This window comes from Bradyrhizobium mercantei (assembly GCF_001982635.1).
In the GTDB taxonomy this organism is placed as follows: Bacteria; Pseudomonadota; Alphaproteobacteria; order Rhizobiales; family Xanthobacteraceae; genus Bradyrhizobium; species Bradyrhizobium mercantei.
In genome coordinates, this window is the sequence record NZ_MKFI01000004.1 from 861,546 (window position 1) to 974,166 (window position 112,621).

At 64.8% G+C, this 112,621-nt stretch carries 110 protein-coding genes and 1 tRNA gene (2 of these 111 only partly in view); 56 read left to right on the forward strand and 55 right to left on the reverse strand.

The features are described from left to right. From BI327_RS21980 to BI327_RS21990, 3 genes are all read right to left on the reverse strand, one after another. Positions 1-105 carry the beginning of a FadR/GntR family transcriptional regulator gene (locus tag BI327_RS21980; RefSeq protein WP_076862829.1) on the reverse strand. It extends 690 nt beyond the left edge of the window, so only the first 105 of its 795 coding nucleotides appear in the window; the start codon lies at positions 103-105; the stop codon falls past the left edge of the window. A gap of 176 nt (positions 106-281) precedes the next feature. Continuing rightward, positions 282-1,403, reverse strand: a complete 1,122-nt coding sequence (locus BI327_RS21985; RefSeq protein ID WP_076862830.1) for an amino acid ABC transporter permease — start codon at positions 1,401-1,403, stop codon at positions 282-284. Position 1,404: 1 nt separating this feature from the next. After that, positions 1,405-2,592, reverse strand: a complete 1,188-nt coding sequence (locus BI327_RS21990) for an amino acid ABC transporter permease (RefSeq protein WP_076862831.1) — start codon at positions 2,590-2,592, stop codon at positions 1,405-1,407. Positions 2,593-2,688: 96 nt separating this feature from the next. Between BI327_RS21990 and BI327_RS21995 the strand changes: the two genes are divergently transcribed. The 5 genes from BI327_RS21995 (at position 2,689) to BI327_RS22015 (ending at position 8,085) form a co-directional block, all read left to right on the forward strand. After that, positions 2,689-3,564: a MurR/RpiR family transcriptional regulator gene (locus BI327_RS21995; protein ID WP_076862832.1), complete on the forward strand. Its 876-nt coding sequence runs from the start codon at positions 2,689-2,691 to the stop codon at positions 3,562-3,564. A gap of 5 nt (positions 3,565-3,569) precedes the next feature. Beyond that, complete coding sequence (locus BI327_RS22000) at positions 3,570-4,925, forward strand: aspartate aminotransferase family protein (protein ID WP_076863192.1); 1,356 nt, start codon at positions 3,570-3,572, stop codon at positions 4,923-4,925. A gap of 42 nt (positions 4,926-4,967) precedes the next feature. Further along, entirely contained in the window at positions 4,968-5,978 is a 1,011-nt protein-coding gene (locus tag BI327_RS22005) for an amino acid ABC transporter substrate-binding protein (protein WP_076862833.1), read from the forward strand. Between the two features lie 205 nt (positions 5,979-6,183). Then, positions 6,184-6,819, forward strand: coding sequence for an aspartate/glutamate racemase family protein (locus BI327_RS22010; protein ID WP_076862834.1), 636 nt, complete (start codon positions 6,184-6,186; stop codon positions 6,817-6,819). Positions 6,820-7,143: 324 nt separating this feature from the next. Next, positions 7,144-8,085, forward strand: coding sequence for a YiiG family protein (locus tag BI327_RS22015; RefSeq protein ID WP_076862835.1), 942 nt, complete (start codon positions 7,144-7,146; stop codon positions 8,083-8,085). Positions 8,086-8,234: 149 nt separating this feature from the next. Here the strand turns inward: BI327_RS22015 and BI327_RS22020 are convergent, their stop codons facing one another. Continuing rightward, complete coding sequence (locus BI327_RS22020; RefSeq protein WP_076862836.1) at positions 8,235-9,569, reverse strand: MFS transporter; 1,335 nt, start codon at positions 9,567-9,569, stop codon at positions 8,235-8,237. A 315-nt stretch (positions 9,570-9,884) separates the two neighbouring features. Here BI327_RS22020 and BI327_RS22025 point away from each other — a divergent pair, with 315 nt between their 5' ends. Further along, positions 9,885-11,084 carry a multidrug effflux MFS transporter gene (locus BI327_RS22025; protein WP_394329877.1) on the forward strand — a complete coding sequence of 400 codons (1,200 nt, stop codon included), beginning with the start codon at positions 9,885-9,887 and terminating at the stop codon, positions 11,082-11,084. A gap of 224 nt (positions 11,085-11,308) precedes the next feature. After that, complete coding sequence (locus BI327_RS42410) at positions 11,309-11,485, forward strand: hypothetical protein (protein ID WP_159450482.1); 177 nt, start codon at positions 11,309-11,311, stop codon at positions 11,483-11,485. A gap of 81 nt (positions 11,486-11,566) precedes the next feature. Here the strand turns inward: BI327_RS42410 and BI327_RS22030 are convergent, their stop codons facing one another. Beyond that, complete coding sequence (locus BI327_RS22030; protein ID WP_245334898.1) at positions 11,567-11,992, reverse strand: DUF983 domain-containing protein; 426 nt, start codon at positions 11,990-11,992, stop codon at positions 11,567-11,569. A gap of 95 nt (positions 11,993-12,087) precedes the next feature. Between BI327_RS22030 and BI327_RS22035 the strand changes: the two genes are divergently transcribed. Together BI327_RS22035 and BI327_RS22040 are read left to right on the forward strand one after the other, a co-directional pair. Continuing rightward, on the forward strand, positions 12,088-13,464 hold the full coding sequence (locus BI327_RS22035; RefSeq protein WP_076862838.1) for an aminotransferase-like domain-containing protein: 1,377 nt from the start codon (positions 12,088-12,090) through the stop codon (positions 13,462-13,464). 104 nt (positions 13,465-13,568) lie between these two features. Beyond that, positions 13,569-14,867 (forward strand): serine hydrolase domain-containing protein, encoded by a 1,299-nt coding sequence (locus BI327_RS22040; RefSeq protein WP_394329871.1) that lies wholly within the window; start codon positions 13,569-13,571, stop codon positions 14,865-14,867. Positions 14,868-15,024: 157 nt separating this feature from the next. Here BI327_RS22040 and BI327_RS22045 read toward each other — a convergent pair whose 3' ends face one another. Further along, positions 15,025-15,228, reverse strand: coding sequence for a hypothetical protein (locus BI327_RS22045; RefSeq protein ID WP_076862839.1), 204 nt, complete (start codon positions 15,226-15,228; stop codon positions 15,025-15,027). A 203-nt stretch (positions 15,229-15,431) separates the two neighbouring features. On the opposite strand from BI327_RS22045, the gene BI327_RS22050 reads away from it, so the two are divergent. After that, entirely contained in the window at positions 15,432-16,436 is a 1,005-nt protein-coding gene (locus BI327_RS22050) for a hypothetical protein (protein ID WP_076862840.1), read from the forward strand. Between the two features lie 129 nt (positions 16,437-16,565). On the opposite strand, the gene BI327_RS22055 is transcribed toward BI327_RS22050, so the two are convergent. Further along, positions 16,566-17,798: a rhodanese-like domain-containing protein gene (locus BI327_RS22055; RefSeq protein ID WP_076862841.1), complete on the reverse strand. Its 1,233-nt coding sequence runs from the start codon at positions 17,796-17,798 to the stop codon at positions 16,566-16,568. A gap of 247 nt (positions 17,799-18,045) precedes the next feature. Here BI327_RS22055 and glgC point away from each other — a divergent pair, with 247 nt between their 5' ends. Further along, complete coding sequence (gene glgC, locus BI327_RS22060; RefSeq protein ID WP_076863198.1) at positions 18,046-19,308, forward strand: glucose-1-phosphate adenylyltransferase; 1,263 nt, start codon at positions 18,046-18,048, stop codon at positions 19,306-19,308. Further along, on the forward strand, positions 19,305-20,756 hold the full coding sequence (gene glgA, locus BI327_RS22065) for a glycogen synthase GlgA (RefSeq protein WP_076862842.1): 1,452 nt from the start codon (positions 19,305-19,307) through the stop codon (positions 20,754-20,756). Before glgC ends, glgA begins: the two co-directional genes overlap by 4 nt. A 10-nt stretch (positions 20,757-20,766) precedes the next feature. Here glgA and BI327_RS22070 read toward each other — a convergent pair whose 3' ends face one another. The 5 genes from BI327_RS22070 to BI327_RS22090 all read right to left on the reverse strand — a co-directional run bounded on the left by BI327_RS22070 (position 20,767) and on the right by BI327_RS22090 (position 24,977). Beyond that, positions 20,767-21,084: a hypothetical protein gene (locus BI327_RS22070; protein ID WP_074125869.1), complete on the reverse strand. Its 318-nt coding sequence runs from the start codon at positions 21,082-21,084 to the stop codon at positions 20,767-20,769. A 151-nt stretch (positions 21,085-21,235) separates the two neighbouring features. Then, on the reverse strand, positions 21,236-22,417 hold the full coding sequence (locus BI327_RS22075) for a serine hydrolase (RefSeq protein WP_394329872.1): 1,182 nt from the start codon (positions 22,415-22,417) through the stop codon (positions 21,236-21,238). Positions 22,418-22,885: 468 nt separating this feature from the next. Beyond that, positions 22,886-23,374: a DUF417 family protein gene (locus BI327_RS22080; RefSeq protein WP_076862843.1), complete on the reverse strand. Its 489-nt coding sequence runs from the start codon at positions 23,372-23,374 to the stop codon at positions 22,886-22,888. 208 nt (positions 23,375-23,582) lie between these two features. Next, positions 23,583-24,230, reverse strand: a complete 648-nt coding sequence (locus BI327_RS22085; protein WP_076862844.1) for a phosphoribosylanthranilate isomerase — start codon at positions 24,228-24,230, stop codon at positions 23,583-23,585. A 111-nt stretch (positions 24,231-24,341) separates the two neighbouring features. Continuing rightward, positions 24,342-24,977, reverse strand: coding sequence for a TetR/AcrR family transcriptional regulator (locus BI327_RS22090; protein WP_076862845.1), 636 nt, complete (start codon positions 24,975-24,977; stop codon positions 24,342-24,344). Positions 24,978-25,228: 251 nt separating this feature from the next. Here BI327_RS22090 and BI327_RS22095 point away from each other — a divergent pair, with 251 nt between their 5' ends. Genes BI327_RS22095 through BI327_RS22130 form a run of 8 tightly spaced genes read left to right on the forward strand, consistent with a single transcriptional unit; the run spans position 25,229 to position 33,989 of the window. Further along, positions 25,229-26,539 carry a phytoene desaturase family protein gene (locus tag BI327_RS22095; protein ID WP_245334900.1) on the forward strand — a complete coding sequence of 437 codons (1,311 nt, stop codon included), beginning with the start codon at positions 25,229-25,231 and terminating at the stop codon, positions 26,537-26,539. Positions 26,540-26,544: 5 nt separating this feature from the next. Then, positions 26,545-27,399 (forward strand): ABC transporter ATP-binding protein, encoded by an 855-nt coding sequence (locus BI327_RS22100; RefSeq protein ID WP_076862847.1) that lies wholly within the window; start codon positions 26,545-26,547, stop codon positions 27,397-27,399. Then, entirely contained in the window at positions 27,396-28,190 is a 795-nt protein-coding gene (locus BI327_RS22105; protein WP_076863202.1) for an ABC transporter ATP-binding protein, read from the forward strand. Before BI327_RS22100 ends, BI327_RS22105 begins: the two co-directional genes overlap by 4 nt. After that, positions 28,187-30,124 (forward strand): AMP-dependent synthetase/ligase, encoded by a 1,938-nt coding sequence (locus tag BI327_RS22110; RefSeq protein WP_245334901.1) that lies wholly within the window; start codon positions 28,187-28,189, stop codon positions 30,122-30,124. Before BI327_RS22105 ends, BI327_RS22110 begins: the two co-directional genes overlap by 4 nt. Then, positions 30,125-30,997: a branched-chain amino acid ABC transporter permease gene (locus tag BI327_RS22115; RefSeq protein ID WP_076862848.1), complete on the forward strand. Its 873-nt coding sequence runs from the start codon at positions 30,125-30,127 to the stop codon at positions 30,995-30,997. Further along, the gene (locus BI327_RS22120) at positions 30,997-32,043 is read left to right on the forward strand and encodes a branched-chain amino acid ABC transporter permease (RefSeq protein WP_076862849.1); all 1,047 of its coding nucleotides are present in this window, start codon (positions 30,997-30,999) and stop codon (positions 32,041-32,043) included. The genes BI327_RS22115 and BI327_RS22120 overlap by 1 nt, the downstream gene beginning before the upstream one ends. A 33-nt stretch (positions 32,044-32,076) precedes the next feature. Beyond that, entirely contained in the window at positions 32,077-33,237 is a 1,161-nt protein-coding gene (locus BI327_RS22125; protein WP_076862850.1) for an ABC transporter substrate-binding protein, read from the forward strand. Positions 33,238-33,242: 5 nt separating this feature from the next. After that, positions 33,243-33,989: an NAD(P)H-dependent oxidoreductase gene (locus BI327_RS22130; protein ID WP_076862851.1), complete on the forward strand. Its 747-nt coding sequence runs from the start codon at positions 33,243-33,245 to the stop codon at positions 33,987-33,989. A gap of 175 nt (positions 33,990-34,164) precedes the next feature. Here BI327_RS22130 and BI327_RS22135 read toward each other — a convergent pair whose 3' ends face one another. From BI327_RS22135 to BI327_RS22175, 9 genes are all read right to left on the reverse strand, one after another. After that, the gene (locus tag BI327_RS22135; RefSeq protein ID WP_083742186.1) at positions 34,165-35,358 is read right to left on the reverse strand and encodes an acyl-CoA dehydrogenase family protein; all 1,194 of its coding nucleotides are present in this window, start codon (positions 35,356-35,358) and stop codon (positions 34,165-34,167) included. Beyond that, entirely contained in the window at positions 35,355-36,290 is a 936-nt protein-coding gene (locus tag BI327_RS22140) for an alpha/beta hydrolase (protein WP_076862852.1), read from the reverse strand. Before BI327_RS22140 ends, BI327_RS22135 begins: the two co-directional genes overlap by 4 nt. A gap of 1 nt (position 36,291) precedes the next feature. Continuing rightward, a complete protein-coding gene (locus BI327_RS22145; protein ID WP_076862854.1) occupies positions 36,292-37,044 on the reverse strand; it encodes an SDR family NAD(P)-dependent oxidoreductase in 753 nt (250 codons plus the stop codon). 4 nt (positions 37,045-37,048) lie between these two features. Then, the gene (locus tag BI327_RS22150; RefSeq protein ID WP_076862856.1) at positions 37,049-37,843 is read right to left on the reverse strand and encodes an enoyl-CoA hydratase/isomerase family protein; all 795 of its coding nucleotides are present in this window, start codon (positions 37,841-37,843) and stop codon (positions 37,049-37,051) included. A 14-nt stretch (positions 37,844-37,857) separates the two neighbouring features. Then, positions 37,858-38,355: an aromatic-ring-hydroxylating dioxygenase subunit beta gene (locus BI327_RS22155; protein WP_038387409.1), complete on the reverse strand. Its 498-nt coding sequence runs from the start codon at positions 38,353-38,355 to the stop codon at positions 37,858-37,860. Next, positions 38,355-39,614, reverse strand: a complete 1,260-nt coding sequence (locus BI327_RS22160; protein ID WP_076862858.1) for an aromatic ring-hydroxylating oxygenase subunit alpha — start codon at positions 39,612-39,614, stop codon at positions 38,355-38,357. Before BI327_RS22160 ends, BI327_RS22155 begins: the two co-directional genes overlap by 1 nt. Before the next feature lie 188 nt (positions 39,615-39,802). Beyond that, on the reverse strand, positions 39,803-40,312 hold the full coding sequence (locus BI327_RS22165; protein WP_076862860.1) for a hypothetical protein: 510 nt from the start codon (positions 40,310-40,312) through the stop codon (positions 39,803-39,805). Beyond that, on the reverse strand, positions 40,309-41,409 hold the full coding sequence (locus BI327_RS22170) for a phosphotransferase family protein (protein WP_159450483.1): 1,101 nt from the start codon (positions 41,407-41,409) through the stop codon (positions 40,309-40,311). The genes BI327_RS22165 and BI327_RS22170 overlap by 4 nt, the downstream gene beginning before the upstream one ends. Then, the gene (locus BI327_RS22175) at positions 41,379-42,932 is read right to left on the reverse strand and encodes an acyl-CoA synthetase (protein ID WP_076862864.1); all 1,554 of its coding nucleotides are present in this window, start codon (positions 42,930-42,932) and stop codon (positions 41,379-41,381) included. The genes BI327_RS22170 and BI327_RS22175 overlap by 31 nt, the downstream gene beginning before the upstream one ends. Positions 42,933-43,134: 202 nt before the next feature. On the opposite strand from BI327_RS22175, the gene BI327_RS22180 reads away from it, so the two are divergent. The 7 genes from BI327_RS22180 to BI327_RS22210 all read left to right on the forward strand — a co-directional run bounded on the left by BI327_RS22180 (position 43,135) and on the right by BI327_RS22210 (position 51,648). Continuing rightward, positions 43,135-44,382 (forward strand): ABC transporter substrate-binding protein, encoded by a 1,248-nt coding sequence (locus BI327_RS22180; RefSeq protein WP_076862866.1) that lies wholly within the window; start codon positions 43,135-43,137, stop codon positions 44,380-44,382. A 49-nt stretch (positions 44,383-44,431) separates the two neighbouring features. Continuing rightward, on the forward strand, positions 44,432-45,547 hold the full coding sequence (locus tag BI327_RS22185; protein ID WP_076862868.1) for a hypothetical protein: 1,116 nt from the start codon (positions 44,432-44,434) through the stop codon (positions 45,545-45,547). Between the two features lie 5 nt (positions 45,548-45,552). Next, positions 45,553-46,476, forward strand: coding sequence for an acyl-CoA thioesterase (locus BI327_RS22190; RefSeq protein WP_083742187.1), 924 nt, complete (start codon positions 45,553-45,555; stop codon positions 46,474-46,476). Between the two features lie 211 nt (positions 46,477-46,687). After that, on the forward strand, positions 46,688-46,921 hold the full coding sequence (locus BI327_RS42415) for a hypothetical protein (protein ID WP_159450484.1): 234 nt from the start codon (positions 46,688-46,690) through the stop codon (positions 46,919-46,921). A 153-nt stretch (positions 46,922-47,074) separates the two neighbouring features. Next, the gene (locus BI327_RS22200) at positions 47,075-49,414 is read left to right on the forward strand and encodes a TonB-dependent siderophore receptor (protein ID WP_076862870.1); all 2,340 of its coding nucleotides are present in this window, start codon (positions 47,075-47,077) and stop codon (positions 49,412-49,414) included. A 1-nt stretch (position 49,415) separates the two neighbouring features. Beyond that, positions 49,416-50,441, forward strand: a complete 1,026-nt coding sequence (locus tag BI327_RS22205; RefSeq protein ID WP_076862871.1) for an extracellular solute-binding protein — start codon at positions 49,416-49,418, stop codon at positions 50,439-50,441. Then, a complete protein-coding gene (locus BI327_RS22210) occupies positions 50,434-51,648 on the forward strand; it encodes a PepSY-associated TM helix domain-containing protein (RefSeq protein WP_076862874.1) in 1,215 nt (404 codons plus the stop codon). Before BI327_RS22205 ends, BI327_RS22210 begins: the two co-directional genes overlap by 8 nt. An 18-nt stretch (positions 51,649-51,666) precedes the next feature. Here the strand turns inward: BI327_RS22210 and BI327_RS22215 are convergent, their stop codons facing one another. Both BI327_RS22215 and BI327_RS22220 read right to left on the reverse strand, forming a co-directional pair. Continuing rightward, positions 51,667-52,194, reverse strand: coding sequence for a DUF4269 domain-containing protein (locus tag BI327_RS22215; RefSeq protein WP_076862876.1), 528 nt, complete (start codon positions 52,192-52,194; stop codon positions 51,667-51,669). A 222-nt stretch (positions 52,195-52,416) separates the two neighbouring features. Continuing rightward, the gene (locus tag BI327_RS22220) at positions 52,417-54,054 is read right to left on the reverse strand and encodes an isocitrate lyase (protein WP_076862878.1); all 1,638 of its coding nucleotides are present in this window, start codon (positions 54,052-54,054) and stop codon (positions 52,417-52,419) included. Positions 54,055-54,198: 144 nt separating this feature from the next. Between BI327_RS22220 and BI327_RS22225 the strand changes: the two genes are divergently transcribed. Further along, a complete protein-coding gene (locus BI327_RS22225) occupies positions 54,199-55,635 on the forward strand; it encodes a helix-turn-helix domain-containing protein (RefSeq protein WP_076862880.1) in 1,437 nt (478 codons plus the stop codon). A gap of 9 nt (positions 55,636-55,644) precedes the next feature. Here BI327_RS22225 and serA read toward each other — a convergent pair whose 3' ends face one another. The 3 genes from serA to BI327_RS22240 form a co-directional block, all read right to left on the reverse strand. Continuing rightward, complete coding sequence (serA, locus tag BI327_RS22230) at positions 55,645-56,895, reverse strand: phosphoglycerate dehydrogenase (protein ID WP_076862882.1); 1,251 nt, start codon at positions 56,893-56,895, stop codon at positions 55,645-55,647. 309 nt (positions 56,896-57,204) lie between these two features. Beyond that, the gene (locus tag BI327_RS22235; RefSeq protein ID WP_245334903.1) at positions 57,205-57,564 is read right to left on the reverse strand and encodes a BA14K family protein; all 360 of its coding nucleotides are present in this window, start codon (positions 57,562-57,564) and stop codon (positions 57,205-57,207) included. 152 nt (positions 57,565-57,716) lie between these two features. Continuing rightward, on the reverse strand, positions 57,717-58,013 hold the full coding sequence (locus tag BI327_RS22240) for a hypothetical protein (protein WP_245334904.1): 297 nt from the start codon (positions 58,011-58,013) through the stop codon (positions 57,717-57,719). A 428-nt stretch (positions 58,014-58,441) separates the two neighbouring features. On the opposite strand from BI327_RS22240, the gene BI327_RS22245 reads away from it, so the two are divergent. Further along, positions 58,442-59,482, forward strand: coding sequence for a helix-turn-helix transcriptional regulator (locus tag BI327_RS22245; RefSeq protein ID WP_245334905.1), 1,041 nt, complete (start codon positions 58,442-58,444; stop codon positions 59,480-59,482). A 28-nt stretch (positions 59,483-59,510) separates the two neighbouring features. Here the strand turns inward: BI327_RS22245 and BI327_RS22250 are convergent, their stop codons facing one another. The 8 genes from BI327_RS22250 to deoC form a co-directional block, all read right to left on the reverse strand. Then, complete coding sequence (locus BI327_RS22250) at positions 59,511-60,602, reverse strand: ABC transporter ATP-binding protein (protein WP_076862890.1); 1,092 nt, start codon at positions 60,600-60,602, stop codon at positions 59,511-59,513. An 84-nt stretch (positions 60,603-60,686) separates the two neighbouring features. Then, positions 60,687-62,144 carry an ABC transporter substrate-binding protein gene (locus BI327_RS22255; RefSeq protein ID WP_394329878.1) on the reverse strand — a complete coding sequence of 486 codons (1,458 nt, stop codon included), beginning with the start codon at positions 62,142-62,144 and terminating at the stop codon, positions 60,687-60,689. Positions 62,145-62,174: 30 nt separating this feature from the next. Then, positions 62,175-63,212 carry a carbohydrate ABC transporter permease gene (locus BI327_RS22260; RefSeq protein WP_076862894.1) on the reverse strand — a complete coding sequence of 346 codons (1,038 nt, stop codon included), beginning with the start codon at positions 63,210-63,212 and terminating at the stop codon, positions 62,175-62,177. Next, complete coding sequence (locus BI327_RS22265) at positions 63,209-64,084, reverse strand: carbohydrate ABC transporter permease (protein WP_076862896.1); 876 nt, start codon at positions 64,082-64,084, stop codon at positions 63,209-63,211. Before BI327_RS22265 ends, BI327_RS22260 begins: the two co-directional genes overlap by 4 nt. Before the next feature lie 7 nt (positions 64,085-64,091). Next, entirely contained in the window at positions 64,092-65,015 is a 924-nt protein-coding gene (rbsK, locus tag BI327_RS22270) for a ribokinase (protein ID WP_076862898.1), read from the reverse strand. 4 nt (positions 65,016-65,019) lie between these two features. Next, on the reverse strand, positions 65,020-65,475 hold the full coding sequence (locus BI327_RS22275) for an RbsD/FucU family protein (protein WP_076862900.1): 456 nt from the start codon (positions 65,473-65,475) through the stop codon (positions 65,020-65,022). Positions 65,476-65,575: 100 nt separating this feature from the next. Beyond that, positions 65,576-67,966 (reverse strand): aldehyde dehydrogenase family protein, encoded by a 2,391-nt coding sequence (locus tag BI327_RS22280; RefSeq protein ID WP_076862902.1) that lies wholly within the window; start codon positions 67,964-67,966, stop codon positions 65,576-65,578. 10 nt (positions 67,967-67,976) lie between these two features. Next, on the reverse strand, positions 67,977-68,894 hold the full coding sequence (gene deoC / locus BI327_RS22285) for a deoxyribose-phosphate aldolase (protein ID WP_394329879.1): 918 nt from the start codon (positions 68,892-68,894) through the stop codon (positions 67,977-67,979). 351 nt (positions 68,895-69,245) lie between these two features. On the opposite strand from deoC, the gene BI327_RS22290 reads away from it, so the two are divergent. Beyond that, entirely contained in the window at positions 69,246-70,040 is a 795-nt protein-coding gene (locus BI327_RS22290) for a DeoR/GlpR family DNA-binding transcription regulator (protein WP_076862905.1), read from the forward strand. Positions 70,041-70,319: 279 nt separating this feature from the next. Here the strand turns inward: BI327_RS22290 and BI327_RS22295 are convergent, their stop codons facing one another. The 3 genes from BI327_RS22295 to BI327_RS22305 form a co-directional block, all read right to left on the reverse strand. Beyond that, entirely contained in the window at positions 70,320-71,471 is a 1,152-nt protein-coding gene (locus BI327_RS22295) for a substrate-binding domain-containing protein (protein ID WP_076862907.1), read from the reverse strand. 103 nt (positions 71,472-71,574) lie between these two features. Continuing rightward, positions 71,575-72,567: an ABC transporter permease gene (locus tag BI327_RS22300; protein WP_076862910.1), complete on the reverse strand. Its 993-nt coding sequence runs from the start codon at positions 72,565-72,567 to the stop codon at positions 71,575-71,577. Continuing rightward, positions 72,564-74,144: a sugar ABC transporter ATP-binding protein gene (locus BI327_RS22305; RefSeq protein WP_089025547.1), complete on the reverse strand. Its 1,581-nt coding sequence runs from the start codon at positions 74,142-74,144 to the stop codon at positions 72,564-72,566. The genes BI327_RS22300 and BI327_RS22305 overlap by 4 nt, the downstream gene beginning before the upstream one ends. A 262-nt stretch (positions 74,145-74,406) precedes the next feature. Between BI327_RS22305 and BI327_RS22310 the strand changes: the two genes are divergently transcribed. Further along, positions 74,407-76,239, forward strand: a complete 1,833-nt coding sequence (locus tag BI327_RS22310) for an outer membrane protein assembly factor BamB family protein (RefSeq protein ID WP_076862914.1) — start codon at positions 74,407-74,409, stop codon at positions 76,237-76,239. A 289-nt stretch (positions 76,240-76,528) separates the two neighbouring features. Here BI327_RS22310 and BI327_RS22315 read toward each other — a convergent pair. After that, a tRNA-Pro gene (locus BI327_RS22315) sits at positions 76,529-76,605 on the reverse strand. A gap of 79 nt (positions 76,606-76,684) precedes the next feature. Here BI327_RS22315 and BI327_RS22320 point away from each other — a divergent pair. From BI327_RS22320 to BI327_RS22335, 4 genes are all read left to right on the forward strand, one after another. After that, positions 76,685-77,671: an L-threonylcarbamoyladenylate synthase gene (locus BI327_RS22320; protein ID WP_076862916.1), complete on the forward strand. Its 987-nt coding sequence runs from the start codon at positions 76,685-76,687 to the stop codon at positions 77,669-77,671. Between the two features lie 113 nt (positions 77,672-77,784). Continuing rightward, complete coding sequence (locus tag BI327_RS22325; RefSeq protein ID WP_076862918.1) at positions 77,785-79,212, forward strand: FAD-binding oxidoreductase; 1,428 nt, start codon at positions 77,785-77,787, stop codon at positions 79,210-79,212. A 14-nt stretch (positions 79,213-79,226) separates the two neighbouring features. Next, entirely contained in the window at positions 79,227-79,670 is a 444-nt protein-coding gene (locus tag BI327_RS22330) for a GNAT family acetyltransferase (RefSeq protein WP_076863209.1), read from the forward strand. A 19-nt stretch (positions 79,671-79,689) separates the two neighbouring features. Beyond that, positions 79,690-80,271, forward strand: a complete 582-nt coding sequence (locus tag BI327_RS22335) for a GDP-mannose pyrophosphatase (RefSeq protein ID WP_076862920.1) — start codon at positions 79,690-79,692, stop codon at positions 80,269-80,271. Positions 80,272-80,472: 201 nt separating this feature from the next. On the opposite strand, the gene BI327_RS22340 is transcribed toward BI327_RS22335, so the two are convergent. Next, positions 80,473-80,913: a hypothetical protein gene (locus tag BI327_RS22340; RefSeq protein ID WP_076862922.1), complete on the reverse strand. Its 441-nt coding sequence runs from the start codon at positions 80,911-80,913 to the stop codon at positions 80,473-80,475. A 244-nt stretch (positions 80,914-81,157) separates the two neighbouring features. Between BI327_RS22340 and BI327_RS22345 the strand changes: the two genes are divergently transcribed. After that, complete coding sequence (locus BI327_RS22345) at positions 81,158-81,412, forward strand: hypothetical protein (protein WP_076862924.1); 255 nt, start codon at positions 81,158-81,160, stop codon at positions 81,410-81,412. Between the two features lie 84 nt (positions 81,413-81,496). Here the strand turns inward: BI327_RS22345 and BI327_RS22350 are convergent, their stop codons facing one another. Next, positions 81,497-81,970 carry a hypothetical protein gene (locus BI327_RS22350; protein ID WP_076862925.1) on the reverse strand — a complete coding sequence of 158 codons (474 nt, stop codon included), beginning with the start codon at positions 81,968-81,970 and terminating at the stop codon, positions 81,497-81,499. 124 nt (positions 81,971-82,094) lie between these two features. Here BI327_RS22350 and BI327_RS22355 point away from each other — a divergent pair, with 124 nt between their 5' ends. Beyond that, positions 82,095-82,862, forward strand: a complete 768-nt coding sequence (locus BI327_RS22355; RefSeq protein WP_076862927.1) for an SDR family NAD(P)-dependent oxidoreductase — start codon at positions 82,095-82,097, stop codon at positions 82,860-82,862. Between the two features lie 171 nt (positions 82,863-83,033). Next, positions 83,034-83,294, forward strand: a complete 261-nt coding sequence (locus tag BI327_RS22360; RefSeq protein ID WP_076863211.1) for a helix-turn-helix domain-containing protein — start codon at positions 83,034-83,036, stop codon at positions 83,292-83,294. 2 nt (positions 83,295-83,296) lie between these two features. Here the strand turns inward: BI327_RS22360 and BI327_RS22365 are convergent, their stop codons facing one another. Then, a complete protein-coding gene (locus BI327_RS22365) occupies positions 83,297-84,271 on the reverse strand; it encodes a hypothetical protein (protein ID WP_076863213.1) in 975 nt (324 codons plus the stop codon). A gap of 130 nt (positions 84,272-84,401) precedes the next feature. Between BI327_RS22365 and BI327_RS22370 the strand changes: the two genes are divergently transcribed. Beyond that, positions 84,402-84,938 carry a collagen-like protein gene (locus BI327_RS22370; protein WP_076862929.1) on the forward strand — a complete coding sequence of 179 codons (537 nt, stop codon included), beginning with the start codon at positions 84,402-84,404 and terminating at the stop codon, positions 84,936-84,938. Positions 84,939-84,994: 56 nt separating this feature from the next. Here BI327_RS22370 and BI327_RS22375 read toward each other — a convergent pair whose 3' ends face one another. Further along, on the reverse strand, positions 84,995-85,222 hold the full coding sequence (locus tag BI327_RS22375) for a hypothetical protein (protein WP_076862931.1): 228 nt from the start codon (positions 85,220-85,222) through the stop codon (positions 84,995-84,997). Between the two features lie 87 nt (positions 85,223-85,309). After that, positions 85,310-85,576, reverse strand: coding sequence for a DUF2277 domain-containing protein (locus BI327_RS22380; protein ID WP_076863215.1), 267 nt, complete (start codon positions 85,574-85,576; stop codon positions 85,310-85,312). A gap of 120 nt (positions 85,577-85,696) precedes the next feature. On the opposite strand from BI327_RS22380, the gene BI327_RS22385 reads away from it, so the two are divergent. Continuing rightward, positions 85,697-85,942 carry a DUF2188 domain-containing protein gene (locus BI327_RS22385; RefSeq protein ID WP_016840968.1) on the forward strand — a complete coding sequence of 82 codons (246 nt, stop codon included), beginning with the start codon at positions 85,697-85,699 and terminating at the stop codon, positions 85,940-85,942. A 220-nt stretch (positions 85,943-86,162) separates the two neighbouring features. Here BI327_RS22385 and BI327_RS22390 read toward each other — a convergent pair whose 3' ends face one another. Then, on the reverse strand, positions 86,163-86,852 hold the full coding sequence (locus BI327_RS22390) for an ArsR/SmtB family transcription factor (protein ID WP_143271676.1): 690 nt from the start codon (positions 86,850-86,852) through the stop codon (positions 86,163-86,165). A gap of 141 nt (positions 86,853-86,993) precedes the next feature. Here BI327_RS22390 and BI327_RS22395 point away from each other — a divergent pair, with 141 nt between their 5' ends. The 7 genes from BI327_RS22395 (at position 86,994) to BI327_RS22425 (ending at position 91,419) form a co-directional block, all read left to right on the forward strand. Then, the gene (locus BI327_RS22395; RefSeq protein WP_076862935.1) at positions 86,994-87,395 is read left to right on the forward strand and encodes a nuclear transport factor 2 family protein; all 402 of its coding nucleotides are present in this window, start codon (positions 86,994-86,996) and stop codon (positions 87,393-87,395) included. A gap of 210 nt (positions 87,396-87,605) precedes the next feature. Continuing rightward, positions 87,606-88,667: an alpha/beta fold hydrolase gene (locus BI327_RS22400; RefSeq protein WP_076862937.1), complete on the forward strand. Its 1,062-nt coding sequence runs from the start codon at positions 87,606-87,608 to the stop codon at positions 88,665-88,667. A gap of 116 nt (positions 88,668-88,783) precedes the next feature. Next, positions 88,784-89,380 (forward strand): hypothetical protein, encoded by a 597-nt coding sequence (locus tag BI327_RS22405; RefSeq protein ID WP_143271677.1) that lies wholly within the window; start codon positions 88,784-88,786, stop codon positions 89,378-89,380. 10 nt (positions 89,381-89,390) lie between these two features. Continuing rightward, positions 89,391-89,936, forward strand: a complete 546-nt coding sequence (locus tag BI327_RS22410; RefSeq protein ID WP_143271678.1) for a hypothetical protein — start codon at positions 89,391-89,393, stop codon at positions 89,934-89,936. A 50-nt stretch (positions 89,937-89,986) separates the two neighbouring features. After that, positions 89,987-90,331 carry an MmcQ/YjbR family DNA-binding protein gene (locus tag BI327_RS22415; protein ID WP_076862943.1) on the forward strand — a complete coding sequence of 115 codons (345 nt, stop codon included), beginning with the start codon at positions 89,987-89,989 and terminating at the stop codon, positions 90,329-90,331. A 153-nt stretch (positions 90,332-90,484) separates the two neighbouring features. Next, a complete protein-coding gene (locus BI327_RS22420; RefSeq protein WP_076862945.1) occupies positions 90,485-90,838 on the forward strand; it encodes a hypothetical protein in 354 nt (117 codons plus the stop codon). 167 nt (positions 90,839-91,005) lie between these two features. Beyond that, positions 91,006-91,419 carry a hypothetical protein gene (locus BI327_RS22425; protein WP_076862947.1) on the forward strand — a complete coding sequence of 138 codons (414 nt, stop codon included), beginning with the start codon at positions 91,006-91,008 and terminating at the stop codon, positions 91,417-91,419. 81 nt (positions 91,420-91,500) lie between these two features. Here the strand turns inward: BI327_RS22425 and bfr are convergent, their stop codons facing one another. Beyond that, positions 91,501-91,989: a bacterioferritin gene (bfr, locus tag BI327_RS22430; protein WP_050422038.1), complete on the reverse strand. Its 489-nt coding sequence runs from the start codon at positions 91,987-91,989 to the stop codon at positions 91,501-91,503. Positions 91,990-92,185: 196 nt separating this feature from the next. After that, positions 92,186-92,458, reverse strand: coding sequence for a (2Fe-2S)-binding protein (locus BI327_RS22435; RefSeq protein ID WP_016843730.1), 273 nt, complete (start codon positions 92,456-92,458; stop codon positions 92,186-92,188). A gap of 389 nt (positions 92,459-92,847) precedes the next feature. On the opposite strand from BI327_RS22435, the gene BI327_RS22440 reads away from it, so the two are divergent. Together BI327_RS22440 and BI327_RS22445 are read left to right on the forward strand one after the other, a co-directional pair. Then, positions 92,848-93,153 carry a hypothetical protein gene (locus BI327_RS22440; RefSeq protein WP_050422015.1) on the forward strand — a complete coding sequence of 102 codons (306 nt, stop codon included), beginning with the start codon at positions 92,848-92,850 and terminating at the stop codon, positions 93,151-93,153. A 236-nt stretch (positions 93,154-93,389) separates the two neighbouring features. Continuing rightward, positions 93,390-93,674 (forward strand): hypothetical protein, encoded by a 285-nt coding sequence (locus tag BI327_RS22445; protein WP_029084043.1) that lies wholly within the window; start codon positions 93,390-93,392, stop codon positions 93,672-93,674. Between the two features lie 157 nt (positions 93,675-93,831). Here BI327_RS22445 and BI327_RS22450 read toward each other — a convergent pair whose 3' ends face one another. The 3 genes from BI327_RS22450 to ettA form a co-directional block, all read right to left on the reverse strand. Then, on the reverse strand, positions 93,832-95,064 hold the full coding sequence (locus BI327_RS22450; RefSeq protein ID WP_394329880.1) for a lytic murein transglycosylase: 1,233 nt from the start codon (positions 95,062-95,064) through the stop codon (positions 93,832-93,834). Between the two features lie 239 nt (positions 95,065-95,303). Then, positions 95,304-95,888: a TIGR00645 family protein gene (locus BI327_RS22455; protein WP_076862949.1), complete on the reverse strand. Its 585-nt coding sequence runs from the start codon at positions 95,886-95,888 to the stop codon at positions 95,304-95,306. Between the two features lie 166 nt (positions 95,889-96,054). After that, the gene (gene ettA / locus BI327_RS22460; RefSeq protein WP_076862951.1) at positions 96,055-97,704 is read right to left on the reverse strand and encodes an energy-dependent translational throttle protein EttA; all 1,650 of its coding nucleotides are present in this window, start codon (positions 97,702-97,704) and stop codon (positions 96,055-96,057) included. Positions 97,705-97,978: 274 nt separating this feature from the next. On the opposite strand from ettA, the gene BI327_RS22465 reads away from it, so the two are divergent. Next, complete coding sequence (locus BI327_RS22465; protein WP_076862952.1) at positions 97,979-98,230, forward strand: hypothetical protein; 252 nt, start codon at positions 97,979-97,981, stop codon at positions 98,228-98,230. Between the two features lie 546 nt (positions 98,231-98,776). Then, on the forward strand, positions 98,777-99,739 hold the full coding sequence (locus BI327_RS22475) for a D-2-hydroxyacid dehydrogenase family protein (protein WP_076862954.1): 963 nt from the start codon (positions 98,777-98,779) through the stop codon (positions 99,737-99,739). A gap of 61 nt (positions 99,740-99,800) precedes the next feature. On the opposite strand, the gene BI327_RS22480 is transcribed toward BI327_RS22475, so the two are convergent. Then, positions 99,801-100,544: a DUF4336 domain-containing protein gene (locus BI327_RS22480; protein WP_076862956.1), complete on the reverse strand. Its 744-nt coding sequence runs from the start codon at positions 100,542-100,544 to the stop codon at positions 99,801-99,803. A 101-nt stretch (positions 100,545-100,645) separates the two neighbouring features. Beyond that, positions 100,646-101,887: a L,D-transpeptidase family protein gene (locus BI327_RS22485; protein ID WP_089025549.1), complete on the reverse strand. Its 1,242-nt coding sequence runs from the start codon at positions 101,885-101,887 to the stop codon at positions 100,646-100,648. 327 nt (positions 101,888-102,214) lie between these two features. Between BI327_RS22485 and BI327_RS22490 the strand changes: the two genes are divergently transcribed. After that, a complete protein-coding gene (locus tag BI327_RS22490; protein WP_076862957.1) occupies positions 102,215-103,084 on the forward strand; it encodes a hypothetical protein in 870 nt (289 codons plus the stop codon). Positions 103,085-103,150: 66 nt separating this feature from the next. On the opposite strand, the gene sseA is transcribed toward BI327_RS22490, so the two are convergent. The 3 genes from sseA to BI327_RS22505 form a co-directional block, all read right to left on the reverse strand. After that, complete coding sequence (gene sseA, locus BI327_RS22495; RefSeq protein WP_076862959.1) at positions 103,151-104,008, reverse strand: 3-mercaptopyruvate sulfurtransferase; 858 nt, start codon at positions 104,006-104,008, stop codon at positions 103,151-103,153. A gap of 122 nt (positions 104,009-104,130) precedes the next feature. Then, entirely contained in the window at positions 104,131-104,544 is a 414-nt protein-coding gene (locus tag BI327_RS22500) for a rhodanese-like domain-containing protein (protein WP_016847778.1), read from the reverse strand. Between the two features lie 59 nt (positions 104,545-104,603). Beyond that, positions 104,604-105,779 carry a vWA domain-containing protein gene (locus BI327_RS22505; RefSeq protein WP_050632069.1) on the reverse strand — a complete coding sequence of 392 codons (1,176 nt, stop codon included), beginning with the start codon at positions 105,777-105,779 and terminating at the stop codon, positions 104,604-104,606. 161 nt (positions 105,780-105,940) lie between these two features. Here BI327_RS22505 and BI327_RS22510 point away from each other — a divergent pair, with 161 nt between their 5' ends. The 4 genes from BI327_RS22510 to BI327_RS22525 all read left to right on the forward strand — a co-directional run bounded on the left by BI327_RS22510 (position 105,941) and on the right by BI327_RS22525 (position 110,765). Further along, positions 105,941-107,860, forward strand: a complete 1,920-nt coding sequence (locus tag BI327_RS22510) for a diguanylate cyclase (RefSeq protein WP_076862962.1) — start codon at positions 105,941-105,943, stop codon at positions 107,858-107,860. Between the two features lie 130 nt (positions 107,861-107,990). Further along, a complete protein-coding gene (locus tag BI327_RS22515) occupies positions 107,991-108,236 on the forward strand; it encodes a GlsB/YeaQ/YmgE family stress response membrane protein (RefSeq protein ID WP_076862964.1) in 246 nt (81 codons plus the stop codon). A 93-nt stretch (positions 108,237-108,329) separates the two neighbouring features. Next, complete coding sequence (locus tag BI327_RS22520; protein ID WP_076862966.1) at positions 108,330-109,172, forward strand: AAA family ATPase; 843 nt, start codon at positions 108,330-108,332, stop codon at positions 109,170-109,172. Positions 109,173-109,262: 90 nt separating this feature from the next. Continuing rightward, entirely contained in the window at positions 109,263-110,765 is a 1,503-nt protein-coding gene (locus BI327_RS22525) for a flavin-containing monooxygenase (protein ID WP_076862969.1), read from the forward strand. A 308-nt stretch (positions 110,766-111,073) separates the two neighbouring features. Here the strand turns inward: BI327_RS22525 and BI327_RS22535 are convergent, their stop codons facing one another. Then, positions 111,074-112,621, reverse strand: the 3' portion of a protein-coding gene (locus BI327_RS22535) for a GMC family oxidoreductase (protein WP_076862973.1). 96 nt of this gene lie beyond the right edge of the window; the window shows 1,548 of its 1,644 coding nt (coding positions 97-1,644); its start codon lies beyond the right edge, outside the window; its stop codon occupies positions 111,074-111,076.

Consider the following 112,621-nt stretch of genomic DNA (forward strand, 5'->3'; position numbering starts at 1 on the left):
CTGGAAGATGTGGCTGCGGATCAGGTCGGCGACCGCGTCCGAGCGCTTGCGCTTGATCGCGGCGCGGCGCGACGGGTCCAGGGATGGAAGGGCCGATTTATCCATTTTATGATCATAAATAGGATCGAGATGGCTTGGCAAGGGGGCGCATGCCGTCATGGCCGGGCTCGTCCCGGCCATCCACGCCTCTCTTTATCAACCGACCAAGACGTGGATGCCCGGGACAAGCCCGGGCATGACGAATGCATTGTTGGGAACTTGGAGGAGAAGTTCGGCTTCGCTCAGTTGTGCGTACGCTGCGCTTCGAGGCTACGGCTGTAGCGCGACATCGCAAAGCAAAACATGAAGTAGATCACGCCGACGAAGACGTAGACCTCGACGCTGAAGGACTGCCAGGCCGGATCGACGATCGCGGTCTTGGCTGTGGTCAAGAGATCGAAGATGCCGATGATCAGGACCAGGCTGGTGTCCTTGAAGAAGGCGATGAAGGTGTTGACGAGCGGCGGGATCACGTGGCGGATCGCCTGCGGCAGCACGATCAGCGCGTGCTTCTCCCAGTACGACAGGCCGAGCGCATCGGCCGCCTCATATTGTCCGCGCGGCACCGCCTGCAAGCCGCCGCGCACGACTTCGGCGAGATAGGCGCCGGCATAGAGGATGAAGGCGATCTGCGCGCGCAGCAGTTTGTCGATGTTGACGCCGTCGGGCATGAACAGCGGGAACATCACGCTCGCCATGAACAGCAGGCTGATCAGCGGCACGCCGCGGATCAGCTCGACATAGAGCACGCAGAGCGAACGGATCGCCGGCAGCTTCGAGCGGCGGCCGAGTGCGACCAGGATGCCGAGCGGGAAGCCGAACGCCAAGCCAAAGGTCGCGAGGATCAGCGTCACCGGCAGGCCGCCCCAGCGGTCCTGCGTGACAAAGGACAGGCCAAGGAATCCGCCCCACATCAGGCAGCCGATCACGGCCAGGGCCGCGGCCCACAGCAGGAACAGCTCCTTGCGCCAGAAGCTGCGGCGGCTCGAGACCGCGAACAGCGCGATGAAGATCACCACCGCAAGCGCCGGCCGCCACTGCTCGTCGAACGGATAGGTGCCGAACAGGATGAAGCGGTACTTCTCGGGAACGACCGCCCAGCAGGCGCCGGCGCCGCGCAGTGCGCGGCAGGCAGAGGTGTCGTTGCCGGAGACGATCCAGACCGCATTGGCAATGCCCCATTGCCAGAACGCGATACAGGCCTTGCCGAGCACGAACAACAGCAGCAGCGTCATGATGCTCGAGGGTATCGAGGCGAACAAATTGGCACGCAGCCACGCGGTGAAATGACCGCCGAGTGCCCGGGGTGCGGGCCGCGGGCCGATCGGCAACGGATCCTGCGGAAGGTGGGCGACCGAGCTCATGTCAGCGCTCCACCAGCGCGATCCGCGCATTGTACCAGTTCATGAACAGGCTGATGCCGAGGCTGATGGTGAGGAACACCATCATGATCAGCGCGATCGACTCGATCGCCTGCCCGGTCTGGTTCAGCGTGGTGTTGGCGACCGAGACGATGTCCTGGTAGCCGACCGCGACCGCGAGCGACGAGTTTTTCGTCAGATTGAGATACTGGCTGGTCATCGGCGGGATGATGACGCGCAGCGCCTGCGGCAGCACGATGTGTTGCAGCACGAAGCCGCGCTTCAGCCCGAGCGCCTTGGCGGCCTCCGACTGGCCGCGCGGCACCGCCTGGATGCCGCTGCGCACGATTTCCGCAATAAAGGCCGAGGTATAGGTGACGAGCGCGATCAGCAGCGCGAAATATTCGGGCGCCAGGGTCAGCCCGCCGACGAAGTTGAAGCCGCGCAGCTCGGGCAGCGTGATGCTCCAGCTTGCGCCCGCGAGCCACGACACCAGCGCGGGCAGCGCGACGACGAGGCCGAGCGCATATGGCCACGCCGGCCGCGCGCGGCCGTCGAGCATTTGCTGCGCGATCAGGCGGCGCCTGACGAAGTGGAAAACGATCAGGCCGGCGATCACAGCGAGGATGGTCCACCAATTGGCCTCGCTCAGCGGGACCGACGGCAGGATCAGGCCGCGATTGGAGAGATAGACGCCCTCAACCGGCTTCCAGGCCTGGCGCGCCGCCGGCAGGCCCTGCATCAGCACGTACCAGAACAATAGCTGCAACAGCAGCGGCAGGTCGCGCAGCACCTCGACATAGACAGCGGCGAGCCGCGCCAGCAGCCAGTTCGACGACAGCCGCGCGATGCCGACCAGCGTGCCGATCACGGTCGCCAGCACGATCCCGATCACGGCGACGCGCAGCGTGTTGACGATGCCGACGATGAAGGCGCGCAGATAGGTGTTCTTCGGCGTGTAGTCGATCCAGCTGTCGGCGATCGGCATGCCGGCCTCCCGGCCGAGGAAGGCAAAGCCGGTCGAGATGCGCCGCACCGAGAGATTATGGACCGCGTTCGACCACAGGAAGGCGACGACGGCGACCGCGATGCCGACCACGAGGATCTGCCAGAACAGGCCCGCGACGCGGGGATCGCTGAGCGAAAGCCGCCACGGCCGGGCGGGAGGGCGTTTCGGCGTCGATGTCGTCACAGCACAAGGATCCCGGTGAGAAGCGATCTTCTGCCATGCGCTCTTATGCGCGCGTCATATGTTGCACCAAATTGATAATTGTGCAACATATGTTTCATGGCCCAGGCTCAGCCGAAACCATCGCCCCTGAACGAATTGTGCAGCGCATTGCCGTCGCTGCCAATGCGCTTGCAGGAGGTCGGCCGGTTTGTCGCAGCCAATGATTACGACGCCACCACGCGCTCGATGCGCGAGCTTGCCTCCGTCGCGGGCGCCGATCCTGCCTCCTTTACCCGTCTGGCAAAAGCGCTCGGCTATTCCGGCTGGGATGAATTGCGCGCCGCGCTCACCGAGGCGCGACGGCCGGCACAGGGCTCGCCGTTCTCCGGCCGTGCCAAAAGCCGCCGCGGCGGGCCGAATGCCGATGTCAAACTGGTGCATGACAAGCTCGAGGCGGAAGCCGCGGGCCTTGCGCGGATTTCCGCGAATGCGATCGCGGATGCGGCGCGTGCGCTGCACACGGCAAACCGGATCTGGATCACCGGCTTTCGCAGCTGCCGCAGCGTCGCGGAACTGCTGACCTATCAGCTTCGCCTGTTCCGGCCCGACGCCGTGCAGCTGGTCGGCGGTTCCGGCCCGTTCGATCTCGACCACGGCGCCTTCCGCACTGAGGACGCCGTGGTCGTGATCGGCTTTGCGCCCTACACGCTGGTCAGCGTCGAGACGGCCCGCGCGGCGCATCAGGCGCGCGCGACGCTGATCGCGATCGCCGACACGATCGCAGCGCCGATGGCCGAGGGCGCCGATCACCTGCTGCTGTTCGAGGCCGCCTCCTCGCCCGGCTTCTTCCCGAGCCTCACCGGCGCGATCGCCGTCGCGCAGTCGCTCGCCGCCGTCGCCTTCACGCTGGGCGGCGCGGGCGCAAAACGCAAGCTGGAGGAGACCGAGGCCAGGCTTGCCAAGATGTCGCAATACACTGTCGAGAAAGGATGACCGTCATGGCCGCCAACAAGAGCCGCGTGATGCATCGCAGCCTGCGCGAGACCCCGCCGAAGGCGGTTGGCGGCGAAGGCGTCTGGTTGATCGGGGAGGACGGCCACCGCATTCTGGATTCCTCCGGCGGCGCCGCGGTGTCCTGCCTCGGCCATCAGCATCCGCGGATTCTTGCCGCGATCGCCAAGCAGGCCTCAAGGCTTGCCTACGCGCACACCAGCTTCTTCTCATCGGAGCCTGCGGAAGAGCTCGCCGAGCGGCTGGTTGGTCACGAGCCCGGCGGGCTCGGTTATGTCTACTTCGTCAGCGGCGGCTCGGAGGCGATCGAGGCCTCGATCAAGCTGGCGCGGCAATATTTCATCGAGCGCGGCGAGCCGAAGCGCGCACGCTTCATCGCGCGCCGCCAGAGCTATCACGGCAATACGCTCGGCGCGCTGTCGGCCGGCGGCAATGCCTGGCGCCGCGAGCCCTACGCGCCGCTGCTGTCGCCGTCGTTCAGCCACGTCACCCCCGCCTTCGCCTATCACGAGAAGCGCGACGATGAATCCGAGGCCGCGTTCGTGGCCCGGCTTGCCGCCGAGCTCGAGGCCGAATTCCAGCGGCTCGGCCCCGAGAACGTCGCGGCCTTCATCGCCGAGCCCGTGGTCGGTGCCACTGCCGGCTGCGTGCCGGCACCGGAAGGTTACTTCAAGGCGGTGCGCGAGATCTGCAACCGCCACGGCGCGCTTCTGATCCTCGACGAGGTGATGTGCGGCATGGGCCGCACCGGCACGCTGCATGCGTGGGAGCAGGAAGGCATCTCGCCCGACATCCAGGCGATCGCCAAGGGTCTCGGCGGCGGTTATCAGCCGATCGGCGCGATGCTCGCGAACGGCAGCATCGTCGACACCGTGCGCAACGGCTCCGGCGCGTTCCAGCACGGCCACACATATCTGGCGCATCCGCTCGCCTGCGCCGCTGCGCTCGAGGTGCAGAAGACGATCGCAGAAGAGAAGCTGCTCGACCAGGTCAAGGAGCGCGGCAGACAGCTCGAGCAGCGGCTGATCGAACGCTTCGGCAATCACCGCCATGTCGGCGACATCCGCGGCCGCGGCCTGTTCTGGGGCATCGAGCTGGTCGCCGACCGCGGCACGCGGCAGTCGTTCGATCCCAAGCTGAAATTGCATCAGCGGATCAAGTCCGCGGCGTTCGCCGGCGGCCTCGGCTGTTATCCGTCGGGCGGCACCGCCGACGGACAGCGCGGCGACCATGTGCTGCTCGCCCCGCCCTATATCGCAACTTCCAGCGACATCGACATGATCGTCGAAAGACTAGGCGCTGCGGTAGACAGCGCGTTGAAGGACATCGGTCACGGAGCGTGATCCGGAGAGGATCATGCTGAAACAGGAACGGAGGAGGACAAAATGAGGAAGGTATTGATCGCGGCGAGCCTGCTCGTCGCAGGGCTCTCGACCGCAAGCGCGGCGACGCTCGACACCGTCAAGCAGCGCGGCACGCTGGTGTGCGGCGTCTCGACCGGTTTTGCCGGCTTCTCGGCGCCGGACTCGCAGGGAAACTTCAAGGGCCTCGACGTCGACTATTGCCGCGCGCTCGCCGCCGGCATCCTCGGCGACCCCGCCAAGGTGCGCTATGTCGCGCTGACCGCGCAGAACCGCTTCACCGCGCTGCAATCGGGTGAGATCGACGTGCTCTACCGCAACTCGACGCAAACATATCTGCGCGGCACCACGCTCGGCCTGCGCCAGGGCCCGGTCAATTTCTACGACGGCCAGGGTTTTGTGGTGAAGAAGGACCTCGGCGTGAAGGAGCTGAAGGATCTCAAGGGCGCCACCGTCTGCGTCGCGCAGGGCACCACGCATGAGGTGACGCTCGGCGATTACGGCCGCGCCAACGGCATCGACTGGAAGCCTTTGGTGTTCGATCGCCCCGACACCATGTACCAGACCTTCTTCGGCGGCCGCTGCGATGCCATGACGCAAGACGCTTCCGCACTCGCCGGCGCAGTCGCGACCGCCGCACCAAAGGCCGACGACTACGTCGTGCTGCCGCAGACCATCAGCAAGGAACCGCTCGGCCCGTTCACCCGCAACGGCGACGAGGTCTGGAGCGACATCATCACCTGGCTGCATTACGGCCTGGTCGAAGCCGAAGAGCTCGGCGTCACCCAGGCCAATGTCGACGAGATGACGAAGTCGCAGGTCCCGGCGATCCAGCGCCTGCTCGGCGCATCCGGCGATCTCGGCTCGCGGCTCGGCCTCGACAACAAATGGCTGGTCGGAGCGATCAAGGCCGGCGGCAATTACGGCGAGATCTTCGAGCGCAATGTCGGCAAGGCGAGCCCCCTGAAACTCGAGCGCGGCCTCAACGCCACCTGGAGCAAGGGCGGCTTGATGTACGCGATCCCGTTCAAGTGATGACCTGAAAATCCATCTGTCCCGTCATTGCGAGCGAAGCGAAGCAATCCATCGCGCCGCAGGCATAGAGATGGATTGCTTCGTCGCTATCGCTCCTCGTAATGACGAGTTGATAGATTTAAAATCTCGCCCCGCTCGCGGGGAGAGAGCCCCTCACCCAACCTCTCCCCGCGAACAGCGGGGAGAGGGAGAAGAAACAGCGATCATGCGCATCACGCTCATTCACGCCCTCAAGCACTCGATCGTGCCAATCGAGGCCTCGTTCGCACGGCTGTGGCCGGAGGCGCGGCTGATGAACCTGCTCGACGACAGTCTCTCGGCCGATCTCGCGCGCGACGGCAAGCTCACCGAGCGCATCACCGAGCGCTTCCTGACCATGGGCCGCTATGCGGCAAGCACCGGCGCCGACGGCATTCTGTTCACCTGCTCGGCGTTCGGGCCCTGCATCGAGGCGGTGGCGCGCGCGCACGCGCCGATGCCGGTCTTGAAGCCGAACGAGGCGATGATCGAACAGGCGGTGGCGAAGGGAAAACGGATCGGCCTGCTCTCGACCTTCCCGCCGACGCTGGTGTCGATGCCGCCGGAATTTCCGTCGTCCGTGACGCTGGTGCCGAAGCTCGCCAAAGGCGCGCTGGCCGCGCTCGATCGCGGCGACCGCGCCGAGCATGATCGCATCGTGGTCGAGGCGTCCAAGGAGCTGCGCGACTGCGACCTGATCGCGCTCGCGCAGTACAGCATGGCGCCCGCAGCCGAGCGCGTCACTGACGCCACCGGCCGCGAGGTGCTGACGACGCCCGACAGTGCGGTCAAGAAGCTGAAGGCGATGCTCGGCGTTAGCTAGGACACCGCTGCGTAGGGTGGATTAGCCGACCACGTCCTCGGTCGCTCAACGAGCGAAGGCGGAAGGCGTAATCCACCGCGACGCTGATGGCGGATTACGCCGGAGCCTGTCATCGGGCCGCGCTCTGCGCGGACCCGTTGGGCTAATCCGCCCTACAGTTTTGCTTGTTCGGGCGGTAGTGGCTTTTGGCCCGTAGCCGACAATCAAGTTGATCGATAGTGTGCCGCGCAGCCTCCGCGGAGGCTCGTGTGACGTCACGTTCTGCGTCACATAATCTTCATGCTGAGGCGGCCAACTTCCGGCTGAGATGAGGGCAAAATCCCGATGCGAAATACGGCATTCCTTGTGGTTGCAGCGCTCACTGCTGTTCTCGAACCGGCCGCAGCTCAGCAGGCCCCGCCTGCGTCATCCGCAAGCGCACAACTGACGCAGAAGATGAACGCCTATGTCGGGTGCATCAACCGTCTCTCGGCGCGATCGTACGAATCCCGCGAACGCTACTTTTCCTGGGCCGCCAAGAGCGGTCCGACCGGCAAGGAGCGGATCATCTACGGCACCTACACGATCTACGACACCTCCGACTGCAAGACGAGCGTCGCAGCCGCCAATGCGGCGGACCCGCACGATGCCGGGCTTGAAGCCGCGGCGAATGCCTATGTCGCGGCCGTCACCACGCTCGAACCGCTGTTGAAGGAGGCGGACGACTACTATTCGCAGGAGAATTACAAGGACGACAAGATGGCCAAGGGCAAGGCGCTGCATCCGCGCCTGGTCGCGGCATGGGATGCGTTTGCCGGCGCCGACAAGGCGCTGCGCGCCGGCGTCGAGGCGATCAATGACAAACGCGCCGCCGAGCAGCTGGCCGCGATCGAGGCGAGCGAAGGCCGCAAGTCGCACTACTATGTCGAGGCGCTGATGATCCAGGCCAAGCGCGTGCTTCGCGCGCAGCAGGCCGACAAACCGGACCTCGACGCGGTCACCCAGGCGCTTAACGAGTATGAGGCGACGGTGAAGGCAGCCGAGGACGCCTCGGGCAAGGACGGCGACGTCAAGCTCGGCTCGATGTTCATCGGCAGCGCCAAGTCATTCCTCACCACGGCGAAGCAGCTGATGCGCCGCGTTCGCGACAAGGTGCCCTACAGCTCGGGTGAGAAGATGATGCTGAGCAATGCCGGCGCCGGCTGGATGGTGGAAGGATCCCCGGCCCGGCTGATGCGCGACTACAATCAGCTGGTCGACGGCTACAACCGCGGCGCCCGCATTTGAGTGGCCGCGCCACCCGATCGTGCGGCGCTGAATGGGCATGATCCCGTCATTGCGAGCGAAGCGAAGCAATCCATCGCGCGGCACACGCGGAGCCATGGATTGCTTCGTCGCTGTCGCTCCTCGCAATGACGGGAGACTCCGCTCATAGCCTACACCGCTGCATCATTCACATTCAGATCGACGCCCTGCGGATCCTTGATCGTCGACACCGTGATCAGCGAGATCAGCGACAGCACCGCGATGTAGACGCCGACGCGCCAGGATTCGCCGTAGGTGCCGATGATCCACTGCGCGATCATCGGCGCGAAGGCGCCGCCGAAGATGGCACCGAGCGCGTAGCCGATCGAGACGCCGGAATAGCGCACCTTGGCCGGAAACAGCTCGGCATAGAGCGCCGCCTGAGGGCCGTAGGACAGGCCAAGCGCGATGGTGAGGCCGACGGCGCTGACGAAGAACAGCAACAGGTTCTTGCTGTCGATCAGGAACCACATCGGCACCGCCCACAGCACCATCAGGGTGTAGCCGATCTGGAAGCAGCGCACGCGGCCGATCTTGTCGCCGAGGATGCCGCCCAAGAGCGTGAAGATGAACCAGCTCACCGCCGCCAGTGTGCCGATCAGCAGCAGCTGCTCGGACGGCATCTTCAGCGTGTTGGTGCCGTAGCTGATGATGAACGCGATCAGGATGTAGCCGGCCGCATTGTTGGCCATGAAGATCAGCGCGGTGCGCAAGATCTCCTTGGCATGATTGCGCATCAGCTCCTTGAGCGGTGCGGCGGATTCCTTGTGCCGCCGCTGCATCGCCTTGAACACCGGCGATTCCTCGACGGTGCGGCGGATCACGATGCCGACGACGATCAGCACGATCGACAGCAGGAACGGAATCCGCCAGCCCCACTCGATCATCGCCTGCTTGCCGAGCGTCGCCGTCAGCACCCACAACACGCCGGTCGCCAGGATCATGCCGAGCGGCGTGCCGATCTGCGGGAACGAGCCGAAGAAGCTGCGCTTGTCGACGGGAGCCGATTCCACCGACATCAGTGCCGCGCCGCCCCACTCCCCGCCGGCCGAGAAGCCCTGCAGGATGCGAAGCAGAATCAGGAGCGCCGGCGCCCAGGCGCCGATCTGCGCATAGGTCGGCAGCAGGCCGACCAGCGCGGTCGCAGCGCCCATCAACAAGAGCGTAACGACCAGCATGTTCTTGCGTCCGAACCGGTCGCCGAGATGGCCGCAGACGATGGCCCCTAACGGGCGGAACAGGAATGACAGGCCGAGCGTCGCAAACGAGACGATCTGCGCCAGCAGCGGGTTGTTCGCATTCATCGGCGCGAAGAACAGCGCGCCGAACACGAGGCCGGCGGCCTGCGCGTAGACGAAGAAGTCGTACCACTCGATCGTGGTGCCGACGAGCGTTGCCGTGAGAACCTTGCGCTCCTCATCCGACAGCGTTGCGCCGCGCGAGCGCGCGGATAGTTCGATGGACATGTGGCCTCCCCAAAACCGTTCTTGGCCGTGCGGGCGTGGTCGGCGGCGATGCGCCTACCCCGCACGGATGCTGGGACCGAGATAGCAGAGCTCCGCGCCGAGGACGAGCAAATAGTTGCAGCCGCAACGATATACAGGCAAGAATGCCCCTCGCCGCCGGTTCCCTGACCGGGCTACCTCACCCGCCGCCGACGGTCTCCCATCCGGAAATGCCGATTGTGCAACGCAGCAAGGCCGTTATGATCCGGGCTCTCCAAGGGGTCTTAAGTGTCTGACATCAATGCCGATGCCTGGGTTTCCTCAGGCCACCGCCCGATGGGCTTTCCGGAATTCGTCGTCGTCATTGCCTCCATCATGGCGCTGAACCCGCTGGCGATGGACATGATGCTGCCGGCGCTGCCGAACATCCGCTCCGCCTTCCAGATCGCCGACGCCAACCGTCCGCAGATGGTGCTGTCGATCTTCCTGGTCGGCTTCGGCGTCGGCCAGTTCGTGATGGGCCCGCTGTCGGATCGCTTCGGCCGCCGCCCGGTGCTGCTCGGCGGCATGGCCGTCTACACCATCGCCGGCCTGCTCGCGATCATGGCGCCCTCGTTCGAGACACTGCTGCTGGCGCGGGCGCTGCAAGGGCTCGGCACCGCGGCAACCCGCGTGATCGCGACCTCGATCGTGCGCGACTGCTACGCCGGACGGCGGATGGCGAGCGTGATGTCGCTCGCGATGATGGTGTTCATCGCGGTGCCCGTGATCGCGCCGTCCTTCGGCCAGGCGGTGATGCTGCTGACGCATTGGCGCGGCATTTTCGTGCTGCTGATGATCTACGGCGTGATCGCGTTGGCTTGGAGCGCGATGCGGATGCCGGAGACGCTGCCGCTCGAGCTGCGCAAGTCGCTGGCGATCCCGGAGGTGCTGTCGGCGTTCCGCCAGACCGTCACCAACCGCCAGACGCTCGGCTATGCACTCGCCGCCGGCGGCGTGCAGGGCTCGCTGTTCGCCTTCGTCTTCTGCTCGCAGCAGATCTTCACCGAGATCTTCAAGCTCGGACATTACTTCCCGGTCGCCTTTGCGGCTTGCGCAGTCGGCGTCGCGATCGCGGGCTTCCTCAATTCGCGCATCGTCGGCCGCATCGGCATGCGCGTGATCTCGCATGCCGCACTGACCGGCTTTGCCGTCGTCGCCGGGGTGCTGTTCCTCACCGTGAAGACCGACACGCTGTCGCTGCCGCTGTTCATGGCGCTGTCGGGCCTGATGATGTTCGCGTTCGGGCTGATGATGGCGAACTTCACTGCGCTCGCGATGGAGCCGCAGGGCAAGATCGCCGGCACGGCGTCGTCGCTCTACGGCACGATCACCACGTTGCTCGGGATCGGCGTCGGCACCACGATCGGCCAGGATTACGACGGCACGCTGCTGCCGTTCGCCACCGGCTTCTTCCTCTGCACCCTGGCCGCGCTCGCCGTGGTGCTGGTGACGGAGAAGGGCCGGATGTTCCGGCCGCATCATCTTCCGATTTGATTTGGTAGATCCGTAGCCCGCATGAGCGCAGCGATATGCGGGGCCGAAAGAACCCGGATGTCGCTTCGCTCATCCGGGCTACGATTCTGGTGACGGAAACCGGATGTTCTGCGGGACGAACCGCGGACTTCGACAGTGCCGCGGTTTGAGATTTCAGTCTTTGACGGCATTCGCCCGCCTTGCGTATCTTCCACGCTACCCTTAGCCCAAAGCATGGATAGAAGATGAAGCTCACGGTTCACATTCCGGATGAACTCATTGCTGAGGTCAAAGACAGACTCCCACCACCCGAAATGGGAATGCTGGAAGCTATAGCCCTCGACGCCATCCTTGGCTTTATCGGCCGCCTCAAATCAACTTTTGCGACGCGGCCTGACAATACCCTGAGGTCTAGTCCGTAGCCCGCATGAGCGCAGCGATATGCGGGGCCGACAGAACCCGGATGTCGCTTCGCTCATCCGGGCTACGATTCCGAGATTGCCTCAGGCTTCCCGCGTCCGTCCGACGCTGCTCCGCGCCTGCACCGGCACAGCACGATGCCGCGTCGCCGCAAATCCCTCCATCCCGAGCTGCCACTGCAGGCCGACGATCGCGCCCTTGGTCGGCTGCAATAGTCCGAGCGCGCTGAACAGCGTGAATGGCAGCCAGATAGCCAGTTGCAGCCAGGCCGGCGGCGCGTAGGTCATCTCCATCCAGAGCAGCGCCGGCACCACGACGTGGCCGACCACCACGATCACGAGATAGGCCGGAAAATCGTCCGCGCGCTGCGGGGTGAAGTCCTCGCCGCACACCTCGCAATGATCAGCGACTTTAAGGAAGCGGCCGAACAGATGGCCGCGCCCGCAGTTCGGGCACTTCATCGCAAAACCGCGCAACATCGCCTTTGGCAGGGAAACCGTCTCGGTCATTGCCGTCGTCCTTTGGTCGTTGTCCTTGACCTGATCTGATGATCCATACAATATGCGCTCGAGATCATACAATCAAAGACAAAGCGTCGAATTGCATGGATTGGATCCCTACGGTTTCGGAATGGCACGGCCCGATGTTCCTGCGCATCGTCGACGCGCTCGCCGCCGATATCGCGAGCGGCCGGCTGGTGCGCGGCCAGCGGCTGCCGACCCATCGCGCGCTGGCAACCGCGCTCGACATCGATCTCACCACGGTGACGCGCGCCTATGGCGAGGCGCGGCGGCGCGGACTGCTGGATGCCCGCGTCGGCCAGGGCACATTCGTCTCGGAGACCACCCAACGCGCAGCGTCCGAGCTATCAGCGCCCGTCAACATCGACCTGTCGATGAACCTGCCGCCCCAGCCGGTCGAGGCCAATCTCGATCTGCGTATCGCGCAGGGACTGGCGACCATCCGCTCCGAGGCCGGGTTCTCCGCCTATCTCGGCTATACCCGTCCCGGCGGCACCGCGGATGAACGCGAGGTCGGCGCCGCGTGGCTCGCGCCGCGCGTGCCGCAGGCTTCAGCCGACCGCATCGTGATCTATCCGGGCTCGCAGGCGATCATCTTCAATGCGCTGCTGGCGCTGACATCACCGGGCGATGTGGTGCTGACGGAAGCGTTGACGTTTCCCGGCATCAAGGCCGCAGCGGCCCGGCTCGATGTCCGTCTCATCGGCGTTGCGATGGATGCCGAGGGCGTGCGGCCCGACGCGCTCGACGACGCCTTCCGCAAGCACAAGCCAAAGGCGGTCTATCTGATCCCGACGCAGCAGAACCCGACCACCGCGACGATGGGCGCTGTCAGGCGCAAGGCGATTGCCGATGTCATCAGCAAGCGCGGCTGCGTCCTGATCGAGGACGACGTCTACGGCCCGCTCGAACCGCAGATGGCGCCGATCGCCACCCTGATTCCGGAACACACCTACTACGCCGCGAGCATCGCGAAATGCATCGCGCCGGCCCTGCGCGTCGCCTATCTGCTGGCGCCCGATGCCGCCGCCGAGCAGCGCATGCGGTCGAGCATGCAGGCCACCATGCAGATGCCGCCATCGCTGATGGTCGCGCTGGTGACGCAATGGCTGCGCTCCGGTGTCGCAGCCGACATCATCCGCGCCATCCGCAACGAGGCGGCGGCGCGCCAGCAGCTTGCGGCCCGCTTCCTCAAGGGCGTCGCCTATGCGGCACGGCCGGCGAGCCATCATCTCTGGATGCCGCTGCCAAAGCATTTCGACGGCACCGACCTGCTGTCGCATCTGATGCGCAATGGCCTCGCCGTGGTGGGCGAAGATGCCTTTGCGGCCGGCGATGCCGCCCCGCGCGGCCTGCGCGTCTCGCTCGGCGCCGCGCGCAACCGCGCCGAACTGAGCCAGGCGCTGCAGGTGCTGTCGAATGCGGTGCGCACACCGGTCGGCGCGACGCAAATTGTATGAATTTCGACCATCGTCAGGGAATAAAGTCGCTCGAAAATGATTATGGTGCGGGGCGTCCGCGCTACGACGGCGGCGTTCAAGGCATCAGACAGGGGCGGCTTTCAATGTCATGCGGATATGACCGGGCGATCCACCCTGCCGTGCGGACGCTTCGCAGGGCGGCGGCCGCGATCTCCTGTCTTGCATTCGTCACATCGGGCGCCGCGCGCGCCACCGACGCACCTGCCCCGTCACCGGAGAAGCTCGAACGCATCACCGAGTTCTTCAACACCGAGGTCACGAGCGGCCGCATTCCCGGCGCTGTCATCCTGATCCAGCAGCACGGCAAGCCGGTCTATCTGAAGACCTTCGGCTATCGCGACGTCACCACCAAGTCGCCGATGCGGCCGGACACGATGTTCGCGCTGCATTCGATGACGAAGCCGATCACCAACACCGCCGCAATGATGCTGGTCGACGAGGGCAAACTGTCGCCGCAGGACCCGCTGTCGAAATACATTCCGGCGTTCGCCGACGTGAAGGTCGCGATCGAGCCGGACGGCGGCAACGATCCGGCCAAGGTGGAACTGGTGCCGCCGATCCGCCCCGTGACCATCGAAGACATCATGCGGCACACCTCGGGCATCACCTACGAATATATCGGCGCCGACTGGATCCAGAAGATCTACCGCGCCGGACATTTGTTCGACGGCAAGTTCGACAACAAGGAGTTCGTTGCAAGGCTCGCCAGGCTGCCGCTGTCGCGGCAGCCCGGCACGCTGTGGCGTTACGGCCATTCCACCGACGTGCTCGGCCGGGTGATCGAGATCGTCTCGGGCAAGACGCTCTATCAGTTCGAGAAGGAGCGCATCCTCGACCCCCTCAAGATGAACGACACCAGATACGCGCTCGATGCCGAGACCGAGCGGACGCGGCTGGCCGAGCCGCTGCCCTCCGACACCATCCTGATCGAGGGCGAGAACGACCGGCGCGCGCATCCGGAATGGGAATCCGGCGGCGGCGGCCTGGTCTCGACCATTCTCGATTACGCGCGGTTCGCGCAGATGCTGCTGAACGGCGGTGAGCTTGACGGCAAGCGTTATCTCAGCCCCGCCGCCTTCAAGACCATGACCACGGACCATATCGGGCCGGGCTCCGGCGTCGGCCGCGACTACTGGTATTTTCCGGGTGACGGCTTCGGTTACGGCTACGGCATCGCCGTGCGCACCGATCCAGGCATCGCCAAGCCGCCGCCGCCCGGCTCGATCGGCGAGCTGAAGTGGGACAGCGGCAGCGGCACCTATTTCGGCGTCGATCCGAAGCTCGACATGATCTACATCATGCTCGAGCAGACCCAGAACGAACGCCAGCGCATCACGCCGGCATTCCGCAAGCTGGTCTACGACGCGTTCAGCCCGGACTGAGCAGTCGCTGGTCGCCTCGTCATTGCGAGGAGTGAAACGACGAAGCAATCCATCTATCCGCTCGCTCACGGATAGATGGATTGCTTCGCGGAGCCTGTCATCGGGCGCGCGTTCGCGCGACCCGTTGGCTCACAATGACGGAACAGATACGCCCGCCTTACGTCTTCTGCCGAACCGCCTCTTGCCTGCGCCGTGCTGCGGCCGCGATCAGGCTCGCGGTGCATTCGTTGCAGACGAACGCACACTCGTCGGTAAACAGCCCGATCCGTGCATCCAGTCCGATCGCACCATCGTCGGCGAGCCCATCGATGACGCCACCACAGCACACGCATTGGTGGCGCGACGCCAATTCTCGCTCCATGACGCGTTCTCCAGCCGCGGCTTCCCGCTTCAGCTTCCCTCATCAGCTTCCCTTGCGCTATATACTATCGTATATATCGAACCCGACAAGGCAGGCGGGTGAACAAATCCGGTCGGGAACCCTGCACACAATAATCATCGGCCGGAGACGATCGCCGCACAATTCCTGCCTGGTCCAACCAGGTTCATCGAGGAAACGCGATCATGATAAAGAACAAAGGCGACGCGGGACGTCCGCGCGCAACGGGAGAACTGCTCAATATCCGCCGCGCAGCCCTGCTGAGCGCGACGGCCGCCGTCCTTGCGCTTGGCTCGACCAGCATAGCGCGCGCCGAAACGGCTCCGGTCGGCGTTCCCGACAAGAGTTTCCCCGAGAGTGTGACCTCGACCTCCGACGGTACACTCTACGTCGGCAGCTTCAATCATGGCGGCGTCACCAAGATCTCGGGCGGCAAGGCCGAGCAATTGGTCAAGCCGGGCGCCGCCGACAGCCGCTCGACACTCGGCGTGCTCGCCGACGAGAAGAGCGGCACGCTCTATGTCTGCTCCAACGACATCAGCGCGATGGGCGTCGCGGGGCCGAGCGACACCAAGGGGGCCTGGCTGAAGACCTTCGATCTCAAGAGCGGCGCGCCGAAGGGCAGCTTTGCCCTGAGCGATCCGAAATCGTTCTGCAACGACATCGTGGTCGGCGCCGACGGCACCGCCTATGTCAGCGATTCCTTCGCGCCGTTCGTCTACAGCCTGAAGCCCGGCGGCACGGCGCTCGCGACCTTTGCCACCGATCCGCAGCTCGCACCGGCCAAGGACGGCGTCGGGCTCGACGGCATTGCGATCGGCGCCGACGGCAATCTCTATGTCACGACCTTCATTCCGGCAAAACTGTTCAAGATCGAAATGAAGGACGGCAAGGCCGGCGCCGTGACGGAGCTGAAGCCGTCGCGGCCGCTCGACCATGCCGACGCGCTGCGCGCCCATGGCAGCGGCTTCCTGCTGATCGAGGGCAACGGCAAGCTCGACAAGGTGACGGTGAAGGGCAGCGACGCCACGATCGACACCATCAAGGATGGTCTGGCCGAGCCGGTTTCGGTGACCGAGGTCGGCGGTGTCGGCTGGGTCGCCGAGGGCAAGCTGTCCTACGTGATCGGCGACAACAAGGGCAAGGACCCCGGTCCGTTCAAGCTGACGCCGGTGGCACTGCCGAAGTAGCGGCCTGCGCCGTCATGGCCGGGCTTGTCCCGGCCATCCACGTCTTTCCTTGCATGGAAGCGAAGACGTGGATGGCCGGGCCAAGCCCGGGCATGACGGATACGGAAAACTCCCGCGCCGCGTGGCAGACTAGATCACATAAAATCCGTGCGTGCCGTCGCGGCGGAGCTGGTCGACGAGGCCGTACTCCCAATCGAGATAGGCCTGCATCGCCTTCTCGGCGATATCGGTGCCTTCATAGGGCCGCCGGTAGCGATGCGCGGGATCGGGCCTCGGCACGACGCGCGGCGGTCCGACGTCAAGCCGGCCGTCATAACCGCCGTCCAGCACATAAACCTCCCACGCCATCTGCGCGAGCCACGACGCCGTCATGTCGGCGCGGATGCTTTTGTCGTCGGTCAGCACGATGCGCGCGCCGCGCACCGGCGCGGCCATGTCGATCTCCTGCACCAGCTGGCCGCCGGCATAATGACGGAAGCCGGCGAGATGACCCGCCGCGTATTCCTCGGCATCGCGCACATCGAAGCGATAGAGCGTGCGGTGCGCGTCAGCTTGCAGCGCGGCGAGCTCGCTCATGCCGATGCGGCGGACGCCGGCGCGGTAGGCGACGTCGCGCGCATTGTCGGCGGCACCCGCGAACGGCCCGACGCCGCTGCGCTTGCCGGCGCCGTGCTCGAGATCGTGCTTCGCGAGCGTCCAGCCGATGGTGCCGTTGCGCAGCGCCCGCACCTTGTTGGGCAGCCCGGCATTGATCAGCGACTGCGTGCCGATGATCGAGCGGGTGCGGCCGGCGCAGTTGACGATAATGGTGGTGTCCGGATCTGGCGCCGCGCTCCCCGCACGCAGCACCAGCTCCGCACCGGGCACGCTGACCGAGCCCGGAATGTTCATGGTGGCATATTCGTCGAAGCGGCGGACATCGAGGATCGCGATGTTGGCCTTGGCCGAAATCAGTCCGGCGACCTCGTCGGCGCTCAGTGACGGCGTGTGCCTGCGCGCCTCGACCAGTTCGCCGAAGGCCTTGGCATAGGAATTGACGTCCTCGAACACCTCGTAGCCGGCCGCCTTCCAGCCCTGCAAGCCGCCCGCGAGCACAGCAATGTTGCTGTAGCCCAATGCTCGTAGCTGGTCAGCTGCGGCAGCCACCAATCCCTCACCATTGTCGTAGAGCACGATCGGTACGTCCTTGCGCGGCAAGCGCAGCTCGGCTTCGAGCGCGATCCGGCCGGCCGCCATGTTGGCGGCAAACAGCGGATGGCCGGTGGCGAATTCCGCCTCGTGCCTGACGTCGAGCAGCGCGAGCTCCCGGCGCAGCAGAAGCGTTGCACGGATGTTCTGGGGGGTGACGGACAAGACTGTCATGGAATGCTGGCCTGAGCAGGAAAACGGGCTGGCCTGCTCTAGGCCGAAATCGCGTGCCGTCAATAGGTTTAACCAGCCTGCAACCCCGATCTTCATGAGCCGGAGTCCGGGGAACGAAAGCCTGCTATCCCGCTTTGCTCAACCGGGACGCTCTTGCTACGTTCCCAATCGGCCCCGTTGGCGCCCGATCAGGCCTTCCGGACAAGAGAAGGTAGCGGGGCCAGCCTGAAGTTCTGGGAGGATGACCATGAGACCCGTCGGAAATGAACCATTGTCGCGTCACGCTCTCGCTTTCGTGCTGGCCGGCGGACGCGGCAGCAGACTTCAGGAGCTCACCGACAGGCGCGCCAAGCCGGCGGTGTATTTCGGCGGCAAGTCCCGCATCATCGATTTCGCACTCTCCAACGCGGTGAATTCGGGCATCCGCCGCATCGCGGTGGCGACCCAGTACAAGGCGCACAGCCTGATCCGGCACCTGCAAGGCGGCTGGAACTTCTTCCGCCCGGAACGAAACGAGAGTTTCGACATCTTGCCCGCAAGCCAGCGCGTCTCGGAGACGATGTGGTATGTCGGCACGGCCGACGCGGTCTACCAGAACATCGACATCCTCGAGGCGCACGGCACCAAGTACATCCTGGTGCTGGCCGGCGACCATGTCTACAAGATGGACTATGAGATCATGTTGAAGCAGCATGTCGAGAGCGGAGCCGACGTCACGGTCGGCTGCCTCGAGATGCCGCGCTTGGAATCCAGCGGCTTCGGCATCATGCATATCGACGAGACCGGCGTGATCCAGTCCTTCCTGGAGAAGCCCGCCGATCCGCCGCCGATGCCCGGCAAGCCCGACAAGTCGCTGGCCAGCATGGGCATTTATGTCTTCAATTCGGAATTCCTGTTCGACGAATTGCGCCGCGATGCCGCCGACCCGAACTCGGCCCACGATTTCGGCAAGGACATCATTCCCTATATCGTCAAGCACGGCCGGGCGATCGCGCATCAGTTCAACGATTCCTGCGTCCGCTCCGGCGATGATCCCCGCTCCTACTGGCGCGATGCCGGCACCGTCGATGCCTATTGGGGTGCCAACATCGATCTCACCGACGTGGTGCCCGAGCTCGATCTCTACGATCGATCATGGCCGATCTGGACCTACGCCGAGATCACGCCGCCCGCCAAGTTCGTCCACGACGAGGACGGACGGCGCGGCCAGGCGGTGACCTCGCTGGTGTCCGGCGCTTGCATCATCTCGGGCGCGTCGCTGCGCCGCTCGCTCCTGTTCACCGGCGTGCACGTCAATTCCTACGCCAATGTCGAGAACGCGGTGATCATGCCCTATGTCAATGTCGGCCGCGGCGCGCGGCTCAGGAACGTGGTGATCGATCGCGGCGTGCGGATTCCGGAAGGCCTCGTGGTCGGCGAGGATCCGGAGTTCGACGGCAAGCGCTTCCGCACCACCGAGAACGGCATCACGCTGATCACGCAGTCGATGATCGACAGGCTTCCGACATGACGCAGCTGCGCGTCCTCGCGGTCGCCTCGGAAGTCTACCCGATCGTCAAGACCGGCGGCCTCGCCGACGTGGTTGGCGCGTTGCCGGCGGCGCTGAAGCAGCACGATGTCGCGACGCGGACGCTGGTGCCCGGCTATCCCGCGGTGCTCAACGCGCTGGCTTCGGCGGAGACGCTGCTGCACTGGGACGAATTCTATGGCGGGCCGGTCCGCGTGCTCGGCGGCGCGCATGACGGCCTCGACCTGCTCGCACTCGACGCGCCGCATCTCTACGCGCGTCCCGGCAATCCCTATGTCGGTCCCGACGGACGCGACTGGCCCGACAACGGCATCCGCTTTGCGGCGCTGTCGCGGATGGCGGCCGAAATCGGCCGCGGTGCGATCGGCTCCTTCGTTCCCGACATCGTGCATGCGCATGACTGGCAGGCCGGCCTGGTGCCGGCCTATCTGCATTATGGCGGACAGCCGCGGCCGGGCACGGTGATGACCGTGCACAACCTCGCCTATCAGGGGCAATTCTCGCCGGACATGCTCGCGACGTTCGACCTGCCGGGCGAGGCCTACTCGCTCCACGGCGTCGAATATTACGGCACCATCAGCCTGTTGAAGGCCGGCCTGCAATTCGCTGACCGCATCACCACGGTGTCGCCGACCTATGCGCAGGAGATCCAGAGCGACGAAGGCGGCATGGGGCTCGGCGGCCTGCTGCGCGAGCGTTCCGATGTGCTGAGCGGCATCCTCAACGGCATCGACATCGACGTGTGGAATCCGGCCACCGATCCCGACATCGCCGCGCGCTTCAGCGCCGGGCAGATGGCGGAGCGCGCCGCCAACAAGGCGGCGTTGCAGCGGCGCTTCGGGCTCGATCCGGCGCCGGACGCGATGCTGCTCGGCGTCATCAGCCGGCTGTCATGGCAGAAGGGGCTCGACCTGCTGCTCGACAACATTCCGACACTGCTCGGCGAAGGCATCCAACTGGCGCTGCTCGGCAGCGGCGATCGCGATCTGCAGGATCGGTACGCCGCGCTGGCGCACGACAATCCCGGACGGATCGCGGTCGTGATCGGCTATGACGAGGCGCTGGCGCATCTGATCCAGGCCGGCTCCGACGCGCTCGCCGTGCCGTCGCGCTTCGAGCCGTGCGGCCTGACCCAGCTCTGCGCGCTGCGTTACGGCGCGGTCCCTGTTGTCGCCAATGTCGGCGGACTTGCCGACACCGTGCTGGGCTTCGACGAAGCCGCGGTCACCGGCAGTGCCGCAACCGGCGTCAAGTTCGCCCCCGTGACCTCGGACGCGCTGGCGCACGGCTTGCGTACGGCGAACCTGCTGTTCAACGACAAGGTGACCTGGCGCCGCCTGCAGCAGGCCGGCATGGCCACCGACGTCTCCTGGCACAATCGCGCCGGCCGCTACGCCGCGCTCTACCGCGAGCTCGCGGCGGCCCGTTAGCAAAGCGCCATCAGTTCAGGAGATCGCAGGACGCGATGCGATTGATGTCGGCGAGGCGTCGGTCCGGATTCCCCTTGAAATCAAGGCTTGCGACGAGATCGAGCAGCCGGCCATAGGCGCGGTCGGCGACCGCAACGGGCAACGGCTCCTCGTCGAAGGCCTCGATGTAATTGCCGACGAGACCGCTCAGCAGCCGGCACATCGCCCGTTGCTCGGGGTCGTGCCTGCTCAAGGTCTCGAGTTTTTCCTGGAGGGTCCGGTAGGTTCGCAAGCCGTGCGGCTGTTGCGAAAGCCAACCGTGCAGATCGGAATTATTCAGATCACTCATATCAGCCTCTTCAAGCAGGAGAAGAAGCTACCGGCTTATACAGCCGATCATGGTTCCGCGCCATGACGATTTTTGCATGCATCCCCTGCCCGGCCGCGCAGGCCGTGTCACCGGAATGGCACGCGGTATGGCTAAAGTGCGGTGGTTTTGATCAGAGGCGCGCGAGCGCCGGCAGAATCCTGTAGCGCGCGATCTCGTGCGGATAGTCGCCGCGATTGGCGAGCAGCACGATGCCGAGCCTGCGCGCCGGCACCAGGCCGACATAGGCCGAGGCATTGTTAAGACCGCCGGGCTTGTCAATCACGGTGACGCCGTCGAGCCGCACATGCTCCCACGCCATCGCCTGGCCGAATTTCGCATCGACACGAAAACTCTCGCGCTCGGTCATCTGCAGCGCCGCGCGCAATTCGGGATCGATCACCGCGCCGTCGAGACAGGCGCGCAGCAAGATGCCGAGATCGCGCGCCGACGAGAACATCTGCCCGGTGCCCGGGAAGTCGTAATAGCTCTGCTGATTGCCGATTGGGCCGATCGGCGTGCCGTCATGGGAATAACCCTGCACCATGCGCCGCATGATCTCCGGCGTCATCGCCGCGCGATTGTCCTCGCCGCGATCCGGAACGAAGGTCGATGTCATGCCGAGCGGCTTGAGGATACGGCTCTCGATCAAATTCGCGATCGGCGTGCGATAGCGCTGCTCCAGCACCAGCTGCAGCAGAACATAGCCGGCGTGGCTGTAGATGCGCTGCCTGCCGGGCTGCTCTCCTGCCGCGGGCGTCCACGCATTGAGCATCGCGACGAACTGGTCCCGGCTGAAGCTCTCGTTGGGCCATGGCGGATGATCGGTCGGCAGCAGCAGCCCTGATGTATGGTTGACGAGCTCGCCGACGGTGACGCGGCTGATATAGTCGCCATGCAGTTCGGGCAGATATTTGCTGACGGGATCGTCCAACCGCAATTCGCCGCGCTGCGTGCCGAGCGCGACCAGCGTCGCCTCGAACAGCTTGCGCAGCGAGGCGAGGTTGAACAGGGTGTCGGAGGTGACCGGCTGCTTCCTCGCGGTGTCGGCGAAACCGTAGTTGAAGAAGGCGACCTGGCCGCCGGCATAGACCGCCGCAGCGAGGCCGCCCGGATCGGCCGCAGTCGCGGTCGGTGCCAGTTCCGCGGTGACGATGTCCCTGATCTGCGCATCCATGTCGGAATCCGCGCGCGCCGCCGCAAGCGCGCTAATAGCGACGGCGAGCAGGACGGCCGCGATGCGGACGGTGAACCATTGCGTCATCAAGAGCGAAATCGAATCGGTGTTGCGATGCGGGCGGACCCGTTCAGCCATCACGAGATGGCGACATCGCGATCCTAGCGATGGAACCTAAGCTTCCGAATTCACGATTGCGCGCATTCCACCGTTACCGGCCATGGCCGGGAAGGGGCGGCCCGATCGCGCTTCCGGGGTTCACTGCCGGAAATCGCGATCGCGACCGCCCTCCCACTCCAGCCACGGTGCGGGAACTGCAATCACACAAAAAAACGGAACATCTGAAAATGGCAGGAAAGTGCTTCGACGGGAAAGGCAAGGCCAACACTTGCCGGGCCGGCAGCCGATATGTCTGACTTCGTCACATTCCGCTCCCAACCCGGGGACGGTTTCCCAATAGCAACAATTCGTCAATCGAAGGTTGCATAGGCCGATCTGATTCGAGTTACAAGACACTGTGCGCTGCGACGTATTGTCCGGTTCCAGATCCCGGTCGCGCGCGGTCCCCGGTTAAGCATGGCTTAACCATCGGTCGCCCGACGGCGACTATGCCGCGCGCGAGCGGACAATCGATCGCGGCAACGATGCCAGCAGCAGCACGGTACAGACGCAGAGCAGCACAATGTCCTTGAACAGGAACTCGCCGGCCAGGTTCCAGGCCATCGGGTCGGTCGACAGGCTCCATTTGACCACGCCGGGCGTCGTGAAGAAGAACGACCACGTGATAGCGAAAGTGATCACCCCCATCAGCGCGCCGAGCACGGAGAGGATCGGGCTGAACGCCCCGGCGGCGAGCAGCACCGCGATGCCAAGCTCGACAACGCCGAGCACATACGCCTCGCCGCGGAGGCCGAACACCGACAACCATGAGACGAACGGACTGTTGCTGATGAACTGCACGATGCCTTGCGCCGATTGCAGCGTGAACTTCTGCATGCCGAACGACACGAAGATCACCACCATGACCCAGCGCAGGATCGCCAGCGGACGATAAGACCCCTCGCCTTGTTCGGCGATGTTGAATGACAGATTCATGCGGATGTTTCTTCCCTTGCTGCGCGCCACCACGGCCGCTATTGCGGCGTTCCCGGCAGGACTACGCAGCACGCCGCACGCCTGTTACGCGCGGGACGCGGTCACAGCCTTCACAAGGATGTGCGGGTGACGTGATCAGCTAGGGCGTGGACCCATTAACGCGCAGCCAGCCAACGACCGGATCGACGATAGCTGGACGAAGGCGAGTTTATGCGGCGTCGGGTGCGTCTCGCACGGTGCGTACCGCATCAAGGAATGCGGAGATCCTCGCCGGATCCTTGACGCCAGGCTCACTCTCAAGGCTCGACGAGACATCAATCATCCGTGCACCGGTAATAGCGATCGCGTCGGCCACATTGGTCTGATCAAGTCCACCCCCAAGGGTCCAAGGCGAAGGATGTGTGACCCCTCGGAGCATTTCCCAGTCGCAGCACGACGCGGAGGCTCCTGTGGAAGCTACGCCTTCAGGCGGCTTCAACTCGTAGAGGATACGGTCGGCCACGCCCTGCCACCGTGTGGCCGCGCGCAGGTCTTTTGCAGTTCGGACCGGCACGACGCCCCAAACAGCTTTTCCGGCAATTCCTGATGGTCGATCAATTCCGTTGAATTGCAAGATGTGCAATCGCGCAGCACTGATTGCTGCCATGAAAAAAATGCTGTCCTGCTCGAAGAAGACGCCGACCTTGCGGACATGGCGGGGGACGCGCGCGGCCAATTCCGCAGCCTGCTCCAGGGTGACGCGGCCGGTAAGGCGCTTTCGGGAAAATACGAACCCAACGTGACTTGCGCCGCCCTTCACCGCAGCGTCAACCGCCTCCGGTGTGGTCAGCCCGCAAATTTTGACTTTGACCTTCATTGGCGAACGCCTAAGCAGCATCCGAAGTTCCGTGTGTCCTGCCACCCTGGCGGTTCACATGACCACCCTGATGTCACATCCTGCAGCAGTGACGCCGTTGCGGCGGCACGCTCAGGCGCGCTGGCGCAGCGGCCGCGCGGCATCCTTGGCCGGCACCGGCATGGTGAAGCCGTACAGGAACAGGTCCACCACCATGTCGGCGAACTCGCCAGGATCGATCCCGCCCTTCGGATCGTACCAAGTATGGCTGAAGTTCAGGATGCCGAACAGCATCATGCTGTAGATCTTCTTGGTGCGCTTGACGATCTTGCCTTCCTTGTCGAGCTTGACCAGAAGATCGGCGATCATGTCGACCAGCTGGCGCTCCAGCGCCTTGATCGCATCCTGCTCGGTCTCGCCGAGGAACGAGAGGTCGTTGAGGATCACGCGCTGCTCGTCGCTGGAGCGGGCGTTGAGGGCGACGATGGCCTGGATCGCGGCGCGGAACTGCTCCAGCGTCGCCGCCTTGCCGGCCATCGCGGTCTCGACATCGGCGATCATCTCGCGGATATGCGCATCGAGGATCGCGAACAGGATCGCTTCCTTCGAGTCGAAATAGTGATACAGCGCGCCGCGCGACAGCTTGCAGGCATCCGCAAGGTCGGCGATCGAGGCACGCATATAGCCCTGCCGCGCGAACAGGCCGCAGGCGGTGGTGAGAATGCCCCGCTGGATCTCGTCGTAATTTTCCGAGCGCGTCCGCGCCATGCCAGTCTCTCTCGTGCACCATGGGCGCCGCCGGAATCGGGCGGCCGCCGTCTCTCTATACTACCGCCGCTCGGCGCTCTCCTCCCCTTTGCGGGCACCATCCACCAGAACTGTTCGATCGCTCACCACGACGCGCGACCTGCGTCAAAAAATAATTTGAACGACCGGTCGGATTATATTAGACTGCCCTGCATCAAGCAAGTGGATTGCGCACGCCGGGACCAACCCGGCGGCATCGAGGGAGATTGCGCGTGGATGCTCAGAGGATCGATGCTGTCGTGGTGGGAGCCGGCGCCGGCGGGCTGTGCGCCGCGGCGCGTCTTGCCCATGGCGGGCTGCATACGCTGGTCGTCGACGACAAGGATCGGCTCGGCGGCCGCGCCTCGACCGAGGAGATCGACGGCTTCAAGGTCAATATCGGCGCGATCGCGATCGAGTTCGGCGGCGTGTTCGAGGAGACCTTCCACACCGTCGGCGCGCCGCTCGATATCCGGGCGCCGGAGCCCGCAAGCTCGTTCTTCATCGACGGCAAGGTAATCGATGTCGGCCGCGGCGGCTGGTCGCTGCTGCTCGGGCAACTGACCAAGCAGGCCTCGCGCATCCTGGAGAAATTCGCCGATGCCCGCTCCGGCAATCTGCCCGACGGGCGGCAATCGACCGAGGACTGGCTGAAGGGCTATACCAGCAACGCCACGGTGCATGCGCTGTTCCGCAATCTCTGCGCGGCGATCTTCGCCTGCAACGCCGCCGAGCTGCCGGCCCGCGCCTTCCTCACCTATTTCACCAGCAAGGGCGCCTTCAAGAAATTCGGCTTCTGCCCGCAGGGCACGATCGGCGTCTGGAACAGCCTGGGCAATGCGATCCGGCGCAATGGCGACATCTGGCTGGAGACGCCGGCGACGACGATCCACACCGCCAACGGCAAGGTCGAAGGCGTCACCGTGCTCAGGAATGGCGAGCGGGTGCGGATCGACACCGATCTCGTCATCAGCAATGCCGGGCCGAAGGCCACCGTCGCGCTCGCCGGCAGCGAGGCTTTTCCGGCGGACTATATCGCCAAGGTGCGGAACGACCTGCGCCCGGCCGCCAACATCGTCATCAATGTCGCGAGCCGCGAGCCGCTGATCAACCATCCCGGCATCGTCACCTTCGGCAAGACACGAAGGCTCTGCAACATGGCGAACCTCTCCGCGACCTGTCCGGAGCTGGCTCCGCCCGGCTGGCACCTTTACGTCGCCTATGCGGTGCCGGTGCCGGCGCTCGGCGAATTCAACTCCGATGCCGAGGTTGCCCTCGCGCTCGAAGATCTGCGCGAGCAGTTCGCCAATTTCGAGCAGGCAAGAATTCTGTCGATCCGGGTGATGCGCGATGACTGGCCGGCGCAACGCAGCTGCGCCGGTTACGACCTTCCGCGCGAGACGGGCATCGAGGGTCTGTGGTGCGTCGGCGATGCGGTGAAGCAATATGGCAATGGCGGCACCCAGGCCTGCGCCGAGACCGCCAAGATCGTCACCGATGCCATCCTTGCCGCGCGTCCGCGCCGCTCGGCCGGCCGGGTCTGAGCGCGATGCCGACGACGATCCCGCATCCGACGCCCCAGGCTGCGCCGCTCGCCGCAACGGCGCCGGATGCCTTGCTCGAATTCCGCAACATCCGGATCGTCTACGACAATGCGATCGAGGCGATCCGCGATGTCTCGATCGCAGTGCCCGAGGGCAACATCGTCGCTTTGCTCGGCTCCAACGGCGCCGGTAAATCGACGCTGCTGAAGGCGATGTCAGGTATCCTTTATACCGAGGAAGGCGTGATCGAGAACGGCAGCATCCGCTTCCGCAATGACGAGGTCCATCGTCTTGCGCCCGACGAGCTGGTCCGCCGCGGCATCGTGCAGGTGCCGGAAGGCCGCCGCGTGTTCGCGGCGCTGACCATCGACGAGAATTTGCAGATGGGCGGCTACACCAGGACCAGCGCCGAGGCGCGCGAGCGCCGCGACAAGGTGTTCGCACTGTTCCCGCGGCTGCATGAGCGGCGCGATCAGATCGCCGGCTACATGTCCGGCGGCGAGCAGCAAATGCTGGCGATCGGTCGCGCGCTGATGACCGATCCGGTGCTGCTGGCGCTCGACGAGCCGTCGCTCGGCCTCGCGCCACTGATCATCGACCGCATCTATGAGGTGATCGTCCGCCTGCGCGACGAGCTGAAGATGACCGTGCTGCTGGTGGAGCAGAACGCGCAGCGCGCGCTCAACATCGCCGACTACGGCTACATCCTGGAGACCGGCCGCGTCGTGCTCGACGGCACAGCGAAAAAGCTCACCGCAAACGAGGACGTCCAGGAATTCTATCTCGGCGTCTCCTCGACGGGGTGCAAGAGCCTGCGCGACGTCAAGCACTACAAGCGCCGCAAGCGGTGGCTGTCGTGACCGCGCTGCTTACGGTCGAGAACCTGTCGAAGCGCTTCGGCGGCCTGCAGGCGGTCGCCGATGTCAGCCTTCAGGTCGCGCCCGGCGAGATCTGCAGCGTGATCGGCCCGAACGGCGCCGGCAAGACCACGCTGTTCAACATGATCTCGGGCGTACTGCGGCCGAGCGGCGGCCGCATCGGCTTCGATGGCATTGACCTTGCGACCATTTCGCCGTGGAAGTTCGCCGCCGTCGGCATCGGCCGCACCTTCCAGAATCTCGCATTGTTCAAGCACGGCACCGTGGTCGAGAACATCCTGACCGGCCGCCACACCCATCTGCGCTCGACCGTGTTCGACGCCGTGGTGTTCTTCGGCCGTACCCGGAACGAGGAGATCACGGCGCGGCAGCGCGTCGAGCACATCATCGAATTCCTCGAGATCGAGCACATCAGGGACGCCGTCGTGGGCACGCTGTCCTATGGCCAGCAGAAGCGCGTCGAGCTCGGCCGCGCGCTCGCCTGCGAGCCCAAATTGCTGCTGCTCGACGAAATGGTCTCCGGCATGAACCAGGAGGAGACCGAGGACATCGCGCGCTTCGTGCTCGACATCCGCGACGAGCTCGGCATCACCGTCGTGATGATCGAGCACGAGATGCGGATCGTGATGGACATTTCCGACCGCGTCCATGTGCTGAATTTCGGCCGCAAGATCGCCGAAGGCACGCCCGACGAGATCAGGCGTGATCCGGCCGTCGCGGAGGCCTATCTCGGCGGCCAGCGCGCCGAGGCCATGGCGAAGGCAGGCGCATGATGTCGACGCTGGACAGTTTTCGCACCGCTCATCCGCCGCTCCAGCCGAGCGCCGCCCGCAATGCGCCCGCGGCCGGAGCCGACGCGTTCCAGGCCGCGCTTGCGGATGCCGCCATCACCATCCCGCAATTGCTGCGGCAGCGCGCCGCCATGCACGGCGAGGCGCTGGCGCTGCGGGAAAAGGACTATGGCATCTGGAATCCGTATTCCTGGCGGCACTATTACGACACCGCGTGCGCGGTTGCGCTCGGTCTGCTCTCGCTCGGCATCAAGCCGGGCGACCGCGTCGCCATCGCCGGCGAGAACACGCCGGAATGGTTTTACGCCGATCTCGGCGCCCAGATGATCGGCGCAGTCGCGGTCGGCATCTATCCGACCAATCCCTGGGTCGAGCTGCAATATATCGTCAAGCATTCCGGCGCCCGGATCGTCGTCACCGGCGATCAGGAGCAGACCGACAAGGTGCTCGACGCGATGGCCAACAATGGTGGCCTGCCGAAGCTCGAGGCCATGGTCTGCATCGACATGAAGGGGCTACGGCACTATCGGCAATCAGAGCTGATGTCGTTCGCCGCACTATGCGAGCGCGGCAAGGCCTACGCACAAGCGAACCCGGAGGCCAACGCCACCCTCGATCGCCTGATTAGCCAGGGCGCGCCCGACGACGTCTGCATTCTCGTCTACACTTCGGGGACGACGGGTCCGCCGAAGGGCGCGATGCTGACCCATCGCAACCTGGTCTATTCCGCCTATGCCTATGCCAAGACCGTTGGGATCGCCGACAAGCCGTTCGAGGCGGTGAGCTATCTTCCGCTGTGCCATGTCGCCGAGCGCTGCTACGGCATGGTGACGCATCTGGTGCTCGGCGGCACTGTCTCGTTCGCCGAATCGATCGACACCGTCGCGATTAATATCCGCGAGATCGCGCCGACCTTCTTCGTTGGCGTGCCGCGCATCTACGAAAAATTGCAGCAGGGCTTTCTGTTCCGCCTCGGCGAGAGCGGCCGGCTGCGACAGGGTTTCGCCAAGGCCTGCCTCGCCTGGGGCCGCACGCTGTCGGACCGCCGGCAGGCCGGCAAGGCCAACGTGCTGGATCGCGCGGCCTATGGACTTCTCTACCTCTTGATGTTCCGCAATCTGCAGCGCCATCTCGGCTTCGCCTACAGCCGGCACCGACTGTGTGCCGGCGCATCGATCTCGCCGGAGACGCTACGCTTCTTCGATATCATCGGCCGCCCGGTGTCGCAGGGCTATGGCCTCACCGAGAGCGGCGGCGTCGCCTTCATCCAGACCGCAAGCCATCACCGGATCGGCGGCTGCGGCATCCCGCTGCCGCAGACGGAATGGAAATGTGATGCCGACGGCGAAATCCTGCTGCGCAACCCCGGCGTCTTCAAAGGCTACTTCCTCGACGAGAAGGCCTCGACGGCATCGCTGGAACAGGGCGGCTGGCTGCGCACCGGCGACATCATCGATGTCCTCGACAATGGCGAGATCGCCGTGGTCGACCGCAAGAAGGCGATCATCATCACCGCCGGCGGCAAGAACATCGCTCCGTCCGAGATCGAGAACGCGCTGAAGGACTCCGAGTTCATCAAGGAAGCGATCGTGGTCGGCGAGGCCAGGAAGTATCTCGGCGCAATCATCCAGGTCGATTACGACAATGTCGGCCGCTGGGCGCGCGACCGCGCACTTGCGTACACCAACTACAAGTCGCTGTCGCAGCTGCCCGAGGTGCACGAGCTGGTCGAGCGGATCGTGGGCGAGACCAACAAGCGCTTCGCCCGGGTCGAGAACATCAGGCGCTTCGCGATCCTCGAGAAGGAGCTCGACCATGATGACGGCGAGCTGACCGCCACCCAGAAGGTCCGCCGCGCCATGATCGAGAAGAAGTTCGCGCGCGAACTCGCGATTATCTACCAGGCGGAGGGCTGAATGCAGTATCTCGTCCAGCTGCTGATCTCGGGGCTCGCGATCGGCGCGATCTACGGCCTGATCGCGATGGGCTTTGCGGTGATCTACAAATCCACCGGTCTGGTCAATTTCGCCCAGGGCGAGATGACCATGATCACCGCCTATATCGCCTGGACGATCTCGACCACGGTCAGCGGCAATGTGTTCGTCGTAGCCGTTGGCGCGATCCTCGCTGCAATCGTGCTCGGGCTGATCATCGAGCGGCTGGTGATGCGGCCGATGCTCGGCGAACCGGTGTTCGCGACCGTGATGGTCACGATCGGGCTTGCGGTGATCCTGCGCTCGGCGATCAACTTCATCTGGGACGCCTATCCGCATGGCCTCGAACTCGGCATGGGCCGCGGCATCGTGCATCTCGGCAGCATCGGCGTGCGCACCGGGCAGCTTGCCGTGATCGCGACATTGCTTCTGCTGCTCGCCGCGATCTGGGCATTCTTCCGCTACAGCAAGGTCGGCGTCGCGATGCGCGCAGTTGCCGCCGACGACCGCACCGCGCTGTTGATGGGCATCAGCGCCACCAAAGTGCACGCGCTGGCTTGGGCCGCGTCGTCGGTGATTGCCGGCATCGGCGGTGTGTTCTTCGCGCTGTCCTATGACCTGTCGCCGGCGATGTTCCAGCTCGGGCTGAAGGCGTTTCCGGCCACCATCCTGGGCGGCCTCGACGCCGTGCTCGGCTCCGGCCTCGGCGGCCTACTGATCGGCATTACCGAGAACCTTGCCGGCGGCTATCTCGGCTCCGGCATGAAGGAAGTTGCGGGCTTTGCCATGATCATCGTCGTGCTGATGGTCCGCCCGTTCGGCATCTTCGGCGAACGCGATATCGAGAGGGTGTGATGCGGACCGGCGATTACAAGCAGAGCTATGGCGAGCTGGTTGCGCTGATCGATTCCCCGCCGGTGTGGCTCTGGTCGGCGGTGCTGCTGCTGGCGCTGATTGCGGCGCCCTATTTGCTGAATTCCTATGCGCTGTCGTTCCTGATGATCATCCTGATCACGGTGACCGGCGCGCTCGGGCTCAACATCCTGACCGGCTACACCGGCCTGATCTCGCTCGGCCATGTCGGCTTCCTCGTCACCGGCGCCTACGCCTATGCGGTGCTGGTCTCGAAGTACCACATGCCGCCGCTGGTCGGCTTCCTCGGCGCCGGCGTGGTGCCGGCGCTGGCGAGCCTGATCGTCGGCGCGCCGTCGCTGCGGCTCAAGGGGCTCTATCTCGCCATCACCACGCTCGCCTTCTCCTTCATCATCAACACCGTGATCCTGGAGATGCGCTGGCTGACCAACGGCGCGCGCGGCATCCAGGTGCAGCGGCCGGAGATTTTCGGCGTCAGCTTCGACAGCGATGCGGCCTTTACCTACCTCTGCCTCGCGATCGCTGTCCTGACGCTGCTCGCCACCCTCAACATCCGCCGCAGCCGGATCGGCCGCGCCTTCGTTGCGATCCGGGATAACGACACCGCGGCCCGCGTCATGGGCATCAATCTGCATGCCTACAAGCTGTTCGCCTTCGTCACCTCGGCCTTCATCACCGGCATCGCCGGCGCGCTTTACGGCATCTATCTCTCCTTCGTCAGCGTCGAGGGCTTTCCGTTCCTGCTCTCGATCGAGGCGCTGGCGATCCTGATCGTCGGCGGCCTCGGCTCTGCGCTCGGCGCCGTGCTCGGCACCATCCTGATCGTGCTGCTGCCGGAGGCGACACGGATCGTCTTCAGCCTGTTCAGCGCGCAGATGGACGCGACCTTCACGACCGGCGCGCAGGAGCTGAAGAGCATGCTCTACGGCCTCGTCATCATCCTGTTCCTGCGCTTCCAGCCGAGGGGGCTGGTCGGCGCCTGGCACGACATCAGGCGGGCCTGGGTGCACTGGCCGCTGCGCTACTAACAAGAAAAGACACGACACCATGAGGAGGAGACAATGATCAAACATCTGGCGGCAGCTTCGCTGCTGCTTTCAGCGTCCTGTCTTACCATCGGCCCGGCGGCGGCCGCCGATCCCGGGATCACCGACAGCGAGATCCTGATCGGCGACGTCGAGCCCTTGACCGGTCCGCCCGCGCTGCTCGGCGTCGCGGCCTCGATCGGCCACAAGATCGCGATCGCAGAAGCCAACGCCGCCGGCGGCATCAACGGCCGCAAGATCAAATATGTTCTCGAAGACGACGGCTACGTCACCGCGCGCACCATTCAAGGCGCGAAGAAAGTGATCGACGTCGACAAAGTCTTTGCGATGATCGGCATTTCCGGCTCCGGCCAATCCATCGCCGTGATGCCGGTGCTGGAAAAATCCGGCATCCCGACCGTGATCGACGTCGCGCCGGTCAAGTTCCTGTGGGAGCCGCCGCGCAAGAACGTGTTCGTGGTCGGGCAATCCTACGAGGAAGGCATCATCCACCTCGTCAATTTCCTCGCCGACAAGAACCCCGGCAAGAAATGGGGCCTGATCACCCAGGACGACGACTACGGCATCACCGTGCGCGACGGATTCGATTCCGTGGTCAAGGCCAAGAAGCTGAATGTCGTCTACAGCGGCAACTACAAGAAGGGCCAGCAGGACTTCTCGTCCGACATGCTGCAGCTGAAGGAGTCCGGCGCCGAGGTGTTCCTGGCCGGCGGCATCATCGCCGAGAACATCGCGATGATGAAGGAGCTCGAGAAGCTCAGCATCAAGCCGGTGACCGGCATTTTCTGGCCCGGCCGCATCGAGCCGGTGCTGAAGCTGATGGGACCGGCCGGCGACGGCATCTACGCGGTCGACTATGTCGAGCCGTTCGCGGGCTCAGCCGGCAAGGCGTTTCTGGAGAAGGCCAAGCCTTTGGTCTCGGAGGCCGAGTTCAAGGGCATCAACCGCTACACCATGACCGGCTACGCCGCCGCAAAGGTGCTGATCGCGGCGATCGAGCGCTGCGGCAAGCAGCCGACCTGGGCCTGCACCATCGCGGAGCTGGAGAAGACCAAGAACGTCGAGACCGGCGTGATGGCGCCGATCAGCTTCGGCCCCGGCGTCCGCTTCTCCAACCAGAAGCTCCAGATCATGCAGGCCGACGCGGCGACGCTCAGCTTCAAGCCGGTGGACTGAGAGCGATGAAGGTCCTGATCGTCTTTGCTCATCAGGAGGCGCAGTCGTTCAACGCTGCAATGCTGGCGCGGTCGGTGGCCGAATTGACCGCGCTCGGGCACGCGGTCAGGATCTCCGATCTCTACGCCATGCGCTTCAACCCGGTGGCGACAGCCGACGACTTCGGCGAGCGGCGGTTTCCCGACCGGCTGCAATATGACCGCGAGCAGAAGTACAATCTGCAACATGGTGGGCTCAGCGGCGACATCGCCGCCGAGATCGAGAAGCTGCTGTGGTGCGATGTCCTGATCCTGCAGTTTCCGCTGTGGTGGTTCTCCGTCCCCGCCATCATGAAGGGCTGGATCGACCGCGTCTTCGTCAACGGTGCGGTCTATGGCAGCGGCCGCCGTTATGACACCGGCGGCCTCAGTGGCCGCCGCGCCATGGTCGTGACCTCGACCGCGGCCTATCCTGGCATGTGCGCGCCCGACGGGCTGGTCGGCGCGCTCGACGTGGTGCTGTGGCCGATCCAGAACGGCACGCTGGCCTATGCCGGCTGCAAGGTGCTGCCGCCGTTTGTGTCGTATTCGGTGAACTTCGTCGACGAAGCGACGCGGCATCGCTATCTCGACGATTATGCGGCGCGGCTACGGCATATCGAGACCACCGAGCCGCTGTTCTTCCATCCGCTGGCGGATTTTGGCGAGGACTGGCGGCTGAAGCCGGGTGTCGCGGCGCAGGCTGTTGGACAGGGCAAATCCGTAACAAAGTAAAGTTGCCGCGACGGAAGTGCGCTCCCTCGCCCCGTTCTTACGGGGAGAGGGTTGGGGTGAGGGGCTGCCTCCGCGCACATGTTGATAGAAGCACTCGCGGAGACTCCCCCTCACCCGGATCGCATCAGCGATGCGATCCGACCTCTCCCCGCAAGCGGGGCGAGGTAAGGAAGAATCACATCCGCTTGGCGACCTCTTCCAGCATCACCTCGGTGGCGCCGCCGCCGATCGTCAGCACGCGGGCGTCGCGCACCATGCGCTCGATCGCGGTGCCGCGCATGAAGCCTGAGCCGCCGTGCAGTTGCAGGCAGCCATGCACGACCTCGTGCAGCACCTCCGGCGACAGTGCTTTGACCATCGACACTTCGCGGAGGCATTCCTTCCCGGCCGCAGCGAGCTCGGCGGCCTGATAGGCCAGCGCCCGCGCCGCGGCGGCCTTCGCGGCGAGCTGGGCGAGCTTCAGCCGCACGCCCTGCTGGTTCCAGAGCGGGCCGCCGAACGCCTGCCGTGTCTTCACATAGTTCGTCGTCAGCTCGATCGCCTTGGCGGATTCGCCGGCGCAGATGCCGCCGATGCAGATGCGCTCGTTCTGGAAGGTCTCCATGATGCCATAGAAACCCTTGTTCTCCTCGCCGAGCAGATTTTCGGCCGGCACGCGCACGTCCTGGAACGCGAGCTCGGCGGTGTCCGAGCAGAGCCAGCCATGCTTATCGAGCTTGGTCGCCGTGATGCCGGGCGTGCTGCGCTCGACGATGAACAGCGAGATGCCGCGACTGCCCTTGGCATGCGGGTCGGTGCGCGCGGCGACGATCAGGATGTCGCCATAGACCGCGTTGGTGATGAACATCTTTGCGCCGTTGATCACCCAATGGTCGCCGTCGCGCCGCGCCCGCGTCTTCAGGCCCGCGACATCGGAGCCGGCATCGGGCTCGGTCACCGCAATCGAGCAGACCGTCTCGCCACGGATGATCGCAGGCAGATATTTCTGCTTCTGCTCCGGCGTACCACGCAGACTGATGTGCACCGCCGACATATCGGTGTGCACGAGGATCGAGGAGGTGAAACCGCCGAAACTCGAGCGTCCCAATTCCTCGGCGAACACCATCGAAGCCAGCGGCCCCATGTCCGTGCCGCCATATTCGGCCGCGTGGCGCATGCCGAGGAAGCCGAGTGCGCCCATGCGGCGATAGATCTCGCGCGGAATCTTGCCGTCGCGCTCCCACGCTTCGGCATGCGGCACCACTTCCTTCTCGACGAAGCGGCGGACCTGCTCGCGCAGCATGCGCAGCTCCTCGGGCAGGTTGGGCGGCTCCGAGAAGTGGAATTCGGCTTCAGTGAGCTGGCGCGGGTCCGAGGTCATGACGTTCATTGTGGCGCCCTCTGGTGGCCGATGTGAAGATGGTTGCGCAGGAATTTCGCCAGCGATGCGATCGCCTCTCGCGCCTGCGGAATCTCGGGGAACATCTGGAACACGTGGATCATGCCGTCCCAGACCTGGAGTTCGACGTCGACACCGGCGGCCTTGGCGCGGGCAGCCAGCTCGGTCGAATCGTCCCGCACAGTCTCGCGATCTCCGACCTGCACCAGCAGCGCCGGTAGACGGGCGAGATCGGCATAAAGCGGCGAGGCCAGCGGATCGCTGACATCGCCGTCCTTGCCGAGATAGTTCCTGGCCAGCGCCAGGATCATCGCGCGCTGGTGGATCGGATCGGCCTCAGCCCTGCTCTCATAGCTCGCGCCGGTCGCAGCGAGATCGGTCCAGGGCGACATCAGAGCGCCGGCCGCCGGCAGCGGCAAGCCACGGTCTCGCGCCGCCAGCATCGCAGCGAGCACGAGATTGCCGCCGGCCGAGTCGCCGGCGAAGGCAATCTCCGCCGGACGCAGTCCCTGTTCGCGAAGATACTGATAGCCAATCAACGCCTCGTCCAGCGCGGCGGGAAAGCGATGCTCCGGCGCAAGCCGATAGTTGATCGAGAGCACACGACAGCCGGATGCATCGGCAATGCGCGCGGCCAGATCGCGATGCGAAGCGATCGAGCCGATGCGGAAGCCGCCGCCGTGAAAATAGAGGATCGCCTTGTCGCGCGGTGCGTTGGCCGGCACGAGCCATTCGCCATCGACGCCGCCGACGGAGACCGGCTGACACGTCACCGGCACCGAGCAGCCGGCAAATGCCGCGTCCCAATCGCTGCGCATCTGCGCCACGGTCGTTTCGCGGGTCCAGTTCCGATAGATCGCACGCAAGCGCGCGATCGCGCGTTCGACCGGATCGATTGCAATATCGTCGCCCGCGTTACCCATCTCAGCCGCCGATGCCCATGCCGCCGGACACGCCGAGCGTCTCGCCGGTGATATAGGCGGCCTGGTCGGAGGCCAGGAACAGTGCGGCAGCGGCGACCTCCTCCGGCTCGCCGAGGCGGCCGAGCAACGTCGCGCCGGTCATCGCCTGCAGGATCTTGTCGCCGCCCTTCGCGACCGCCTGCTCCAGCATCGGCGTGCGGATCGGCCCCGGCGCGATCGCGTTCGCGGTGATGCCAAAGCGCGCATTCTCCCGCGCAATGCTCCGGGTGAAGGAGATCACGCCGCCCTTGGCGGCGGAATAGACCGCGCCGCCCTTGGAGCCGAGCCGCGCCGCCTCCGAGGTGACATTGATGATGCGGCCGAAGCGTGCTGCCTGCATTGCCGGCAACGCGGCATGGGTGCAGGCCAAGACCGAGGTGAGATTGACCGCGATCAGGCGAGCCCAATCGTCCGCGGTCGTCTCGGTGAAGTAGGCATGCTGATCGATACCGGCATTGTTGACGACGATGTCGAACGGGCCGTCCTGCGCCATCACGGCCTGCACTGCGGTGGCGTCGCTGACGTCGAGCCCTGCAACGACTGCGCCGGTCTCGCGGGCGAGCTCCGAGGCCACGGCCGCATCGAGATCGGCGATCACGACCCTGGCGCCGGCGCCGGCAAAGCTGCGGACGATGGCGGCGCCAATGCCGCGTGCGCCGCCGGAGACGAAGGCCCGGCGGCCGTCGAGACGCCCGAATGGCAAGGTGCCGGCCACCGCGTCAGCGCCCCGTGAATACAGGCTTGCGCCGCTCGATCACGGCGGCGAGCCCTTCGCGGGCGTCGGCCATCCCCGAGAGCTCGGCGACCGTGCGCGCCTCTTCCGACAGGCACTGCTCGATGCTGCTGCCGGTGCCGGCCCAGACCAGCCGCTTGGTCGCCGCCAACGCCTTCGGCGCACCGGCCGCAAGCTCGCGCGCCAGCGCCAGCGATGCATCGGCAAGCTCGGCATCGGGCACGACCTTGGTGACGATGCCTATCTGTAACGCTTCGGCGGCCGAGATCACCGGGTTGGTGAGCAGGATCGACATCGCACGCCGCAGGCCGACCAGCCGCGACAGCGTGACCGAGACGCCGGCATCCGGCGCCATCGCCACCCGCGTCGCGCCGGCAAGGAACTTGGCCGATTCCGCCGCGATCACGAGGTCGGACGCGCAGACCAGGCCGAAGCCGCCACCGCCCGCCGCAAAGCCCTGCACCGAGGCGATGACCGGCGCTTCCAGCCGCAGCAATCCGGTCACTGCATTCTGCAGATAGGCAGTGGCTTGCCGAATATAGTCCGGCAGCTTCTCGCCCTTGGAAGCAAAGGCGCGAACGTCGCCGCCCGCGCAGAAATTGGTGCCCTCGCCGCTCAACAACACGACGCGCAAATCCGGATGGCCGTGGCAGATCATGATGGCGTCGCACAGCGCGCTCAGCAGCTCGGCGCTCATGCCGTTGGCCGCATCAGGCCGGTTCAGCCGCAGCCGCGCGATGCCGTCGGTGATGTCGAGCAGAACGGGGCCCTTGTCGATCATGGCAAGATCTTTCCCTAGACCAGGAATGACAGTGTGTAGATCGCCTTGTCGTTGTTGACGAGGATGACCTTCTTGGCAGCCATCCGCAATTCGCCATCGACATGGCGCAGCCGGTATTCATTGCGCGCCGCCCATAGCGTGTCGTCGCGCAGGCTCGACTCGAAAATCAGGCTGTTGCTGGCGACCGCGATGTCGCCGTCATCCGGCTGCTCGTCCATCAATTCGATGTTGGAGATCAGCCGGCGCAGGTTCGACTGCGGCGTCTGGGTGAAGTGCTTGCCGGTCATCAGCTGGCGGACGCGCAGCGCGATCCGCGAGCGGTTGTCGTAGATGATCGACATCTGCCGCTCCGGATCGATGTCGGCGCCGTTGGCCGGCACCCAATAGACGCCGTCGTCGGTCCAGAGCTTTTCCCAGGCCTCGTATTGATGCTCGTCCTGCAACCGCGCCTCGCGGTAAAGGAAGGCGGTGATGGCGCTCATCAAGGTGGCGCTGCTCTCGCGCGACAGCATCAGACCGGCTCCATCAGCTTGCGATAATGGGTCCAGATGCCGCGCGACGGCACCTCGTCGGTGACGTGGCCGACCGTGAAGCCGAGCTCGTCCTGCCGCTGACGCTTCTCGCCGCGGCCGAGGAAGATCCATTCCGGATTGCGCGCCTGCACGCCACGGTGGCAGCGCTCGTACATTTCGGAATCGTCCGCGAGCAGGAAGCCGGCCGGGCCGACCGAGCCCATGGTCTGCTGCCGCAGCCTGCGGTTCAGATCGGGCGCGCCCTTGAATTGCAGCGCGGTGACGTGCTGCACGCTGTCGTCGACGCCGAGCGGCTGGATCACGAACATCTGGATCTCGGCGATGAACAGGTTCGGGAAGATCATCACATGCGGCGTGCCGTCGATCATGATCTCGCGCGCCGCGGTGTCGCCATAGGTCGTCTTCATCCGCGCGGTATAGTCCGGCAGCCGCTCCTCGCTGGTGCCGAACCAGCTCATCGGCGCAGCGCGCTTGCGGAACTCGGGCCGCAGGTCGATCTCGGTATGGCCATTGCCGTAGTCGCGCGTCAGCGCGCTCGAGGCACCGCCGTAGAGCTTGCCGATCATGCTGTCGGCGACGCCGAAGATCGAGGTGTGCACGAAGGCCGGATGATAGCCGTCGCACTCGTTCTCCAGGATGAACTTCCAGTTCGCCTTGACGCGGTGCTTGAGGAAGCCCGCCGTGATCTCGACCTCGCCCTCCGGCGAGGTGCGCACCAGGCGATCGATGGTTTCGGCGGCACCGCCGAGATGCTCCTTCAGGGTCGGGCCATCGGCCGCGAACGAGCCGAACACGAAGCCCCGATAGGACTCGACGCGCGTCACCCGCCCGAGCGCGAGCTGCGCCTTGTCCTGCCCCTCGTAACCGTCAGGGAAGGCATAGCCGACCAGGCGGCCGTCATTGGCAAAGGTCCAGGAGTGGAACGGACAGGTGAATGAGCGCGCATTGCCGCGCTCAAAGGAGCAGACCTGGTTGCCGCGATGCGAGCAGCGGTTGAGCAAGAGATTGACCTTGCCCTGCTCGTCGCGCGTCATGATCACGGATTGCGGGCCGATCGACTTGACGACGTAGTCGTTGGCATTCGGCACCTCGCTCTCATGGCCGACATAGACCCAGGTCCGGTACCAGATGTTCTTGAGCTCGGCTTCGAAGATACCGGGATCGGTGTAGAGCGATCCGTGCACCCGGTCGGGCCGGATCAACCGCTCCCATGGCGGGACGCCGGTCATCATGTTCATCGCTCCGTCTCCCTCGCCGGCCGCTCGCCACGGCTTGTCGTTATCGGCCTCAAATAATAATCCGAACGACCGTTCGGTGAATTAATAGCATGGGCGACCTGGGCCGGCAAGCCTTCTTTACGAAGGCGGCGCTGATCCGCGGAACAGCGCGCAACGATGCAATTCCCGGTGGTCAGCGGCGCAACGCTTCAGCCCTGCGCCGCGCCGCCGTCGCGTTCGCCGCCTGCGATCTGCTGCAGCATCGACTTCGGCGTCGTCGCGAGCTCGATCTTGAGCTGGTCGCAGATTGCCCGTCGCAGCAGTCGCTCGATCTCCGTCGCGGCATCGCGGTTGGCGGCCCGCGCGGCCTCGCCGCTCGCCCAGAGCAGAAGCTCTCCGAGCCGCCGGTCGCCGGCGTCGCGCACCGCCTCGATCGCGGCAGCGTTCGACATGTTGCCCTGAACGCGGGGCGTTATGGGAATCTCTGGATGAATCATGCCATCGGCCAACCGCGTCACGGCCGCGAAAGCGTCGTCCTGCAAACGCACCTGCTCGAGCAGCGGCCCGGCCTTCCAGTCGGCGGCGAGCTTCAAGCCGTTCAGGGCGTAGATCGCTGAAAATACCTGCCCGCGGACGAAATCGTCGTTGCTGTGCGGCACGACATGGCTTTGCAGGGCATCGATGATACCGTCGATCAGGCGCTCGAAGGATGCACTCATGCTGCGGCCTCCAATGCGCGCTCAAAGGCCCGCACGATCGAGGGCATCTGGCTTGCCATCACCGCAAGCCGCATGTCGTTGAAGCGATCGACCTCGAAGGCGCGCACCGCGCACATCTGGATCGCTGCCGCCTGATACAGCGCATAGGCCTCGTAGAATGCGAGGCTCTTGTCCGAAACCGCAATGCCGGAGGCGTTCTGATAAAGGTCGATCACCTCGGCGCGCTCGAGCACGCCGTAGAGCTTGCGGCTCCTGGCATTGAAGGTCGGCATCATCGCCCAGGCCAGATCCTCACGGGGATCGCCGAGATGGGTCAGCTCCCAATCGAGGATGGCGGTGATCCGCCCCTCGTGCTCGATGAAATTGCCGATCCGGTAATCGCCATGCACGATGGTGCGGCGCGACGGCTGCGGGCAGTTGTCGTGGAGCCAGCGTCCGCCCCAATCGAGCAGCGGATAATAGCGCGCGGTCGGACGCGCCAGCGAGGCGCGCCAGCCGGCGATCGCCTGCACCTCAGCGCGCTCGTCGCCCCGCTGCAGCGATACGAACGGCGTTGCGTCCGGATCGATCCGGTGCAGCGACGCAAGGATCTCGACGAACTGCCGGGCGATGGCACGCTTGTGGTCCGGATCGAGCTCGCTCGCCGCCCAGGGCGCGGGAACGTCGCCCTCGATGTGCTCGCAGATGAAGAAAGGAAAGCCGATCTCGGCGCCATCCTGCTCAGAAGAGACCAGCGCCGGAACCGGAACACCGCTTCCAGCCAATGCTTGCAACGCAAAGACCTGCGGCAGCACCGAGTAAGGCGCAAACAACCCGTTCGGCGGTCCCACGCGCAGGATCAACTTGCGCTCTCCATCGGCGGCGGAGCGCGCGACGAAGGCGTAGGTGATCCAGGAGAAGCCCGACGATTTGCGGCCGAAGCTCGTGATCTCGGTCCCGCTTCCGGATATCCGCGACAGATGCAGCGCGAGCGCCGTCCGCACCGCATCGTCATTCACCACGACGGGGCGGGTCGGCACCGGCGCGGCAGCTGTCACATCATCGGATCGTTGGGCAGCCTCCAGCATCAATTCACCGACCTCGTATAACCCTGCCACTTCTCCTCGCGCAGCGCCGACTTCATGATCTTGCCGGAGCCGGTCAGCGGCAACGGCTCGAGCCGGATATCGACCGAGCGCGGGCATTTGTAGCCCGCGATCAGGGTGCGGCAATGCGCGATCACCATGTCGGAATCGAGCCGCGCGCCGTCCTTCGGCACCACGATCGCATGCACTGCCTCGCCCCATTGCGGATCGGGCACCGCGATGACGGCGCACTCCTTGACGTGCTCGTGCTGGAAGATGGCGTTCTCCACCTCGCCGGAATAGACGTTCTCGCCGCCGGAGACGATCATGTCCTTCAGGCGGTCGACGATATAGACGAAGCCGTCCTCATCCATCCAGGCGCCGTCACCGGTGTGCAGCCAGCCGTTGCGCAGCACCCGCGCGCTTTCCTCCGGCTTGCGCCAGTAGCCGAGCATCACGCCGGCGCCGCGGATCGCAATCTCGCCGACCGTGCCGCGCGGCACCTCGTTGCCCGCGGAATCGACGATGCGGATCTCGACGCCCGGCGCTGCCCGGCCGGCCGATTTGCGCTTGCTCGCCAGCGGTCCTTCCAGCACGTGATATTCCCACGGCAAGATCGTCGCCAGCGCCGCGCTTTCGGTCATTCCGTAGCCCTGGTGGAAGCGCCAGCTCGGCAGCACGCGCATCAGCTTGACCAGCAGTGCATCCGGCATCGGCGAAGCGCCATACTCGCAATCCCTGACGCTGCTCAGATCATACGCCCCGAAGGACGGATGATTGAGCATCATGTTGAGCATGGTCGGCACGAACAAGCAGTAATCCACCTTATGCTCGGCGATGGTCCGCATCGCGAGCTCAGGCTCGAATTTCGGGATCGTGACATGGGTGCCGCCGACCAGGGTCAGCGCAATCATCGGCGAGGTGCCGGCCAGATGGAACATGCCGGCCGAGTGCAGATACCTGGTGTCCTCGCGGAAGCGCAGCGCATAGATCCACACCAGCGATTCATAGATGATGTTGGCGTGCGACAGCATCACTCCCTTGGGGAAGCCGGTGGTGCCGCCGGTGTAGAAGATCCCGGCGAGATCGTTATAGGCGCCGGACGCATCCTCGACCGGGGCGTGCGCAACGAGCTCGTCATAGCTCCGCATGCCGTCGGGAGCCCGCCCCTCATCCAGATGGACCATCGCGGTGAGTGATTTTGCGCCGCGCAGCGCGGATCCAATCTCGGCAAAGGCCTTGTCGACCAGCAGCAGCTTCGGCGTGGAATCGTCGATCGCATAGGCGTTTTCGGCGACCGCCCAGCGCGTGTTGAGCGGCACCGCGACCGCGCCGGCCCAGGCGATGGCATAGAGCGCCTCGATATAGAGATCGCTGTTGTGCGCGAGGATCGCGACCCGATCGCCGGGCTCGATGCCGAGCCGCCGCAGCCCGCCCGCAGCACAGGCGACGCGCCGGCCGATCTCCTTCCAGCTCCGCGACCGTCCGGCATGGATGGTGCCCGGTGAATCCTTGCGCAACTGCACCGCCGAGATGAGCGCCTGCGTCAGCTTCATGTTTCCTCCTCGTCGCCACGCGGCCGCGGCCGCCTGCGGATGTTTCCGTCATGCGTGCAGCCGATACGCTGCCCGGAGATTCCAGTTGATAATCCGGACAGACGGTCTATTATTGCACGACCGACGCGACGGGTAAAGCCCTTGAAGGCACCGCCGCCGGGATCAACCAGCCCCGCAAAAGAGGGCGTCATGGGAGGGGAAGATGCGGAAGCCAATCGTCACGCTTGCGGTGTGGGCGTTCGCGCTGTCAGGCGCGTTCGGACCAGCGAATGCCCAGAAGGCCTATGGTCCCGGGGTCAGCGACACCGAGATCATCCTCGGCGCCAATGCGCCCTACAGCGGTCCGGCGTCGATCTATGCGAGCTTCCCGAAGACCATGCTCGCCTATTTCGCGATGCTGAACGAAAAAGGCGGCATCAACGGCCGCCACATCAACTTCCTGACCCGCGACGACGCCTATAGCCCGCCCAAGACCGTCGAGGTGACGCGCGCGCTGGTCGAGAACGACAAGGTGCTCGCGATCATGGCGCCGTTCGGCACGCCGACCAACGCCGCGATCCAGAAGTACCTCAACAGCAACGGCGTCCCGCAACTGCTGGTGCAGAGCGGCGGCACGCGCTGGAACGACCCGAAGCAGTTTCCCTGGACGACGCCCTACTCGCCGACCTACGTCAACGAGTCCCGGATCATCGCCCGCTATGTCCTGCGCGAGAAGCCCGACGCCAAGATCGGCGTGCTCTTGCAGGCCGACGACATCGGCAAGGATTTTGTCCTTGGCCTGAAGGAAGGGCTGGGCGCGAAAGCCGATACGATGATCGTCAAGGAGGCGATGTATCAATCGACCGAGCCGACGATCGACTCCCAGATCGTGAACCTGAAGGCGTCGGGCGCCGATACCATCCTGATCGCGGCGCAGAACAAGTTCGCCTCGATGGCGATCCGCAAGATCCACGAGCTCGGATGGAAGCCGCTGATCTTCCTCGGCTCGACCGCCAATTCGATCGCCGGCGTGCTGGTGCCCGCGGGAATCGAAGCCTCGACCGGCATCCTGACCACGACAAGCTACAAGACGCCGAACGATCCGGCCTGGACCAACGACAAGGGCATGACCGACTATCTCGCCTTTGCCGCGAAATACATGCCGGGCATGGACCCGAACGACGTGATCGCGGTGACCGGCTACACCACGGCGCAGCTCGGTGCGATCATCCTGCAACGCTGCGGCGACAATCTCACCCGGGAGAACGTGCTGAAGCAGGCCACAAATCTCAGCGGCATCGAGCTGCCGATGCTGCTGCCGGGTATCACGATCCAGACCACGCCGCAGGATTACGCGGCGATCACCGAACGCCGCTTCGCCCGCTTCGACGGCAAGACCTGGGTGCTGTTCGGCGACATCGTCGGCGTGGGAACGGCCAAGGAAGCAGCCAAGGAAGCGGCCAAGAACTGACCACACCGCACATCGAAGGACCGAGGCTCAAACATCAAGGACAAGAACAATGCTGACAGCCCAGGACGATCTCATCGGCCACCAGACGCCGCAGCCATTTGCCAAGGCAGGCGGCGGTGATGTCAGGTTCACCGAGCGCTACTGGTACACCGCGCATCCGATCGACGGCAGCGAACTCTTGATCGACATCGGGCTCGGCTATTATCCGAACCGCAACGTGATGGACGGCTTTGCCGGCATCACGATCGGCCGCCGCCAACATAATTTCCGCGCCTCGCGGCGGCTCGGAACGCGCCCGCTGGAGACGGAGGTCGGTGGACTCAGGATCGAGATCGTCGAGGGCATGGGCCTGCACAGGATCTCGCTCGCCGACAATCCGTCCGGAATCAGCTTCGCGCTCGAATTCAAGGCGAGCTTTCCGGCGGCGCAGGAGAAGCAGAACTTCCGCGAGCGCAACGGCGTCGTCGAGGAGGATCTGGCGCGTGTCTCGCAATTCGGCCGCTGGCGCGGCTGGATCGTCGCCGACGGCAAGCGCTACGTGATCGAACCCGAACTGTGGTGGGGACAGCGCGACCGCTCCTGGGGCCTGCGCTCGGAGATGCGCACCGACGAGACGCGCCCGCCGGTTGCAACCCATCGCAATTTCTTCTGGACCTGGTCGATGTTCCAGTTCGAAACGTCGGCGCTGTCGATCTTCATCAAGGAGCGGACGCCCGGCAAGCCGCATTATCTCTCGGGCACCGAGTTCCGCCGCGAGGCCGATGGATCGGTGTCGCACCGCGAGGTGACCTCGGTCGAGCACACAATCGACTGGGCCGATGATCCGCTCGGCCAGACCATCGCCGTGGCCGATTTCACCTTCGCCTTCGATCGCGGCGAGCCGCGCCACGTCAGGATGCAGGGATTGCCGATACGGTTTTATCTCAAGGCCGGCATGTATGGCGGGCTGCAAGGCTGGACCCACGGCGACGACCGCGGCGAAAACCATGCCGCGCACGACGTCTGGAACCTGGACGACGTCGCGACCCGCGCCATCGCACGAACGCTGTCGGACCATGTTGTCCGGCTCGAGAGCGGCAACGAGAGCGGATTTGGCATCAGCGAGTATGGCGTCGCCGCCGGCTATCCGCGCTATCCGGGGCCGCAGAAATTCCCGGCGATGTGATCGGGATGGACGGACAAGGCATCCGCGTCCCGGAGAGTAACGAAGCCAGGTGCGATCACTGGGACAACCGGGCGGCCGAGGCGCTGGTCTCGCTCGAGACCATCGCCCCGCTCCGCTATCGCAGCCGCTTCGGCGACGGCAACCTCAACGGCCGTTCCTATGGCGGCCAGATCCTCGGCCAGGCCATGATGGCGGCGACGCTCAGTGCGCCCCAAGATCGCCCGGCGGAGATGCTGCAGCTGTTGTTCCTGCGCGGCGCCGATCCGACCCGGCGCATCACGTTCGACGCACGGGTCCTGCAGGACGGCAAGCGGTTCTCCTCTCGCCATGTCGTAGGCCGGCAGGGCGACCAGACGGTCCTGAGCGCGCAGGCCACGTTCTGTGCGCCACAGCCGGGCCCGCGGCACGCCGCACCGTTCGCACGATCGGAGGATCCCGAAAGCCTGCCCGATCTCTCGATGATCCCCGACGCGCTGATGGCGCAGTTGCGGCCGCTCGGCCCCTACTCGCAGCACATCAAGCCCAGCATGGATTTTCGGATCCCCGAGATCGAACGCCAGCTCTCCGCCGCGACGGCGGAGCCGCGCTTGCGCTTCTGGATCAGATGCCGGCGGCCGCTTGGCGCTGGTTCCCGCGCACAGGCCGCGGTGTTCGCCTATCTCTCGGACTGGTGGCTCAACTTCTCCAGCGTCGGCGGCCATCTCCGCGATTTGCAGTCACGGGCGCCGCTCTATCTGTCGAGCCTCAACCATTGCATCTGGTTTCACCGCGCATTTTCGCCTGACGCCTGGATGCACGTCGACACCGAGAGCCCGTGCGCCGATGGCGGCCGTGGGCTGTCGATCGCCCGCGTCCATGACCGCAATGGGTCGATGCTCGCGACATCGATCCAGGAAACCCTGATGGCGCATCCCGACGGCGACGCGTAAGCCACGCCGCGACAGTTGAGTGCGCGCGGTGATCGCAGCCGGGTTGCAGTCGATGCGCCGCGCCGGTTCCACCGTCTGTTGAATCCCGGCAACACCGTCAGACAAAAACGCGCAATCGCGCAGATTGTGCGTTTTGAATCACGAAGGCGCCGCATCCCTGTCAAATCCTGTTCGCGGGTGGCGCAACAAGAACACTATGGGGAAAACCTACATGCAGCAGGCACCGCTGGCCGCACGGAGTGCGGAGTCGTCTGGATATGTCCTCTACTTCCAGCTCGCCAGCAATGGCACGAGACGCGCGTGCAGTCTGACGATCCAGGCCGAAAGCGCCAACGAGGCGGCGCGAATCTTTCGCGAGAACTGGGGCGAGATCGAATCGATGGCGCGCGACGGCGTGAGCACCGGAATGGTCGGCTCGGCGCCGGTCAGTCTGGCGATGTCCTAGGGCACATCGCGCGCGAGCCCCATCGCGTCTTAGAATGATTCAAATCCAATCCGGTTAGAGAGATTCAAGTCTGCTCCGGTTCTTTTTGCGCGCGCCGACTGCTAGAGGCGCGGCGTGAATGAGTTCGCGTGAATCGGAAGTCCACGAGTGCCTGTGAATGCTGATGGCCGCCTTGTCGGCGATCGTCGAAATGCCGCCGACAAGGGCCGCACCCACCTGCTGATCGGCGCAGCCTTCCTGCTCGCCGATGTCTCCTCCGCGGTGACGCCGGCAAACGCCCAATCGAGCGTCCCGCTGCCGCCTGTTTCGGTCGACCAACCGTCGCAGAAGCGCAAGCCGGCAGCCGCTGCGGCGAGATCCGCACAGCGAACCCGGGCGGCTGCCGCGGCACGGCCGCGCAGCCGCAATGCCCAGCCTGCGCCGCCGACGGCGTCGGAGCGCGCAGCTGCGGCCGCCGCCGTGCTGAACGAAGCCAAGCTGCACTATCGCGCGATGCCGAGCTCGACCACGCTGCGCAGCGGCGCCTCGCCGCTCGATACCTCGCAATCGGTCAACATCGTGCCCGAGCAGGTGTTGAAGGATCAGCTGCCGCGCAATCTCGACGATGCGCTGGCCAATGTCAGCGGCGTCACCCAGGCCAACACGCTGGCCGGCACCCAGGACGCGGTGATGCGCCGGGGCTTCGGCGACAACCGTGACGGCTCGATCATGCGCAACGGCATGCCGCTGGTGCAGGGCCGCAGCCTCAACGCGTCAGTCGAAAGCGTCGAGGTGCTGAAGGGCCCGGCCTCGCTGCTCTACGGCATCATGGATCCCGGCGGCATCGTCAACACGATCAGCAAGCGCCCCGAACTCTATCAGCACGGCTCCGTGACCCTGCTCGGCTCGACCTACGCCAATAACAAGAGCGGCGCCGACGGCACCATCGACATCACCGGCCCGATCGGCGATCGCGGCCTCGCCTACCGCTTCATCGGCTATGGCGTCAGCGAGGATTACTGGCGCAATTTCGGGCGTCATCGCGAGATGCTGGTCGCGCCGTCGCTGGCCTGGTACGGCGAGAACACCACCGTCCAGATCAATTACGAGCACCGCGAATTCATCTCGCCGTTCGACCGCGGCACCGCGTTCGATCCCGCGACCAAGGCGCCGCTTAAGATCCCCGCGACACGCCGGCTCGACGAGCCCTTCAACAACATGTGGGGAACCTCCGACCTGATGCAGGCCTCGGTCGAGCACCGCCTGAACCAGGACTGGAAGCTGTTCGCGGCCTACAGCTACAACACCGAGACGTTCAGCGCCAATCAGCTCCGCATCACCGGCATCAACGCCAAGACCGGCGTCGAGACCCGCAGCAATGACGGCACATGGGGCTCGCTCAGCAATGCGAGCTACGGCACCTCCTATCTACAGGGCAACGTCTGGCTCGGCGGTTTCCGCAACGAGGTGCTGTTCGGCGGCGACGGCCAGTATCGGACGATCTACCGCGATAATCTGATCCGGCAGTCGACGCCGAGCTTCAACTTCTACAATCCTGTCTATGGGCTGATCACGCCGGGGACCACGGTGTCCGCCGCCGACAGCGCCCAGACCGACAAGCTCGGCCAATGGTCACTGTTCTTCCAGGACACGCTGCATTTGACCGAGCGCTTTGCGCTGGTCGGCGGCGTGCGATACATGGATTACGACCAGCTCGCCGGCAAGGGCCGGCCGTTCATCACCAACACCAACGTGTCGGCCGACAAGGTGCTGCCGCTCGGCGGCGCCATCTTCAAGCTCACCGACCAGGTCTCGCTCTATGCGAGCTTCACCCAGTCTCTGAAGCCGAATTCGACGATCGCGCCCCTGAGCAATGGCGGCGGCGTCGTGCTCGGCTCCAACATCGCGCCCGAGGAAGGCACCCAGTACGAGGCCGGCCTCAAATTCGATCTCAACAAGCGGCTCTCCGGCACGGTCGCGGTCTACGACATCGAGAAGCGCAACGTGCTGGTGAGCACGCTCGACACCTCCAGCGGCCTCAACGTGTACACGACGGCCGGCAAGGTGCGCTCACGCGGCGCCGAGTTCGACGTCACCGGCAGGCTGACTGACAATTGGAGCGTGATCGGCAGCTACGGCTACACCGACGCGCGGGTGACCGAGGATCCGACCTACGCCGGCAAGCAACTGCAGAACGTCGCCCTGAATACGGCCTCGCTCTACCTCGTCTATGATTTCGGCACGACCCTGCCCGGCCGGCTTCGGCTCGGCGGCGGCGCACGCTATGTCGGCGACCGTCCTGGCGATGCCGCCAACAGCTTCGTGCTGCCGTCCTACACGGTCGCGGACGTGTTTGCGACCTACGAGACCAAGGTCGAGACGTTGCCGGTGATCTACCAGTTCAACGTCAAGAACCTGTTCGATACCGTCTACTATCCCTCGGCCGTCAGCAATCTGGCCGTGGCGATGGGCGACGCACGGCGCTTCTCGCTCTCGGCGACGGTGAAATTCTAGCATGGGCGCGGCGCGCACAGCGATTGGACTGCTGGCCGCGCTCGCCGCGACCACTATCGCGTGCGCCGCGGTCCGGGCCGACGAGCTCACGCTTTACTCCACACGGGGCGCCAATCTGGTCGAGCCTGTCGTTGCGGCCTTCACGGCGGCGAGCGGCATCAAGGTCAAGGCCGTCTTTGTCGAAGACAGCCTGGTCAAGCGCCTGACGTCGGAAGGCGACCATTCGCCCGCGGATGTCCTGCTCACCATCGGCCTCGACAAGACGACCCAGCTTGCATTGCGCGGGTTGACGCAGGCGCTTGCATCCCCGGCGCTCGAGCAGGCAGTGCCGGCGAACCTGCGCGGCAAAAGCGGCCAGTGGATCGCGCTCGCGGTACGTCCGCGCGTGGTGTTCGCACGCAAGGACAGTCCGCTCACCGCGTTCGGCTATGAGGAGCTCGCCGATCCCAAATGGCGCGGCAAACTGTGCATGCGGCCGGCCGCGCACCAGAACAACGTCGCGCTGATCGCGGCCTACCTCGCCCATCACGGAACGGATGCGACGCAGACCTGGCTCGCTGGCGTGAAGGACAACCTCGCCCACAAGCCGGCGGGCAAGGACAACGACGTGGTCCGCGAGATCGCGGAAGGACGCTGCGAGATCGGGATCGGCAACACGGTCGCGCTCGCACAACTGCGCGACGGCCGCGAAGGCAGCGACTGGCGCGCAGCGGCGGATGCCGTGAAGGCGGTGCCGGCCACATTCGCGGGCGGCGGCAGCCACGTCAACCTGACCGGCGCGGCGATCGCCCGCCACGCCCCGCATCCGGCAGCCGCACGCGCGTTGCTCGAATTCCTTGTCACGCCGGAAGCCCAGACGATCTTTGCCGCCGCCGAGCTGGAATATCCCGTGCTCGCGACGGCGAAGCGGGCTCCGATCGTGGAGGGGATCGGATCGTTCCCAGCCGATCCGCTGCCCGTCGACGAGATCGCCGCACATCAAACAGCCGCAATCGCCCTGATCCGAAAGGCCGGATTCGATGAGTGATCTCAGACGCCCGATCAAGGCCGCGCTGTTGCAGGTCCACTCCATTGCTGGTCTTGCGCTGGCGCTGCTCTGGGCCGTGGTCGGCCTCACCGGCGCGACGATGGCCTTCGAGGACGAGATCGAGGCCAGCCTGAACAGCCACATCATGCGCGTCGATGCCAGCGCAACGCGGCGGCTGACGCCGGACGAACTGGTCGCTCGGCTTCAGGCGGCGGGTGACTTCGGCAAGGTCTCGGCCGTGGCAATGGCCAGTGATCCATCGGCCGCGACGCGCGTCCGCTTTGCCCGCAGCGAAGGCGGCTCACGGCCGTCCTCGGTCTATGTCGACCCCTATGACGGGCACGTGCTCGGCTCGCCGCGCGGCGAGGATTTTTTCGCCACCGTCCGCAAGCTGCATCGCTGGTTGCTGTTGCCAGGCGACGGCAACGGCATCGGCCGCAAGATCACCGGGTCAGCGGCGATCTGCCTGATCGTGATGCTGATATCAGGCCTCGTGCTGCGCTGGCCGCATCGCGCGCGCAGCGTGAAGATGTGGCTGAAGCCCAATCTGGGCCTGCGCGGGCGCGGCCTGTATCGCTCGCTGCATGCCGTGATCGGCACCTGGGTGCTGCCGGTCTATCTGGTGATGACGCTGACCGGGCTGTGGTATTCGTTCGAATGGTACAAGGCCGGCGCCAACTGGCTGTTCGCGCGGCCTCAGGCCACCGCCGCGGCGATGCCAGCAAAGCCGCCGCGCGGCGAGACGGGGGCCGAGAGCAAGGGCGAAGCCAAGGTTGATGCGAAGTCTGAAGCCAAGCCGCTTGCCTTCGATCACGTCTGGTCAACGTACCTCCAGCAGGAGAACGGCAGCTACGGACGGGCCCTCCTGACCCTGCCGGCCGGCGCCGGCACGACCGTGCGCGTGCGGTCATGGCCGCGGGATTCATCGCTCGAGAGCGTGCGTGACGAGTTCCGTATCGACGCCGTCACCGGACGCGTCATCGCGGCCGATCGCTACGCGGACAAGACGTTCGGCGAACGCGTTCTTGCCGGCGTGCTCGACATCCACCGCGGCGCCATCCTGGGATGGCCCGGCAAGCTCGCCTTCATGCTGGCCGCCGCCATGATGCCGCTGTTCGCCGTAACCGGCCTGCTGCTCTATCTGTCCCGCCGCAGGCATCGGCGGCTGGCGCGGCCGCCGGTGGCCCACCTCGTTCCGGGCGAATGAAATTCGCAAAGCCTGCGATCAGCCCGGATCGCACGCCGCGAGCCGGGCGCGCAACTCGGCGTCCGTTTCAACAGCAAGCTCGAGCAATCCCCGATAGGGATCGCCGGAAATTTCGAGCGCGGCGGCGAACGCAGGTTCGGTCTTGAGGCCGCCCGCCCTTAAGCTTCCGACGGCTCGCCGCAGCCGTCCGTCATCCAGCGCAAGCAGCCTTCGCTCGACCTCGAAATGGATCCAGCCCCGCTGCTGCTCCACCGGCTGCCGATCGCCGAACAGTTCGAACGGCCAGCCATCCCACACAAAGCGGGCAATCACCGGCTGCGGTGGCGAAGTCCATCGGTAGAGGGCGAAGTCATCGGCCGATTGATAGTGGGTCCAAACGATGTCCGCGAAAGCGTTCGGGTCGGGTGCATGGCAGACGATATCGATGTCGCTGCCGGGCACCGCAAGGCCGAGCGGCAACGTTCCGACGATGCGGGGATCGAACTGTCCGAGCCGCTCCAGCACGGCAGAGCTGGTGACGGCGGATGCGTAGTGCCCGACAGTCATCGCATGCCCTCGAGATCACAACGACGCAATACCATGCGCGCGTGGGATGCGTGAGCCTCTCCGAGCGGGCGGAAGCCTGGTGGAAAGCACCCTTGCAAAAATCGCGGGGCGATTTCGACCACGTCACCGTGGTCGAAAATCGCCCCGCGAAGCCGGCGGACAGGCAAGGCTGCTCGCGCGCCAGCCCATCCAGCCGATAGTCGGAATGACCTGTCCGATCGACTAGCCGAACTGGTTCATCGTGTTGTGGGCGCCGCCCGCCTTGAGGGCGGCCTCACCGGCGAAGTATTCCTTGTGGTCGTCGCCGATGTCGGAGCCCGCCATGTTCTGATGCTTGGCGCAGGCGATGCCCTGACGGATTTCCGCGCGCTGCACGTTCTTGACGTAGCCAAGCATGCCCTGCTCGCCGAAATACTCCTTCGCGAGATTGTCGGTCGACAGCGCCGCCGTGTGATAGGTCGGCAGCGTGATCAGATGGTGGAAGATGCCGGCGCGCTTGGCCGAATCCGCCTGGAAAGTCCGGATCCGCTCGTCGGCCTCGATCGCCAGCGGCGTCTCGTCGTATTCCGGCTTCATCAGCTCGGCACGGTTGTACTTGCTGACATCCTGGCCGGCTTCCTTCATCGCGTCGTAGACCTGCCAACGGAAGTTGATCGTCCAGTTGAACGACGGCGAGTTGTTGTAGGCGAGCTTGGCGTTCGGAATGACCTTGCGGATGCGATCGACCATCGAGGCGATCTGCTCGATATGCGGCTTCTCGGTCTCGATCCACAGCAGGTCGGCGCCGTTCTGCAGCGAGGTGATGCAGTCGAGCACGCAGCGATCCGCACCGGTGCCGGGACGGAACTGGTAGAGGTTGCTGGGCAGCCGCTTCGGACGCATCATCTTGCCGTTCTGGTTGATGATGACGTCGCCATTGCGCGCATTGGCAGCCGTCACTTCCTCGCAATCGAGGAAGCTGTTGTACTGGTCACCGAGGTCGCCGGGCTTGTGGCTGACGGCAATCTGCTGGGTCAGGCCGGCGCCGAGCGAGTCGGTACGCGTCACGATGATGCCGTCCTCGACGCCGAGCTCGAGGAACGCATGGCGGCAGGCGCGGATCTTCGCGATGAACACCTCATGCGGCACGGTGACCTTGCCGTCCTGATGGCCGCACTGCTTCTCGTCGGAGACCTGGTTCTCGATCTGCAGCGCGCAGGCGCCCGCCTCGATCATCTTCTTGGCGAGCAGATAGGTCGCCTCCGCGTTGCCGAAGCCGGCGTCGATGTCGGCGATGACCGGCACGACGTGGGTCTGGAAGTTGTCGATCTTCTCGATCAGCGCCTTTTCCTTGGCCTGGTCGCCTTCCTTGCGGGCCGCATCGAGCGCACGGAAGATGTCGTTGAGCTCACGCGAATCTGCCTGACGCAGGAAGGTGTAGAGCTCCTCGATCAGCGCCGGCACCGAGGTCTTCTCGTGCATCGACTGGTCGGGCAGCGGGCCGAACTCGGAGCGCAGCGCCGCGATCATCCAGCCGGAGAGATACAGATAGCGGCGATCGGTATTGCCGAAGTGCTTCTTGACCGAGATCAGCTTCTGCTGGGCGATGAAGCCGTGCCAGCAGCCGAGCGACTGGGTGTACTTCGTGCTGTCGGCGTCGTAGGCGGCCATGTCGGCGCGCATCAGCGCAGCCGTGTAGCGGGCGACGTCCAGACCGGTCTTGAAGCGGTTCTGCAGGCGCATGCGCGCCACGGCTTCGGCGGTGACGCCGTTCCAAGTGTCCTTGGTCTTGAGCAGCGCTTCGGCCGCCTCAATCTCGCTCTGATACGAAGCCGGTCCCTGGATGGCCCGGTCGCTGATCCCGCGCGGTTGGAAGTTCATGTCCGTGATCCCTTCGGTGACGAAATAACTGGTTCTTTTGTAAGCCCAGTCTCGCCGGGAGCTAGACCTGGCGCGGAAAACTTGTCATAACTTACAAGAAACCGTTGTATTGTTGTAAGAACATTACAAAGATTGGATGAGGTGATGGTAACCTCAAGCGCTCGTTCCGTTTTCATGGGTCCGCGCCTGCGCCGGCTGCGGCGGGATCTCGGGCTGACCCAGGCCGATATGGCCGCGGATCTCGAAATCTCGGCCCCCTATGTCGCGCTGCTGGAACGCAATCAGCGGCCGGTGACGGCCGACATGCTGCTTCGGCTCGCCCGCACCTACAAGATCGATCTGGCCGATCTCGCCGGCGACGGCGGCGCCGATCATACCGCCCGCATGCAGTCCGTGCTGAAGGAGCCGATGTTTGCCGACATCGACATCCCCACGCTCGAGGTCAGCGATCTCGCGGTCAGCTATCCCGGCATGACCGAGGCGTTCCTGCGCCTCTACACCGCCTATCGCGAAGAGCAATTGGCGCTTGCGGAACGACGGGCGCCCGATCTGGCGGGCGCCGCCTTGCTGCCGGGTGAGAACTTCGACGCCAACGATCCCGTCGCGGAAGTCCGGCGATTTCTCGCCGCACGCCGCAACAATTTCGCCAATCTCGACGATGCCGCCGAGCGCCTCGTCCATGAACCGGCCGGACCAGCCGGATTTATCGAGCGGCTTCGCGAGCGCCACAAGCTCCAGGTCCGCTATCTGCCGCCGAACGTGATGCTCGGTTCGGTCAGGCGACTGGACCTGCATCGCAGGCAGCTGCTGCTCGAGGACTCGCTCGATACCGCAGGCCTCAATTTCCAGCTCGCCAAGCAACTCGCCTATCTGGAACTGGAAGGCGAGATCAGCGCGGCGGTGGAAGATGGCAAGTTCACCAGCAAGAGCGCCGAGCTGCTGGCGCGCCGCGCATTGGCCGCCTACGCCGCCGCTGCGCTCATCATGCCTTACTCCGTGTTTGCGAAAGCGGTCGAGGCACGCCGCTACGATCTGGAGGCGCTGGCGCGTCAATTCGGCACCAGCTTCGAGCAGACCGCGCACCGCGTCACGACCCTGCAAAGGCCGGGTCTCGAGAAGGTCCCGTTCTTCCTGATCCGCGTCGATCCCGCCGGCAACATCTCCAAGCTGCTCGACGGTGCCGGCTTCCCGTTTGCAAAGCATGGCGGCGCGTGCCCGCTGTGGTCGGTCCACGACATCTTCAAGACGCCGCGCCAGATCGTCACGCAATGGCTGGAATTGCCCGACGGGCAGCGGTTCTTCTCTATCGCCCGCACCGTGACCGCCGGCGGCGGCGCGTTCGGCGCCATCCGTGTCGAGCGCGCGATCGCGATCGGCTGCGCCGCCGAGCACGCGGGCCAGTTGATCTACACCCGCGACGGACAGGGACCGAACGCGGACGAGCCGACGCCGATCGGCGTCGCCTGCCGGGTCTGCCATCGGCCGAGATGCGCGGCGCGGTCGGCCCCTCCGATCGGGCGCGAGATTCTTCCCGACGATTTCAGGACCTCGAGCGTCCCGTTCGGCTTCTCGGCCGACTGACGCGGTCGATCAGCCCTGCGGGCGGCTCGCGTCATACAGCACCCGCACGCGGATCGTGCCGTCAATGGCTCTGAGATCCGCCAGCAGCCCCTCGCCCTCGCCGCCGACCACATCGGTCTCGAGCACGACATAGCCGACTTCCGGATCGGTCTGCAGATACTGCGCCAGGATATTGATGCCGTGCCGGGAGACCGCGTCGTTGACCTGACGCATGACGCCGGGAACGTTGCGGTGAACATGGATGAAGCGGGTGCCGGTCGGTCGCGCCGGCAATTGCACCTGCGGAAAATTCACCGCACCGAAGGTCGACCCGACATCGGAATAATCGATCAGCTTGCGCGCCACTTCGCCGCCGATGCGATCCTGCGCTTCTTCCGTCGAACCGCCGACATGCGGCGTGAGGATGACGTTGGGGAGGCCCTGCAGCGGCGAGACAAAGCGCGCCTCGTTCGACACCGGCTCGACCGGAAACACGTCGACCGCGGCACCCGCCAGCCGGCCCTCACGCAAGGCGCTCGCCAGCGCATCGAGATCGACCACGGTGCCGCGTGAATTGTTGATCAGATAGGCATCACGCTTCATCTGCTGGAGTTGGGCTGCGCCAATCATGTTAGCGGTGGCCGGCGTCTCCGGTACATGCAGCGATACGACGTCGCTGGCCGCGAGCAGCTCGTCGAGCGTATCGACCGGCTCGGTATTGCCGTGACGCAGCTTGTCGGTGTGATCAAAATAGATCACGCGCATGCCCATCGCTTCCGCGAGGTTCGACAGCTGCGAGCCGATGTTGCCATAGCCGACGATACCGAGCGTCTTGCCGCGCACCTCGCGGCTGCCATCGGCGGACTTGTCCCAGCCGCCGGCATGCGCGGAAACCGACCGCGGAAAGATCCGGCGGAACAGCATCACGATCTCGGCGATGGTCAGCTCCGCCACGCTGCGCGTGTTGGAGTATGGCGCGTTGAACACGGGGATCCCGAGCTTTCGCGCGGCGTCGAGATCGACCTGATTGGTGCCGACCGAAAAGCAGCCGACAACGAGCAACCGGTCGGCGGCCTCGAGGATTTCCGCGGTCAACTGGGTCCGCGACCGGATTCCCAGCATGTGGATGCCCGACAGCGCTTCCCTGAGCTCTTTCGGTCCCAGCGCCTTGGGCAGACGTTGCAGCTCGGTATAACCGTTCGCCTCGAACATCCGGACCGCGGAATCGTTCACGCCCTCGAGCAGCAGCACGCGTATTTTGGTCTTGGGAAGCGACAACATCTTCGAGATCCGGATTTCGCAGGCTCGGGCAGGTTCTGCACGAGCTCAGTTTCGACGGATCGCGTGATAACATAGAAAGCAGCCGCGTCAGAGGCCGCCGTGGGCGCTTGGCCTGCGATTCCCGATGCGGCCCCCCCTCGATCCGCGCAGCCAGACGCGGGGCAGGAGCCGATTCGGGCCAAATGTTCCGGTCAATCCGGCGGCAAAGGCCCGCCGCGGCTCCCGGACGTTCGAGCTCCGGCTCACTGGCCGGAGCCCGTCAATCCCATTCGTGCTCGGCTCGGCGCCGAGCGGCGATGCCTCAAACGCTTACTGGCAGGGATAGCGCCGGCCGTCCTTGGCCTGGAACGTGTTCGACGCCGCATCGTACGAGCGATAACGCTGGGCGCAGGACGCCGCGTGCTGCTGGGCGGCAGCGGCTTCCTGCTGCGCGGCGGCGTTGGCCGCACCGGCCGCGATGACACCGCCGATCAGGCCGCCGACCAGTCCGCCGACGGCAGCGCCGCCATCGCAGTTCCCGTAACGGCACCAGACCTTCTCGGTCACTGCCGGCACCGCAGCCGCAACACCGGCGCCGTGCTGGAGCGGAGCCGAGATCGCGGAGGCGGAAAACATCATAACGCCGGTGGTGGCCGTCAAAACGACTTTCAGAAAGCGAGCCCTACGCATCATATCTCCTGCTTCATTGCTGTGGGCGCAGGCCGGCGCCTGCGTCCCGATTCCCTCAACGTGGGCGCGCCCGGTCTCGGACCGGGCGACACCCGTACACGCGCGGCCGGTTACAATTCGCGCGTCAGCCTTGCTTCACAGATCGGCGGATTTCACTGGCCGGCTGCGTTCACGACGCGGCAGAGGTTATCGCCGACACCTGGAGCCAACTGTCCCGGCGGCAAGCTGAAGGTCGCGTCGACGCGGCTGCCCTTGACGTCCTTGCGGACGACGACCTGCAACGTTTGCGGCCGGCCGGATCCGGTGGTCTCCTGCTGAGTGGTGATCGTGCCGAGCTTCTTGTCGACGTTCACACCGACAAAACCCTCGGCCAGGACGGCGCGCGACACCTTGTCGAGTGCAGCAGCGGGATTGACCGACGGGAAGATCATCCAGGTCTTGTGCGTCATGCCCGTCACCATCGGAACGCCGGTGCTCTGGACGTGATCTGCGCAACTATCTGCCAGCGCAGGTATGGACGACAGAACCGTGAGCGCGAGTACGCAAGTTATCCTTGTATGCATGCTTTCATAACCCGTTTGAGTAGGTCGGCAGCATTTAGGCCAAATGGGCTACGAGTCCATGGATGCCATCGCATTCTGGATGGATGCATTCGGATTTTGGCTAGCACGATCGGTCGCGTGCGCAGCCACGCACGCTGGTGTTCCGGAACGCCAGCGCCGCCGCTCGATTTCGTGATCTGGATATTCTGTTCGGTAATTGGACATCGAAAAGAGAAGAAAAAGAGAACACGAGCTGAATTCGCCAAGGCTGTGCTAGTGTGGTTGTGCGGTTTGTGCGTGTGGCGGACGTCTAGAGAGATGAAGACCCCGGCCTGATGGGTCGGATCGCTTCGCGCAAAACAATTGGTCAGGATTTGATGGTCGAAGACGTACTCGCTGCACCTCCCACCCGATCGGGATCTTCGTTTGAAGAACTCCTTGAAATGCTCAGACCGCACGGGATCAGTGCCCACTCCCCGTTGCAGCCCGCCGAATCGTTTCGTTGGCATGCGGATATTGCAATCGGCGCGGAAATCGACGTCGTACGGGCAGACCTTTCTGCAGGCTGGGATTGGCGTTACTCATACGAGGACTCTGCGGGAGAACTCGCAATCGGCCTGCTGAATGCCGGCAAGGCCGAGACGCTCATTTCGGGAAAGAGCGTCGAGCGAACCCCCTCCGAGATCGCCATCGTCCCCCTCCCGACGATGCAAGCGCAGCGTGTCGAAGCGGTCGATGAACGGTACTCAAGCGTAACGCTTACCCTGCATACGGGCATCGTTTCGAAGGTGCTGTCCGCGACATTCGGGAGCGTCGCGCTCGAAGATCTCAATTTGACGCCCATCGTCGACTTGTCGACCGGGGTCGGGCAGACCCTTCTTCAGCTCGTTCGTACAAGCGCGAGCGGTTTGTACGACGGGACCCTCGCGCGCTCTCCGAAAGCCAGCGCGCTGCTGTCCGAGGCTGCGATACAGTTGATCCTTGAGAATGTCCCGCATCGGCTGATCGACCGGTTGAACCGCCACCCGCTGGATGCGCCGCCGCGTTACGTCAGGCGGGCTGTCGAGTACATGCGGGCCAATCCTCATCTGCCGCTGACGGTATCGGACATTGCCGCAACGGTCGGCGTCAGCAGCCGGCTGCTGCAATTGGGTTTCCGCAAGATTCACGGCACGACGCCGGTCGCCTATCTGCGACAAATTCGACTCGAGGCAATCCACGATGAGCTGTCGCGGCCGGAGAACCTGCTTCCGGTCAGCGAAGTTGCCCTGAAGTGGGGCTTTACCCATATGGGCCGGTTTGCGGCGGTGTACCGCTCGGCCTTTGGCCTGTATCCGTCCGATACCGTCCGGCGCGTGCGAGGGTTCAGCAGCTAAGCGGGCGATTGGCGAGCAAGACGACAGATCAGCAAATCGCTTTCCCTGACGCCTTGTCGAACAGATGTGTTCGCTCGAGGTCAAGGGCGACGTCGATGAACTGATCCGGCTCGGCGGCGACGCCGACCTGCATTTGCGCCGTGAACGCGAATGCACCGACGGTCCCGATCACCAGCGTGTGCGGCCCGAGCGGTTCGACGTCCTTCACCAGCATCCGGACGGAAGAGCCCGCCGGCGCGCCTTGCCGCAACACATGATCGGGGCGCACGCCGAGCACCACGCGCTTGCCGACGCTGCCCGCATAGGCGGCCTCCCGTGACTTCGGCACGCGCAGCGCCGCACCCGACGGCTCGGTGAAGGTGAGCGCGCCGTCGCGGGCTGTGATCTCGCCATCGATGAAGTTCATGCTGGGCGCGCCCATGAAGCCGGCGACAAAGAGATTGCTCGGCTTCTCGTAGATCGTGATCGGATCGGCCGCCTGCTCGATCCGGCCCTTGTTCATCACCACGACGCGGTCGGCCATGGTCATGGCCTCGACCTGGTCGTGCGTGACATAGACGATGGTCTTGGCGAGGCGGCGGTGCAGCGCCTTGATCTCGGTCCGCATCTCGATGCGCAGCTTGGCGTCGAGATTGGACAACGGCTCGTCGAACAGGAACACGTCCGGGCTGCGCACGATGGCGCGGCCGATCGCGACGCGCTGGCGCTGGCCGCCGGACAGCTGCTTGGGGCGGCGTTGCAGATATTGCTCGAGGTCGAGCACGCGCGCCACATCACGCACGGCCTTCTCGATGCTGGCGCGCTGCTCGCCCCGCACCTTCATGCCGTAGCCGATGTTCTCGGCGACCGTCATGTGCGGATAGAGCGCGTAGTTCTGGAACACCATCGCACAGTTGCGCAAGCCGGGGCGCAGCTGCGTCACGTCGCGGTTGCCGATGCGGATGGTCCCGCTGGTCACGGCCTCGAGTCCTGCGATCATGCGCAGCGTCGTCGTCTTGCCGCAGCCGGACGGACCGACCAGCACGACGAACTCCTCGTCGGCCACGTTGAGGTCGAGCCCCTCGATGATCTTGTAGGGCCCGTATGCCTTGCTGACGTTCTCGATCTCGACGTGCGCCATGGAATCCTTTTCCGTCCCTTCGTCGACGGCTAGTCAAAGTCCCGGACGACGCTCACGCATCGTCCGGGACGTCTCGGTTGAATACTAGTTCTTCGGCGGCAGGCCCATTGCCGCGCGATAGGCCGCGAGCTGCTTGGCCCGGCCGAACTCGTCGGTCAGCCGATTCCACTCTTTCGCCATCGCGTCGAGCGCCGCCTGCGGCGTGGTCTGGCCGGCCAGCGCCTTGCCGAGCTCGATCTCGACGACCTCGGTATAGGAGAAATAGCCGGGCAGACGCATGTCGAGCGCGACATTCTTGGCATTGATGGAGTCCGATTGCGCGCCGAGATATTCCTTGGCCTCTTCCGGCGAGAAGATCTTGCTCCACAGTTGCAGATTGGCGGTGTGCGATTTGCGATAGGGATTGACGCCGCTGCCGCCGGTGATCGCCGCCTGGCCCGACACCTCGGGGCTGGTCAGCGTCTTGACGAAATCCCACGCCGCCTTCTGGTTCTTGCCGGCCTTCGGCACGGCAATCTGCCAGCCGCCGAATGCCATGAACGGGCCCGGCAGCACGCTCGGGAACTTGTCCCACTTCTTGGTCTTGGCGTTCCAGATCTCGTCCGAGCCGGGCAGCATCGCCGAGCCGACCTTGCCCGAGATCTTCGACTGCTTCGGGTCGGCGGCGATGACGCCGGTGTCGCCCCAGCCGATCGATTCCGCGACCTGGCCGCCGGCGACAGCCGCGTTCACCTCGCCGAACGAGAAGTTCAGCGCGTTGGGCGGTCCGAGCTTCGATGCGCGGATGTATTCCTCAAGGCCCTTCACCCAGCCCGGATTGTTGATCTGCGCGTCCATCGTCTCGGGGTCGAAGAACATCGCGCCCGGATAGTTCGGATTGTTGGTGTAGGCCGCCGCATGGCTGAAGAAGAACCAGAACTGCTGGCCGCCGCGCCGGAAGGCTTCCGCCGTTCCCCACAGCCCCTTGTCCGGCCGCTGGAAGAACTCGGCGATGTCGAGATACTGCTTCCAGGTCTTCGGCGGCGCGAGGTCGTAGCCGTATTTGGCCTTGAAGGCGTCCTTCTCCTTCGGGTCGCTGAACAGGTCGGTGCGGTAGGTATAGGTGTGGACGTCGCCGTCCATCGATTGCGAGTAGATCTTGCCTTCCCACACCATCAGGCGTTCGCGATAGGCCGGCTCGATATCGTCCCAGTCCTTGCCGGACTGCATCTCCTTCGGCATCTCGCTGAGATAGGGCACGAAGTCCGGCAGCCAGGCTGGCGCGAAGCTGACAAGATCGAACGTCGCGTCGGATGCGGTGAGCGAGGTCGCGATCTTTGGGTAGAGCTCGGACCAGGGAAACTCGACGACATTGACCTTGCCGCAGGTCTTCTTGGCCCATTCATCCGCGCCGAGCTTGAGCGCGGAGGCGATATACGGGCCGGTCTGCGACGCCACCGTCAGGGTGACGCCGGTGTAATCCGGACTGCACGCAGCATTCGCCTGGCTCCCGGCGCAGGCCAGCGCGAGCGAGGTGGTCAACATCAGGAACGTCCGTCGCAACATCGTTTAGTCCTCCCTACAAGGTTTTTGCTATTTGATGGCCCCGAGCAGCAGGCCCGACCGCATCATGCGGCTGAGCAGGCCCGCCATGATCATCATGGGAACGATGGCGACCAGCGCCGCAGCCGAGATCGCCCACCATTCATCGCCGCGCTGGCTGTTCTGTCCCGCCACCAGGATCGGCAGCGTCTGCCATCTGGAATTGGTCAGGAACAGCGCGAACAGAAACTCGTTCCAGACGAAGGCCAGCGTGATCATGAACGTCGCCAGCAGGCCGTTCATCGACATCGGCACCACGATGCCGATGAAGATGCGCCAGCTCGGCACATTGTCGACCATCGCGGCCTCCTCGACCTCGATCGGGATCGCCTCGAAGAAGTCGCGCATCAGCCAGACCACGATCGGCAGCGAGAAGGCGACGTAGCACAGCGTCAGGCCGACAAAGCTGTCGATCAGCTGGAAGCCGAGCCGGCCGATCTCGCTGTACAGCAGATAGAGCGCAAACGCCGTGACGATCGGCGGAAACATGCGCTGGCTGACGAACCAGAACAGGATGTCCTCATTGCCGAGGATCGGCCCGGGCAGCGGCAGCCGGTTGGCGATCACTGCAACGATCAGCGCGATCGGAAAGGCAAGCAACAATGCCTGCGGACGGGTGAAGGCGAACGTCGTGTTGAACAGCAGATAGCCGCCGAGCGCGAGCAGGAAGAACGCGAGGCCCGCGCCGAGGCGGACCTTGAATTCGAACCGCACCAGCGCATAGGCCGCCATCGCGCCGATCGCGGTCGCGATCGCCGCCGCGGACAGACCGACGATGGTCGAGTTCAGGAAGGTCCGGAAGAACTCGCCGCGGATCCCCTGATACAGATCGATGAAGGGCTGCAGGGTCGGCGTGAAGTCGACGAACGGAATGTAAGTCGGCCCGCCGACGACGCCCGGCGGCGTCTTGAATGCGGTCACTACCACCCAATAGAGCGGAAACACCGTGATCAGGCACCAGGCGAGAACGCCGGCTGCGACCAGGCGGCGACTCCATGGCGACAGTCCGGTCAGGCCCTGCCCGCTCATCGGCGCTTCTCCAGATGCGGCCGCAGCAGCGCCAGATAGGTGACGCCGATGATCGTGATCGCGATCAGGAACAGGAAGCTGAGCGCCGACGTGTAGCCCAGATTGAACTTCTTGAAGCCTTCCTGATAGGCGAACAGCGTCAGCGTCTCGGTGTCCACGCCCGGCCCGCCGCCCGTCATCACGAACACCGTGTCCATGATCTTGTAGCTCTCGATCAGGCGGATGAAGACGACTGCGGCCGAGATCGGCAGCATCATCGGAAAGGTGATGCCCCAGAACTGCTGCCAGGCGCTAGCATTCTCGAGCTCGGCGGCCTCGTAGACATCCTCGGGCAGCGTTTGCAGGCCGGCCAGCATCATCAGGATGACGAACGGGGTCCACTGCCAGACCTCGACCGCGATGATGCAGCCGAGCGCCCAATGTCCATTGGTGAGGAACGGCAGGTTGACCAGTCCGAACTGCGACAGGAACTGGTTGAGCGGTCCCATCGTCGGGTTGAACATCATGCGCGCCACCAGCGCGACCGCGACGGGCGCGAGCAGCATGGGCAGCAGCAACGCGACGCGAAACAACCGCTCGCCGGGCACACGCGCATTCAGCGCCAGCGCGACGCCGAAACCGATCGCGTATTGCAGTCCGACCGCGATGAGCGCAATCAGCGTCGTGGTGAAGAGCGCGTTCCAGAACCGCGGCTCCTGCAACAGCGTGCCATAATTGCCGAGCCAGACGACGCGCGGCGGGATCGGTGGAATCAGGCGATAGCTCAGGAAGCTCGTGGTCAGCGAATAGATCAGCGGAAAGATCGAGATCGCCAGCACGACGAGCACCGCCGGCCAGATGAAGACATGCTTGATCGGATCGTTCCGCATCATTGCGCGATCATCCCTTCAGCAACGCTTCGATTTCCGCGCGCTGCGGCATCGCGGGCGCGGTGCCCGGTCGTGTCACCGAGATTCCCGCGGTGGCCGAACCGAACCGCGCGGCCTCGAGCGGATCCGCGCCATCGGCGAGCGCCGCCGCGAAGCCGCCGACGAAGGCGTCGCCCGCGCCGGTGGTTTCGACCACCTTGCCGGCGGCAAACGGCGGCACGTGCAGCGAGCGGTCGCGGGCGTGAAACAGCGCGCCGCGCTCGCCGAGCGTGATCAGCGCGGTGCCCGCACCTTTGGCCAGCAGCGCGTCACCGGCCCGGCGTGCGCCGGCGAGGTCGCCGACCGCGATCCCGGTCAGCGCTTCGGCCTCGGTCTCGTTGGGGACGACATAATCGCACAGCGCAAACAGGCCATCGTCGAACTTGATCGCCGGCGCCGGGTTGAACACCGTGATGCTGCCGGCCGCACGCGCAATCTCGAGGCCGCGCAACGCGGCATCGACCGGCTGCTCGAGCTGCGTCACGAACACGCTGGCATCGCGAATGGCGTCCGCCACCGCGTCGACATCGGCCGGCGTGATGCCGCCCGCCGCACCCGGCACCACGATGATCGCGTTATCGCCGCGCGTCTCGTGGACATAGATGAATGCCGCGCCGGTCGGTGCTTCTTTCGTCCTCGCCACGCGCGGCCGGATTCCCTCGGCCTCCCAGGTCTTGATCGCAAGCTCGCCGAAGGCGTCGCTGCCGATCCGGGAGATGAAGCTCACGCTGGCGCCGGCTCGCGCCGCTGCGACGGCCTGGTTGGATCCCTTGCCGCCGGGCCCCATGGCGAATCCCGATCCGGCGATGGTCTCGCCGATCGCCGGCATGTTGCCGGCGCGGAACGCCAGATCGACCACGAACACGCCGAGGACGGCGACGCCATTCTTGCTCATGTCGTCACTCCCCGTCCGGCGCGATCACGCCCTTGGTGAGCAGGAAGCAGCCGTAGAAGCGCCGCTCGCCGGTCGCGATCACGCAATAGGCCGCCTTGGCTTTCTCGTAGAACGCATGGCGCTCGACGCCGACCAGCGGCCAGGATCGTCCCTCGGCGCGATCGATCGCGGCCTGCACCTCGTGCTGCACGGGGGGCAATTCCTGCGGCTGACCGACGATCTCCATGCGGATCGCGGCATCGTCGACGAACGTATCGAGCGGCATCACCGAAAGAACCGCTTCGACCGCCTTGGCGGCGCTCACATTGTCGATGCGCAGCAACTCGCCCAGCACGCTCTGGCGCGCGATCGAGTGGGCCGGAAAATTGGTGTCGCACACCACCAGGCGATCACCGTGCCCCATCGCCCGCAGGGCATAGAGCACGTCGGCATTGAGCAGTGGATTGATGCCCTTGAGCATGTTGCGTCCCTCCCTTGTCTTCAAAATCGCCCGGACTCTGACGGTCCGGATCCCCATTCCTATCACCGCAAGGTGACGTCCCTAGAGCCACCCGAACGTTCTAGTCGCCGTACGGGATCCAGATGTTCTTCACCTGCACTGCGTGACGCAACAGGATCGGGCCCTCGCTCGCGGCCTTGTCGTACCAGTCGAGCGCGAGGCCGTGATCGACCAGCGTCCGCTTGAGATTGCCGATCGACAGCCGTTCGGCCACCGCCGAGGCGTCCTGCGATCCGAACACCCAGAGCGCGTCGACATCGTCATGCTCGGCAAGCACCTTGACCAGATCGTTGCGATCGCCGGTGACGATGTTGACCACGCCGCCCGGTACGTCCGACGTCTCGAGCACCTGGTAGAAATCGGTCGCCGCGAGCGGATGCCGCTCGCTCGGCACGGCGACGACCCGGTTGCCCATCGCGATCAACGGCGCGACCAGGCTGATGAAGCCGAGCAGCGGCGCCTCGTCCGGACAGGCGACACCGACCACGCCGATCGGCTCATGCATCGCGAGCGCCACGCCGCGCAGCGGCGGCGCATGGATGGATCCCTCGAATTTATCGGCCCATGCACCATAGCTGAACAGCCGTTCGATGCTCGCATCGACTTCCGTGCGTGCCTTTGCCGCCGATACGCCGGTCATGTCGGCGATGCGGCGGGCGAACTCATCGCCGCGCGCCGAAAGATTCTCGGCAAGGTAATAAAGGATCTGGGCGCGATTATGCGCCGTCGCGCGCGCCCACGCTTCGGCGGAGCGCGCCGCGGCCACCGCATTGCGGATGTCCTTGCGATTGCCCTCGCCGGCCTCACCCAGGCGCCGGCCCTTCGGCGAGTGCACCGCACGTGAATAATTGCCGTCCGGACGGACCTGCTTGCCGCCGACGAACAGTTTTGTCGTGCGATCGATCGGCGGCACGTCGAATCCGGCGCCGGCACTGGCGCCGGCCGCAATCGGCAGCGGCGATGCCTTGGCCCGCGGCTTGCGACCGCTCCAGGCCTTCGGCTTCAGGTACTCGAGCATGCCTTCGCGGCCACCCTCACGGCCGAAGCCGGACTCGCGATAGCCGCCAAAGCCAACGCTGGCGTCGAACAGGTTGGTGGCGTTGACCCAGACCACGCCGGCCAACAATTTCGGCGCGATATCGAGCGCGAGCCCAATGGTCTCGCTCCACACGCTGGCGGCAAGGCCGTAGCGCGTGTTGTTGGCGAGCATCACGGCCTCGTCAGGCGTGCGGAATGTCATCGCCACCAGCACCGGGCCGAAAATCTCTTCGGTCGCGACCGTCGAGGACGGATGCACGTTCCAGAGCAGGGTCGGCGGATAGAAGCAGCCTTCCGCCGGGATCGCGCCGGAGGCCTGATATTTCTCCGCGCCCTCCTTCACCCCGGTCTCGACCAGCGACTTGATCCGCTCGAGCTGCACCGGGGCTACCACCGCGCCCATGTCGATCGCCTTGTCGAGCGGCATGCCGACGCGAAGGGTCTCCATGCGGCGGATCAGCCGCCTGCGGAAAGTCTCCGCGATCCCTTCCTGCAGCAGCAGCCGCGAGCCGGCACAGCAAACCTGGCCCTGGTTGAACCAGATCGCATCGACCACGCCTTCCACCGCGCCGTCGATATCGGCGTCGTCGAACACGATGAACGGCGATTTGCCACCGAGCTCAAGCGTCAGCGATTTGCCGGTGCCTGCGGTCGACTGGCGGATCAGCCGCCCGACTTCGGTCGATCCCGTGAAGGCGATCTTGTCGACAGGGCTTTCGACCAGCAGAGCACCGGTCGCGCCATCGCCGGTCACGACGTTCAGCACGCCCGGCGGCAGGCCGGCCTCGGCCGAAAGCTCGGCGAACAGCAGCGCCGTCAGCGAGGTGAACTCGGCCGGCTTCAGCACCACCGTGTTGCCCGCGGCCAGCGCCGGCGCGATCTTCCAGGCCAGCATCAGCAGCGGGAAATTCCACGGGATGATCTGCCCGATCACGCCGATCGGCAGCTGATCGGCGAATTCGCGCTCCTGCAACTGCGCCCAGCCGGCGTGATAGTAGAAATGGCGCGCCGCGAGCGGCACGTCGAGATCGCGGGTTTCGCGGATCGGCTTGCCGTTGTCGATCGCCTCCAGTACGGCGAACAGCCGGGCGTGACGCTGCAACATGCGCGCCAACGCGTAGAGATGACGCGCACGGCCATGACCGCCGAGCTTTGCCCACGCGGCCTGCGCGGTGCGTGCAGCATTGACCGCCGCTTCGACATCGGCAGCAGCGCCCTGCGCGATGCGCGCCAGCGTCTTGCCTGTCGCGGGCTCGGCCGTCGTGAGGTGCTTGCCCGCATGCGGCGCTGTGAATTTTCCTGCGATGAAATGCCCGAACGTGGCGCCGTGCCGCGCCAGCCAGGCGCGCGCCTCACCGTCCGCCTCGGGCGCGGGGCCATACTCCATGGTCTCGAAATAGCTTGCGACGCTCATCGCTGGAGTCTCATCCCACGGGGTGGCGGTTGAAGGCCGAGTAGTGGCCGGTCACGTGATGCTCGAGCTGCCGCTCGATGTCGGCGAGCAGGCTGGAGGCGCCGATGCGGAACAGATCCGGCTCGAGCCAGTCGCGTCCCAGTTCCTCCTTCATCAGGAACTGATAGTTGAGCACGTCCTTTGCCGTCGAGATTCCGCCGGCCGGCTTGAAGCCGATCTTGTAGCCGGTGCGCTCCTGATAGACGCGGATCATCCGCAGCATCGCGAGCGTTACCGGCAGCGTCGCGTTGACGCCTTCCTTGCCGGTGGAGGTCTTGATGAAGTCGGCACCCGCCATCATGCAGACCATCGAGGCCTTGGCGACATTGCGCAGCGTCTTGAGGTCGCCTGTCGCCAGGATCGTCTTCAGATGCGCTTTGTCGCAGACGGCGCGGAAATCCCGGACCTCGGCGTAAAGCGCCCGCCAGTCGCCGGTCAGCACGTGCTCGCGCGTGATGACGATATCGATCTCCTGCGCGCCGTCGCGGACCGACGCCTCGATCTCCTTCAGCTTCAGTTCGTGCGGCACGAGACCCGCGGGAAATCCGGTCGAGACCGCAGCGACCGGGATGCCGGATCCATCGAGCGCCTCGACGGCCGTGCCGACGAACCGATGGTAGACACAGACCGCGCCGGTATGCAGATCGCGCCCGGCGAAGCCGAGCTTCTCGATGACATCGCCGCGCACGGGCGCCTTGGCCTTGGCGCAGAGCCGCTTCACCCGCTCAGTCGTATCGTCGCCATTGAGCGTCGTCAGGTCGATGCAGGTGATCGCCTTGAGCAGCCACGCGGCCTGCGCATCCTTCTTGACGGTCCGCCGGCCCGGCAGGCTGGCGACGCGCCGTTCGGCGGCCGACAAATTGATCCTGATGTCGTCGACCCAATCCATCTCGAGCGCGCGACCGCTGTTGCGCGGGATCGGATGCGGATGCTCGCCGCCCGGAGCAGGCGACTGCACGGCCAATGGAGACGGATTCTGTATGAAGACGCTCTGCGTCATGGGAAGCGCCGTGCGTCCTAGCGAATCGACGAGATCGCCAGATAGACTGAATGTGTCGATCGCAACATGTGATCCTCCCTGACCTTGCCGCTGGGTTTGCCGACTGCCCGGGAACGACATCGCCCCCGACAACCGGATCAGCCCGTCGGACTGGATGTTATTATTGTAACAAATCGACGTTGATAAACTCACAACATTGTAAGATCATTGTCAATCGGATAAGCAAGCTCGGCGACCAAAATGGCTGAAACCCCGAACGCACGACCAAGCGAGACACGCGTCCAGCGCCTGCAGAGGCTGCGCCGCGCCGTTGAATCGGGTGGCACGCTGCACCTGAAGGACGCCGCCGAGCTGCTCAAGGTTTCTGAAATGACGGTCCGGCGCGATCTCGCCGGCCCGGACGCCGCGCTCGCGCTACTCGGCGGCTACGTCGTCAATGCGGCGTCACCGACCGGGATCAAGTACGCGTTCGAGCAGGAGATCGACCAGCACACCCAGGACAAGCGTCTGGCCTGCCGGACCGCAGCGGCCCTGATCCAGGCCGACGACACGATCTTCGTCGACTGCGGCACCACGATGCAATCGCTGGCGGACTGCCTGCCCGAGGATCTGCCGCTCTCGGTGATCTGCTATTCGATGAACGTGGCGTCGATCGTCACGCGCCGGCCGGCCACGCAGGTGATGCTGATGGGCGGCCTCTACCATCCGTCGTCGCAGTCCTTTGCGTCGGACGACGGCCTGTCCTATCTGCGGCGGCTGGGGATCAACAAGGCCTTCATCTCCGCCGGCGGCGTGCACTGGACCCGCGGCGCAAGCTGCTCGAATTTTCACGAAGTCGCCGTCAAGCAGGCCGTCATCGAGACCGCGATGGAGAGCATCCTGGTGATCGACGCGAGCAAGCTCGGCAGCCTCAAATCGGCATTCTTCTCCGATATCGGCGCGTTCGCGCGGATCATCGTCGGCGGTACGGCATCATCGGACATGCGCAAGCACTTCCGCAGCCTTCCCGTCGAATACGTGACCAGCGCAACCTGAGGCGTGATGAGACTAGGTTGAACCGGACCGGCAGCGGAGGCCGACCTCTCCCTCGGGAGAGGTCGGCGCGTAGCGCCGGGTGAGGGATTACGGTCCCTCGTTAGAGCTGCGCCCCCTCACCCGATTTGCTTCGCAAATCGACCTCTCCCCTTGGGGAGAGGTGAATCGAGTGCGTAGCCTTCGCTCGAAAACGGTCTGACCCGGGCGGGGGCTGGCTCGCCCGGGTCAGCTTTGTCCGCGACGCACGCCGTTGCGACACCGCGCATCGCCGGCCAAAGATCAGTTGCAGGCGGGCTTGGCCTTGTTGCAGGCGTCGGTCAGTTCCGGCGGCGGCTCCTTCTTGAACACCGTCTTGTAGGATTCCAGCACGTTGGACTGCGTCACCGGCAACGACTGCACACCGACCCAGGCCGGCGTTTCCTTGCCGAGCAGCGCGTTCATCATGGCCATCGCCTCCGCGACGCCCTGATCATAGGGACGCTGCGACCCGGTCGCCTTCAGCGGTCCGCCCTTGGCGATCTCGATCGCCGATTGCAGGCCGAGATCGACGGTCGTAACGGGAACATCGATGCCCTGCGCGCGCATCGAGCTCAGCGTATCCAGCGCCGGCTGATCCCAGACGGCGAACACGCCCTTGACGTCGGGATTGCCGGTGAGGAAGTCGCCCGCGATCTGCGACACCTTCGGCGGATCGGTGAAGTCGACCTGCTTCATCTTGATGTCCGGCCGGTTCTTCTGCATCCACTCGCGAACGCCCTTGGTGCGCTCGTTGGTGCTGAAATAGTCGACGCCGAAATTGACGAGGCCGATGGTGGCGCCCTGCGCCATGCAGGACGCCAGGATCTGCGCCGCGATCTGCCCGTTACCCAGATTGTCCGCCGAAATCATCGAGGCATATTCCTCGGGATGCTTGAGGCCGGTCGGAATGCTGTCCATCAGCACCAGCTTGATACCGGCCTTGGCGACCTTCTTGTAGGTCGGCGCGGTCGCGGTGAAATCGACCGGGATCGAGATGATGCCATCCGGATGCTGCTGGATGGTGTTCTCGATATCGGCGATCTGCTTGTCGACCTGATATTCGGCGGACGCGACGCCGGTCACCGTCACACCATACTTCTTCAGCGTGTCGGTGATGCCCTGGATCTGCAGTTGCGCCCAGTCGAGGTTGACGGTCTGCATCGAGATGCCGACCTTGAAATGCTTCTCCTTGACCTTGGCGGCGTCGGCGTCCGACAGCGCCAGCACCTCGGGCGAGGCGGCCTTCTCGCCGTGGGGCCCCTGACCGACGATCGATTTCGGTCCAAGCGTCGCGAGGTCGACGCCCTTGACGCAGGTCGCGGGCACTTCGGCGCGGGCCGAGGGGACGATCGAAATGGCCGTCGCCGCGATCAGTGCGGTCAGCGGCAGGGTTTGTCGCAAGATTGGCTTCATTGTTTCCTCCCGTGTTGGTCGCCGATTGACCGGAGGCCGGCGACCTTGCCCCTACTGCCGCAGCGCAGGGGCCTTGCGGTCCCGGCGCCACATCTGATCCCGACTAGCGTTTCGTGAAAGCGACCGCGGCCACGATGATCGCTCCCTTGATGACGAGCTGCAGCGGCGAGCTGACGCCGAGCAGCACGAGGCCGTTGTTGAGTGTGCCGATGATCAGGCTGCCGAACAGCGTTCCCAGGATGTAGCCGCGGCCGCCGAACAGGCTGCAACCACCGAGGATCACGGCGGCGATGACGTCGAGCTCCATGCCCTGCACGACGTCGGGCCGCGCGGCATGCGAGCGCGCGGACAGCACCAGCGCCGCAAGACCGGCCAGCGCGCCGGTCAGCACAAAGGCCGCGGTCGTCACCCATTTGGTGTTGATGCCGGAATAGAGCGCCGCGGTCGGATTGCCGCCGACCGCATAGATGCGGCGGCCGAACACGTTGTAATGCAGCAGCAGGATGCCGACGATCATCGCCACCAGCGTCCAGGCGATCGGAACGGGTATCCCTAAAAACGAGCCTTCGCCGAAGATCGCGAAATAGGTCTCGTTGGTGATGATGACAGGCTTGGTGTTGGTCACCATCATCGCCAGCCCCCGCGCCATGCTCAACGAGCCCAGCGTGACCAGGAAGGACGGGATCGAGAGCTGCGTGGTCAGGATGCCGTTGAGCAGCCCGACCAGCGCGCCGGTGCCGAGCCCTGCGATGGCACCGACGATCCAGCTGTTGTTGATCTGGCTCATGGCGAGCGCAGCCGCCATGCCCGACAGCGCCAGTGTCGATGCGACCGACAGATCGATCTGGCGCGCGATGATCACGAAGGTCATGCCGACCGCGATGATCGACACCAGCGTGGTCTGGCGTCCGATGTTCAGGAAATTGTCGACCGACAGGAACCAGGGCGAGGACAGGCTGAACACGACCAGCAGCACCACGAAGGCGATGTACAGCATGTAGGGCCGCTCGCCCCGCAGCAGATTCTGCAGCAGCTTGCGGCGCCGATCGGATCGGGTCGACGCGGCGACGACGTTGGGCGCGGTCAGTTCGGTCATGCGGGCAGCTCTTGCAATACGCCTTGTTCGGAAGCCTGGTAGATCTGAAGGAGATGATGCAGCTCTTCGGCATCATCGATCTCGCCGCGCTTCAGCGTCCGCGCCACGCGGCCATCGACGATCACGGAGATGCGGTCGCAGAGCTCGATCAGTTCGACGAGATCCGACGAGACGACCAGGACGCCGCTGCCGTCGCGCGCGGCATTCCTGATGACACCGTAGATCTCCTCGCGCGCGCCGACGTCGACGCCGACCGTCGGCTCGTCGAGCAGCAGCACGCGCGGCCGCGGATCATTCCATTTTCCGAACACGACCTTCTGCTGGTTACCGCCGGACAACGTCCTGACCAGGCTCGAGGCGCCCTGCGCCTTCACCGAAAGCCGCGCGACCGCGGTTTCCGCGCGCCTCGTGGCGGCGCCTTGCTGCATGAAGCCCCAGCGCGAGAAATGCGGAATCCGCGGCAAGGTGATGTTGCGCTCGATCGAATGATCCAACACCAGGCCCTGCACGTGACGATCTTCCGGTACCAGCGCAACGCCCTGATCGATCGCATCGGCAGCGCCCTTCGGCAGCCAGCGCCGGCCCTCGATCGCGAGTGTGCCACTCTCGACCGAACGCAGTCCGAAGATCGTCTCGAGAATTTCGGTCCGGCCGCTGCCGATCAATCCGGCAAGGCCGTGGATCTCGCCCTTCATCACGGACAGATCGACGGCCGATAGCCGGTCGTTGGACACACCGGACAGCGACAGCACCGGCGACGGATCGATCGTGCGCGTTGCCGCTGGTTCAGTGCGCGACGCAGCCGGCGCCAATCGATCGGTGCCGATGATGGCGTTCACCAGCCGCTTCATGTCGGTCTCGGCGGTCACGAACGTGCCGGCGTTGGCGCCGTCGCGAAGCACCGTGACGCGCTGCGAGATCTCGAACACCTCGTTGAGCCGATGCGTCACGTAGATCACGCCGACGCCGCGGCGCGTCGCCTTGCCGATTGCGTCGAACAGGATGCGGACTTCATCCGAGGTCAGCGAGGAGGTCGGCTCATCGAGGATCAACAGCCGCACCTCGCCCATCAACGCCTTGGCGATCTCGGTCATCTGGCGATAGGCGAACGGCAGCGAGCCGACCGTCGCTTTGGTGTCCAGGGGAATGCCGAGCTCGCCCAGGAACGCTTCGGCCCTGGCCATCAGTTCGCGCTTCCTGACAAAGCCGAACCGCGCGCGCGGCTCGCGGCCGAGCAGCAGATTGTCGGCGACGCTCAGCGATTCGACGAGACTGAGGTCTTGATAGACGACGGCGATCCCCGCCTCGCGCGACCGTGCCGGACTGTCGAACGCCGCCGGTTTGCCGGCGATTTCGATCGTGCCGCTGTCGGGCGCATGAACACCGCTGAGGATCTTGATCAGCGTGGATTTTCCGGCGCCGTTCTCGCCCAGCAGCGCGTGCACCTCGCCGGCCCGGACCTCGAGGTTGACGTCGCGCAAGGCCCGCACGCCGCCAAAGCGCTTGTTGATGCCACCGACCATCAAAAGCGACGTCGACGGCCGAGGCTCTGCCGCGATCGAACCGGACAATTCCAAACCTTCCTCCCGTCACCCGCGCGAGCGCGCTGGTACGATGATGACATGTTGTTATTTTTGCAACTTATTGTGTTATAATTCTATCACATCGGGCGACCTGTCAATGGGAGATCGCGCCGCCGGGCGTTCGAATTGGGAGCGGCCCCGACCAGATCCTGCGCCACCGACAGACGCCGCCGGCCTCCGCCAGGCAGGACGACTGCCGTTCCGGTTGTGCTACGCTGCGATCGCTCTTTCATCAGAAGCAACGCCGGTGACCCAGATGAAACTGAGTGCTGCGATAGCCGTCGCCCTGATCTGGTCTTGCCTGCCTGCAACGGCGCAGCGAGTCGGTGACACTCTCTACGCGCAGCGTTGCGCGCAGTGTCATGACGGCAGCAACGCGAATGTTCGTGCGCCGAGCCGAAGCGCGCTGCAATCGAGGTCGTTCGATGAGGTTCTGGGCGCGATCACCACGGGCCCGATGGCATCATTCGCGCAAGGGCTGAGCAATGACGAGCGCGCCGCGATCGCCTCGCTCGTCACCGGCAAGGCCGCGTCGCCTGCGGCGGCCGCGAGTGTCGGCCAATGCGCGCAGGGCGAGACCGGCTTTCCGCAGCCGATCGATGGACCGCGCTGGAACGGCTGGGGCGCCGACATCAACAACAGCCGGTTTCAGCCGGCAGCGATGGCCGGCCTGACACCAGACCGGGTCTCCCGGCTGCGCCTGAAATGGGCATTCGGATTTGAAGACACGTCCAGCGCCAATGCGCAGCCGAGTGTGGTCGGCGGCTTGCTGTTCGTCGGCGGCGGCGACCGCAAGGTCCATGCCCTCGACGCCAAAAGCGGGTGCACGCGCTGGACGTTTCCGACCGAGGCGCCAGTGCGGACGGCGATCAGTTTTGCACCGCTGGATAACAACCAGTTCGCGATCTTCTTCGGCGATGTGCGCGCCAACGTCTACGCCGTCAACGCGACGACCGGCGCGCTGATCTGGAAGAGCAAGGTCGACGATCATGTGGCCGCGCGGATTACCGGTGCACCGGTCTTCCATTCCGGCGTCGTCTATGTCGGCGTGTCCTCGATCGAGGAGGCGATCGGGTCGCGTCCCACCTACCAATGCTGCACGTTTCGCGGCAGCGTCGTTGCGCTGAAGGCCGAGAGCGGCGCGCAGATCTGGAAGACCTACACGATCCCCGAAGCGCCGCATCCGACACGGACGAACGCCATCGGGACCCAGCTGTTCGGTCCGGCCGGCGCGTCGGTCTGGTCCGCGCCGACGATCGACGTGCAGCGCCAGGCGCTCTATGTCGCGACCTCGAACAGCTATGCCGATCCGGCGACCGACACCAGCGATGCCATCCTCGCGTTCGATCTCGCGACCGGCCGGATGCTTTGGCATCAGCAGGCCACGCCCAAGGACAGCTTCGTCGTTGCGTGCTTCATGACCGATCAGAGCAATTGTCCGCAAGACCGCGGGCCCGACCATGACTTCGGACAATCGCCCATCCTGGTGAGCTTGCGGAGCGGACAACGCATGCTGGTCATCGGCCAGAAATCCGGCGTGGTCCACGCGCTCGATCCCGACCATGAGGGCAAGATCCTGTGGCAGACGCGGATCGGCCAGGGTGGACCGCTGGGCGGCACCGAGTGGGGCTCCGCCGCGGACCAGGATCGAATCTATGTCGCCAACTCGGACGTCCGGTTCCTTCGCGACGGCACGCGGCGTCTGAATTCAAGCGAAGGCGGCGGCCTGTTCGGCCTCGATCTTGCGACCGGCAAAGTCGCGATGCAGGTGGCGCCGGTTGCCTGCGGCGACCGTCCCCAGTGCAGTCCCGCGCTGTCCGCAGCGATCACCGCCATTCCAGGCGTCGTCTTCTCGGGCGGCGTCAGCGGCTTCCTGCGCGCTTACGCAACCGATGATGCAAAGCTGCTGTGGGAGATCGACACCGCGCGCGACTACACCACGGTGAACGGCGTTGCGGCCCATGGCGGTGCCATGGACGGACCGGGCCCGATCGTCGTCGACGGCATGCTGTACGTCAATTCGGGCTACGCGCAATGGAGCGGATTGCCCGGCAACGTCCTGCTGGCCTTCGAGGTCGGCAACCCCTGACCAACACAAATTCGGCATTTGCGCCGCAAGCTGAGCACTACTCGCCGAGGGCTATTCGTGCTTTGATGCCGGGCAGGATCAGCTGAGAGGTCCGAAGGGAGGCCGTGTGGTGCTTGACGACGTGCTAGGCAACATCACGTCAGGGCCGTTTCCCGCGCGCTCCAATCGTCCCGACTCGCCGATACCGGGAACAGGCGGCCCGAAATCGCCCGGCATGGCTGCCGCGCTTCAAATCGATGCGCATCTCGTTGCGCACAAAAAACACAGAAACTATAAGTGCTTGGATAAATGGTCGGAGTGGCAGGATTCGAACCTGCGACCCCTGCGTCCCGAACGCAGTGCTCTACCGGGCTGAGCCACACTCCGACTGAGAGCCGGGCTTATAGCGTCGGGTTTCGGGGACCGCAAGGGACCACAAGGCACCCAATTGAGGAATCTAGTCACAGTGGATACAGGCCTGAAAACGCACGTTCTGCCCGCGGGCGCCGCCGCCACGGCAACCGCCGCCGGGGTTTTGGCCGAGGGCGGCCTGGTGGCGTTTCCGACCGAGACGGTTTATGGCCTCGGCGCCGACGCCGGCAATGCGGCCGCGATTGCCAGCCTGTACCAAGCCAAGGGCCGGCCGGCCTTCAATCCGCTGATCGCCCACGTCGCCGATCTCGGCGCCGCCCGCCGCATTGCCCTGTTCGACGGCCAGGCCTTGCGCCTTGCAGAAGCGTTCTGGCCCGGCCCGCTGACCCTGGTGCTGCCGAAGGCGCTGTCCTGCCCGGTCGCGGAACTCGCGACCGCCGGGCTCGACACCGTCGCGATCCGGATCCCGGCCCACAAGGTGGCGCGCGACATCATCAGGGCCTTCGGCGGTGCCGTGGTAGCGCCGTCGGCCAATCTCTCCGGCCATGTCTCGCCCACCACCGCCGAGCATGTGAACGGCGACCTCGCGGGCCGCATCGACCTGATCGTCGACGGCGGGCCGGTCGAGGTCGGCGTCGAATCAACCATCGTCGGCTGCTTCTCCGATCCGGTGCTGCTGCGGCCGGGCGGGCTGACGCGCGCCGAGATCGAGCGCGTGCTCGGCCATCCCTTGCAGTCACCGCCGCAGGACGCGGAAACCGACGCTCAGCCGGTCGCCCCCGGCATGCTCGCCTCGCATTACGCGCCGCGGACCCCGGTCCGACTCAATGCCAGCGACGTCCATGTCGGCGAGGCCCTGCTGGCATTCGGGCCGGCCAAGGTCGCAAGGCGCGAATGTGCCCTGGTGGTGATGAACCTGTCCGAGCGCGGCGATCTCGCCGAGGCCGCCGCCAATCTGTTCGGCTACCTTCGCACGCTCGACAAGAGAAACGCGGATGCTATCGCGGTGATGCCCATTCCCGAGGACGGGTTGGGCGAAGCCATCAATGACCGGCTGCGCCGCGCAGCGGTCGGGCGATAACGTGCATGACCCGGAAGGATGGAAACCGGTTTTCCCTCGCGACAAACGCGACGCGTTTGCGCGGAGGTCATGCGTAGACTAAGAACCCCGGCTGAGTGAAAGACCAAGAAAAAATGAACATCGTCCAATCAGCGGTGCCGCCGCTTCCGCCCGAATTGCTTGAAAAATTCCGCGCCATCGTCGGCGCGAAATATGCGGTGACCGACGCCGCCGACATCAAGCCCTACGTCACCGAGGAGCGCGACCTGTTCCACGGCCGCTCGCCGCTGGTGCTGCGCCCGGGCTCGACCGCCGAAGTCGGTGCGATCTGCAAGCTTGCGAGCGAGCACAGGATCGCGCTGGTGCCGCAGGGCGGCAACACCGGCCTGGTCGGCGGCCAGACCCCGCACAATGGCGAGGTCGTGGTGTCGCTGCGACGGCTGGACAAGATTCGTGACATCGACGTCGAATCCAACACCATGACCTGCGAGGCCGGCGTGGTGCTGCAGATCGCGCAGCAGAAGGCCGCCGATGTCGATCGGCTGTTTCCGCTGTCGCTCGGCGCCGAGGGCAGTTGCACCATCGGCGGCAACCTCTCGACCAATGCCGGCGGCACCGGAGCGCTCGCCTATGGCGTGGCGCGCGAGATGGCGCTCGGGCTCGAGGTCGTGCTGGCCGACGGCCGCGTGCTGAACGCGCTGTCGAAGCTGAAGAAAGACAACACGGGTTACAACCTGCACAACCTGTTCATCGGCGCCGAGGGCACGCTCGGCATCATCACCGCGGCGACGCTCAAGCTGTTTCCGCGGCCGCGTGCGGTCGAGACCGCCTATGTCGGCCTGAAGTCGCCCGCGGCCGCGCTCAAGCTGCTGTCGATCTCGCGCAACCAGGCGGCAGGCAGCCTGACGAGCTTCGAACTGCTCGCCGACGTCGCAGTCGATTTCTCGATCCGTCACGGCATCGATATCCGCGATCCGCTGACGAGCAAGCATCCCTGGTACGTGCTGATGGAATTGTCGTCGTCGCGCGACGATGCCCGCGACACGCTGGAGGCGATCCTCGCCCAGGGCATGGAAGACGGCATCGTCGACGACGCCGTCATCGCGGCCAATCTGAGTCAGCGCCAGGCGTTCTGGAAGCTGCGCGACGAGATGTCGGCGGCGCAGAAGCCGGAAGGCGGCTCGATCAAGCACGATATCTCGGTGCCGGTCGCAGCAGTGCCCGCCTTCATCGAAGAGGCCAATGCGGCGGTCGTGAAGCTGATCCCGGGCGCGCGGCCGGTGCCGTTCGGCCATCTCGGCGACGGCAACATCCACTACAATGTCAGCCAGCCGGTCGGCGCCAATGCGGCCGACTTCCTGGCGCGCTGGCATGACGTCAACGCTGTCGTGTTCGAGATCGTGCTGCGGATGGGCGGCTCGATCTCGGCCGAGCACGGCATCGGCGTGCTCAAGCGTGACGAACTGCCCGACGTCAAGGACAAGGTCGCAATCGAGCTGATGCGCTCCATCAAGGCGATGCTCGATCCGCTCGGCATCATGAACCCGGGCAAGGTGCTGTGACCGTGCAGGCGACAATGCCCTCCCCGTCCCTCGCCATTGCAGAGATCACCGATACCGACGTCGCCGATGTGGTCGCGCTGTGGCAGGCCTGCGGCCTGACGCGGCCGTGGAACGATCCCGCCGCGGATATTGCGCTGGCGCGGCGCGGACCGAGCTCGGCCGTGCTGGTCGGCCGCAGCTCGGACACGATCGTCGCGACCGCGATGGTCGGCCATGATGGCCATCGCGGCTGGGTCTATTACGTCGCGGTCGATCCCAACAGGCAGGGCAAGGGACTTGGCCGCATCATGATGAGCGCGGTCGAGGACTGGTTACGCGCCGCCGGCGTGCCGAAGCTGCAATTGCTGGTGCGGCGGGAGAACGCCAAGGCCGGCGCCTTCTACCAATCGCTCGGCTATGAGGAGTCGACCTCGGTGATGCTGGCCAAATGGCTCGACGGTCGCGAAGCGACATCGTGAGAGGGTTGAGGATTTACGCATGAGCATCGCCGACCGCGTCCGCGTCAAGGACGTCGAGCTGCTTTCGAAGCGACGCTACGAGCTGAAGAGCGCGACCTTCGACTACCGCCGCAGCAACGGCGAGTGGCAGACCCAGGTGCGCGAGGTCTACGACCGCGGCAACGGCGCGGTGCTGCTGCCTTACAATCTGAAGGCCCGCACGGTGGTGCTGGTGCGCCAGTTCCGCTACCCGGCTTTCGCCAACGGCTATGACGATCTCCTGATCGAGGCCGCCGCCGGCATGCTCGACGACGCCGCGCCGGAAGCGCGCATCCGGGCCGAGGCCGAGGAAGAGATCGGTTATCGCCTCGAACACGTGCGAAAGGTGTTCGAAGCCTTCATGACACCCGGCGCGGTGACCGAGAAGCTGCATTTCTTCGTTGCCGAATACGACGCCGCGATGCGGATCGGCGACGGCGGCGGGCTCGCCGACGAGGGCGAGGATATCGAGGTGCTGGAGCTCTCGCTTGACGACGCGCTCGCCATGATCAGCGACGGCCGCATCGTCGACGCCAAGACCATCATGCTGCTGCAATACGCAGCGCTGCATCTGTTCAGGTAGGTACCGCCGCGTTCCGGCGGGGACGCGCTGCCAAAATATCGAAAACAACCCCATGCAAAGGAGCCGGCGGCGGCCGGCGCTCGACTTGACACGTCGGGCAACTCACGGGTACATTTCTAATATTCAGAAATTCCGCCACCCCTGGCCCGTCATCCCCGCGCAACGGCAAAGCCGTTGCGCGGGATGACGGGGAAGGATGCGCTACCGCATCGTGATCGCAAGGCCGCTCAGGTCGGCGTTGGCCATCAGGCCGACCTGGTGGCCGGTCAACTCCAGCACTGCGCCCTTCTGATTGGTCAGCACGATCGCACGCGCGCCGCGGCCGACGGCAAGTCCTGCACCCGCGGCGCCGTAGACGCCGGCAACGTCGGACGGGCGATTGATGTTGCTGACGCGGCCGCGCAGCACGGTCTTGGAGCCACCGAACACCAGGCCGTAGTCGAGACCGCCGGTGGACAGCCGATAGGAGCGGCCGCGGAAGGTCAGGACGCCACTGCCGCCGGAGCCGCCGATGATCCATCCGGCCTTGTAGATCGTGAGCGTCACGAAGCCGCTGTCGGCACGCGCCGCGGAAGAGAAAGCCAGTCCCATGAATGCCGTCAGCGCGACCAGCGCGGCGCGAAGCGTTGATGAAAGTTTCATGTGCGGTCTCCCCAAGATTGGCTCACGTCAAGATTTGCTTCACATCGATTTGCATGCGTCGCGAGACGGCTGCGAATCGCAACGCGCCGACTGTAGCAAGCACACAATCCGGCGCAATTTGGCACAGCACCGGCGTTGAACCTGTTCCCGGGGTTGCAACACTCACTGCATGTTCGGGGCGATCGGCCCCTGAGCTCCAGGATTGCCCTGCGGAGCAATCATTTTTTCAAACCGGAGATTTCCGATGCGTCGTCTTGCGATTGCCTGTGCCGCCATTGCCGCCACCGTGTCCGTGCTCGCCGCGGCAAGCCCGGCCAGCGCAAACCCCTATCATCTGATCCGCTGGCAGGACACCGGCTTCTGCCAGATCTGGGACCAGAGCATCCCGACCGCGCCGTGGCCGACGAACTATTCCGTCGTCAGCGAAGAGCTGCCGACGTTCGACGCCGCATTCGTCTACAAGACCGGCCTCCTGAACAACGGCACCTGCTCGTTCTGAGCGGCTCCCGATCGCGCACAGGGCGGACACGCGGCAACTGCGCGGCGTCCGCCCTGATGCTGTCAGAGCCACCGCGATCGCGCGTCAGTGATGCTTGATCAGCGCGTCGCGCGCGGCGGCGAGTTCGAGGAATGCCGGGCCGTTACCGCCGCCGTCGGGATGCACCGTCTTGGCGGCGCGCTTGAATGCCTGGTGCACTTCAGTCGCCGCGAGGCGGCGGCCGAACGGCAGGCCGAGCAATTGCCGGTACTTCTCTTCCTGCGTCAGCACCTTCGGCATCAGGCCGCGGCGGCCGAACTGCGGCGCTGAGAGCATGTGCAGCGCGTCGCTGACGATGCCGAGACGGCGCTGCGCCATCGATTTGGTGCGGCGGTCAGCCGATTTCAGCGCCGCCTGGCGCAGGATCGGCAGCACCTGTGCGGCGGCATGCCGCAGCGTCTCGTCGATGTCGGTGGTGGCGATCTCGGCGACCACCTTGGCTATCTCGCGATAGTCGGGATCCGGCGTCGCGCAGCAGCGCTCGATCGCAACTTTCCAGTGTCTGATATGCGGGTCCATGATCGGTCCGTACTGTCATCCGAATATGGATGACAGAAACGCGCAAACGCGGCTTGGCGTTTCGGTTGGCGCAGTTTTGAATAGTGTTGTCGACAACGCTCATAAATCAGAACGAGGAAACGCCATGGCCCTTCTCGACAATCACATCGCCGTCATCACCGGTGCAGGCTCGGGCATCGGGCGCGCCATCGCATTGGGCTACGGCCGCGAGGGTGCGCGCGTGGTGCTGCTCGACATGAACGGCGATGCGGCGGCGGAAGCGGCCAGGGAAATCCGCGACGCCGGCGGCAAGGCGGAGAGCTTCGCGCTCGACGTGACCGATCGCGACGCCTGCATCGCGATGGCAAAGCAGGTGGCCGACAAGGTCGGGCCTGTCTCGATCCTGGTCAACAATGCCGGCATCGCGCGCCGCAACGGCATGCTCGGCGCTGACGAGGCCGTGATCAAGGATTGGGAAGACATCATCTCGATCAATCTCACCGGCGTCTTCAACGTGACGCACTCGTTCCTCGCACCGCTGCGCAAGAACAAGGGACGCATCGTCAATATCGGCTCGATCCAGTCCTTCGTGCATCTGCGCACGCCGAGCTCACCGGCCTATACCGCCTCCAAGCACGGCGTGCTCGGCTTCACCAAGGCGCTGGCCGCCGAGCTCGGCAAGGACGGCGTGCGCGTCAATGCGATCGGCCCCGGCTTCATCGAGACGCCGTTGAACGAGAAGGTGCGCGCCACCAACCCCGACCTCGTGAAGGTCTTCATGGACCACACCCCGCTCGGCCGCGCCGGCAAGCCGGAGGACATCGTCGGCCCCGCGATTTTCCTCGCCTCGGACCTGGCAGCCTATGTCTCCGGATCGATCGTGATGGTCGATGGCGGCTACCGGACACTGTGACGGATGGAACCGCAATCGTGGCGATTTCTGGGTATTTTGCTTACAATGCAGGGAGTTAGCGGCGCGTTAAGGACCTGTTAACCAAACCGGCAGACCGTGTATCTACGGGGTAGTTGGTTTCTCGATGTCTTCGCTTCATCGACGAAGCGGGCGTTGATCGGGAGAATGTTCATGTCTTACGCGTCCACCGTACCGTCGCCGGAAGCACTGCTGCCGACGCTGGCTCCAAATGAAATCGTCCCGCTGCTGATCGGCGCGACCGTCGATGAGGTCGAACGGGAACTGGTGCTGCAAACGCTGGCGCGCTGCGATGGCAACCGCACCCGCGCCGCGCGCGTGCTCGGACTGTCGGTCCGAACCTTGCGGAACAAGATCCGCGAATACTCGGCCGACGGCATCGACGTGCCGCTGAGCGAGCACGCCGCAGCCTAGGTTCAGATCGGCAGATCGATCGCAAGACGTCGCCAGCGCGACAGCAATTCGCTGTCGCCGGCATCGAGACAGCGTGCAAGACACACGGCGGTCGCTTCAGTCCGCTGCAGCGTCTGCTCGACCAGTGCCGTCGCATAGTCCCAATAGTCGCGGCGTCCATTCGGATCGTCTTCGACCAGGGATTTGGCGAGGATCTCGACATAGACCGCCGTGACGGCTTTTTGCCAGAGTTCACTGGCGCGCGTCTCCACGAGGCGCGCGCCGGTCCGCGCCTGCCACATCATCCAGTAACTTTCTTCGCCGGCGGCCCAATCCGACGACGGCAGCGACGGATCAAGACACGGCGAGCGGCACGCGATTGGCCGCATCGTGCCCGTGTCGATGAAGACTGAATAGCCGAGCTTGTCGTACCAGCCGACGCGGAGCAATTTGCGGATCTCGGCCTGCTCATCCGCCGCGAGTTGCCGCCTGCCGGTTCGTTCGAGATCACCGATGATCGCGTCCAGGCGATCGCGATCGTACGGCTCGACCTCGAGCACCACGCCGATATTACGCGGAAACAACGCATCGAGCATGGCGACCATCTCGCGATAGAATGCGCGCGCCAGCCCGCCGCCACGCCACGCCTTTCCGACGCCGACATAGTTGCAATAGATCAGCTCGCTTGCGTGATCGTAGGTGAAGAAGCCGAGCCCGATCGCGCGCCCGGCGGCACACAGGATGAAGCAACGCGAGTCGAGACGGTATGACAGCTCCTCGGCACCGACGCTGAACCGTCGCAGCTCGCCGATGTCATCTGATAGCAGCCAGCGCACGATGTCGTCGGAGCTGTCGCGTTCGTTCGCGGGAAACAACTCCTCATAGAGCTCGAGCACGCCCGTGCTGCGAAAGGCCGCTTCGTCAAGCACATCATGCCGCGTCACGACGATGTCGAGCGGTTGTGGTTCGTCGCCGTAGCTGCTGTCCAGAACCCGCAATGCGTCCTCCGTTGTCATAATGCCCATGGAATTATGACTGTTGATCGCTCGCATCGGTGCCACCAGGCAGAATTGAAGCCGTCGTCCAACCTCTGTTACAAGCGGCTTCAAATCGCGACGGAGCATATCAGTGGCTGACGAGACAACTTCCCGCCAGGGGGCACGAGGCGCACAGGGGCCGCAGGGCCGTCAGGGCGAGCCGGGAAAGCCCGGACCGCAAGGACATCCGGGGCGGCCGGGGCCGGAAGGTGCACGCGGCAAGCCGGGTCCCCAAGGCAAGGCCGGAGTGCTCGGCAAGGCTGGCCCCCAAGGCAAGCCGGGGGCGCAAGGCAAGGCTGGCGTGCAGGGTCCGCGCGGCGAAGCCGGTCCTCAGGGACCGCAGGGTCCGGCCGGCCCGCGCGGTGAAGCCGGCCCGCCCGGCCAATTGCCGTCGATCGAGCAGGTGATGCCTTGGCTGCACATGATCTTCGACGCCTGGGAAGACTACAAGCGCACCAGGGAGCGCGAAGCCGCCGAGCTCGCCGAGCGAGAAGCTGCGGAGCTCGCTGAGCGCGCAGCGGCGGAGGCGATCGCCCTCGACGTCGACGCGCTCGATTTCGCCGAAGATGACGACGAGGACGACGATCACAAGAAAAAGAAGAAGCACCGCAAGAAGGACAAGAAGTAACCCTTCTTGTCATCGCGCGGCGACACGGCCAACCACGCCCGTGTCGCGCGCGGCGCTCACCGCTCGGTCCCGGGATTGGGTGGGGGATCGGTGGGCCGGGCGAGGCGCATGAGCTGAAACACCCAGCGCATCGCATAGTACCAGGCAACACCCGCGAACGCCCCGCACACCGACAGGATGATGACGTTGGCGAGGTCGATCGTGCCGCTCGACCACAGCATGCCGCAGGTCCAGAGAACGGCGAACGCTATCGAACACAATGTGAGCGGGGCGGCAGGCTTCATGGCGTTTGCTCCGGGACCGGGGTGAACGGCCATGATGCCCGGGCGTGCGACGCCGTACCGTGACCTGCGTCACGGAATGCGCCGGCCTCAGCCGAACCGCAGGCGCGAGCGCTCCCTCGCCTTCTCCGCCTCGACCTCGCGGTCGCGCGCCGGCGCCGCGGTTTGCAACGAGATCAAAAGCTTGCGCGCTGCGTCCGAGACCTCGGCCACGGCAAGGTTGAAGGCCGCCTCATTGGACTGCGACGGCTTGTTGAAGCCGGACAGTTTGCGCACGAACTGCAGCGCCGAGGCGTGGATCTCGTCCTCGGTGGCGGGCGGCTCGAAGTTGAACAGCGTCTTGATATTGCGGCACATGTCGGTCTCCCTCGCCCGCACCAGCGGGGCGTCTGTCTCAAGGACGATCGGCTGCTGCAAAATACGACATCGTGGTCTATTCTGGCAGCCTCATCGTCCACGGCGGAAACGAGGTTCCGGATGAGCCACGTGATCTACAAGGTCGTCCAGCACGACGGCGGTTGGGCCTATACCGTCAACGGGGTGTTCTCGGAACCGTTTCCAACCCATGCCGCGGCCCTTGCCGCCGCCCGGCGCGCTGCCAATGAGCAACGCGTCCCCGGACGCACCGAGGCGATCCAGTACGAGACCTCGGACGGCAAATGGCTGACCGAGACCGCCTCCGGCAACGACCGCCCGGAGACCGAGGTCGAGGACGGCCGCTAGCACGCGATGAGATTGAGTTGAATCGGCTTGGTGCGGTCTCGGTTCACCTCTCCCCGTCGGGGAGAGGTCGGATTGCGAAGCAATCCGGGTGAGGGCTCTTGCGCTCTCGATGGGCCGTAACCCCTCACCCGATTTGCTGCGCAAATCGACCTCTCCCAAGGGAGAGGTGAAGTTTCGACGCCGCTCTAGCTCGACCTAATCTCATCACGCTCTAGCGCCTTCAGAACGGAACCTGCACGCCGAGCCGATCGAAGAATGCCCGCCCGCGGTCGGTGATCCGCAGCGCGCGCGGAATCCGATGCGGTGCAACGCCGCGCATCGCGACCAGCCGCGCCAGCACGGCATTGGCAAAGGGCCCTGCGAGATGCGGCACGCGCTCGGTCCAGTCGTTGCACAGCCGCAGATGCGGCTGCCGCGCCGGATCGAAATCAATCTGTTCGGCGCGGCACCAGGCGAGCCCCTGCTCGGTCACGCGACCATCGCGGCCGTCGATGACGACGAGGCGGCGGCGGATCAGCGCGTTCGACAGCAGCACACCGAGTTGACCGGCAAGGTGGTGGTAACAGGTGCGCGATTGCCTGAGCTGCTCGGCCGGCATCGCACGCTGGCGTCCGGCAGCGGACTTGGCTGCGAGATCGACAAGCGTCTCGATCAGCGCCGCGACGTCGTCATCCCTGATCCGGTAATATCTGAACCTGCCCTGGGCCCATACCGACAGCACGCGCGCATCGACCAGCTTCTGCAGATGCGCGCTGGCGCCTTGCGGCGAGATGCCGGCAACCGCGGCAAGCTCGCCCGCGGGGAGCGCCTTACCGTCGGCCAGCGCGCTGACCATCGCCTCGCGCACCGGATCACCCAATGCCTCGGCGATCCGCGAAAACCCCGTTTGCACGGCTTGGGATGATCCCACCGCAATCGTCCTCCATCTCGCGCTGAAACCGTCCTACGCGCATTCGCAACATTGCGAAACTCATTTCAGATTTTCCTGAAACGTCGCGGCCGCCGCTTCCGGTCAAATCGGCGCTGTTCAACCAAACGCAAGGGAACAACCATGACAGCCGGGAACCACGACGCGGAACGCATCTACAAGCTTTGGGACGAAGCCCTCGGCAACAAGGACCTCGAGGCGGCGCTGGCGCTCTATGCGCCCGACGCCTCGATCGAGAGCCCGCTGGTGCAGCATTTGATGCAGACCAAAGACGGGATCGTCCGGGGCCGGGAGGCGCTGCGCGAATTCATCACGCGCGTGTTCCGCACCAACCCGCCACAGCGGCGACGCTTCAAGCAGGGCTTTTTCAGCGACGGCAAAATTCTCACCTGGGAATATCCGCGCCAGTCTCCGGATGGCGACCAGATGGATCTCGTCGAGGTCATGGACATCAAGGACGGCCTGATCCAGCGCCACCGCGTCTATTGGGGATGGTATGCGCTGAACGTGCTGAAACAGAGCTAGCATGATCCGGAAAAGTGCGAAGCGGTTTTCCGAAAAGATCATGCTCAAACTTAAGCTAAAGCGCGATGGCGATTCACCCCCTGTCTCATAGCGCTTTAGCCGGACACTTCCGCGTCAGTTGCGCGGCGCCGCTCTCGGACAACGCCTTCCGTCATGCTAGGCTTGCATTGAGGCGGCTGGACAAAGGCGCCGCGCGTGGGAAGAAACAGCATGATCCGTTGGTGCGCGGCGCTTCTGGCCGCTCTCGTCTCGATGTCGGTACCGGCCATGGCTGCAGATTATCCCGCGCCGCAAGAAGGCGAGTGGATCGCGAAGGACTTCAAGTTTCACAGCGGCGAGGTGATGCCGGAACTGCGGCTGCACTACACCACGGTCGGCGCGCCGACCGGACAGCCGGTGCTGGTGCTGCACGGCTCCGGCGGCTCCGCCGCCAGCATGCTGACGCCGACCTTTGCCGGCCAGTTGTTCGGCGCGGGCCAGCCGCTCGACGCGGCAAAATACTACATCATCATCCCCGACGGCATCGGGCACGGCAAATCGTCGAAGCCGTCGGATGCGATGCGGACGAGCTTTCCGAGATACGACTACAACGACATGGTCGATGCGCAATACCGGCTCGTCACCGAGGGGCTCGGCGTCAAGCATTTGCGGCTCGTGATCGGCAACTCGATGGGCGGCATGCACAGCTGGATCTGGGGCGTGCGCTATCCGCAGATGATGGACGTTCTGGTGCCGATGGCCTCGCAGCCGACGGCGATGGCCGCGCGGAACTGGATCCTGCGGCGGGCAATGCTGGAAACAATCCGCAACGATCCCGACTACAATGGCGGCAACTACACCAGCCCGCCGCGGATGATGAAATACGCCATCGCGGCCTATCGCTTCGCGAGCGCCGGCGGCACGCTCGGCTACCAGACGCTGGCGCCGACAGCAGCGCAGGCCGACAAGATGGTCGATGACCAGCTGGCGCTGCCCGTCACCGCAGATGCCAATGACTACATCTATCAATGGGAGGCCTCCCACGACTACGATCCGTCGGCGGGAATGGAGAAGATCGAGGCCACCCTGCTTGCGATCAACGCCGCCGATGATGAGCGCAATCCGCCGGAGACCGGCGTCACTGAAGCCGCGGTGAAGCGGATCAAGAGCGGCAAGATCTATTTGATCCCGACGAGCAGCGAGACGCGCGGGCACCTGACGACCGGCGACGCCCGATTCTATGCCAGGCAGTTGCAGGAGCTGCTGCAGACGGCGCCGCAGCGGACGATGTAACGAGAACCGCGGCGAAATCCGCGCCTGACACGAGCTCGTCTTATAGTTGTCTTTACATTAATTTATATCACAGGTATTGTAGCGTCATTGCCTTGCAGCCGCGTTTCGGAGCGACGATGCCCGGCATTCCCAAAGCCCAAGCTGCTCAGAACAGTCCCTTTTCGATCGCTGATCTGGACGACCTGATTGCCCGAGGACGCTTGTCCAGCGAGACCGCTGCCGACGGTACGGAGTTTGTCGATCCGATCGCCGTGGAGCGGCTGGCCGATCTGCGGGAAGCCGGGCGGCAGAACGACGGTTTGACGCACGAGATCGCCGCTCTCAGGCTGGCGCTGGCGCGCCCCCAGGACCGGGTCGTGCCGTGGCTGGCGCTTGTCGTTGCGGTCGTTGGAGCAGGAATCGCGATCTTTCAGATCAAGAACGCGATCGACGTCTTCCAGACCAATAACGATTACAAGATGCAGTCGGACTACACGGATTTCTTCCGCACCGTCATCGACGCCCCGTCCGACAAGATGCAATCCTATGCCGGGCTGTACGATGCGAAATTTTCCAGCATCTACGATCTCTACCGGCACGGCGGCATATCGGCCGAATCCTGGCATGCAATCGCGGTTCAGGCCTGCCCGAGATTCCGCAAGGAAGGCTTCGCGCTGGGCGCAACGAAGCTGCCGAACGTCGAAAAGATCTGCGATCAGACCAAGATTCAGTAGGAGTGCCACGATGCTGATGCGAAGGATGGCGGCTCTCGCAATCATCGCTTCTGTCTGCTGCGGCGCCGGTCGGCCCGCGGTCGCCGACATGGTCGATGATCTGATCAGCAAGACGAAGGAGGCCGATCAGTTCAAGCAGGTCGCCCAGCCGATCTCGACGCTGTCGCGCGCGAATTGTGCGGCCGGCAACGCGGTGCTGTCCGGGATCGCCGAACAAAACCCGGACGCGGTCCGCCGGGCGCTCAGTACGGCGAGAGAGGGATACGATGCCTCCTACAAGCGGATCATCGAGTCGGTGGGAACCGGCAAGTTCAAGCAGCCTTTCGACAAGGAAAAGCTGCGGCTGCTGCAGAAGTACAGCGACACCGACCTCAAGGAGATTGCGACCCGCGAGGACCTGCTGCGCAGGATCGCCGAGATCGTCAAGCAATCGAGCGAAGCCCTCGATCGGATTCAGGCCGGCAAGCCCGAAAAGGACGACCTGGCGCGGGTGATCGCGAATTCCACCGAGATCACCCGCCTGATCGCGGCATTCTACGATTTGACCGGCGTGTGACCGTCGGGCGCGTGTGATATGCTGAGCCGACGAGATCGATGTTGGCGTCCATGTCCGCAGATCGCTTCCGCCGCACAGCGTTGAGTTTGCCCGAGGTGATTGAAGGCGCGCATCACGGCACTGCCGACTTCCGCGTCGGCAAGCGCATCTTCGCAACGCTCGGCTATCCCGACAAGGCTTGGGGCATGGTGAAGCTGACGCCGGAGCAGCAGGCTGTCGTGGTCGAGGCCGAACCGGAGATCTTCCGGCCGGTGCCGGGCGGCTGGGGCAAGAGCGGCAGCACCAATGTCCGCCTCGCGAAGGCCGACGCAACGACGCTGCGCAGCGCGCTGAAAATGGCGCGCGACAACATCGCAGCGAAGCCCGCGAAGGCACGCGCGAAGCAATCATCCTGAGCGCGACGATCTCGCACCGCGTCAAGCAGAACGCGCTGCTTCGCTCATTCTTTGAGCATGCATCCCGCGCGCGGTTCGTGCCTAATCGCGCAAACACCGGATTCGCGCGCGAGACGTTGCGCGAGACGCACAAGGTTTTCGCGGAGGAACAGGATGCGAAGGCTGACGCATGGCGCGGTGCTTGCGTGGCTCGCCATCATGGCAGGCGCGGCGCTGGCGTTCGACAACGGCCAATACGACAACGTGCCGCCCGATATCCGCGCCTGGTTCAAGAGCGTGATCGCGCCGAACGGCGTGCCGTGCTGCGACATCTCCGACGGCCACCGCACGAGCTACGATGTTCGGGGCGGCGCCTATTGGGTGCCGATCGAGGGCGAATGGATGATGGTGCCGGAGCGCGCCGTGATCCGCGATCGCGGCAATCCGGTCGGCGAGGCCGTGGTCTGGTACGTGCACCACCGCGGCGGCATCGTCATCAGCTGCTTCGTTCCGGCGGACGCGGTCTGAACGGCGCCGCCATTGGCGCGGAGCCGGTGCGCGCGATCGCGTCAATTTGAGACAATTACCCTCTGTTAACCTTACTTTTTAACCAATAATTAAGGATAAGTTTGCGGGCGCAACGCGGCCCGGCCTAGCCTCCGCACAATGCTCCGTAACCGCGAGTGGTGCGTGCCATGACGTATCGAACAAATGGGACGCTGATTGCGTCTCTCGGCATTGCAGCGCTGCTGCTTGCTTCCTCGACCGAGACCGATGCGAGATCCGCAGGCGCGGCGCGCGGCACCTTCTCCTCGCACCATCCAGGCTTCCGCCATCACGTGCGGACGCCCGGCATCGTGCTGCCGGGAACGAGCGGATATTACGACGACGCACTCGCCGCCGCTCCCCTCGCCGCCGAAGTCCCTGCGCCGGTCTCCAACGACGTCCGTTACACCTACACTCAGGACGTGCCGTGGGATTGGGCGCATCGCTATCCGCCGGCCGTGGTGCCGTCGGATCGCCCCTATGTATCGAGCTGCCCCACCGAGAGCGTCACGGTGCCCGGACGCGGCGGCGATCGCACCGTCAACGTCACACGGTGCTACTGACCAAACGCTCTGCCCGGATCGCAAAAGCAAAAGAGGCCGCCCGCAAGGACGGCCTCTCGCATTTCTGGAGCGGCAGGGCGGTCAGTGATCCTCGCCCTTCAGATGACCGACGTGCTTCTGGGTGTAGAGCTCGAGGCCGATGCGCTTGATCAGGTCGAGCTGGGTCTCGAGGAAATCGATGTGGTCTTCCTCGTCCTTCATCAGCTGCTCGAACAGGTCGCGGCTGACATAGTCCTTGACGCCGTGGCAGTAGGTCGCCGCCTCCTGGTAGAGCGTGCGGGCGCCGATCTCGGCAGCGAGGTCACACTCGATGATCTCCTTGACGTCCTGGCCGATCTTCAGGGGATCGAGCACCTGCAGGTTCGGGAAGCCGTCGAGGAACAGGATGCGATCCACGAATTTGTCGGCGTGCTCCATCTCCTCGATGGATTCCTTGCGCCAGACCTTGGCCATCTCCAGGAGGCCCCAATTGTTGAGCATCCGGTAGTGCAGCCAGTACTGATTGATGGCGGTCAGTTCGCTGCGCAGCCCCTTGTTCAGATAATCAATGACCTTCGGGTCGCCTTGCATGATCCACTCCACCTGTCGCGGCCAACGCTGGCCGACTCTGAATTTAGAACGCTTCTAAATCAGATTACCGGCAAGAGCAACCCTTCGCAGAAGCAGCGCATCGATAACCGGATTCGGATGAATTTGGGCAGTTAGAGCGCTTTCAAGCGAAGCGGACACCGGTTCGCGCGAAGAAAACGCGTCAAAACAAGAAGCTTCAGCAGGCCGCGAGCGCGAATTCGGCCGGCTCGGCGTCCTCGTTGGCGGCGTGCGGATGGCCGCTGTGCGGGCAGCCGGAGCAGCAGGCCTTGGCGCAGGGGCCGAGCGCCTCGTCGATGATCGCCTTGATGGTGCGCGCGCAGCGGCCGCATTCGGCACTGCAGCCGAGGCAGCCATACACCTGCTTGGCATTTCGGGTCACGGACCCACCGCCATTGACGGCATTGCGGACATCGTGGTCGCTGAGGACGTTACAGGAACAGACAATCATCAGAGGAAGCGGGGTCCAACGGGTGATGCTCGCCAATATGGATATTGTCGGGCCCGGCGGGATGCAAAAGGAAAAAGCGGTTCTTGTAGCAATTCCAAACTGATGCGGGATTCATATTGGAATGAATCTAAATCGGGCGGCACCGGCTTTCGGGAATACCAAACCGGCCGAGAGGATCGGGCGGGCCGATCCCCGGCTTCCATCGCCGCAAACCGCCCCCAGGCACCCGCGCGACAGGCTTGTGCGTTGCAAGATATTGCAAAAGCTGCAAGCATTTGGACGCGAATACGGCGGCGTCGTTCATTGATCATTCAAGCGGAATATGGAACCCTCAGGCGAGACAGATCGCCAACGCACGCTGTCCCTGCTCCCGTGAGAAAGGTGAGGTCATGAAGAAGACATTGCTGGCGCTTTGCGCCGCCGCCACGCTGGCGGTTTCGGCCGTGGCGGTGCCCGCCCCCGCCCAGGCACAACGCGGTGTCGCCGCCGGCGTCGCTGCGGGATTGATCGGCGGCGCCATCGTCGGTGGCGCGATCGCTTCGCAGAACGGCTATTACGGTCCCGGCTATGGCTACTACGCGCCCGGTCCGGCCTATGTCGCCGAGCCCGGTTACGGACCCGATTGCTTCTGGCAGCGCCAGCGGTTCTGGGACGGCTACACCTGGCGCGTGCGCCGCGTCCGCGTTTGCGACTGATCGCCGTTCATCTCGATTAATTCGAACCAGATGTCCCGGAAAACCGACTGTTTGTCCGGGACGTCTGCTGTAGAAGGCCAGAAAAAACCGCTTTTCTGCGCGATGAGGCTGCGGGCGTTTACTTTCGGTTGACTGTTCTGCGCTGTTTAGCAAGACAGCAGTTCGAGATCAGCGTGCGAGTCACCTCAAACCCGGCGTCGAACACGGCGCCACCACCTTCCAGGAGAGCCAAAGACATGAAGAAGACTTTAGCTGCCCTTGTCGCCGTTACCACGATTGCCGGTTCGCTGGCGGTTGCTCCGGCTGCCAAGGCTGGTGACGGCGGTGCCGTCGCGGCCGGCGTTGCCGGCGGCCTGATCGGCGGCGCCCTGCTCGGCGGCGCGATCGCAGGCGCTCGTCCGGCTCCGGTCTATGTTGCACCGGCCCCGACCTACGTCGAAGAAGCTCCGTGCCGCTGGGTTCGTGAGCGCTTCTGGGACGGCTATGGCTGGCGCTTCCGTCGCATCCAGGTTTGCGACTGATCGACCGACACGCTATCAGCATCACACTCGAAAACCCGGCCTTACGGCCGGGTTTTTGTTTTCTGTTGCGAAACAATCATGGCGATTGTCCCTAGAGCCCCTTTTTTTTGCGCATGATCTTATCGGAAAACCGCTTCGCACTTTTCCGGATCATGCTCTAGCGCTGCCCGTTCATCGCGCGCAGCACCGCTTCGCTCGGCCAGCAATCGACCTTCAGCCCGGCCTGCTTCTGATAGGCGCCGAGCGCCGCGCGGGTCTGCATCCCGGCCTTGCCGTCGAGCTTGTCCTTGTAGAGACCGATCTTCGTCAGCCGCTGCTGCATCGCCTCGACATCGGCCGAGCGGAGCTGCTTCGACGCCGACCATGGCGTCGCGAACGGCTGCGGGCTCGTCATGCGGTCGGCGAGATGGCCGACGAACAGCACGTAGAGATCGGAGAAATTGTATTCCTTGATCACGAAGTAGTTCGGCGTGGTCAGGAAGGCCGGACCGTAGATGCCTTCAGGCTGCAATAGCGAAGCCGATTGCGCCTGCTCGGCGGCGCTGAGCCTCGAGCCGCGCACCGGCACGAAGCCCGCCCGCAGCCACTGGCTGATCGGTTTTGTCACTTCGGGCACGCCCATCGTGCAGTCGGCATTGGCGGGTGCCGTGACTTCGTAGGCCCAGCGCACGCCGGGCTGCCAGCCCTTGTTGACGAGCTGCTGCGCCGCGGAGGCCAGCGCGTCCGGCACCGAGTGCCAGATATCGACCTTGCCGTCGCCGTCAAGATCGACGCCGTGCTTGTAATACTCCGACGGCAGGAACTGGGTGTAGCCGGTCGCTCCCGCCCAGGACGAGCGCATCTCCTTGCGCGTCACCGCGCCCTCGCCGAGGATCTTCAGCGCGAGGATGAACTCGGTGCGGTACTGATCCTTGCGGCGGCCGACATAGGCCTGCGTCGCCACCACGCGCAGCGTGTCGTAGGGCAGCGAATAGCGGCCGTAGTCGGTCTCGCGGCCCCAGATCGCCAGCACGACTGGAGCCGGAACGCCGAACCGCTTCTCGATCGCATCGAGCGCCGGACGATACTTCTGCAACAGCCGCTGCCCCTCGGCGGCGAGCCGCGCGATCGAGGCTTCCTTGATGTAATCGGCCGGCACCTGCACGAACTCGGCCTGCGCCGGCGCGCCGGTCTTCGGACGTCCGGGCAGGATCAGATCGGGCAGCTTGTAGTCGGGCTCGAGTGAGCGCGTCTCGCGGTCGAACGTTTCGCGCGAGACGCCAGCCGCCTCGGCTTCCGGCCACAGCGAGGCGATGAACTGCGTGAACGCGGCGTCGGCGGCGCGCGCCGGCGAGACGACGGATGAGCTTGCAAGCAGAAGCCCGAAGGCAAGCGCGCGGAGGAGTGTCAAATCCAACAGCCTGTTCACGCAGCGGTCCAATGGGCGCGCCGTCCGGCGAACACCCGCGATATCCAGCGTCGTGAGCCTTATCACGACGCCGGATTGCTGTGAACCTTTGGCGCTAGAGCATGATCCGGAAAAGTGCGAAGCGGTTTTCCCTCGCGACAAACGCGGAACGCGTTTGCGCGGAGATCATGCTCGAACAAAGAGCCAAAGCGCGATGATGATTCAACCTAATCTCATCGCGCCTAATGCCCCGCCTGCTGCTTGGCGCCCTCGATCGAGTCGTTCGACAGCTTGTCGACGAGGGCGATGCCGATGGCCGACAGGATGAAGACGCAGTGGATGATGGTCTGCCACATCACGCCGGTCTCGGTGTAGGTGCTCTTGCCGGAGGACAGCGCGCCGGCCTCGATGAAGGTGCGCAGCAGATGGATCGAGGAAATACCGATGATCGCCATCGCCAGCTTGATCTTCAGCACGCTGGCATTGACGTGGCTGAGCCATTCCGGCTCGTCGGGATGCCCCTGCAGATTGAGGCGCGACACGAAGGTCTCGTAGCCGCCGACGATCACCATCACCAGCAGGTTCGAGATCATCACGACGTCGATCAGGCCGAGGACGGCCAGCATGATCTGCTGCTCGCTGAAATCGAAGGCGTGGGCGAACAGATGCCACAGTTCCTTCAGGAACAGCACGACATAGACGCCCTGGGCGATGATCAGGCCGACATAGAGCGGCAATTGCAGCCAGCGCGATCCGAAGATCAGCATGGGAACGGGACGCAGCGACCGACCCTTGAGGGGGGCGCGTGCGTCGGAAACAGCGGACATATTGGAGCGCTCGCAGGATTCGATTTGCGGGAGCGCTCTATCTACGCAATCCCGCGTACTTGAAAAGCGACAACTGGCCGCAGATTGCGCCGCGATGCCGTCACGATCCTGCAAACGAACGAGCAATCGAGCGCGGCGAGGTGCCGCGCTCGACCGCTTGAGCCGATCACCGCGTCAACTTCTTGTACTTCACGCGATGCGGGATGATGCTGTCCTGGCCGAGCCGGCGCATCTTGTCCTTTTCGTAGTCCTGGAAGTTGCCCTCGAACCATTCGACATGGCTGTCGCCCTCGAAGGCCAGGATGTGGGTCGCGATGCGGTCGAGGAACCAGCGATCGTGGCTGATGATGACGGCGCAGCCGGCGAAATCCTCCAGCGCCTCTTCCAGCGCGCGCAGCGTGTCGACGTCGAGGTCGTTGGTCGGTTCGTCGAGCAGCAGCACGTTGGCGCCCGACTTCAGCATCTTGGCGAGATGCACGCGGTTGCGCTCACCGCCGGACAGCGCGCCGACCTTCTTCTGCTGGTCGGCGCCCTTGAAGTTGAACGACGAACAATAGCCGCGCGAATTGACTTCCTTCTTGCCGAGCAGGATCAGCTCGTTGTTGCCGGAAATCTCCTCCCACACCGTCTTCTTGCCGTCGAGCGCGTCGCGCGACTGGTCCACATAGCCGAGATGAACGCTTTCGCCGACCGTGATGGAGCCCTTGTCGGGCTCCTCCTGCTTGGTGATCATCCGAAACAGCGTGGTCTTGCCGGCGCCGTTGGCGCCGATCACGCCGACGATGCCACCCGGCGGCAGCTTGAAGGTGAGGTCGTCGATCAGCATGCGATCGCCAAAACCCTTGCTGAGGCCTTCGAAGTCGACGACGTTCTGGCCGAGCCGTTCGGCGACCGGGATCGTGATCTGCGCGGTCTGGGTCTGCTTTTCGCTGGCCTGCTTGAGCAGTTCCTCATAGCGCTGGTAGCGCGCCTTCGACTTGGCCTGACGCGCCTTCGGCGAGGACGCGATCCACTCCTGCTCGCGGGCCAGCGTCTTCTGATGCGCGGCGTCCTCGCGGCCTTCCTGCTCAAGCCGCTTCTGCTTCTGTTGCAGCCAGGACGAGTAGTTGCCCTCGTAGGGAATGCCGCGGCCGCGATCGAGCTCGAGGATCCAGCCGGTGACGTTGTCGAGGAAGTAGCGATCGTGGGTCACGATCAGGATCGCGCCCGGATAATTGCGCAGATGGCCTTCCAGCCACGACACCGACTCGGCGTCGAGATGGTTGGTCGGTTCGTCCAGCAGCAGCAGCTCCGGCTGATCGAGCAGCAGGCGGCACAGCGCGACGCGGCGGCGTTCACCGCCTGACAGTTTTGTGACATCGGCATCGTCGGGCGGGCAGCGCAGCGCGTCCATCGCCTGGTCGACCTTGCTGTCGAGATCCCACAGGCCCTGGGCCTCGATCTCGTCCTGCAACTTGGTCATCTCGTCGGCGGTCTCGTCCGAATAATTGACGGCGAGCTCGTTGTAGCGGTCGAGGATCGCCTTCTGCTTGGCGACGCCCTGCATGACGTTTTCGCGGACCGAGAGGTTCGGGTCGAGGTGCGGCTCCTGCTCGAGATAGCCGACGCGGGCGCCCTCGGCGACCCAGGCCTCGCCGTTATATTCCTTGTCGAGGCCGGCCATGATCTTGAGCAGCGTCGACTTGCCCGAGCCGTTGACGCCGAGCACGCCGATCTTGGCATCCGGATAGAAGCTCAGATGGATGTTATCGAGCACCTTGCGGGTCGGGTACGCCTTGGTCAGACCCTGCATGAAATAGATGAACTGGCGAGCCATCCGCTGTCCCTGGAATTGATCCGATTTAGAGGAAATTTTGCTGCCGCCGATGTAACGGCCGGCCCCCGAAAGCGCAACCGCGGGACCCGCGTTTTCCATCCGTTCACCACGTTCCGCGCGTTCACCACGGGTGACTACGGGATCGGCACCATGTGTGCGCCGAATCACGACAATTGAAACCATCTTTTAATAAATCAGGCCAAAACTCGTTCTCAACGCCGAAAAACGGCGATTTTCGCGGCAGAACCGCGACCAAAACAGTTGAGGCCACGTCATGGCTACCATTATTTCAGCACCGCTTTCCCGCCCGGCGACCAAAGGCGAGGCGACGTTGTTCGCCGAATTCCGCGCCTTCTGGCGTGCCTTCGTTGCCAAGGCTTTCAATCCCTACCGCCCGGAACTGCACTATATGCGCGGCCCCGGCCCCGCCTGCCGCGCCAAGCAGATGGCGCTGTCGCCGGCAGTCCGATCGATGCTCGCCGATATCCGCACCGCGAAGGCGCACAGGCCGTCCCGGCCGGCGTGACGCTCGCCCTTATTTGAAAGTACGGCCGCTTGCGCGCCCGCCGATTGCGCGCGACCATGACGGCGCAAACGCCACGCGATTGGTGGCCCTTACGGGCCAAAGTGTTTCAACTGTTCGTGCGGATCCCAATCGGCAGTTGGCGCGCGTCCCCTGCTAAACCAATTCATGCCGGCCTCAATCCAGTCTGTGCGCCATCGCTCATAGACGGACCGACGCTTAGCCAAATCGCCGCCGGCCCAGTCGTCGTAGCCAAAATGAATCCCGCAGCAAGGACAAATCTCGTGTGATGACAACGTCCCTTCCCATGGAGAAAAGTCGAGGCCATAGCCACAGGCGGGGCAGAAATGGGTCACGGCACCTAAGTCTCCATCAACGCCACTAACTGGCGTTTGCGCCATCATACCGCACGATCCGCCTCCATCGCTCTGACAATCGCCGTTTTTTGAAAGCACGGCCGCTTGCGCGCCCGCCGATTGCGCGCGACCATGACGGGTCTTCCGACGGTCGATGTCCCGCCGTCGCCCTCACCCTGAATGGACCTTCCCGATGACGCGGCTTCGCTGTGCAATCCTCGACGACTATTTCGACATCGCGCTTTCGGTGGCCGACTGGCCAAAGGTCGAGGACCGCGTCGAGGTAACCGTGTTCGACAAGCCGTTCGCGAGCGAGGCGGAGGCCGCAGCGAAGCTCAGGGATTTCGAGATCATCTGCGCGATGCGCGAGCGCACGGCGTTCCCGAAGAGCCTGCTGGACGCACTGCCCAAGCTGAAGCTCCTGATCACGTCGGGCATGCGCAACGCCGCGATCGACATGGAAGCCGCCAAGGCACGCCAGGTGGTACTGTGCGGCACCCAATATAGCCAGGATCCCACCGCGCCGCTGACCATGGGGTTGATCCTGGAACTGACCCGCGGCATCGGCCGCGAGAATGCACGCATGCACGCCGGCGAAGCCTGGCAGACCTTTGCCGGCACCGAGATCGAGGGCAAGACGCTCGGCGTCATCGGCCTCGGCAAGCTCGGCAGCAAGGTCGCCGGCATGGCCAAGGTGTTCGGCATGAACGTGATCGCCTGGAGCCCCAATTTGACGCCGGAGAAGTGCAAGGAGGCCGGCGTCGGCTATGCCAGCAAGGACGAGCTGTTCGCGACATCCGACATCATCACCATCCATGTCGTGCTGAGCCCGCGCTCGCGCGGACTGGTCGGCGCCGCCGATCTCGCCCGGATGAAGCGGACGGCCTATCTCGTCAACACCGCGCGCGGACCGATCGTCGATGAGGACGCCCTGCTCGCGGCGCTGCGCGACAAGACCATCGCAGGCGCCGGCATCGACGTGTTCTCGGTCGAGCCGCTGCCGACAGATCACCCGCTCCGCAAGCTCGACAATGTCGTGATCACGCCGCATCTCGGCTATGCGACGCGCGAGAGCTTGCAGACGCACTATCAGCAGATGGTCGCGTGCATCGATGCCTTCAGCAAAGGCGGCGAGCCGCCGCGGCGGCTGGCCTGACGAGTTTTTGGTGGAGCATGATCATTTCGGAAAACCGCTTCACACTTTTCCGGATCATGCTCTAGCCGAGCCAGCGGAAGGCGCGTTCGAGCTCCGCGCGGCCGTTGCAGTCATACCAGCGTCCATGGGCGAGGATGATCCGCTCCGGATCCCACTCGATCATGCGGGCGACGGCCGCCTTCATCGCGGCGCGGTCGCGCGAGAACGTCAATCGCATATCGCGCGGCGTGCTGCCGTCCGGATCGCGCACGCCGCCGATCCAGGTCAGCAACCGCATCAGGGGCGAGCGAACTCGCTTGGCCTCAAAATTCTCGATCAAGTCCGTCAGCAGCAATGTCCGCGACGGCAGATGGAAGAACACGACCTCCGTCATGTAGCTGCCGGCCACCGGTAGCGTCGCGATCCACTGATCCCAGGGATAGCCGGATGATCGGTCCAATGGCTCGCCCTCCACGGTCAGCCGGTCGCCGGCCTGCTGCGTGATCTCGCGCGCGAGGAAGATGCGCGCGCCGGGATAGGCGGCATGCCATTCCGGAATCCACCAGTAATGCAGACGATTCGGACCGATGATCCAATTCGGTGCGCCGAGCTCAATGACTGCGGCCTTGAGTTCAGCCGCCAATGGTGTCGGCGAGTGAATGAACAGCCGCCCACCCGGCAAGCGAATGATGGTCGCGCGCGTTGGAAACGGCATTTTGAACCAGCGCGGACCGAACCGGATGATCGGACCATCGATGATCCAGATGTCATCGGCGACCGGTTTCAGCGTATTCAGCGGCGGATAGGTCTCGCAGACGTCCTGCATCGCGTTGCCTCCCTGGCGGCAACGTCGAGATGCGCGGCTTGTTGCAACAAAAAAGGCGCGCTGTTCGCGCGCCTTTTTCAGTATTGAGTTTGCCTGTTGGCCTAGCGCACCGTGACCGGCGCGGGCAGCGGCTGCACCGAAGTCGGCTGCGTGCCCGGCAGCGGCGCGGCCTGGGCCTGCGCGGGGGCCATCGGGTTCGCCGGCGCGGCGGATGCCGTCGTCGTTCCCGGCGGCGGGCCACCGGGCAGCACGACCACGCGGGTGCCGACCTTGGCGCGTTCAAACAGATCCGAGACGTCCTCGTTCAGCATGCCGATGCAGCCCGACGAGACGAACTTGCCGATGGTCGACGGCTGGTTGGTGCCGTGAATACGGTACACGGTCGAGCCGAGATACATCGCGCGAGCGCCGAGCGGGTTGCCGGGTCCGCCGGCCATGAAGCGCGGCAGATAGGGCTGGCGCTCGATCATCTCGGTCGGCGGATGCCAGTCCGGCCACTCGGCCTTGCGGGTGATCTTCTGCACGCCGGTCCAGGTGAAGCCGTCGCGGCCGACGCGGACGCCGTAGCGGACCGCCCGGCCGTTGCCCAGGATGTAATAGAGGTAGGTGTTCGCCGTATCGACGACGATCGTGCCGGCGGGTTCCTTGGTCGCGAACGACACTTCCTGGCGGCGCAGGTTCGGCGCCAGCTGCGCCGGGCCGTCTTCCGGCTGATCGTCCGGCGGCAGCGCTGCGATCTGCACCGGCTTGCCATTGGCATCGACCGGCGCCTGCTGCTGCGGCACGGCTCCGGTCACGCCCTCCGGCGGACGCATGCCGCCGCGGTCGTCGCCATAGGAGACGCCGGCGGCCGGAACGCCATTGTCACGATTGGCCTGCTGCGCGCCCGGACGATCACCATAGATCACCGGCGGCGGCCCCATCGGACGGCCATAGCGGGGATCATCGGGCGACATCACGGGGCCGGTCGGCGCACCGCGATCGGAATAGACCGGCGCGTTCATCGGACGGCCGTAACGCGGATCATCCGGCGACATCACGGGACCCGTCGGCGCACCACGATCGGAATAGGCCGGCGGCGCATTCATCGGGCGGCCATAGCGCGGGTCGTCCGGCGACATCACCGGGCCCGGCGGCGGCAGCGCGGCCGAACTGCGCGGCGCGTCTTCATCGTCGTTGAGGGCGTCGAAGTCCGGCATGCTGCCCTGCGGATAGGGCTGGGGCGCCGTCGAATAGGCAGTGCCCTGGGGGGCCGGATAACCCTGCTGCGCATGCGCAAGCGAAGTTCCTGCCACGCCGAGAGCCGCGGCAGCGCAAATCGTCAGAATGCGGTTGATCATCATTGCTCTTGTATAGTCCCCAAGCCACACCGGACCGTTAACGGCCCAATGCAGGAAGATAGCGGCGCATTCAAGACAATTCCGCGAAACCCGGGCTATTCCGGGCATATTGTGAATTCGCGTCATCGCTGCGGCAAAGATGTCTCATGGCCCGGCAAAGTCTGTCTGCGTGGCCAAAGTCATCAATCACCCGCATTTTGTAACAAACAGTCCTCGGACGTTGCGATATCCTCGAATCGGCCTGATTCGCGCTCGCGACGCCGGCTTTTTGTGTGGTCACCGCGTTCCCTCGATATCGACACCCTCCCGTAGAAGGGGGAACCCGCGCCCATGCTTCCCGGCCTTCGTTTCCTGTTCGCTGCGATCGTGCTGGCGACCTCGCTTCTGGTGTTCGGGTTGGGCGCAGCCGCGCTGTTTCGCGCCGCGCATGAGGAATTCGCCAGCATTCCGGCCCGCCGGGCGCCGCCCGAGCCGCAATTCGCACAGCAGCCCGAGGCGCCGCCGGTGCTTGCCATGGTGCGGGTCGACCCGCCCGTGGACAACCCGCCCGCGGACAAGGTGACGACCGATACGCCGGCAGCCTCGATCCCGTCCGAGCCAGCCGCGGCCGAACCGGCCGCTCCCGCCGAGGCGGCGCCTGCTGCCGAGGCCGCACCTGCCGCTGAGCCGGAGAAGGTCGCCGCCGTGAAGGCGGATGATCCGCCGCCGCCCGCTCCGGCGAAGCCGGAAGCCCAGGCCGCGGAGCCGCCGGCACCAGCCCAATCCGCCGACGCGGCAATGCCGACTCCGAACCCGGAGCCTTCGCCCGTATCACAGCCGATCCCTCCTGCCGCCGAAGCGACACCGGCCGCCGCCGAACCCAAGGTCGCCGCGATCGCCGATCCGCCTGCCGCAAGCAGCGAGCCCGCGCCTGCTGCTCCGGCAGCGGCAATGGCTGCGCCGGAGCCCGCCCCGCCGCCGTCACCGGAGGCGATCGCAGCCGCGACCAGGATCGCGACGCTGGGCGGACCGGAAGTCGTCGTCGAAGCGCCCGCGGCGCCGAAGGCCATTGAGGTGAAGAAGCCGGAGCGCAACGCGACCAGCAAGCCGGCGCACCGCAAGGAGCGTCGGCGGATCGTCCGCGCGCGTCCGGCCCGGCAGATGGTTCAGCAGGTCGATCCGTTCGGCCAGACGACCCTGGTGCCGGTCACCCGACGCTAGAGGTTTTGTTTTGACGCGTTTTCTTCACGCGAACCGGCATCCACTTCGCTCGAAAACGCTTCTCGTTCAGGCCGGTCCCGTCGCGATCGGCGGACCGCTTGCCTGGCCCCATTCCGACCATGAGCCGTCATACAGCGCGGTGTCGGTGACCCCGATCCGGTAGAGCGCGAGCGTCAGCACGCCGGCCGAGACGCCGGAGCCGCAGCTCGTGATGATCGGCGCGTCGAGCTTCACGCCGGCACCGGCGAACGATCTGCGCAGATCGTCGAGCGGCTTCATCTCGCCGGTCGCAGCATCGAACAGCTGGTTGTAGGGCACGTTGCGGGCGCCCGGAATGTGACCGGCGCGGATGCCCGGCCGCGGCTCCGGCGCGCGGCCCTCGAAACGCTCGGCGGCGCGGGCATCGATCACCTGCTCGTTGCGGCTTTCGACATTGGCGATCATCTGCTCGATGCCGCGCACCCGCTTCGCATCGTAGCTCGCCTTGAAGGTCGCAGGCTTCGGCTTCACCTCGCCGCTCTCGACCGCCCTGCCCTCGGCGCGCCACTTCTTCAGACCGCCATTGAGGATGCGCACGTTGCGATGGCCATAGGACAGGAACATCCACCAGGCGCGGGGTGCGGCGACCCAGCCGCCGGCATCGTAGATCACGACGGTGTCGGCATTGCCGACGCCGAGCCCGCCGATGTCGCGGCCGAACTGCTCGGCGCTCGGAAACATGTGCGGCAGCGGGTTGGCATGGTCGGACACCGCGTCGACATCGAAGAACACCGCGCCGGGCAGATGCGCGGCGAGATAATCGTCCTTCGGCAGCGGCAGCACGCCGGGCAGCTTGAAGGTCGCGTCGAGCACCTTGACGTCGGCATCGCCGAGATGCGCGGCCAGCCATTCGGTCGAAACGAGCGGATCAGTGGTAGATGTCATGAATTGAAGTCTCCAGCATCTGTCAGATCGTCATTGCCGGGCCTGACCCGGCAATCCACCTCGTTCGGAAGGCTCAATTCTGGATGGACACGCGGGTCAAGCCCGCGTGTGACGAGTCTTCTTCAGCCCTTCTTCTTCGGCTCCCACGCCTCGATCGGACCGCCGGCCTCGCGCCAGGCGGCAAAGCCGCCGCCCATATGCGCGACCGGCTTCAGGCCCATGTCCTTCGCGGTCTTGGCCGCAAGTGCCGAGCGCAGGCCGCCGGCGCAGTGGAAGATGAACTTCTTGTCTTCCTGGAAGATCGGCTTGGCGTAGGGGCTGTTCGGATCGATCCAGAACTCGAGCATGCCGCGGGTGCAGGAGAACGCGCCGGGGATCTTGCCGTCGCGCTCGATTTCGCGGGGATCGCGGATGTCGACGATCACGACGTCGTTCTTGCCGATCAGCGTGATCGCATCGGCCGCGCTGATGGTCTCGATCTCGGCATTGGCCTCGTCGATCATCACCTTGATGCCGCGATGGATATTCTGGGGCATGGGGCTCTCCCTGGATGTTGTTGTTGGCGCGCCCGCCGGCGCGCGACGCGTTGCAGCGTTTAGCGCACCAGCTCCCGCATCGCGTTCTCCAGACCCTCGATCGTGATCGGATACATGCGCTCGGAGAACAGGCGGCGGATGATGGTGGTCGATTCCGAATAGTCCCAGTGCTTCTGCGCCACCGGATTGAGCCACACCGCGTGCGGATAGGTGCGGGTGATGCGGTCGAGCCAGACCGAGCCGGCCTCTTCGTTGACGTGCTCGACCGAGCCGCCGGGAACCATGATCTCGTAAGGCGACATCGAGGCGTCGCCGACGAACACCACCTTGTAGTCGTGCGGGTACTTGTGCAGCACGTCCCAGGTCGGCGTGCGGTCGGTGAAGCGCCGCTTGTTCTGCTTCCAGACGCCTTCATAGAGGCAGTTGTGGAAGTAGAAATATTCCATGTGCTTGAATTCGCTCTTGGCGGCCGAGAACAGTTCCTCGACCTGCTCGATATGCGAATCCATCGAGCCGCCGATATCGAAGAACACCAGCACCTTGACCGCGTTGCGCCGCTCGGGGCGCATGTGCACGTCGAGATAACCGTGGTTGGCGGTCTCCTTGATCGTGGTGTCGAGATCGAGCTCGTCGGGTGCGCCGGTGCGCGCGAACTTGCGCAGCCGCCGCAGCGCGACCTTGATGTTGCGGATGCCGAGCTCGACATTGCCGTCGAGGTCCTTGAACTCGCGCTTGTCCCACACCTTCACGGCGCGGTTGTTGCGGTTCTTCTCCTGCCCGATCCGCACGCCCTCGGGATTATAGCCATGGGCACCGAACGGCGAGGTGCCGGCGGTGCCGATCCACTTGCTGCCGCCCTGGTGACGGCCCTTCTGTTCCTCGAGCCGCTTCTTCAAGGTCTCCATGAGCTTGTCCCAGCCCATGGCCTCGATCTGCTTCTTCTCTTCCTCGGTGAGATATTTCTCGGCGAGCTTCTTCAGCCACTCTTCGGGGATCTCGGCCTTGCCCATGGCGTCGAGCAGGCTCTCGAGCCCCTTGAACACGGTGCCGAACACGCGATCGAACTTGTCGAGATTGCGCTCGTCCTTTACCAGCGCGGCGCGCGACAAATAATAGAAGTTCTCGACCGTCTGTTCGGCGAGATCGGCGTCAAGCGCTTCCATCAAGGTCAGATATTCCCGTAGCGTCACGGGGACCTGGGCGTCGCGCAGCGATGTGAAGAACTGCAGGAACATGGTTACTTAAATCGCCCGCCCTGCCGGTGCCGTCAAGGGCCCCTGCCCCGCCCGTTCCGGCGGATCAGCCATTCACTTTCACTTAACCACCCCGGCGGGCTTCGGTCCGGCCCCCCGAAACGTGACGTTAAGATGGGACGTTGATCACTGGAAGTAGCACGATGCCAGTGGACCCGACCGACTTGCCCAACAGCCCCGCCAAGCTGCCGAAACTGTTCTCGCCGACCGCGATCGTCGCCGCCGTGGTGACGGCGATGAGCATATTCGTGCTGGGTCTTTTGATCTGGAAGGCGGTCGAGGCGCGCACCACGGCGCTGGCCCAGGGCGAGCGCGACATCCGCAACCTCACCCACTCGCTGGCGGAGCACGCCTCGCACTCGGTCCAGGCGATCGACGTGTCCATGAACGCCATGGTCGACCTCTTGAAATACCAGAAGCCGCGCGTCGACCGCTTCAACGCCGCCCTGCGCAAGACCGCCGACGCGCTGCCGCAGATCGGCGAGATCGGCGTCATCGACCCCGAGGGCAACAGGATCTACTCGTCGGCCGCGGAGCTGCCCGCCCACAACAATGCCGATCGCAGCTATTTCATCAGCCATCGCGACTCCCCCGATGCAACACTGCATATCAGCGAGCCGTTGCAGTCGCGGCTGACCGGGCATCCGACCATCGTGCTGTCGCGGCGCGTCACGAAGGAAGACGGCAGCTTCGGCGGCGTGCTGTTTGCGACCATCGAGAGCAGCTACTTCGACAAGTTCTATCAGGCCTTCCAATTCGGTCCGCACGCCGGAATTACCCTGCTTCGCCTCGACGGCGTCGTCCTGGCGCACTGGCCGACGGGCAAGTGGAACAAGGAGGTTTCCGCAGCCTTCAAGGCGAAGATCGAGCAGGACCGGACGGGCTACACCAAGACCACGTCGCCGTTCGATGGACGCGCCAAATATCTCGGCTTCGAGCGCGCATCGCAGTATCCGATCGTGGTCACCGTCGCACTGCCGGAAGCCCAGGTGCTCGCCGCCTGGCATGAGGATCTGCGCAACGACCTGTTTGTCGCCGTGATCCTGATGGGGAGCGTCATCCTGTTCGCGATCCTGCTCGGCAAGGAATTTGCCAAGCGGACCAAGGTCGCGCGGATGCTCAGGGAACGCGAGGCGCGCTACCGGCTGCTGGCCGACAACATCGCCGACGTCGTGATCCTGCTCGACCGCGACGGCCGTTTCCTGTTCGTGTCGCAGTCGGTCGAGACCATCCTCGCCCGCAAGCCGGACGATCTGATCGGCAAATCCTGCTTCGAGTTCGTGCATCCCGATCACCTCGCCGACGTCGCCAGGGCGACCTCGGAATTGACCAACTGGACCACCACCAAGACCGTCGAGTTCAGGACGTTCCGCGCCGACGGGACCGAGGTCTGGGTCGAGATCAATTTCAAGCTGGCCGGGCTTGCGGAAGATCACCAGGCCATCGAGGTGGTCGGCGTGCTGCGCGACGTGACCGAACGCCGCAAGATGGAAGACGAGCTCAACGCGTTGAACATTCGCCTCTCCGAACTGGCGACCACCGACGGCCTGACCGCGCTCGCCAACCGGCGCAGCTTCGACAGCGCACTGCCGCGCGAGTTCCGCGACCGCGAGCTGATCTCGCTGATCATGCTCGACATCGATCACTTCAAGGGTTTCAACGATACGCAGGGCCATCAGGCCGGCGACGAATGCCTGAAGCGCGTGGCGCGCGTGATCGCGGACGCCACCGACAACACCACCGCGCTGGCGGCGCGATATGGCGGCGAGGAGTTCGCGATCGTCCTGCCCGGCGTCAACGAGCAGGATGCGCTGAAGGTCGCCGAGGCCATGCGCCTCACCGTGCGATCGCTGGCGATCGCCAACCCGGCCGCGCGCCGCGGCGTGGTCTCGATCAGCCTCGGCATCGCCAGCCGATCGGCTGCGACCGCAAACGAGACCGAACTGCTCGGCCAGGCCGACCTCGCGCTCTACGAGGCGAAGCGTTCGGGACGCGACCGCACCGTGCTGGCTTCGTCGCTCGCGGGTGACAATCATTCCGCAGGACGGAAACAGTACGCCTGACATACTATGCGCCAGCTGCCTTATGCTCCAGCTGCCGTCCAGGGTACCGCTGCGCTGCGGAATCCGCCCTAGACCGCCCGGCGTTTTCAATTACAATTGCGCCTGACAAGACATTGGGCAGGACGTTTGAATGGGCATCATTGCGGCACTGGTGATCGGTGCGATTGCCGGCTGGCTCGCTGGGCTGATCGTGCGCGGCGCGGGCTTCGGGCTGATCGGCAATATGGTCGTCGGCATCATCGGCGCGCTGGTGGCGAGCTGGCTGTTGCCGCGACTTGGCGTCAGCCTCGGCAGCAGCGCGATCCGCGACATCGTCAACGCGACGATCGGCGCTGTGATCGTGCTGGTGATCCTGTCGGTGATCAGACGCGCGTGATCGGACAATTCGCATTCCCGACGGCCGCTGCGAGAGCGGTCGTTTCATGTTGAGGCCGAACCGGCCAACGAACGAAGCAAGGCAAACAGATAGATGAAATTCACGGGTACCAAGGACTACGTCGCCACCGATGACCTCAAGGTCGCCGTCAATGCCGCCATCGTGCTCGAGCGTCCGCTGCTGGTGAAGGGCGAGCCCGGCACCGGCAAGACCGTGCTGGCCGAGGAAGTCGCCAAGGCGATCGACGCGCCGCTTCTGACCTGGCACATCAAGTCGACCACCAAGGCGCAGCAGGGCCTCTACGAATACGATGCGGTCTCGCGGCTGCGCGACAGCCAGCTCGGCGACGCCCGTGTGTCCGACATCAAGAACTACATCAAGCGCGGCAAGCTGTGGGAGGCCTTCACCCACGAGAAGCGCCCGGTGCTCCTGATCGACGAGATCGACAAGGCCGACATCGAGTTCCCCAACGACCTGCTGCTCGAACTCGACCGCATGGAGTTCCACGTCTACGAGACCGGCGAGACCATCAAGGCGAAGCTGCGCCCGATCGTGATGATCACGTCGAACAACGAGAAGGAACTGCCGGACGCCTTCCTGCGCCGCTGCTTCTTCCACTACATCAAGTTCCCCGACAGCGAGACGATGGGCAAGATTGTCGATGTGCACTTCCCCGGCATCAAGAAGCGGCTGGTGGAAGAGGCGCTGCGGATCTTCTTCGAGGTCCGCGAGGTGCCGGGCCTGAAGAAGAAGCCCTCAACCTCCGAGTTGCTCGACTGGCTCAAGCTGCTGCTCAACGAGGACATCACGCCCGAGATGCTCAGGGAGCGCGATCCGCGCAAGCTGATCCCGCCGCTGCATGGCGCACTGCTCAAGAACGAGCAGGACGTGCATCTGTTCGAGCGGCTGGCGTTCCTCAGCCGCCGCGAAGTCTAGTTTCGATAGCGGCAAGCGCCGGGGCGATCGCTCCGGCGTTTTGCTTCGATAGCTCAACGAACAATCCAATAAACAAGAAGACCAGGGAAGATGAACGTCCAGACCCAGATCCGGGCCGCCGAGCCCGTCACCACAGAGCATTTCGACGTCCTGATCGCCGGCGCCGGCATCTCCGGCGTCGGCGCCGCCTACCACCTCACCACGCAATGCCCGGGCACCAGCTTCGTGGTGCTGGAGACGCAGAAGACGTTCGGCGGCACCTGGTCGACCCACCGCTATCCCGGCATCCGCTCCGACAGCGACCTGCACACCTTCGGCTATCGCTTCAAGCCGTGGACCAGCGCGCCGATCGCGAGCGCGGCCGAGATCCTGAAATACATGGGCGAGGTGATCGAGGAGAACGACCTCGCCCGCCACATCCGCTACCGCCACACCATCACCGCGGCGAAGTGGTCGAACGAGACCAATCTCTGGACCATCGACGCCACGCGCATCGATACCGGCGAGCGGCTGCGCTTCACCACCAACTTCTTCTGGATGTGCCAGGGCTACTATCGCCACGACGCGGGCTACACGCCCGAATGGACCGACATGGCGAAGTTCAAGGGCACGGTCGTGCATCCGCAGACCTGGCCCGACGACCTCGACTACAAGGGCAAGCGCGTCGTCGTGATCGGCTCCGGCGCCACCGCTGCGACCCTGATCCCGGCGATGGCCAAGGACGCCGGCCATGTCACCATGCTGCAGCGCTCGCCGACCTATTTCCGTACCGGCCGCAACGCGATTGAGATCGCCGAGGAGCTGCGCAGGCTGCAGGTCGACGAGCATTGGATCCACGAAATCACGCGCCGCAAGATCCTGTTCGAGCAGGACGCCTTCACCAAGCGCACCTTCGCCGAGCCGGAGGGCGCCAAGAAGGACCTGCTGGCGGCGGTCGAGGCCGTTCTCGGCAAGGACTACGACATGGCCACGCACTTCACGCCGCGCTACCGGCCGTGGCGGCAGCGCATCGCCTTCGTTCCGGACGCTGACCTGTTCCACGCCATCAAGGGCGGCAAGGCGTCCGTCGTCACCGACGAGATCGAGCGCTTCACCGAGAAGGGCATCCTGCTCAAGTCCGGCAAGGAGCTCGAGGCCGACATCATCATCACCGCGACCGGCTTCCATCTCTCCGCCAATGGCGGCATCGACTTCGAAATCGACGGCAAGCCGCTCGACTTCGCCGATACCGTGACCTATCGCGGCATGATGTTCACCGGCGTGCCGAACCTCGTCTGGGTGTTCGGCTATTTCCGCGCCAGCTGGACCCTGCGCGTCGACCTGGTCGGCGACTTCGTCTGCCGCATGCTCAAGCACATGAAGGAGACCGGCGCGAGCAAGGTGACGCCGGCGCTGCGTCCTGAAGACCACAACATGCCACTGCTGTCGTGGATCGATCCGGAGAACTTCAACCCCGGCTACATGATGCGCGGCATGCACCTGTTGCCGAAGCGCGGCGACAAGCCGGAGTGGCAGCACAACCAGGATTACTGGGCCGAGAAGGACGAATTCCCGGCGATCGACCTCGAGGACAAGGCGTTCGTCTACGGCTGAGCTTCTTTCATCCGCTCACGCTAGTGTGGATCCCGTCATCCCCGCGCAAAGGCTCCGCCTTTGTCGCTGGAGGTGCTCGCGTAGCGAGCCTCGAAGGATGCACGGCCACCAGCCGGGCCGTCGATGCTTCGAGACGCCGCTTCGCGGCTCCTCAGCATGACGGTGATAGATTGAGCGCGCTCATCAAAGAGCTCGCTAGATCTCACCAAACACTCCGTCATTGCGAGGAGCGAAGCGACGAAGCAATCCATCCTTCCGCGTACGCCGCTCGATGGATTGCTTCGCTTCGCTCGCAATGACGGAATTCGCTACGCATATTCCGGCAGCTTCGCGGCGGCCTCCGGCGTCTTGCCGCGGATCATGTCGGAGGCCTTGTCGGCGATCATCAAGGTCGAGGCGTTGAGATTGGCTGAGATCATCCGCGGCATGATCGAGGCGTCGATCACGCGCAGGCCGTCCATGCCATGGACCCGAAGCTGGTCGTCGACCACCGCCCACGGCGCGTCCGCCGGTCCCATCCGGCAGGTGCAGCCGGGATGGAACGTGGTGGTGCCGCGCTGGGTCGCGGCCGCGAGCAGTTCGTCGTCGCTCGTGACCTTCGGGCCCGGAAAATCCTCATAGGCGTAATACGGCTTGAGCGGCTCCGAGGCGAGCAGCCGGCGCGCCAGCTTCATGCCGGCGACGACGACGCGGCGATCGATCTCCTCGGCGAGATAATTGGTCTGGATGATCGGCGGCGCGAACGGATCGCCCGAGCGGATGCGGACATAGCCGCGGCTCTCCGGCCGCTGCTGCCATGACGCGACCGTCATGCCGGGCTCGTCCTCGAGCTGGCCCTGCACGCCTTCCTTGTAGCTCGCCGGCGTGAAGGTGAGCTGCAAATCGGAGCTCTCGGTGGTCTCGCCGGAATGCCAGAAGCAGTAGACCATGGTCGGCGACAGCGACAGCAGGCCGCGCCGCGTCGTCGCCCATTTGATCGCTTCGCCCCACAGGCTGAGGCCGCGGCGCATTTCGTTGATGGTCCGGATGTTCTTGACCCGCGCCACCGAGCGCGGCGCGTAGTGATCCTGCAAGCCTTCGCCGACACCCGGCAGCGCGTGGCGCACCTCGATGCCGTGTGCCTGCAACAGATCCGGCGAGCCGACGCCGGAGAGCTGCAACAGCTGCGGCGAGTTGTAGGCGCCGCCGGAGAGGATGACTTCCTTGGTGGCGCGGATCTCCAGGGGATCGCCGTGCTTGCCGCCGCGGTTATAGCGCACGCCGACCGCGCGCTTGCCCTCGAAGATGATGCCGGTGACATGGGCATGCGTGCGCACGTCGACGTTCGGCCGCCGCCGCGCCGGATGCAGGAACGCGGTCGCGGCACTCACGCGGCGTCCGTTCAGGATGGTGCGCTGGCAGTACGACACGCCCTCCTGGATCTGGCCGTTGTAATCGGGGTTGCGCGGAATCCCGAGCGAGACCGCACCGGCCATGAAGGCCTCGCAGAGCGGGTCCTGCCAGTCCATCGTGGTGACGGTGAGATTTCCATCCCGACCGCGATAAGTGTCGTCGCCCTCGCCGATCCGCCTCTCCATGCGCCGGAAATACGGCAGCACGTCGGGATAGCCCCAGCCGCGATTGCCGAGCTGCGCCCAGGTGTCGAAATCCTGGCGCTGGCCGCGATTGTAAATGTGGCCGTTGATTGAGGACGAGCCGCCGAGCGTCTTGCCGCGCGGCGCGTAGATGCTGCGCCCGCCGGTGTAGGGACCGACCTCCTGCTGGTAGGCCCAGTTCACGCTCTTCATGTGGAAGGTCTTGATGAAGCCGGCCGGCAGATGGATGTAGGGATGCCAGTCGCTCGGCCCCGCTTCGAG

Excerpts from the sequence above, each read along its gene's own strand:
- BI327_RS21985 (WP_076862830.1), bottom strand. The coding sequence starts at position 1,403 with ATGAGCTCGGTCGCCCACCTTCCGCAGGATCCGTTGCCGATCGGCCCG.
- BI327_RS21995 (WP_076862832.1), top strand. The coding sequence starts at position 2,689 with ATGGCCCAGGCTCAGCCGAAACCATCGCCCCTGAACGAATTGTGCAGC.
- BI327_RS22000 (WP_076863192.1), top strand. The coding sequence starts at position 3,570 with ATGGCCGCCAACAAGAGCCGCGTGATGCATCGCAGCCTGCGCGAGACC.
- BI327_RS22005 (WP_076862833.1), top strand. The coding sequence starts at position 4,968 with ATGAGGAAGGTATTGATCGCGGCGAGCCTGCTCGTCGCAGGGCTCTCG.
- BI327_RS22010 (WP_076862834.1), top strand. The coding sequence starts at position 6,184 with ATGCGCATCACGCTCATTCACGCCCTCAAGCACTCGATCGTGCCAATC.
- BI327_RS22015 (WP_076862835.1), top strand. The coding sequence starts at position 7,144 with ATGCGAAATACGGCATTCCTTGTGGTTGCAGCGCTCACTGCTGTTCTC.
- BI327_RS22020 (WP_076862836.1), bottom strand. The coding sequence starts at position 9,569 with ATGTCCATCGAACTATCCGCGCGCTCGCGCGGCGCAACGCTGTCGGAT.
- BI327_RS22025 (WP_394329877.1), top strand. The coding sequence starts at position 9,885 with ATGGGCTTTCCGGAATTCGTCGTCGTCATTGCCTCCATCATGGCGCTG.
- BI327_RS42410 (WP_159450482.1), top strand. The coding sequence starts at position 11,309 with ATGAAGCTCACGGTTCACATTCCGGATGAACTCATTGCTGAGGTCAAA.
- BI327_RS22030 (WP_245334898.1), bottom strand. The coding sequence starts at position 11,992 with ATGACCGAGACGGTTTCCCTGCCAAAGGCGATGTTGCGCGGTTTTGCG.
- BI327_RS22035 (WP_076862838.1), top strand. The coding sequence starts at position 12,088 with ATGGATTGGATCCCTACGGTTTCGGAATGGCACGGCCCGATGTTCCTG.
- BI327_RS22040 (WP_394329871.1), top strand. The coding sequence starts at position 13,569 with ATGTCATGCGGATATGACCGGGCGATCCACCCTGCCGTGCGGACGCTT.
- BI327_RS22045 (WP_076862839.1), bottom strand. The coding sequence starts at position 15,228 with ATGGAGCGAGAATTGGCGTCGCGCCACCAATGCGTGTGCTGTGGTGGC.
- BI327_RS22050 (WP_076862840.1), top strand. The coding sequence starts at position 15,432 with ATGATAAAGAACAAAGGCGACGCGGGACGTCCGCGCGCAACGGGAGAA.
- BI327_RS22055 (WP_076862841.1), bottom strand. The coding sequence starts at position 17,798 with ATGACAGTCTTGTCCGTCACCCCCCAGAACATCCGTGCAACGCTTCTG.
- glgC (WP_076863198.1), top strand. The coding sequence starts at position 18,046 with ATGAGACCCGTCGGAAATGAACCATTGTCGCGTCACGCTCTCGCTTTC.
- glgA (WP_076862842.1), top strand. The coding sequence starts at position 19,305 with ATGACGCAGCTGCGCGTCCTCGCGGTCGCCTCGGAAGTCTACCCGATC.
- BI327_RS22070 (WP_074125869.1), bottom strand. The coding sequence starts at position 21,084 with ATGAGTGATCTGAATAATTCCGATCTGCACGGTTGGCTTTCGCAACAG.
- BI327_RS22075 (WP_394329872.1), bottom strand. The coding sequence starts at position 22,417 with ATGGCTGAACGGGTCCGCCCGCATCGCAACACCGATTCGATTTCGCTC.
- BI327_RS22080 (WP_076862843.1), bottom strand. The coding sequence starts at position 23,374 with ATGAATCTGTCATTCAACATCGCCGAACAAGGCGAGGGGTCTTATCGT.
- BI327_RS22085 (WP_076862844.1), bottom strand. The coding sequence starts at position 24,230 with ATGAAGGTCAAAGTCAAAATTTGCGGGCTGACCACACCGGAGGCGGTT.
- BI327_RS22090 (WP_076862845.1), bottom strand. The coding sequence starts at position 24,977 with ATGGCGCGGACGCGCTCGGAAAATTACGACGAGATCCAGCGGGGCATT.
- BI327_RS22100 (WP_076862847.1), top strand. The coding sequence starts at position 26,545 with ATGCCGACGACGATCCCGCATCCGACGCCCCAGGCTGCGCCGCTCGCC.
- BI327_RS22110 (WP_245334901.1), top strand. The coding sequence starts at position 28,187 with ATGATGTCGACGCTGGACAGTTTTCGCACCGCTCATCCGCCGCTCCAG.
- BI327_RS22115 (WP_076862848.1), top strand. The coding sequence starts at position 30,125 with ATGCAGTATCTCGTCCAGCTGCTGATCTCGGGGCTCGCGATCGGCGCG.
- BI327_RS22120 (WP_076862849.1), top strand. The coding sequence starts at position 30,997 with ATGCGGACCGGCGATTACAAGCAGAGCTATGGCGAGCTGGTTGCGCTG.
- BI327_RS22125 (WP_076862850.1), top strand. The coding sequence starts at position 32,077 with ATGATCAAACATCTGGCGGCAGCTTCGCTGCTGCTTTCAGCGTCCTGT.
- BI327_RS22130 (WP_076862851.1), top strand. The coding sequence starts at position 33,243 with ATGAAGGTCCTGATCGTCTTTGCTCATCAGGAGGCGCAGTCGTTCAAC.
- BI327_RS22135 (WP_083742186.1), bottom strand. The coding sequence starts at position 35,358 with ATGAACGTCATGACCTCGGACCCGCGCCAGCTCACTGAAGCCGAATTC.
- BI327_RS22140 (WP_076862852.1), bottom strand. The coding sequence starts at position 36,290 with ATGGGTAACGCGGGCGACGATATTGCAATCGATCCGGTCGAACGCGCG.
- BI327_RS22150 (WP_076862856.1), bottom strand. The coding sequence starts at position 37,843 with ATGATCGACAAGGGCCCCGTTCTGCTCGACATCACCGACGGCATCGCG.
- BI327_RS22155 (WP_038387409.1), bottom strand. The coding sequence starts at position 38,355 with ATGCTGTCGCGCGAGAGCAGCGCCACCTTGATGAGCGCCATCACCGCC.
- BI327_RS22160 (WP_076862858.1), bottom strand. The coding sequence starts at position 39,614 with ATGAACATGATGACCGGCGTCCCGCCATGGGAGCGGTTGATCCGGCCC.
- BI327_RS22165 (WP_076862860.1), bottom strand. The coding sequence starts at position 40,312 with ATGAGTGCATCCTTCGAGCGCCTGATCGACGGTATCATCGATGCCCTG.
- BI327_RS22175 (WP_076862864.1), bottom strand. The coding sequence starts at position 42,932 with ATGAAGCTGACGCAGGCGCTCATCTCGGCGGTGCAGTTGCGCAAGGAT.
- BI327_RS22180 (WP_076862866.1), top strand. The coding sequence starts at position 43,135 with ATGCGGAAGCCAATCGTCACGCTTGCGGTGTGGGCGTTCGCGCTGTCA.
- BI327_RS22185 (WP_076862868.1), top strand. The coding sequence starts at position 44,432 with ATGCTGACAGCCCAGGACGATCTCATCGGCCACCAGACGCCGCAGCCA.
- BI327_RS22190 (WP_083742187.1), top strand. The coding sequence starts at position 45,553 with ATGGACGGACAAGGCATCCGCGTCCCGGAGAGTAACGAAGCCAGGTGC.
- BI327_RS42415 (WP_159450484.1), top strand. The coding sequence starts at position 46,688 with ATGCAGCAGGCACCGCTGGCCGCACGGAGTGCGGAGTCGTCTGGATAT.
- BI327_RS22205 (WP_076862871.1), top strand. The coding sequence starts at position 49,416 with ATGGGCGCGGCGCGCACAGCGATTGGACTGCTGGCCGCGCTCGCCGCG.
- BI327_RS22210 (WP_076862874.1), top strand. The coding sequence starts at position 50,434 with ATGAGTGATCTCAGACGCCCGATCAAGGCCGCGCTGTTGCAGGTCCAC.
- BI327_RS22215 (WP_076862876.1), bottom strand. The coding sequence starts at position 52,194 with ATGACTGTCGGGCACTACGCATCCGCCGTCACCAGCTCTGCCGTGCTG.
- BI327_RS22220 (WP_076862878.1), bottom strand. The coding sequence starts at position 54,054 with ATGAACTTCCAACCGCGCGGGATCAGCGACCGGGCCATCCAGGGACCG.
- BI327_RS22225 (WP_076862880.1), top strand. The coding sequence starts at position 54,199 with ATGGTAACCTCAAGCGCTCGTTCCGTTTTCATGGGTCCGCGCCTGCGC.
- serA (WP_076862882.1), bottom strand. The coding sequence starts at position 56,895 with ATGTTGTCGCTTCCCAAGACCAAAATACGCGTGCTGCTGCTCGAGGGC.
- BI327_RS22235 (WP_245334903.1), bottom strand. The coding sequence starts at position 57,564 with ATGCGTAGGGCTCGCTTTCTGAAAGTCGTTTTGACGGCCACCACCGGC.
- BI327_RS22240 (WP_245334904.1), bottom strand. The coding sequence starts at position 58,013 with ATGACGCACAAGACCTGGATGATCTTCCCGTCGGTCAATCCCGCTGCT.
- BI327_RS22245 (WP_245334905.1), top strand. The coding sequence starts at position 58,442 with ATGGGTCGGATCGCTTCGCGCAAAACAATTGGTCAGGATTTGATGGTC.
- BI327_RS22250 (WP_076862890.1), bottom strand. The coding sequence starts at position 60,602 with ATGGCGCACGTCGAGATCGAGAACGTCAGCAAGGCATACGGGCCCTAC.
- BI327_RS22260 (WP_076862894.1), bottom strand. The coding sequence starts at position 63,212 with ATGAGCGGGCAGGGCCTGACCGGACTGTCGCCATGGAGTCGCCGCCTG.
- BI327_RS22265 (WP_076862896.1), bottom strand. The coding sequence starts at position 64,084 with ATGATGCGGAACGATCCGATCAAGCATGTCTTCATCTGGCCGGCGGTG.
- rbsK (WP_076862898.1), bottom strand. The coding sequence starts at position 65,015 with ATGAGCAAGAATGGCGTCGCCGTCCTCGGCGTGTTCGTGGTCGATCTG.
- BI327_RS22275 (WP_076862900.1), bottom strand. The coding sequence starts at position 65,475 with ATGCTCAAGGGCATCAATCCACTGCTCAATGCCGACGTGCTCTATGCC.
- BI327_RS22280 (WP_076862902.1), bottom strand. The coding sequence starts at position 67,966 with ATGAGCGTCGCAAGCTATTTCGAGACCATGGAGTATGGCCCCGCGCCC.
- deoC (WP_394329879.1), bottom strand. The coding sequence starts at position 68,894 with ATGGATTGGGTCGACGACATCAGGATCAATTTGTCGGCCGCCGAACGG.
- BI327_RS22290 (WP_076862905.1), top strand. The coding sequence starts at position 69,246 with ATGGCTGAAACCCCGAACGCACGACCAAGCGAGACACGCGTCCAGCGC.
- BI327_RS22295 (WP_076862907.1), bottom strand. The coding sequence starts at position 71,471 with ATGAAGCCAATCTTGCGACAAACCCTGCCGCTGACCGCACTGATCGCG.
- BI327_RS22300 (WP_076862910.1), bottom strand. The coding sequence starts at position 72,567 with ATGACCGAACTGACCGCGCCCAACGTCGTCGCCGCGTCGACCCGATCC.
- BI327_RS22310 (WP_076862914.1), top strand. The coding sequence starts at position 74,407 with ATGAAACTGAGTGCTGCGATAGCCGTCGCCCTGATCTGGTCTTGCCTG.
- BI327_RS22325 (WP_076862918.1), top strand. The coding sequence starts at position 77,785 with ATGAACATCGTCCAATCAGCGGTGCCGCCGCTTCCGCCCGAATTGCTT.
- BI327_RS22330 (WP_076863209.1), top strand. The coding sequence starts at position 79,227 with ATGCCCTCCCCGTCCCTCGCCATTGCAGAGATCACCGATACCGACGTC.
- BI327_RS22335 (WP_076862920.1), top strand. The coding sequence starts at position 79,690 with ATGAGCATCGCCGACCGCGTCCGCGTCAAGGACGTCGAGCTGCTTTCG.
- BI327_RS22340 (WP_076862922.1), bottom strand. The coding sequence starts at position 80,913 with ATGAAACTTTCATCAACGCTTCGCGCCGCGCTGGTCGCGCTGACGGCA.
- BI327_RS22345 (WP_076862924.1), top strand. The coding sequence starts at position 81,158 with ATGCGTCGTCTTGCGATTGCCTGTGCCGCCATTGCCGCCACCGTGTCC.
- BI327_RS22350 (WP_076862925.1), bottom strand. The coding sequence starts at position 81,970 with ATGGACCCGCATATCAGACACTGGAAAGTTGCGATCGAGCGCTGCTGC.
- BI327_RS22355 (WP_076862927.1), top strand. The coding sequence starts at position 82,095 with ATGGCCCTTCTCGACAATCACATCGCCGTCATCACCGGTGCAGGCTCG.
- BI327_RS22360 (WP_076863211.1), top strand. The coding sequence starts at position 83,034 with ATGTCTTACGCGTCCACCGTACCGTCGCCGGAAGCACTGCTGCCGACG.
- BI327_RS22375 (WP_076862931.1), bottom strand. The coding sequence starts at position 85,222 with ATGAAGCCTGCCGCCCCGCTCACATTGTGTTCGATAGCGTTCGCCGTT.
- BI327_RS22380 (WP_076863215.1), bottom strand. The coding sequence starts at position 85,576 with ATGTGCCGCAATATCAAGACGCTGTTCAACTTCGAGCCGCCCGCCACC.
- BI327_RS22385 (WP_016840968.1), top strand. The coding sequence starts at position 85,697 with ATGAGCCACGTGATCTACAAGGTCGTCCAGCACGACGGCGGTTGGGCC.
- BI327_RS22395 (WP_076862935.1), top strand. The coding sequence starts at position 86,994 with ATGACAGCCGGGAACCACGACGCGGAACGCATCTACAAGCTTTGGGAC.
- BI327_RS22400 (WP_076862937.1), top strand. The coding sequence starts at position 87,606 with ATGATCCGTTGGTGCGCGGCGCTTCTGGCCGCTCTCGTCTCGATGTCG.
- BI327_RS22405 (WP_143271677.1), top strand. The coding sequence starts at position 88,784 with ATGCCCGGCATTCCCAAAGCCCAAGCTGCTCAGAACAGTCCCTTTTCG.
- BI327_RS22410 (WP_143271678.1), top strand. The coding sequence starts at position 89,391 with ATGCTGATGCGAAGGATGGCGGCTCTCGCAATCATCGCTTCTGTCTGC.
- BI327_RS22415 (WP_076862943.1), top strand. The coding sequence starts at position 89,987 with ATGTCCGCAGATCGCTTCCGCCGCACAGCGTTGAGTTTGCCCGAGGTG.
- BI327_RS22420 (WP_076862945.1), top strand. The coding sequence starts at position 90,485 with ATGCGAAGGCTGACGCATGGCGCGGTGCTTGCGTGGCTCGCCATCATG.
- BI327_RS22425 (WP_076862947.1), top strand. The coding sequence starts at position 91,006 with ATGACGTATCGAACAAATGGGACGCTGATTGCGTCTCTCGGCATTGCA.
- bfr (WP_050422038.1), bottom strand. The coding sequence starts at position 91,989 with ATGCAAGGCGACCCGAAGGTCATTGATTATCTGAACAAGGGGCTGCGC.
- BI327_RS22435 (WP_016843730.1), bottom strand. The coding sequence starts at position 92,458 with ATGATTGTCTGTTCCTGTAACGTCCTCAGCGACCACGATGTCCGCAAT.
- BI327_RS22440 (WP_050422015.1), top strand. The coding sequence starts at position 92,848 with ATGAAGAAGACATTGCTGGCGCTTTGCGCCGCCGCCACGCTGGCGGTT.
- BI327_RS22445 (WP_029084043.1), top strand. The coding sequence starts at position 93,390 with ATGAAGAAGACTTTAGCTGCCCTTGTCGCCGTTACCACGATTGCCGGT.
- BI327_RS22455 (WP_076862949.1), bottom strand. The coding sequence starts at position 95,888 with ATGTCCGCTGTTTCCGACGCACGCGCCCCCCTCAAGGGTCGGTCGCTG.
- ettA (WP_076862951.1), bottom strand. The coding sequence starts at position 97,704 with ATGGCTCGCCAGTTCATCTATTTCATGCAGGGTCTGACCAAGGCGTAC.
- BI327_RS22465 (WP_076862952.1), top strand. The coding sequence starts at position 97,979 with ATGGCTACCATTATTTCAGCACCGCTTTCCCGCCCGGCGACCAAAGGC.
- BI327_RS22475 (WP_076862954.1), top strand. The coding sequence starts at position 98,777 with ATGACGCGGCTTCGCTGTGCAATCCTCGACGACTATTTCGACATCGCG.
- BI327_RS22480 (WP_076862956.1), bottom strand. The coding sequence starts at position 100,544 with ATGCAGGACGTCTGCGAGACCTATCCGCCGCTGAATACGCTGAAACCG.
- BI327_RS22485 (WP_089025549.1), bottom strand. The coding sequence starts at position 101,887 with ATGATGATCAACCGCATTCTGACGATTTGCGCTGCCGCGGCTCTCGGC.
- BI327_RS22490 (WP_076862957.1), top strand. The coding sequence starts at position 102,215 with ATGCTTCCCGGCCTTCGTTTCCTGTTCGCTGCGATCGTGCTGGCGACC.
- sseA (WP_076862959.1), bottom strand. The coding sequence starts at position 104,008 with ATGACATCTACCACTGATCCGCTCGTTTCGACCGAATGGCTGGCCGCG.
- BI327_RS22500 (WP_016847778.1), bottom strand. The coding sequence starts at position 104,544 with ATGCCCCAGAATATCCATCGCGGCATCAAGGTGATGATCGACGAGGCC.
- BI327_RS22505 (WP_050632069.1), bottom strand. The coding sequence starts at position 105,779 with ATGTTCCTGCAGTTCTTCACATCGCTGCGCGACGCCCAGGTCCCCGTG.
- BI327_RS22510 (WP_076862962.1), top strand. The coding sequence starts at position 105,941 with ATGCCAGTGGACCCGACCGACTTGCCCAACAGCCCCGCCAAGCTGCCG.
- BI327_RS22515 (WP_076862964.1), top strand. The coding sequence starts at position 107,991 with ATGGGCATCATTGCGGCACTGGTGATCGGTGCGATTGCCGGCTGGCTC.
- BI327_RS22520 (WP_076862966.1), top strand. The coding sequence starts at position 108,330 with ATGAAATTCACGGGTACCAAGGACTACGTCGCCACCGATGACCTCAAG.
- BI327_RS22525 (WP_076862969.1), top strand. The coding sequence starts at position 109,263 with ATGAACGTCCAGACCCAGATCCGGGCCGCCGAGCCCGTCACCACAGAG.